This is a genomic window from Micromonospora sp. BQ32, from assembly GCF_059358895.1.
This window is the reverse complement of the sequence record NZ_JCADBI010000002.1, coordinates 621,103-725,093: the sequence shown is the minus strand read 5'-3', so window position 1 is coordinate 725,093 and position 103,991 is coordinate 621,103. Positions and strand designations below refer to the sequence as shown.

The window sequence follows — 103,991 nt, the reverse complement described above, 5'->3', positions numbered from 1 at the left end:
AAACGCTACGTCGCCCGCGAAATCTACCGACGCTTGGAAAACCCACCCCAACCACTTGACCCGGCATAGGAGCGTCCGACCTGAGCTGACCGGGCGGCGACCGACGAGGTCGCCGCCGGGTCAGGCGCCGTAGCGGCGTTGTCTGGTGGCGTACGAGCGCAGGGCCCGCAGGAAGTCGATGTGCCGGAAATCCGGCCAGTTGAGCTCGCAGAAGTAGAACTCCGAGTGCGCGGACTGCCAGAGCATGAAACCGGACAGCCGCTGCTCGCCGCTGGTGCGGATGACCAGGTCGGGGTCGGGCTGGCCCCGGGTGTAGAGGTGCTCGGCGATGTGCTCGACGTCCAGCACCTCGGCCAACTCCTCGAGCGTGCCGCCGGTGGCGGCGTGCTCCAGCAGCAGCGAACGGACCGCGTCGGTGATCTCCCGGCGACCGCCGTAGCCCACGGCGATGTTGACCTCCGCGCCGCCGGTGCGCTCGCGGGTGCGCTCCTCGGCGCCCTTCAGCGCCGCCGCCGTCTGCGCCGGCAGCAGGTCGAGCGCCCCGACGATGCGCAGCCGCCAGGGGTTGCCCTCCTCGGACAGCTCCACCACCAGGTCCTCAATGATCTTGAGGAGCGGGTCCAGCTCACTGGCCGGCCGGCGCAGGTTGTCGGTGGCCAGCAGGTAGAGCGTCACGTGCCCGACACCGGCCTGGTCACACCAGCCGAGGACATGTTTGATCTTCGCGGCGCCCACCCGGTGCCCGTCGTTCGGGTCGACGAAGCCCATCTCCCTCGCCCATCGGCGGTTGCCGTCGCACATCACCCCGACGTGCCGGGGCACCGGCTTACCCGCGAGCTTCGCCGTAAGCCGGCGCTCGTACACGGAGTAGATAAGGTTCCGCAGCGTCATCACCTAGCAGCGTAGCGACCCTTCAGCCCGTTCACTGCCTCGGAGCCCCATCCCCACCGCCCAGACCGATGCCGATCATTGCGAGCGTACGAGCGGTGAGGCGTCCGTCACCCAGCCCCAGCTCGACCACGTCGTAGAACACCCGGTCGTCCCGACGTGCCGCCCGGACCGCCGCGTCCACCACCCGGCGTCGCCGGGCCAACCAGGCCGCGACCGAACTGTGCCGCAGGTGGGTGCCGAGACGACGGCGCAACCCGTGGGCGTAACGGCCGGCTGCGCCCTCGGGCGACCGGGCCGCCGCCGACCCGGCGAGCGCGCCGGAGAGCAGCGCGTAGAAGATCCCCTCGCCGGTGAACGGATTGATCAGTGACATCGCGTCCCCGGCCAGCAGCGTGCGCCCCCGCCCCGGCGACGGCCGGTGGGTGGAGAGCGGCAGGTGATGGGCGCGCAACGCGGTCACGGTCGCCAGGTCGGTGCCGGGAAGCAGCGCGGCCAGCCGGTCCAGCAGGTACGCCCGGCTCAGCGGCTCACCGCGCAGGACCTCCCCGTACCCGACGTTCGCCCGTCCGTCGCCGATCGGAAACGACCAGGCGTACGCCGGCCAGCGCGCCTTCGAGGTGACGATGAGCTGTTCGGACGGGCCGGGCAGAGCCGGGGCGTACCCCCGGATGGCCAGCGCGAGGTGTCGGTCGGGGTTCTGCGGATGGCCGAGCGCCCGCCGCACCACGGAGCCCGCGCCGTCCGCGCCGATCACCACCCGGCCGGACACCTGCCCGTCAAGCACCACCCGGTCGGCGCGCGGCTCGACCTGGCGCACGGTGTGCCGGCGCAGCTGCGCGCCGGCGGCCACCGCGGCCGCCACCAGCCGCGCGTCGAAGACTTCCCGCGGCACGGTGTACGCGGGTCGGGGCAGCGCCCGAGCCACCGCGCCGCCGCCCGGCGCGATCATCCGCAACGCGGGAAGCGGCGCGTAGCCCGCCACCGCCTCGGTCACCCCCAGCTCGGCGAGCACGTCCACCGAGTGCGCGGCGATCCCGTCACCGCACGCCTTGTCCCGGGGGAAGTCGGTCCGGTCCAGCAGCAGCACGCTGGCACCCGCCCGGCGCGCCGTCAGCGCGGCAGCCGCCCCGGCCGGCCCCGCCCCCACCACCACCACGTCGAACTCGTCGCCCACCGCGCGCCTCCCTCCAGTCCGACGCGGCGCGGCCGCTCCCGCCGGGCGACCCGGTCGGCCTTGCGGCCGGCCGCGCCGACGATCTCCGCTGCCGCCCCGACGCCGACCGCTGTGACCGACGCCACCGCCATCCTGCCCCCTGTCCGCCCGCGAAGACCGCTCCCGCACCGGGCCGGCCAATCTCACCCACCCCCTTTGCTCTGCACCCGCGGACGCGACGGTTACCGTCCGCGACCGTCGCCTATCGGGGTGCAGAGCAAAGGGGTGCAGAGCGAGAGGGCGGGGGCGAGGGGGCGGGGGCGAGGGCAGGGGCTGGGCTGTGGTCGGCCGCCGGGTCGGCACCCAGCGGCGTCGGTGCGGGGCCCCACCGCGGTCAGGGTTGGGGTTCAGGTTGGGCGGCGTCGGGGGCCCGGGCGGCGCGGCGCAGACCGTAGAGGGCCAGCCCGGCGGCGGCGATAAGCGGCGCGCCGTCGCGGACCAAGCCGTCCACGCCCAGCAGCCACCAACACAGCGGCAGATCCACGGCGAGCACGACCAGGGTCACGGCGACCAGCAGGCCACGGGCCCAGTCCTTGCCCCGCATCAGGAACGCGGTGCAGAACAGCACCGCGTAGCTGGCCGTGATGCCCGCGCCGAACCAGACCAGCACGGCCGGTACCGCGGTCAGCCGGCCATCCAGGATGGAACCCCCGGCCACCAGGGCTGGCACCAGCATCAGTGGGCTGTAGGTGAACGCCGCCACCCGGCTGGTCAACAACCAGGCACTGGCCTGTGGTCGACGGGGAGGGGTTTCCCGCCAGGAGATGCCGTCCCGGTCGATGACGAGGCGGGGGCGGTGCCGGACCAGGTGCCCGGCCAACGCCGACGAGCGGTAGAGCAGCCAGACCACCGCGACACAGAGCGCCGTGAGGATCGCGAAACCGAGCAGGCCGGGCAGCGGCGGCACCCCCTGCCGCGGCACGATGAGCCGGCCGACCGCGAAGATCGTGGTGACCGCGAGGATCAGCCCGAACGGGCGGGCCACCGTACGGCCCCGTCGCACATGCCCGATCAGCAGCAGGAAGCCGAACGAGCGCAGCATGGCCCAGCCGGTCCGCACCGCCAGCCCGAAACCCTGCTCCGGGGCGTACCACCAGTTGAGCAGCTCGACCACGACGGTGGCCGCCGCCGTCGCGGCCAGCAGGGTGGTGAGCATCCGGACGGCGGACGGCCGCCGGACCTGGGTCTCGGCGGCCGTCCTCATGGGATTCGACATTGCCCGCAGGGGGCGGTCTTCACACCTAGCGCTGCGGCTGTGCGGCGTCGAGGCGCGCGCGCAGCGCGTCCAACTCGGCCCAGAGCACGCCCGGCAGCTTGTCACCGAACTTCTCGAACCACTCGGTGATCATCGGCAGCTCGTTGCGCCACTCGTCCGGGTCGACCTTCAGCGCGATCCGAACATCCTCCGGGGTCATGTCCAGGCCCTCGACGTCCAGGGCGTCCGGCGCGGGGACCATGCCGACCGGCGTCTCGACCGCGTCGGCCGTGCCCTCGATCCGCTCGACGACCCACTTGAGCACCCGGGAGTTCTCCCCGAAGCCCGGCCAGAGGAACGAGCCGTCCGGGTCCTTGCGGAACCAGTTGACGTAGTAGATCTTCGGCAGCTTCGCCTCGTCGCCGTCGGCGCCCTTGCCCATCTCGATCCAGTGCCGGAAGTAGTCCCCGGCGTTGTAGCCGATGAACGGCAGCATCGCCATCGGGTCCCGCCGGACCACGCCGACCGCGCCGGACGCGGCGGCGGTGGTCTCCGAGGAGAGCGTGGCGCCCATGTAGACGCCGTGCACCCAGTCGCGGGCCTCGGTCACCAGCGGGACGGTGTCCTTGCGGCGTCCGCCGAAGAGGATCGCGTCGATCGGCACGCCGTTCGGGTCGAAGTACTCGTCGGCGAGGATCGGGCACTGGGTGATCGGGGTGCAGAATCGGCTGTTCGCGTGGGAGGACAGGGCGTCGCTCTCCGGCGTCCAGTCGTTGCCCTTCCAGTCGATCAGGTGCGCCGGCGGCTCACCCATGCCCTCCCACCAAATGTCGCCGTCGTCGGTGAGGCCGACGTTGGTGAAGATGGAGTTGCCCCGGTCCAGGGTGCGCATGGCGTTGGCGTTGGTCTTCCAGTCAGTGCCGGGCGCGACGCCGAACAGGCCGTACTCGGGGTTGACCGCGTAGAGGCGGCCGTCCGGGCCGAACCGCATCCAGGCGATGTCGTCACCGATGGTCTCGACCTTCCAGCCGGGAATCGTCGGCTCCACCATGGCGAGGTTGGTCTTGCCGCAGGCCGACGGGAACGCGCCAGCGATGTGGTAGACCCGACCCTCCGGCGACGTGATCTTGAGGATCAGCATGTGCTCGGCGAGCCAGCCCTCGTCCCGGCCCATCACGCTGGCGATCCGCAGCGAGTAGCACTTCTTGCCCAGCAGCGAGTTGCCGCCGTAGCCCGAGCCGTACGACCAGATCTCCCGGCTCTCCGGGAAGTGCGAGATGTACTTGGTGTCGTTGCACGGCCAGGCGACATCCTGCTGGCCGGGGGCGAGCGGGGCGCCGATCGAGTGCAGCGCGTGCACGAAGTCCGCGTCGTCGCCCATGGCCTCGAGGACCCGGGTGCCCATCCGCGTCATGATGCGCATCGAGGCGACCACGTACGGGCTGTCGGTGATCTCGACACCGAACATCGGGGACTCGGCCTCGACCGGGCCCATGACGAACGGGATGACGTACATGGTGCGACCGCGCATGGAGCCCCGGTACAGCTCCGTCATCGTCCGCTTCATCTCGGCCGGCGCCATCCAGTTGTTGGTGGGGCCGGCGTCCGCCTCGTCGACGGAACAGATGTAGGTGCGCTCCTCGACCCGGGCGACGTCCGTGGGGTCGGTGCGCGCGTAGAACGAGTTGGGCTTCTTCTCCGGGTTGAGCCGGATCAGCGTGCCGGCCTCGACCAGCTCATCGGTGAGGCGGCGCCATTCCTCGTCGGACCCGTCCACCCAGACGACACGGTCGGGGGTGGTCAGTTCCGCGACCTCACGGACCCAGGCGAGCAGTTTCGGATGGGACGTCGGGGCCTGATCAATACCCCGCACAACAGCCGGAGCAACCATGACACATCTCCTTGTGGTCGACGCTGACCGATCTATGGGATGCACGAGACTCGGCGGCGCGATGCGTCGCCTTCGTGGAAACCTGGGATTGGCCTCAGCGTAAACCGGGCAGCCTTCCGAGTCAGTGGGACAGGTTGTGAAGAACTGCACAAGCTACGGCCTCGCTGCGGCATCACGAGCTGATACCCGCTTTCCCGCGCAGTTTCACGCAAATCTTGTTGTGCACCCCGGCGGACGCTTGTTGCGGTCGGGCCGTGGACCTGCCCCGCCGACCGGTGCGGGGATTCCCGTTCCGCAGCGGCTCAGTCCTCCCAATTGGCTACGCTCTGTGCAGTGGCGACGCACGCGGCGCTGGGTCCCTCGGGGCGGCCACGCCTGCTTGCCGTTGCTACCCCTGTGACTGGCCAGCAGCCGGTAGGCTCCCTCCGTGGCCGCCACGATGACCGGGGAACAACCGGGTCCCCGGCAGACCCGACGGGGTCTCGTCGGCATACTGCTCGACCGCTTCGGTCACCTCCTCCGCGAGATGAGCAAGTTCGCCACCGTGGGTGGCTTCGCCTTCCTCGTCGACTTCGCGCTCTTCAACTACCTGACGAGCAAGCACGGCGTCGAGGAGTTGACGGCGAAGACGATCTCCACCGTGATCGCGGCCTCCGTCGCCTTCGTGGGCAACCGGTTCTGGACCTGGCGGCACCGCCAGCGCAACAACGCGGCCCGCGAGTACGCGCTCTTCTTCTTCTTCAACGCGGTCGGTCTCGGCATCACGGTCGCCTGCCTCGCGCTCAGCCGCTACGGGCTCGGAGCCATCTGGCCGGCCGTCTTCCAGACGCGCCTGGCGGACAACCTCGCCAGCTACATCGTCGGCACCGGGTTCGCCACGCTGTTCCGATTCTGGTCGTACCGGCGGTTCGTCTTCGTCGAAGCGGGAACCCCGACCGTTCCGCAGGTGAATCCCGACCCTGACCGCGGGGCGTGACCTGCCGCCCATCCCGTTCGGCCGGTGATCGCCGGCCGCACCGACTGCCCTAAGGTGTTTCGCATGCGTCTTGTCCGCCTGCTGCCTGAGCGCTGGCAAAAGTTCATCCACGAGGCGCTCAAGTTCGGCATCGTCGGCGGCATCAACACCGTCATCAATTACGCGGTGTTCAATGCCCTTGCACTGACCGTTTTCGTCAATGGTCAGTTGAAGGCGACCGTGATCGCGACCATCGTCGCCACTATCACGTCGTACCTGATGAATCGGCACTGGACGTACCGCGATCGCCCGAAGTCGGCGCTTCGCCGGGAATATCTCCTTTTCTTCCTTTTCAACGGTGCCGGCCTGCTCATCGAGCTGGGCGCCGTGGCGGCGGCCAAGTACGGTCTCGGCCTACACGGCCTGCTGGCGCTGAATCTGGCCAAGACTGTCGGCGTCATGCTGGCCACGCTGTTCCGGTTCTGGTCATACCGCACCTTCGTCTTCCAGCCCGTGGCACCGGCCGAGGACGAGGCCGCGAAGCCCGACTCCACCTGGCACGACATTCCCCGCGACGAGTGGGACACCATGGCGGAGATGGACCCGGTCGCCGAATTGGCGGAATCCGTGTCCGAGCTGGAGGAGTCGGAGTCCGCGCAACGCGCCGACTACCCGACCGGCGCACCCACCCAGGGCCGGCCCGCCCGGCTGAGCGTCAGCCCCGCCGTCGACCTGGACGCGGAACTCGCCGCGGAGCTGCACGTCACCACCCGCCGCGCGCCCCGCCGGTGACGACACCCGACGCCCGCTCCGGCACGGGGCGACCGGCCGAACTGTTCTTCGAGGACCTCGTCCCGGGGCTCACCGTCGACCTCGGCGTGGTCACCGTGGACGCCGACGAGATGGTCGCCTTCGCCCGCCGCTTCGACCCGCAGTGGTACCACGTGGACCCCGACCTGGCAGCGGAGAGCCGGCACGGCGGTTTGATCGCCAGCGGCTTCTACACGGTCAGCCTCTTCATGCGCGCGTACGTCGACCACCTGCTGTCCCGGGCCGCCGCGGACGCGTCCCCCGGCCTGGAGGAGCTGCGCTGGCTCGCCCCCGTGCGGGCCGGCGACCGACTCGCGGTCCGGGTCGACGTGATGGGTGCCCGACCGTCGACCGCCCGCCCCGGGCTCGGCACCGTCAGCCTCACCGGCACCATGCTGCGCCTCGGCCCCGACGACCGGCCTGAGCAGGAGGTGCTGCGAACCCGCTTCCGTGGCTGGTTCGCCGTCCGACCGGTCGAAGCCGACCCCGCCGAAGCCGCCGAAACCGAAGCCGCCGCAACCGAAGCCGGCCCGACCGGCGCTGACCGGCCCGACACCACCCCGGTCGCGGCGGACCCGCCCACCGCCGCGTCGTCTGACGGCGAACCGACGGAGATCAGCGGCTCACCCGAGGCTCCACGAAACGACTGACCCGCCCCCGACACTGTCGGCAGGGGCGGGTCACAACCGGTCCGGTTCAGGTGGTGGTGTCGCGTAGCGGCTTGCCGTCCTGCATGTCGGCGAGCATGTCGCGCATCTCGCCGTCGCCCAGCGAGTGCTTGTCGTGCTGTGCCTCGACCAGCTCGTACAGGGTGGTCTGCACCTTCCCGACGTCCGGCACGTCGGCGAGCACCGACTGGCCGCGCTCACCGGCCGACTCGATGGTGAGCGTCCCACAGCCGAGCAGGCGCTCGACGAAACGCTGGTTCATCGAGTGGTCGTTGACCCGGGCGAGCGGGAGGTCCCGCCGGTCGCGGGAGAAGACACCCTGCTGGAGCAGGACTCGCTCGTTCGTGAACAGGTAGTGGGTGGTGCGCCAGATCAGGAACGGCCACAGACCAAGCCAGAGCACCCCGACCAGGGCGATCGCCCCGATCACGGCCAGCGCGATCGAACCGCCGCCGCTCTCGGGCAACAGGAGCACGCCGACCACCACCGCGGCGATGGCCAGCACCAACACCACGATCGGCCGGATCAACGCCTTCCAGTGCGGGTGCAGGTGCAGCACGACGTGCTCGTCCTCGGTGAGCACGTCTTCAGGAAACGCCACGGGGAACCTCCAACGCGATTTTCTGGACGCGCAGACGGTAAACCCCCCAAGCCCCACCACAACATCCGCCGCGCGGGCCCACTCGGCTCTTCGTGATCTTGCCGTCCTCAGCGGAGGTGCAGGACGTCGCCGGCGGCCAGGGTTCGGGCTCCGGTTGGGGTGGTGAGCATCAGTTGGCCGTCGGGGTCCACCCCGGTGGCGGTGCCGGTGAGAGACTCGCCGTTGGGAAGCAGGACGCGCACCTCGCGGCCGACCGTCGCGCAGGCCGCCAGGTAGGCGTCGCGCAGGCCGCTGGCCACCGCGTCGCCGCCCGCGGAACGCCAACGCTCGTACCAGTCGGCCACCGCCCGCAGCAGCGCCCGCAGCAGCGGATCCCGATCGGTGGCCACCGCGCCGGCCAACTGGAGCGAGGTGGCCGGCAGCCCGGTCGGATTCACCGGCAGCTCATCGGCGCGCAGCGTCACGTTGAGCCCGATGCCCAGCACGATGGCCGGTGGTTGGTCCGGCGCCCGTCCGGGCACCGCCTCGGCCAGCACGCCCGCGCACTTCGCGTCGTCGATCAGCAGGTCGTTCGGCCACTTGAGGGTGGCTTCCAGCTCGGCCAGCCGGGCCACCGCCTCGACCAGCGCCACCCCGGCCAGCAACGGCAGCCACCCGTACCCCGTGGGGCTCGCCGGCAGCCAGCCGCGGTCCGGCACGGCCTCGCCGGGCCGCAGCAGGACGCTCGTCGCGATGCCGGCCCGCGCCGGCGACTGCCAGACCCGACCGCGCCGGCCGCGCCCTTCGGTCTGCCGCTCGGCGACCACGACCAGGCCCTCGGGCTCGTCGGCCCGGGCGGCCTCGGCCACGTCGGCGTTCGTGGAGCCGGTCTCGGCACGCAGCTCCAGCCGGGCCCACGGCCCGTTGGGCGTGGTCAACGCGCGGCGCAGCCGGGCCGCCGACAGCGGCGGCCGGTCCAGATCGGTGTACGGGGAGCCCGACATTCCGCCAGCCTACGGCGGTGCTCCGGTCGACACTGAGGCGTACTGCACAGCGGCACCCACCTGAACCATCGTTATATTCCCTGGGTGACTACCGAGACCGGGACCAACATCCACAGCACCGCGGGCAAGCTGGCGGACCTGGAGCGCCGGGTCGACGAGGCGGTGCACGCCGGGTCGGCCCGCGCCGTGGAGAAGCAGCACGCGCGCGGCAAGAAGACCGCCCGCGAGCGGATCGAGATGCTGCTCGACGAGGGCTCCTTCGTCGAACTCGACGAGCTGGCCCGGCACCGGTCCACCGCCTTCGGGCTGGAGAAGAACCGCCCGTACGGCGACGGCGTGGTGACCGGCTACGGCACGGTGGACGGCCGGCAGGTGTGTGTCTTCGCGCAGGACTTCACGGTCTTCGGTGGCTCGCTCGGCGAGGTCTTCGGCGAGAAGATCGTCAAGGTGATGGACCTGGCCATGAAGATCGGCTGCCCGGTGGTCGGCATCAACGACTCCGGCGGCGCGCGCATCCAGGAGGGCGTCGTCTCGCTCGGCCTCTACGGCGAGATCTTCTTCCGCAACGTCCGGGCCTCCGGCGTCATCCCGCAGATCTCCCTGGTGATGGGGCCCTGCGCCGGCGGCGCGGTCTACTCCCCGGCGGTCACCGACTTCACCGTGATGGTCGACCAGACCTCGCACATGTTCATCACCGGCCCGGACGTGATCAAGACGGTGACCGGTGAGGACGTCGGCATGGAGGAGCTGGGCGGCGCCCGCACGCACAACTCCCGCAGCGGCAACGCGCACTACCTCGCCAGCGACGAGGAAGACGCGGTCGACTACGTCAAGGCGCTGCTGTCGTACCTGCCGTCGAACAACCTCGACGAGCCGGTCGTGGTCGACGCCCCCGCCGAGCTGGCGATCAGCGACGAGGACCGGGAGTTGGACACCCTGATCCCAGACTCGGCCAACCAGCCGTACGACATGCACACCGTGATCGAGCACGTCCTCGACGACGGGGAGTTCCTGGAGGTCCAGCCGCTCTACGCGCAGAACATCGTGGTCGGCTACGGCCGGGTCGAAGGGCGCCCGGTCGGTGTGGTGGCCAACCAGCCGATGCACTTCGCCGGCACCCTCGACATCGCCGCCTCGGAGAAGGCCGCCCGGTTCGTCCGCACCTGCGACGCGTTCAACATCCCGGTGCTGACCTTCGTCGACGTGCCCGGCTTCCTGCCCGGCACCGGCCAGGAGTGGGACGGCATCATCCGTCGCGGCGCGAAGCTCATCTACGCGTACGCCGAGGCGACCGTTCCCAAGGTCACCGTGATCACCCGCAAGGCGTACGGCGGGGCGTACGACGTGATGGGCTCCAAGCACCTCGGCGCGGACCTGAACTTCGCCTGGCCGACCGCGCAGATCGCGGTGATGGGCGCGCAGGGCGCGGTGAACATCCTCTACCGCTCCGAACTGGCCAGCGCGGAGGACCCGGCGGCGGTCCGGGCCGAGAAGATTGCCGAGTACGAGGACACCCTGGCCAACCCGTACGTGGCCGCCGAGCGTGGGTACATCGACTCGGTGATCCCACCGCACGAGACGCGCACCCAGATCGTCCGGGCGCTGCGAATCCTGCGCACCAAGCGGGAGACCCTGCCGCCCAAGAAGCACGGCAACATCCCGCTCTGATCTCGGTCGCTTGCTCTGCTCGCTGATCAGCGCAATTTCGGGGAAAGTGCTGCCTCCGGGCGACGGGAGGCAGCAACAACCCTGATAGAGGTCAGCAGGCCGGGTTGGCGGCGGCGCACATCCGTCGGGCGGCGACAGCCGCCAGGCGACGCAGGTCCAGCTCGGTGCCGGTCTGTCCCAGATTGAGCACGGTGATCAGGTCGCCCACCCGGACCACGGCGGTGGTGCTCGGCCGGGGTGGGGCGCCGATGGGCTCGCCCGTCTTCTGGTCAACGGGCTGCGTACCGGTGTGTCGCAGCAGCGCAGCCCCGTCGCCGGCGAAGTCCCGCTGGACCACCGCCCAGCGGTGCGTCGCCGACCCGGTGCCCGTTGCGCCCCCCACCTTGTACCCGCCGATGCTGTTCCACTCGGCGCACGGGGCGACCAGGTCGTCCATAGTGGCGAGAAGCTGGATGGCCGCGTCCGGGGTCAGTCGGTAGAGATCCTGCGTGAGCAGACCGTCGGACTGGGTGAGGATTGCCGCAGCGCGCTTCGGCACCAGGGTCTGCGAGCGGGACAGGATCGAATACTGCCGGCCATCCGATCGCCCCTGGCTCGTCCGGCAGGCGTCGAGCATGTGGTCCAGCCGGACCGGCTCACCCAGCCCTGATTGGCTGAGCTGCACATCTACCTGCTGCGGCAGGTCGGCTGGCTGCAACAGGGCGTTGGCGGTGATCTCGTGCCGGGTCGGCGAGGGGGACGGCGCGGCGGCCGGCTGAACCAATGGCGGGGACGTCCTCGGCGCGGCGACCGCCACGGCGGAGCCCCCGGCGAGGGCCAGCACCACGCTCGCCACCACGATCCTGCGCTGGCTGCGGCGACGGGCCCGGGAGCGGATCTCCTCCGGGCCGAGCCAGCGAACGTCCTGTAGGTCCCGCTGGATCTGCTCGACGAAGGTCGGGTCGTCACGCATCGGTGGCCTCCTCCAGGTCAGAGACGGCGAGCAGGCCGGCGAGCGCGCTACGCCCCCGGGAGAGACGGGCCTTGACGGTGCCCACCGGGGCCGCGGTCTCCCGCGCGACCTCGGCGACCGGCATGCCCACCAGGTAGTAGAGGGCGATGGCGACGCGTTGCTCCTCGGGCAGTCGGCGCAGCGCCGCGACCACCGCGACGGTGTCGGTGCCCGGCCCGGGAACGGTCTCGGTCGCCCCGTGCCGCAGGTAGGCGCGGGCGCGGCTCCGCAGGCTGCGCCACCGGCTGACCGCGATCCGGCTGGCCACCACCCGCACCCACGCCTCCGGGTCGTCGTACGCGCTGACCGTCGACCAGCGCTGCCACGCCCGGACGTACGCCTCCTGCACGGCGTCCTGCGCCTCGCCCCGATCGCCGGTGAGGGCGTAGACGAACCCGAGGAGTCGTTGCCGACTCCCCCGGTAGAACTCGTCGAACCCGTCGACGTCCGGCACCCGCTACCTCCCCGCGTCGGTCGCTGGGAACACGCACCGGGCGGGGTCGTCGGTTGCCCCGATCAGGCGATCATCTTCTCCAACTCGGTGAGCGGGAACGCGCCGGCCGCGATCCGCTCCCGCACCGCCCGGCGTACGGCCCGCTGCACGGCGACGTTGACCGGCGTCGGTACGCCGTGCAACCGGCCCAGCAGCGCGATCTCGCCGTTGAGGTGGTCGACCTCGGTAGAGCCGGTGCCCCGGGCCAGGCTCTGCCAGGTGGAGCCGCCGGAGCGGGCCTCGCCGTCGACCGGGCGCTGCCCGACCAGGTCGCCGCGTTCGGCCTTCTCCTCCTCCGGCGAGGTGTGCGCGATGCCGGCGGCGGCGAGCGCGGCGACGCCCTCGGCGCGTACCCGCTCGACCAGTTCGTCGGGGATGTCCGGGCCGAGCAGCGCCTGCAGGCCGTTGCCGAGGTTGCTGAGCAGCTTGCCGTACTTCCAGCGCAGCACGTCGGTGCGGACCGGGGCGACGAAGCCGGCGGCGGTCAGGTCGGCGGCGATCGTCCGGTCGGTGTCGTCGGCGCCCCCGGGGTACCGCCCGATGTGGAGCATCCCGGGGTGCGGGTACCCGTTGGCGACCACCACGCCCGGGTCCAGGTGGGTCGCCGGCAGCCAGACGCAGACCGGGTGTACGTCGGCGAAGAGCCGCAGCGCGGCCCGCTCGTTGGCCACCCCGTTCTGCGCGGTCACCAGTGGCAGACGTTCGCTGGCCGTGCCCCCGCCGACCACCGGCGCGTCCACCCAGGCGGCCAACGCGCCGGCGGTGTCCTGCGACTTCACGGTGAGGATCAGCACGGTGTCCGCTGGCAGCGGCTGGTCACCGGGCCGGTCCACCGCGGTGATCCGGGCGGTGACCTCACCGTCGGGCTGCCGCAGGGTCAGACCCCGCGCGCGGATCGCGCCCAGGTGGGCACCGCGGGCCACCACTGTCACGTCCCGGTCGGCCTGGGCCAGCCGTACGCCGATGGTCCCGCCGACCGCACCCGCCCCGATGATCACGTATCGCATGGCCTCATTCTGCCCGCCCGCGCCGTGCCGCCGTGGTCCGAGCCGCCACCCCTCCCGCCGTCGATCATGGAGTTGTGGTGCCTGGCTGCGGGGGCATTGCGGCTTTCGCGGCCCACCACAACTCCTTGATCGACCCGGATGGAGGCGGGGTTAGAGCGTCAGGCCGGCGTCGGTGAGGATCGGACCGGCGAGCAGGAGCGCGCCGGCGATCAGCGCCGCCAGGTTGACGAGGGCGAAGACGCCAACCCAGAAGAGCGGCGGAAACGGGGTGAGCCCGGCGAGCTGGTCGGCGTCGGAGGCGGGCATCCGGCCGCGCGAGCGCAGCCGTTGCAGCTCGACCACCGGCCGCACCCCACCGAGCAGCAGGAACCACACCCCGGTGTACGCGAACGCGGCCTGGACCTGCGGCGTCGCGTACCACGAGACGGCGAACACCAGCGCGCCGGTGACCAGCAACGACACCACGCCGAAGGCGTTGCGGATCATGACGAGCATGGCCAGCAGCAGCGCCACCGCCACCCAGAGCAGCAGGGTGATCCGGTTGCCGCCGAGCAGCCAGGCGCCGGCCAGCCCGACCAGCGGCGGCGCGACGTATCCGGCGAGCAGGGTGAGAATCATGCCCGGCCCGGTGGGACGGCCGGCGGAGAGCGTCAGCCCGGACGTGTCCGAGTGCAGCCGGATGCCGCGCAGCTTGCGGCCGGTGAGCAGGGCGACCAGAGCGTGCCCACCCTCGTGCGCGATGGTGATGGCGTTACGGGCGATCCGCCACGGCAGCCGGGTGGAGACCACCACCAGCGCGACGGCCCCGGTGATCAGCACCAGCAGCGCGGGCGGGTCCGGCTGCGCGCCGAACAGCGTGTCCCACAGGTCGCCCAGCCCGTCGATCGACATCATGGGGCGCGAGCCTACCGGCGGCGTTCCGTGTCGCTCCCGGAGCACCGGCTCGTATCCTGTGAAACTGATCGGGTGGCGACTGGAGCGGGAGGTGGACGCAGGTGAGCGCAGCCCCCCTGGAGCCGCACGTCGGCCTGTGGACCGAGGCCGACTACTTCGCTCTGGGCGAGACGCCTGACCGGATCGAGCTGCTCGACGGGAGCCTGCTGGTGAGCCCTGCACCGAGCCGGCGGCACCAGCGGGTGTCGCGTCGGCTGGCGAACAGCATCGAGGCGGCAGCGGAGCCTCGCGGTCTCCTGGTCTATGACGCGATCAACGTCCGGCTCGGCGTCGACCGGGTCGTCATTCCGGATCTCGTCGTCACAGACGCCGACGACGACGGCACCTATCTCGATTCCGAGAGAGTGTCTCTCGTCGGTGAGGTCGTCTCGCCGGGGAATGCAGCCGCCGACCGCCTGCTCAAGATGCAGCTCTACGCCATCGCGCGAATCCCCTGGTATCTGCTGGTCGAGCAGGACGGCGACGGTCACTCGCTGCGGCTCTACCGGCTCGACGGCGAGCACTACGTCGAGGACCAGGTGGCCAAGCCCGGCGAGACGCTGGCCGTCGTCGAGCCGTTCCGCTGGCAGCTCGACCCGGCCACGCTCCGCTGATCCGTCCTGCCCCGACCATCGGGCCTTCACAGCCCGTCAATGAAGCTTTTTTCCAGTCGCCCTTGTGATCTAGGGCATTTACCTCCAAAGATGAATGTCGATAGAACGACGTCCTTGGAGGCACTCATGGCCCGTACCCGATCATCGCTGCGCCGCGCGCTCGCGGCCGGCCTCACCGTCCTCGCCACCGCGGCGGCGGCCCTGGTCGCGACCGCCGGACCGGCGGCCGCCGCCACCACACCCGGTGTCGACGTCTCCCGCTACCAGGGCACCATCAACTGGACCAGCGTCCGCAACGCGGGCATCCAGTTCGCCTTCATCAAGGCGACCGAGGGCACCAGCTACAAGGACCCGAACTTCAACGCCAACTACGTCAACGCGTACAACGCCGGGGTGATCCGCGGGGCGTACCACTTCGCCCGCCCGAACATCTCCGCCGGCTCGACCCAGGCCAACTACCTGGCCTCCAACGGCGGCGCCTGGTCGGCGGACAGCCGCACCCTGCCGGCCGCGCTGGACATCGAGGGCAACCCGTACGCCGGCGGCTACTGCTACGGGCTCAGCACGACCGGAATGCGTAACTGGGTGCAGGACTTCCTGAACACCTACCGCTCCCGCACCGGCCGGTACGCGGTCATCTACACCACCACGAGCTGGTGGAACCAGTGCACCGGCAGCTGGACCGGCCCGTGGGCGAACCACCCGCTCTGGCTGGCCCGCTGGTCGAGCACGCCCGGCGCCCTGCCGGCCGGTGCGTCGGTGTGGAGCTTCTGGCAGTACACCAGCACCGGCGCGGTCTCCGGGATCAGCGGCAACGTGGACCGCAACTACTGGAATGGTGACCGCAGCCGCCTGATCGCGTTGGCCAACAACACCTGACCGGGCCGTTGGCGGCAGCGGGATCGACGGTCACCACACGGTCGACAATCGGTCCGGCTGCCGCCACACCACCGGGTACGGGTCAGGCCCGCCGCCGGCTCAGGGCCGGCACCACAGCATCCTCACGAGCCAGCGCGCCCCTGCGGGTCAACCGCCAGGCGGCAACGCCAAAGCCGGCAACGATCACGACGCCGAGCAGTGCGATGAGCACCGAAACCCCCGCGCTGACCAGCAGCAGGATCGCGTCGCCGAGCGCCACGAGCATCCATAGTGCCAGCCGGGGCCGAGCGTCCCTCCGTCGGTAACCCATGTCGTGCCCCCTTCCGTCGTCGAAGGTCAATTACCCACGACGACGCAAGGTCATGCGAATGAGTTTCAGTCTTGGCGGTCGGGCACGAAACCCTTGGCGATCCGGTCGAAGTTCGGCAGGTTGGCCTGCCAGTCCTTCTCCGCGATCTCCCACCGCAGGGCGTAACCGCGGTTCTTGGCCGTCACGAACCCGCGGTTGCGGACGTGGATCCGCTGCCCGTCCCGGGTCTCCAGCCACTCCCAGTCCCCGCAGGTCTTCCAGAAGTCGCAGGCCACGATGCTGAGATATTGGTAGTTGTTGACGCGGCTTGCGCGGTTCGGCTCCTGCTCCCGCCAGTCCTTCACCGCGTCCTTCGCCGGCGTGTCGGTCCACTGCACGAGCAGCTCGCCCGGCCCGTTGGACTGGTCGAAGACGACCGTGTCGTTGCCGGCCTTGCTACGCACCCAACCGTCGGGTATCGGCAGGGCGAAGCCCTCCGGGTCCCGGTGCAGCTTCCAGCCCGCCGGCAGCGCGTTCGGGTCGGTCGAGGGCGTGGCCGAGGCCGATGGGCTGGGCGCACCCGGGGTGGGCGGCGGTGGCGCGGCAGCGGAGGTCGGCGCGGCCCCCGAGGTCACGGCAGCACCGGTCGGGGTGGCCTGCGGGGTCTTGTCGTCGTCCTTCGTCAGCATCGGTACGACCACCACGAGGCCGATCAGCAGCAGCGCGACCACGGCCCCGATCAGCAGGTTACGTCGGGTGTTGGTCGGCTTCGTGCCATCCGAGGGCGGCACCGCCGCGCGGCCGGCCGGACTAACCGGCGGCATGAGCGACGTCGGCGTGGTCGGCTTGCGCTGCTCTGGAGACACCGGCGGACCGTCGACAACGGTCGGCTCGTCGTCGACGTGCGTCGTACCGTCGCCGCTCGTGCCGGCCGTCACCTTCGCGGTCGGCTCGGCCTCGGCCGGCTCGGCATCGGCCGGGCGGTCGATCGGGGCGGTCGGCTCGGCCGGCACCACCGCGGTCGGGTCGGCGGCCGTTCCGGAGGAGACGACGGCCGTCGGCGTGGCATCCGTGGCCGGGGGCGCGGTGGCGGGGGTCGCGGCGGCAGCGGAGGTCGCGGCGGAGGTGGTCGGGGCGGCGGCCGGCGGCGGCGACACCGGCCGGTCGACAGTCTCGGCCGGTCGCGGGGCCGGCACCACCGGCAGGCGCGGCTCGCGCGGACCGTTCGGCCCGGGCCGGCGTACGCCATCGAGCAGTGAGATGCCGCGCGACCGCTTGCCGGCGGCGCGGCGCAGCAGCCGCTCCGCCACCTCGGCGGTGATCCGCTCGTTCGGGTCCTTGCGCAGCAGCCCGTTGAGCACGGCCTTGAGCGGGCCGGCGTTCTTCGGCGGCGGAATCGGCTCGGTGGCCAGCGCGGCCAGGGTGCCGATCGCCGACGGCCGGGCGTACGGCGACTTGCCCTCGACCGCCGCGTAGAGCGTCGCGCCCAGCGACCACAGGTCGGCCTCCGGCCCTGCCGTGCCGTCCCGAGCCCGCTCCGGCGAGATGTACGCGGGCGAGCCGAGCACCATGCCGGTGCGGGTCACATTGGGGTCGCCGGGGATCGTGGCCAGACCGAAATCGGTCAGCACCACCCGGCCGTCGTCGCCGAGCAACACATTGCCGGGCTTGACGTCGCGGTGCATGACGCCCGCCTTGTGCGCGGCGCTGAGCGCGCCCAGCACGCCCAGGCCGATCTCCACCGTGCGGGCCACCGACACGGGGCCGTCCTCGGCGAGAGTGTCCTGCAACGACTTCGACGCCACGTACTCCATGACGATCCACGGATCGCCGTCGGTGCGCAGCACGTCGAAGATGCGGACGACGTTGGCGTGGTTGAGCCGGGCGATGGCCCGCGCCTCCCGCAGCGAGCGCTCGCGCATCTCGCGGCGCTCCTCATCGGTGAGACCGGGCGGCGGCACCAACTCCTTGATGGCGACGTCCCGGTGCAACACCTCGTCGCGCGCCTTCCACACCCGGCCCATGCCGCCCTGGCCGAGCGGCGAAAGAAGCCGGTATCGGTCAGCGACGAGTTGGGGAAGCGCGTTCGACATCGGTGAGACGGTACCCGGACCCGCTGACGCTCACACCGCCGGCACGCCACTGTGCGCTCCGGGTAACTTCGCGCCGCGTACCCTGGCGGCATGTCTGCCGAAGAGCCGCTGTTCCGGGTCGTCCGCGGCGTGCCCACCGCCGAGGAGTTGGCCGCTCTGGTGGGGGCGATCATCGTCCGGACCCGTCCAACCGCCGCCGCCGCGCCGACGCCCGCGTCCGCCTGGGCGCGCAGCGGTCGACCGGCTGGCTCCCGTGGGTGGCGCGCCGCCGGCCTGCCCCGCTGACCCGACCCGCCGTACGGGGGCTGCCAGGGTCGCGTTGAGCCGTTAACCTCACTCTGGGAAACGGTGCCGTTACGGGTAGGGAGGATCCATGATCCCCGAAGAGGACCGGCCAGCACCTTGGCTACGCGGTTACGGCGGCATCGAAGCCGACATCAGCCAGCTCAGAGAGTTCGCCGACCGACTCGCCGCCGAGGTCGAGAGCAACTACGCGCCGCACCTGTCGTACATCGCCGAAGACATGTCCGCGAAGCTGCCCAACCCCTGCGACGCCTTCATCGAGCTGGTCACCTTCCTGCACGCGCACCACGAGACGCAGCAGGCCACCGCCGACATGGTGTACGCCGTCCGAGGCGCCACCGGCCACCTCGCCGCCGCCGCCGACCAGGTCGCCACCCACTACGCCGACAGCGACGCGTTCACCGCCGCCCGAGTGGTGGACGTGCAACGAGCCCTCGCCAACCCGGCCAGCGTCCTCCCCGGCGGCCCCACGCCGACCCTGACCGACCCGACCAGCCCCGACGCCGAAGGACCGGTGGTGCTGCCGTGATCGAACGGGGCACCGGCCGCACCTCCGGCCTCACCGACTGGCACCTCATGGACGTCAACAGCATGTGGGCCTGCCTCCAGGACCACGACACCGCCAACCACTGGAAGCAGGTCGCCGGCTGGCGCAAGGTCTGCGACCTGGCGCAAACCCACCTCGGCCGCCTCCAGCAGTACCGACGCGGACTCGCCGAGGCGTGGCCCCCCGACACCAGCGCCGCCTCCCGCACGTACCTCGCCGAACTCGACGAACTCATCGACAAGGTGCAACGCACTTACGACGCCGCCGCCGCGAACTACACCGCGCTCTCCGCCGCAACCCAGGCCATCGGCACCACCCGCGCCGCACTCGGCAAGATCTACGAGGAGTACACGACCAAGTTCCAGCAAAAGCAGGCGTACGAGGCGATGGCCGCCGACCCGAAAGCGGTGATGGGCAACCGGGTCACCGAGTCGCCTGTCGCCGATGGGGAGTTGGAACGGCTGAACGTGCAGGCTCGATCGATGATGTTCAGCCTGAGCGGCGAGCTCCAACAAGCCCAAGCAACCCTCCAAAAACCACCTATGGCACCAAGGGCAAACCCCGGGATCGATCAAAGCGACCCGAATGTTTACGGCGGAACTCCCACTGCCCCCACAATTCCTCCGGTAGTCGCGGTACCGCTTTCAACACCCCCTACAACTCGACCAAGCGCTTCCGCAAGTCAACGTTGGCCAACGAAAAACTCTGGCGTCGGACCAGTTCTTGGCGGGGCAGGTAACGTAATTACCCCTGGCTCCACAAGCCCGGTTGCGCCAATTGGAGCTACACCGCCAACAGTGTCCGGTCCAACATCTGGACTCGGGGCACCATCTCTACCGCCCGCCATCGCCGCACGTGGTGATGCGTCTGCGACGTCGCGTTTGCACCCCCACTCGGCCAATCCCCCAGCCAACGCCACAGGATCCGTGGGCAACCCTGCGCCGCAACCGCGTCCGATGCCTCCTGGCGGCCTAATCGGTGGGGTGCCTGGGATGGGACTGGGCTCACCCTCGGCCGGCGCCAGCGCACCCCGCCGGATTAACCCGGTGGGCGGTCTAATAGGTGGCGGCGGTGCCGGAACAGGGCCCACTGGCGGTGCAGGCTCTCGCCCCGGAGGCGGCCGGGGCTTGAGCGCACTTCAGGGAACTCCCCCTTTCGGCTTCGGCTCCAGCATCGGTCACGGCATCGGCCACAGCCCGGGTGGCGGAGCAGCCCCTCGGCCCGGCATCCGGACAGATCCCGCTGCGGAGAAGCATCGCTGGGATCCTGACAATCCCTGGATAACAGACGAAGGCGTCGCCCCAATTGTTCGGCCGCCGAACGAAGAGGGCCCCATCGACCCCGGCCCGGCTATTGGTATGGACCGTTGACCGTACGGGCCGCCGGAGCGCTTCTGGCCAGCCTCAGCCTCACTTTCACATTGCTATCACTATCGGCGACAGCTCATGCCAATCCTGAACCGACGGATGTCGAGCGGATACGCAGGGATCAGTGGCATCTGGACTATCTAAAGGTCGCCGAAGCGCAGAGATTAAGCAAAGGCAAGGGCGTAATTGTGGCCGTACCCGACACCGGAGTCGCACCGCATCCTGACCTGCGCGGGAATCTCTTAACCGGCACCGACGTCATATTCCCACAGAGCGGGGACGGCCGGCAGGACGAAACCAGCCACGGAACCGGAATGGCTGGGATAATAGCTGCTCACGGACGGCCCGGAGACCTAGGCGCTCTTGGCGTCGCGCCAGAGGCGAGCATCCTACCAATTCGAACCAGCCGAACAGATCAAGACGGCGACAGTGACAACCTTGCGATAGGAATCGAGTTTGCCGTCGCCAAAGGTGCTTCGGTTATCAGCATCTCTTCCGTCGCAGGGCCAAATAGTCGACTAAAACGAGCCATCGAGATGGCGATGCGCGCGAATATCGTCGTGGTCGCAGGGGCAGGAAATAAACCCCGAGACAACCATGTTGGCTTCCCGGCGGCCTACCCGGGCGTGGTCTCTGTAGGCGGCATAGATCAGAAAGGTAATCACGCTAGCTCCTCGGTTTCTGGGCCGGAAATTGACGTGGTCGCGCCTGGGGTCAACATCTACAGCACGAGCATCGACGGCAAGTACCGCAAAGGCACCGGCACCTCTGACGCGACGGCGATCGTGGCGGGCGCGGCTGCGCTGATCAGGTCCAAGTACCCATACCTACCGGCCCGAGAGGTCGCGCACCGGCTTACGGCTACCGCCGTCGACAAGGGCCCTCCTGGGCGCGACGACGAGTACGGCTATGGAGTAATCGATCTTGTGGCGGCGCTGACGGCAGACGTACCGCCGCTGGGGTTTGAATCAGTGAGCGCTCCGGCCGATTCTGGCCCGACCACGACGGCTGGCGCACAGCCGGGCGACGGGAGCGACGGCGCGACCGCACGCGGCCTGGCCACGCTTGGGGTGATCGTGGCTGCCGGGGTCGGGTGGGCGGTGATTGCGCGGCGACGTCGGCGTGGTGGTGATCCGCCACCCAGAATCAGTCGCTGACCGATCAACAAAGCGGTGATCGACTCGGGTTTCTTGATGTCGGCGTGTCCGGGACGGCGGGATAACCCGATATCGCCGACACCGAGCCGGCCCCCGCGGTCAGCGAGGGCGGTTTGGTGGTGATCCACTCGCCTTCCAGGAAACTGCGGTGTCCGGGCCGAGGGGATGCCGCGTTTTCCTGAAAGGCGAGTGGATCAAGGGCGGCCGGCCCACCAAGGCCGCCCGGCCATCCAGCGGGCCGGCACCCAGCGGGCCGGCCACTCTGGGCGGGGCTGGGCGGGGTGTCGGTCTTGATGGGGAGCAGGGCGGTAACGTCGGGCTCGTGTCTGAGACTTTGCCGCTCCGCCTCGTGCTCGCTTCGGCGAGCCCTGCCCGTCGTAAGTTGCTCCAGGCTGCCGGTGTAGAGCCGGAGGTGCTGGTCAGCGGGGTGGACGAGTCCCTGGTGGTGGCCGAGCGGGCCGAGGAGTTGTGTCTGGAGTTGGCTCGTCTGAAGGCGCAGGCGGTGTTGACCCGGCTGAACCCGGCCGCCGATCAGCGGACGTTGGTGATCGGGTGCGACTCGGTGCTCGCCTTCGACGGGGAGATCCTCGGCAAGCCGGCGGATGCGGCCGACGCGACCCGGCGGTGGCTGCGGATGCGGGGGCGTAGCGGGGTTCTGCACAGCGGGCACTGCCTGGTCGACGTTGCCGCGGGGCGGCGCGCGGAGGCGGTCGCGTCGACCACGGTCCACTTCGCTGACATCAGTGATGACGAGATCGCCGCGTACGTGGCCACGGGTGAGCCGCTGGCGGTGGCCGGCGCGTTCACGATCGACGGGCTGGGTGGGCCGTTCGTGGAGCGGATCGAGGGTGACCCGGGGACGGTGGTCGGGTTGTCGATGCCGCTGCTGCGCCGGCTCCTCGGCGAGTTGGATCTGCGGATCACCGACCTGTGGACGAAGGTCGCGCCGGGCGGCCAATCCGTCGAGCCGCTCGGTAACGTCCGGTCATGACCACCAAGTCGATCCCGCTCACGAACGAGCTGCACGCCTATCTGGTCGCGCACGGCTCCCCGCCGGACGAGATCATCCGGGACCTGGCCGAGGAGACCCGGTCGGTGCTGCCGGAGCACGCCACCATGCAGGTGGCCCCGGAGCAGGCCGCGTTCCTGACATTCCTCACCCGGCTGCTCGACGTACGGCAGGCCGTCGAGGTCGGCACGTTCACCGGGCTCTCGTCGCTGGCGATCGCCCGAGGGTTGCCCGAGGGTGGGCGACTGACCTGCTTCGACATCTCCGAGGAGTTCACCGGCATCGCCCGGCGCTACTGGGCACGGGCCGGCGTGCAAGATCTGATTGACCTACGCATCGGCCCGGCTGCGGACGGGCTGCGGGAGTTGCCGCACGAACGGCACCTGGACTTCGCGTTCATCGACGCGGACAAGACCGGCTACCCGATCTACTGGGCGGAGTTGGTGCCCCGGATGCGTTCGGGTGGTGTCATCGCCGTCGACAACGTGTTGCGTGGCGGGCGGGTCATCGCCCCGCAGGACGCCGGTGACCGGGCCATCGCCGCGTTCAACGACGAGGTTCTCGCCGACGTACGGGTGGACCCGGTGATGCTGCCGATCGCGGACGGCCTGACCCTCGCCCGGGTCCGCTGACCGCCGACGATCGCTGACCGTCGGCAACCGCCGAACACGGATATTGGGGTGTCCCCACCAGGGGACACCCCAATATCAAGGAACGGTGAAAGCCAGCGTCAGCGGACGCTGCGGGCGAACTGGCGGGCGGCCCAGTAGACGCCCAGCGCGGCGAGGACCGCGGTGATGCTCAGGCCCTGCCAGACCTTGTCGCTGCCCAGGTCACCGGCGAACAATGCCCGGGTGCCGTCGACCGCCCAGGAGAACGGGTTCCAGTTGGCGATGCCCTGCAACCAGCCGGGTGCGAAGGTCAGCGGCAGCAGAATGCCGGAGAGCAGCAGCACCGGCTGCGCCACGGTGTTCATGAGCGGGGCCAGCGCGTCCTCGCTCTTGACCTTGAGGGCGACGCCGTAGGAGACGGCCGAGGTCATGAGGGCGATCAGAGCGAGCATCAGGTACGCCAGCAGCAGGTCCCCGATGAACACCCGCAGGTCGAAGATGAGCGCCAGGAGCGTGATGATGACGGCCTGCACCATGAGTGAGACCACGTCGCGCAGCGAGCGGCCGAGCAGCAGGGCGAGCCGGCTGATCGGGGTGACCCGGGAGCGTTCGATGACGCCGGCGCGCAGCTCGGCGATCAGGCCGAAGCCCTGGAACAGGCCACCGAAGATGGCCAGCAGCACCAGCAGACCCGGTACGAAGATCTTGTAGGCGGCGGCCTGGGTGGGCGCATTCAGTGCGGGCTTGAGCAGCGGGGCGAAGAGCAGCAGGTACATGACCGGCTGGAACACGCCGACGAAGACCCAGACCGGGTTGCGCAGCAGGAGTTGGGTCTGGCGCTGGAAGATCAGCCACGTGTCACGGGCGAATTTCATGAGAGTCGTCTCCGGTGGTCAGGACTCGCGCAGCGAGCGGCCGGTCTTGGTGAGGAAGACGTCGTCCAGGCTGGGTCGGTGCAGCTCGATCGAGCGCAGCTCCAGCCCGGCGTGGTCGAGTCGGCGCAGCACCTGCGGGATGGCGGTGGCGCCCTCGTCGACGTAGAGGCGTAGGCCGCCCTCGTCGACGGTCTCCAGCTTGTTGACGTACGGCTCGCCGTCGAGCGTCTGGGCGGCCTGCGGGGTGGCGGCCAGGTCGAGACCGACCAGCACCACGTCGCCGGAGATCTCCCGCTTGAGGGCGGTTGGCGTGCCCTCGGCCACCACCTCGCCGTTGTCCATGATCGCGATCCGGTCGCAGAGCGCGTCGGCCTCGTCCAGGTAGTGCGTGGTGATGAAGACGGTCATCCCGTCGGCGCGGAGCCGCCGGATCTCGTCCCACATGTGGGCGCGGCTCTGCGGGTCGAGGCCGGTGGTCGGCTCGTCCAGGAAGACGATCTTCGGCTCGTGGATGATGCCGAGGGCGATCTCCACCCGGCGGCGCTGGCCACCGGAGTAGGTCTTGCACGTGCGGTCGGCGTACTCGGTGAGCTGGAAGGCGTCCAGGGCGCGGGCGGCGCGCCGCTGCGCGTCGGCCTTGCTGATGCCGTACATCCGGGCGTGCAGCACCAGCTCCTCGCGGGCGGTGGACTCGTCCCAGGTGCTGCCGCCCTGCGGGACGTACCCGATGCGGCGGCGCACCTCGGCCGGGTCCTTGCGCAGGTCGGCGCCCGCGATGGTGGCTTCGCCGCCGTCCGGCTCGATCAGCGTGGCGAGCATCCGCAGCGTGGTGGTCTTGCCGGCGCCGTTCGGGCCGAGGAAGCCGAAGATCTCGCCCTTGGCAACGTCAAGGTCGACGCCCCGCACGGCGTCCACCGTCTTCGTCTCTCGACCTGCGCGGGAGCGGAACGACTTCCGCAGCCCCCTGGTCTCGATCATTTCTGCTCCTGGTCGTTCGGGCCGGTCGGGCCGGCCGTCGAGTGGGACGACGCCGGACGGCGCACTCCCCCGCTGTGCCGTCAGCAGGCTAACGCGATATAGCGTTTTTAGTCAACGTTGATTATTCCGTGTTGGGGCCGGACGACTCCACGCCGTCCCTCCACCCGGACCAACCCTGCGCTTCATCCAGCTCAGCGGGCAGGTACGACACTCCGGAATCGATCCGCTCCGCGATCCGCTCGCACCAGCTCATCTCCGCCTCCGCCCGCGCCGACCACAGTTCGAACATCCAGCCCACGTGCGCCGGCTTGCGGTTGCGCACCCAGTCCGACTCCAGCGAGGCGCGCATCGACTCGACGCCGGCCCGCAGCAGGTTGGCCCGGTTACGCAGGGCGGCAGCCGCCTCGGCGCGCGGCATGGCCGGCAGGAAGGAGAAGGCCGCCACGAACGGGTCGGCGGGCTCACTGATGGTCCACCAGGAGTTGCGCAGCAGCGTCTCGAACTCGTCCTCCCCCTTGACGGTCACCTCATAGGTGGTGCGCGCCGGACGGGCACCGACCTGCTCGGTCGCGACGGCGCGGAGCAGCCCTTCCTCGGTGAGCTTGCGCAGGGCGTGATAGATCGATCCGGGTTGGATGTTCGCCCACTTGTCGGCGCTCCAGCTCAGCAGCTCGCGGCGCACGTCGTAGCCGTGCACGGGCTGCATCCACCGCACCAGACCGAGAATCATCATCCGAGTCGAAGACACCCGATAAGCGTAATAGCCAAGTTTGACTAAACCGTGGCGGGTGCAGTGCGGCATCCCACACTGAGCGATCGTTAGGGCCGCCGTGGGCGGCCGATACACTCCCCGTCAGTAACCTGCCCGGGAGGAGCCACGAAGGTGCGCAAGGTACTCATCGCCAACCGCGGCGAGATCGCCGTCCGGGTGATCCGCGCGTGCCGCGACGCTGGCCTGGGCAGCGTCGCCGTGTACGCGGACTCCGACCGCGACGCCCTGCACGCCACCCTCGCGGACGAGGCGTACGCGCTCGGCGGGGACAGCGCGACCGAGACCTACCTGCGCATCGACAAGCTGCTCGACGTCGCCGCCCGGGCCGGCGCCGACGCCGTACACCCGGGTTATGGCTTCCTTAGTGAGAACGCCGACTTCGCCCAGGCCGTCATCGACGCCGGGCTGACCTGGATCGGCCCCACCCCGCAGGCGATCCGCGACCTGGGCGACAAGGTCACCGCCCGGCACATCGCCCAGCGGGCCGGAGCGCCCCTGGTCCCCGGCACCCCGGACCCCGTGGCCAGCCCGGACGAGGTGATGGCCTTCGCCGTCGACCACGGCCTACCGGTCGCCATCAAGGCCGCCTTCGGTGGCGGTGGGCGCGGCCTCAAGGTCGCCCGCACCATGGAGGAGATCCCCCAGCTGTTCGAGTCGGCGACCCGGGAGGCGGTCGCGGCGTTCGGTCGGGGCGAGTGCTTCGTCGAGCGGTACCTGGACCAGCCCCGGCACGTCGAGGCGCAGGTCCTCGCCGACCAGCACGGCAACGTGATCGTGGTGGGCACCCGGGACTGCTCGTTGCAGCGACGTCACCAGAAGCTCGTCGAGGAGGCGCCCGCGCCGTTCCTCACCGACGCCCAGCGCGCGCAGATCCACGAGAGCGCCAAGGCGATCTGCCGCGAAGCCGGCTACCACGGCGCCGGCACTGTGGAATACCTGGTGGGCGTCGACGGCACCATCTCCTTCCTGGAGGTCAACACCCGACTCCAGGTCGAGCACCCGGTCACCGAGGAGACCGCCGGCATCGACCTGGTCCGCGAGCAGTTCCGGATCGCCGACGGCGAGAAACTGCGGATCACCGAGGACCCGACGCCGCGCGGGCACGCGATCGAGTTCCGGATCAACGGCGAGGACCCGGGCCGCAACTTCCTGCCCGCCCCCGGCACGGTCACCGCGCTGCGCCTGCCCAGCGGGCCCGGTGTGCGGGTCGATACCGGCATCTCGGCCGGCGACGTGATCGGCGGCAACTTCGACTCACTGCTCGCCAAGGTGATCATCACGGGTGAGACGCGGACCGAGGCGCTGGAGCGCGCCCGCCGCGCGCTGGACGAGATGGTCCTCGACGGGATGGCCACCGCGCTGCCGTTCCACCGGCTCGTCGTGCGGGACGAGGCGTTCACCGCCGAGCCGTTCACCGTGCACACCCGGTGGATCGAGACCGAGTTCCACAACACCGTGCCGCCGTTCACCGCCGCCGCCGGCGCCGCCGAGGCGCCGGCCGAGCGCGACACCGTCGTGGTCGAGGTGGGCGGCAAGCGCCTTGAGGTCAGCCTTCCCGCCAGCTTCGGCGGGAGTACGACCACCGCGGCACCCGCCTCCCGCAAGCCGACCCGACGCGGCGGCGGTGCCAAGGCCGGCGCCCCGGTCGGCGGCGACGCGCTCACCTCGCCGATGCAGGGCACCATCGTCAAGATCGCGGTGGCGGACGGTGACACCGTGGCCGAGGGCGACCTGGTCGTGGTGTTGGAGGCGATGAAGATGGAGCAGCCACTGCACGCTCACAAGGCGGGCACGGTCAGCGGTCTCAGCGCCGAGGTCGGTGCCGTGATCACCGCCGGCGCCCCCATCTGCACCATCGCCTGAGCCGCCCGGCGGGCAGTCAGCGCAGGGTCTCGTCGGCGACCGCGCGGACGGCGGCGGTCAGGGCGTTCAGCACGTCCGACTCCAGCCGCCAGTGCTGCCAGTAGAGCGGAACGTCGAGGTGTCGGCCGGGCGCGAGGTCGACACAGCGGCCGGCGGTCAGGTCGGCCTGGGCGATCTGTTCCGGCACCAGGCTCCAGCCCAACCCGAGCCGGATCGCCTCGCTGAACGCCGGTACCGACGGTATGTAGTGCACCGGCGGGTCGAGCGTCCGACCGGCCACCGCCCGGATGAACCGGTGTTGCACCCGGTCCTTCCGGTCGAAGACCACCAGCGGCGTGCTCGCCAGCGCGTCGGCGGTGAGTCCTCCGGCGAAGTGAGACGCCGCGAATTCCGGCGTGGCCAGCGCGCGGTAGCGCATGGCCCCGAGCCGCAGCACCCGGCAGCCCCGCACTGCCTCCCGCTGTGCGGTGACCGCCGCCGTCACCGAACCGTCGCGGAGCAGCTCGGCGGTGTGGTCCTGATCGTCCTGCCGCAGGTCGAACGAGAGCCCGGCCCGCTGCGGCAACCGGGCCAGCGCGGCGGGAAACCAGGTGGCCAGCGAGTCCGCGTTGACCACCACGGCGACCCGGGTCAGGCCACCGCCGGCCAGCGGGCCGCGGGCATCGGCCAGCGCCTCCCGTTCGAGCAGCGTGAGCTGGCCGGCCAGGCGCAGCAGAGGGCGGCCAGCGTCGGTTGTCACGCATGGTCGGGCGCGGCGGACCAGCACCTGGCCGACGGTCTCCTCCAGCGCCTTGATCCGTTGGCTCACCGCAGACGGCGTGACGTGCAGCAGCCGGGCCGCCGCGTCGAAGCTGCCCTCCGCCACCACCGCCGCCAGCGTGCGCAGCTGCGCCGAGTCGAGACCATCCATTAGCTAAGCTTAAGTTGCGTCAGAATCCTTAGCTGGACTGGTGACTGTCGGCAGCCCTAGCGTCGAGTCCGTGCTCACCTCCGCCGTCGCCGGCTTCTCGATCTCCATCGCCCTCATCGTCGCCATCGGCGCCCAGAACGCCTTCGTCCTCCGCCAGGGCCTGCGGCGCGAGCACGTCGTACCGGTGGTGCTGACCTGCGCCGCGTCGGACGCCCTGCTGATCATGGCGGGGGTGGCCGGGGTCGGCTCACTGGTGACCGGCCGACCGGGCCTCCTGACGGCGATCCGCTGGGGCGGTGCGGCCTTCCTGCTCTGCTACGCCGGGCTCGCCGCCCGCCGCGCCGCGCGTCCCGGCACCCTGCTGCCCACCGATCGTCCGCCGGCCACGCTGGGGGCGACCCTGCTCGCCTGCGCCGCCTTCACCTACCTGAACCCCCACGTCTATCTGGACACCGTGCTGCTCCTCGGCGGCGTGGCCCAACAACACCCGCACCGGTGGGTCTTCGGCGCCGGCGCCGCCCTGGCCAGTGTGGTTTGGTTCACCGCGCTCGGCGTCGGCGCGCAGCGCCTCGCGCCGCTGCTCGCCCGCGCCGTGGCCTGGCGGGTGCTGGACGGGGTCATCGCCGTCGTGATGGCCGGGCTCGCCGTGGCACTCCTGTTGGGCTGACCGGCTCTGCCCGCCAACGCCCGGCCGACTCTGTCGTCAAGCGCCGGCAGACGCCGACGCCCCCGAGCAGGCCGACGCCGCGCGGGCGGCGGGAGTGTTTTCCGCGACCACCGGCGGTGGAACGGACCGCGAGCGGGAATGATTGCCGGGTGCGGTTCCTTCACGGCGCGGCTCCCGCGCACGACCTGACCTATGCCGACGTGTTCATGGCGCCGGCCCGCTCCGACCTGGCATCCCGGCTCGACGTCGACCTGTCCACCGGCGACGGCACCGGCACCACCATTCCGCTGGTGGTGTCGAACATGACCGCGGTCGCCGGACGGCGGATGGCGGAGACGGTCGCCCGCCGGGGTGCCATCGCGGTGATCCCGCAGGACATTCCGATCGAGGTGGTGGCGAACGTCGTCGCCTGGGTCAAACAGCGCCACCTGGTCTACGACACGCCGATCACGCTGGGCCCGACCGACACCGTGGGCGACGCCATCCACCTGCTGCCCAAGCGCTCGCACGGTGCAGTGATCGTGGTCGACGACGCCGGCCGCCCGATGGGTGTGGTCACCGAGGCGGACACCACGGGCGTGGACCGGTTCGCTCAGCTGCGTCACGTGATGTCCACCGAGCTGCACACCGTCCCGGCGGACGCGGATCCGCGTACCGGGTTCGACCTGCTCTCGGCGGGCCGCCGCCGACTCGCCCCGGTGGTGGACACCGAGGGCCGGCTGGTCGGGGTGCTGACTCGGCAGGGCGCGTTGCGGGCCACCCTCTACACCCCGGCCGTGGACGACCGGGGCCGGCTTCGGATCGCGGCGGCCGTCGGGATCAACGGTGACGTGACCGGCAAGGCCGCTGCCTTGCTGGAGGCGGGGGTGGACACGTTGGTCGTGGACACCGCGCACGGCCACCAGGCACGGATGATCTCCGCACTCCAGGCGGTCCGCAAGCTGAACCCGGGGGTGCCGGTGGCGGCCGGCAACGTGGTGACCGCCGAGGGCGTACGCGACCTGGTGGAGGCGGGGGCGGACATCATCAAGGTCGGCGTCGGCCCGGGCGCGATGTGCACTACCCGGATGATGACCGGCGTGGGTCGGCCGCAGTTCTCCGCCGTGCTTGACTGCGCGGCCGCCGCCCGCCAACTGGGTCGGCACGTGTGGGCCGACGGCGGGGTGCGGCACCCCCGGGACGTGGCGCTCGCGCTCGCCGCCGGCGCGTCGAACGTGATGATCGGCTCCTGGTTCGCCGGCACCTACGAGTCCCCCGGCGACCTGTACACCGACGCGGACGGCCGGCGGTACAAGGAGAGCTTCGGGATGGCCTCGGCTCGGGCGGTCAGCGCCCGAACCGCCGACGACAGCCCGTACGACCGGGCTCGCAAGGCGGTGTTCGAGGAGGGCATTTCCTCGGCCCGGATGCACCTGGACCCGGCCCGACCCGGTGTCGAGGACCTGATCGACGAGATCATCGCGGGCGTACGCAGCGCCTTCACCTACGCCGGCGCACGGAACCTGACCCAGTTCCACGAGCGGGCGATCGTCGGCGTGCAGAGCGCCGCCGGCTTCACCGAAGGAATGCCCCTCCCCACCAGCTGGTAACCCACCCACCCACCATCGTTGATCATGAAGTTATTGCCTCCCGCGTCGGCGTGTCGTGGCAATAACTTCATGATCAACGGAGGAAGGCCGGGGCCGGCCGCAGGAAAGCCGGGGCCGATGGGGGGCTCGGTGTCAGGTCGCCAGTCGGCGCAGGACGGCGCGGGCTGCCTCGCGGGGGTTGTCGCCCACCCGGTCGGGTAGCGCGCCGGCCAGCCAGAGGGTGGCGAAGCCGTGCGCGATCGACCAGGCCGCGAGGGCGTCCCGATCGGTGTCGGCGGGCGCACCGCCAGTGGGTAGCGCCGCCACCCCGGAGCGGAGCTCGGCGCCGGCCCGGGCCCGCGCCGCGATCAGCTCGGTGTCGTCGGCCCGGTAGAGCTCCGGCCGGAACATCACCTCGAAGTACGCGCGGTGCGTGACGGCGAAGTCGACGTAGGCGACGCCGGCCTGCAACAGGTCGCCACCCGCCCTGGCCAACGTCTGGGCCAGCAGGTCGAAGCCCTGCGCGGCGAGCGCGGTGAGCAGGCCCGCCTTGTCGCCGAAGTGGTGTGCGGGCGCGGCGTGCGAGACACCGGCTCGACGGGCCAGGTCGCGCAGGCTCAGCGTGGCGGGCCCGACCTCCTCGATGGCCTCCAGCGCCGCGGCGAGCAGCGTGCGGCGCAGGTCGCCGTGGTGGTAGGCGCGGGTGTCGGTCATGCTCGAATCTTATCTTGCCATTGACAAGATGCGCCAACGTCTCGGCCGCCCGTCGCGAACTGACCCTCGCCGGCCGCCCGGTCACCCCACTCGGGCAGCGCACCGCCCTGCAGATCGTGTTCGTGGCCGCCGCTGCGGCAATTTCGTTTGGCCCCTGACTATCAGGGAGCTAACCTGCCTGTCGTGGAACTCGTGACCCTCCAGGACGTGCCGCTCGGCCGGCTGCTGGTGGTGGCCGGGCACCTGGTCGGGCAGCGGTGGAACCGCTACCTCGCCGAGGAGCACGGCCTCACCCAGGCCGGCATGATCACCCTGATGACGCTGGCCCGCCACGGCGAGCTACCCCACCGGGAGGTCGCCGAGAAGGGGTTCGTACGCCCGGCGACCCTGACCGGCATCGTCGACACGCTCGAACGCGACGGTCTGGTCGAGCGGCAGCGCGACGACAACGACCGGCGCAGCATCCGACTCGCCCTCACCCCCGCCGGGCGGAAGCGGGTGGCCGCGCTCGGCGCACTCATGCACTCCGGACGGCCCCTCACCTCGGTCGACGCCGACCCGGCGAAGGCCCAGGTGATCCGGGAGTTCCTGCTTGAGGTCATCGGCAGCGGAGACGACCCGCGGATGACCGGACGCCCTACCGAAACGAAGGACCCGGCGTGCTGATCCGACTCCTGCGCGGCCAACTGCGCACCTATCAGAGGCCGCTGCTCGCGGTCGTGCTGCTCCAGTTCGTGGGCACCATGGCCTCGCTCTACCTGCCCAGCCTCAACGCGGACATCATCGACCAGGGCGTGGCCCGGGGCGACACCGACTACATCGTGCGCACCGGCGGCTGGATGCTGCTGGTCAGCCTGATCCAGATCGTCTGTTCGATCGCCGCCGTCTACCTCGGCGCCCGGGTCGCGATGGGCTTCGGCCGGGACGTACGCGCCGACCTGTTCGGGCACGTCAACCGCTTCTCCGCCCGGGAGGTGGCCCGGTTCGGGGCGCCGTCGCTGATCACCCGCAACACCAACGACGTCCAGCAGGTGCAGATGCTGGTGCTGATGAGCTGCACGATGCTGGTCGCCGCACCGATCATGAGCGTCGGCGGCGTGTTCATGGCGCTGCGCGAGGACGTCGGGCTCTCCTGGCTGATGCTGGTCAGCGTGCCGGTGCTGGCCATCGCGCTCGGCGCGATCATCCGTCGGATGGTGCCGGGCTTCCGGCTGATGCAGACCCGCATCGACACGGTCAACCGGGTGCTGCGGGAGCAGATCACCGGCATCCGGGTGGTCCGCGCGTTCGTCCGCGAGCCGTACGAGACGGACCGCTTCGCCGTCGCCAACGCCGACCTGACCGCCACCGCGCTGCGTACCGGCCGGTTGCTGGCCTTGATCTTCCCGGTGGTCATGCTGGTGCTGAACGTCTCCAGCGTGGCGGTGCTCTGGTTCGGCGCGCAGCGGGTGGACGCCGGCGCGATCCAGGTCGGCGCGCTCACCGCATTCCTGCAGTACCTGATGCAGATCCTGATGGCGGTCATGATGGCCACCTTCATGCTGATGATGGTGCCGCGGGCGGCGGTCTGCGCCGAACGGATCGTCGAGGTGCTGGACACCGACTCCTCGGTGGTCCCGGCCGCCGCACCGGTCACCGAGCTGCCCACCCGAGCCGAGCTGGAGCTGCGCGGGGTGCGCTTCCAGTACCCGGGCGCGGTCGAGCCGGTGCTGCGCGACATCTCCTTCCGGGCGACCCCGGGCACCACCACGGCGATCATCGGCAGCACCGGCGCGGGCAAGACGACCCTGCTGTCGCTGATTCCCCGCCTGGTCGACGTCACCGCCGGCGCGGTGCTGGTCGACGGGGTGGACGTCCGGGAGTTGGCACCGGACGAGCTGTGGCGACGCATCGGCCTGGTGCCGCAACGGCCGTACCTGTTCACCGGGACGGTCGCCAGCAACCTGCGCTACGGCAACCCGGACGCCACCGACGAGGAGCTGTGGACGGCGTTGGAGATCGCCCAGGCCCGGGACTTCGTGGCCCAGATGCCCGGCGGGCTGGACGCCCCGATCGCGCAGGGCGGCACCACCGTCTCCGGTGGACAGCGGCAGCGCCTGGCCATCGCCCGGGCCCTGGTCCGGCAACCGGAGATCTACCTCTTCGACGACTCGTTCTCCGCGCTCGACCTGGGCACCGACGCGCGGCTGCGAGCGGCACTGCGCCCGGTCACCGCGCAGTCGGCGGTCGTGATCGTGGCCCAGCGGGTCTCCACGATCATCGACGCCGATCAGATCATCGTTCTCGAGGACGGAGGGGTCGTCGGAGTGGGACGACATGCCGAGTTGGTGGACACCTGCCCGACGTACGCCGAGATCGTGGCCTCGCAGCAGACGACGGAGGTGGCGGCATGAGCGAGCGTGACGAGCCGCGCACCGCGGCCGTACCCAGTCAGAAGCCGGCCGGCGACGGACGGACGCCGCATGAGACCGCGCAGCAACCCGGCGGGGAAACCGCGCCGGAGACCGGCAGCGGCGCGCCGACGCCGAAGCGGCTGCCGCCCGGCCGTCAGGGCGGTGGCCCGCCGTGGATGGGCGCCGGGATGCCGGCCGAGAAGTCGATGAACTTCGGGCCGTCGGCCCGCCGGTTGCTCGGCCGGCTGCGCTCGCACCGACTGCACCTGGCCGCGATCATCGCGTTGGCCGTGGTGAGCGTCGGGTTCAGCGTGGCCGGGCCGAAGATCCTCGGTCACGCCACCGACCTGATCTTCACTGGGGTGATCGGCCGGCAACTGCCCGCCGGCACCACCGCCGAGCAGGCCGTCGCGGCGGCCCGGGCCAGCGGCAACGACAGCTTCGCCGACATGCTGGCCCGGATGGACGTGGTGCCCGGGGTGGGCATCGACTTCAGCGCCCTGAGTCGGGTGCTGCTGCTGGCGCTCGGGCTCTACCTGGCGGCGAGCCTGCTGTCCTGGTGGCAGGGTTGGCTGCTCAACGGGGTGGTCCAGCGCACCGTGCTGCGGCTGCGCGCCGAAGTGGAGGAGAAGCTCAACCGGCTGCCGCTGCCCTACTTCGACCGGCAGCCGCGCGGTGAGTTGCTCAGCCGGGTCACCAACGACATCGACAACATCTCCACCAGCCTCCAGCAGACCCTCAGTCAGCTGCTCACCTCGCTGCTGACCGTCGTCGGCGTGCTGGCCGTGATGTTCTGGATCTCGCCGGTGCTGGCCCTGGTGGCCCTGGTCGCGGTGCCGTTGTCGGTGCTGGTCACCCAGCGCATCGCCAAGCGCTCGCAGAAGCAGTTCATCGCCCAGTGGACGCACACCGGGGAGTTGAACGGCCAGATCGAGGAGGCGTACACCGGTCATGAGCTGGTGAAGGTCTTCGGCCGGCAGCGTGAGGTCGAGGCCGAGTTCCACGCGAAGAACGAGGAGCTGTTCCGGGCCAGCTTCGGTGCGCAGTTCATCTCCGGGATCATCATGCCGTCGATGATGTTCATCGGAAACCTGAGCTACGTGGCGATCGCCGTGGTCGGTGGGCTGCGGGTCGCCTCCGGCACGATGAGCCTCGGTGACGTGCAGGCGTTCATCCAGTACTCCCGCCAGTTCACCCAGCCGCTCACCCAACTCGCCTCGATGGCCAACCTGCTCCAGTCCGGGGTGGCCTCGGCCGAGCGGGTCTTCGCGGTGCTCGACGCGGACGAGCAGACCCCTGACCCGGTCGAGCCGGCCCGGGTCGCCGACCCGCACGGTCGGGTCGAGTTCGAGCACGTCTCGTTCCGCTACGAGCCGGACAAGCCGCTGATCGACGACCTGTCGCTGGTCGCCGAGCCCGGGCACACGGTGGCCATCGTCGGCCCGACCGGCGCCGGCAAGACCACCCTGGTCAACCTGGTGATGCGGTTCTACGAGCTGGACGGCGGCCGGATCACCCTCGACGGGGTGGACATCACCACGATGCGTCGCGACGACCTGCGCGGCCGGATCGGCATGGTGCTCCAGGACACCTGGCTGTTCGGCGGCACCATCCGGGACAACATCGCCTACGGGCGGCCGGACGCCACCGAGGAGGAGATCCTCGCCGCGGCCCGGGCCACCTTCGTGGACCGGTTCGTGCGCAGCCTGCCCGACGGCTACGACACGGTCATCGACGAGGAGGGCAGCAACGTCAGCGCCGGCGAGAAGCAGCTCATCACCATCGCGCGGGCGTTCCTCGCCGAGCCGTCGCTGCTGATCCTCGACGAGGCCACCAGTTCGGTGGACACCCGCACCGAGGTGCTGCTGCAACGGGCGATGGCCGCGCTGCGCTCGGACCGGACCAGCTTCGTCATCGCGCACCGGCTCTCCACCATCCGCGACGCCGACCTGATCCTCATGATGGAGAACGGCCGGATCGTCGAGCAGGGCACCCACGAGCAGTTGCTCGCCGCCCAGGGCGCGTATCACCGGCTCTATCGCTCACAGTTCACCGGCGCGGTGGTCGACGAGGAACCGGCCGCCCAACCGGCGTCGGTCTGAGGTCGGGCGGCCGTGCGCGCGGGACGATCGGTGGGCGTGTCAGCCCGACGGCAGCAGGTCGGTGGCGCGGGCGGCGACCTGCCCGCCGATCAGGGCAAGCGCGGCGTCGGCGGGCATCGGGGCCAGGGCGCGACCGCCGCGCACGCGCAGCACGAGACGCCCGTCGGCCGTCTCCCGGGCACCCAACACCCCGAGGTACGGGACGCGGCGGCGGGCCGCGTCCCGGACCCGGGCGCCCAGCGACCCGGGGACGTCGACCTCGACCCGCAGGCCGGCCTCGCCCGCCCGTCGGGCCAGGTCGGCCGCCGCGTCGACCTGACCGTCGTCGACCGGCAGCAGCAGCAGCTGGACGGGCGCGTACCAGGCCGGGAACGCGCCCTCATGCACCTCGATGAGGTACGCGAACAGTCGTTCCATGCTGCCGACCAGGCTGCGGTGCACCATGACCGGGCGACGCCGGCTGCCGTCCGAGTCGGTGTACGACAGGTCGAACCGCTCCGGCTTGTCGAAGTCCAGTTGGATGGTGGAGATGGTCGACTCCCGGCCAGCGGCGTCGACGATCTGAATGTCGATCTTCGGGCCGTAGAACGCGGCCTCGCCCGGCGCCTCGACGTACTCCACCCCCGCCAGCGCCTTCCGCAGCAACTCCTCGGCGCGGGCCCACTGCGCGTCGTCGCCGACGTACTTCTCGCCCGGCCCGCGCAGCGACAGCCGGAACCCGGCCGGCCGGACGCCGAGCGCGGCGTGTGCGGCACGGATCAGCCCGAGGATCTCGACGACCTCCGCGCCGACCTGCTCGGGGGCGCAGAAGGTGTGCGCGTCGTTGAGCGAGATGGCGCGGACCCGGGACAGCCCGCCGAGCACGCCGGAGCGCTCCGAGCGGTACATCCCGCCCAGCTCCGCGATCCGCAACGGCAGCTCCCGGTAGGAACGGCCGCGCGCCCGGAAGACCAACGCGTGGTGCGGGCAGAGGGCCGGCCGGAGCACGAACTCGTCGTCGGCGCTCAGCCGCATCGGCGGGAACATGTCGTCGGCGAAGTAGCCGAGATGGCCGGAGAGTTCGAAGAGTTCGCGCTTGCCCAGCGGCGGCGAGTAGACGTGCTGGTGGCCGGAGCGGCGCTCCAACTCCCGGACGTACTCCTCGACGGCGTGCCGGGCCGCGGCACCGGCCGGCAGCCAGATCGGCAGGCCGGCACCGGCCAGCGGGTCGGAGACGAAGAGGTCCAGCTCGCGGCCGAGCCTACGGTGGTCGATCATGTCGGGCTCCTGGATCGGGTACGACCCGGAGGCGACCTGAGCTCCGTTCGGCGCGCTGCCCTCGGGGGCGGATCGCCCCGGGGCCTGGTCGACGGTGGTTACGTCAGAGCGGCGCGCCGGGGATACCCGGCGTCGTGGTCATCACTACCGCGCTGCGCATACGGCGACCGTACCCGCGCGACGATCGGGGGCGCACCCGGATTTGCGGCGGAGGGGCGGGCCGCCGGCGCGGGACCCGCCGGCGGCCCTGGCGGCCGAATCGTCAGGAACGGGGGACCCGACGGGCGTGGCCGCGCCGACAACGGTACGCCGACGAACGCCGATCCGCCGCCCGCCCGGGTCGGGTGGGACAACGTCCGAACCCGTCACCCGGCAGCGTTCAGCCTCGTTGTAGCTGGGTGGCCCAGTCGTGTCGACGGTCACGACGGGCCGGGGCCGTCCACCGTGACGCCGGACACGACGTCAGGCTCAAGACACCCAATTGGCCGCATCCGGCGAGGTGGCAGGCGTGCCCGAACTACTGACTGACGTCGCGTCGCCGACGTGGGCGTACCTGGTGCTGCTCGCTCTGCTGATCGCGGACGCCTTCGTGCCGGTGATCCCCACCCAGATCGTCATGATCACCAGTGGCGCGCTCACCGTCTACGGCGGGCTCAGCCTGCCGGTCACCATCGCCGTCGGCGCGCTCGGCGTATTCGCCGGTGATCTGGCCTGCTACCTGCTCGGGCGGAGCGCGCCGGACCGACGGCCACCCCGGCACGCGGAGCTGAGCCGCGCCCGCCGGGTGGCCAGCCGGGTCACCCAGGGGCTGCGACAACCCGGGCCGCTGGTCATCCTGCTCTGCCGGTTCGTGCCGGGCGGCCGGATGGCGGCCTGCTTCTCGGCCGGGCGCAGCCGCTACCCGTACCGCCTGTTCGTGCTCTACGAGGCCATCGCCGCGCTGGGCTGGGCCACCTACGGCGCGCTGGTCGGGCACCTGGGCGGCACCGCACTGACCGAGTCGGCCTGGCGGCTGGCCATCATCGCCACCGCCGCGGCGGCCGGCTTCGCCGCGGCCGGATGGGCGATGACAGTGGTCAGCGCCCGCCACGCCCGCGCCGCCGCCGCGGTCGCCGCAGTCGACGTCCCCATCGACTGAGTGTCGTTGGATCTGGCTCCTCAGCCTCTGCAAGACGGATCCCGCCAGCGCCGACCTCATCAGCGAGGCCATCGACCTGCTCGCCGAACACGGGCCGGCGCTCGGGCGTCCCCTGGTTGACCGCCTCAAGGGCAGCATCTTCCACCACATGAAGGAGTTGCGGCCTGGGTCGACCGGCTCCACGGAGGTCCGCATGATCTTCGCTTTTGATCCCGTTCGAGAAGCTGTTTTTCTGGTCGCTGGCGACAAGTCGGGCCAGTGGCAGACTTGGTACAAGACCGCGGTCCCGTTGGCGGACGACCGGTTTCAGGAGCACCTCTCCAGGCTGAGGGAAACACAGAGATGACCGGTGGAGCTGACTGGCACGACGTCAAGGCGAAGGCCCGCGCGCTCGATCCATCCTGGGAAGATCCGGACCGGGCCTCCCGGCGGGCTCAGCACCGTGAGCAGATGCTGGCGGCCGTCAGCGGGGCACAGCTGGCAGAGATCCGCAAGCACCTGGGTATGACTCAGGTCCAACTGGCCGAGGCGGCGGGGCTGACGCAGGCGAGAATCAGCCAGATCGAGAATGGCGAGCACACCAGCCTGGAATCACTCCGCGCCTACGTCACCGGCCTGGGTGGTCATCTCGACGTCGTCGCCCGCATCGGGAACATCCAGCTGAACGTCGCCTGACCTGGCGAAGGTCTTCGCGATCATCGGAAGTTCACGGATGCGCGGGAGCACGTGACGGCCAGATGCCGGACGGCCTCTAGGGGTGGTCCCGGGGAACGATTTCGGTGGCTGTCCCGGATTCGGCTGGGGTGTCTGCGGCGACAGGCTGAGGCATGCCTGTTACCCGGAGTACCGGCCTGCTGGCCCTGGGCGGGATCGCCCTGGCGGCGCTGCTCACCGTGATCGGCCACCTCGAAGTCAACGACGACCTCAACCCGTGGGCGTTGACCATCAGCGACTTCGCGGTCTCCGACCGCGGCGGCGTCATCGACATCGCCATGGTGGTGCTCGCGCTCGCCACGGTGGCGTTGCTGTACGGACTGCGCCACTCCAGTCCACCCCGGGCGCGCTCCGGTCGAACGGCCGAGCTGCTGCTCGGCGCATGGGTGGGTGGCCTGCTGCTGGCCGCAGTGGTGCCGACGAACGAGCCGGGCACCGCCATGACCACCGCCGCCTACCTGCACCGGTACGCGTCGGTGATCGCCTTCCTGGCGTTGCCGGTCGGCGGCTGGTTGCTCGCCCGCCGACCCGATCTGACACCCGCCGCCCGGACGTTACGCGCCCTCGTCCTGCTCAGCCTGGCCCTGGCGGCAGCCATGATCTGGTCCGCCTACCCGGGTGACCGGATGCTCATCGGCCTGGCCGAACGCCTCCTCATCCTCACCGAGGTGGCCGTCCTGGCCACGGTGGCGATAATCCAGACCCGGCGAGCTACTCCAGCTCGTGCAGCATGAGCTGCCGGGCCGCCTCGGTGATGGAGCCGGACAGCGACGGGTAGATGGTGATGGTCTGGGCCAGCTCGTTGACGGTGAGGTTGTTCTCCACCGCCATGGTGATGGGCAGGATCAGCTCGCTGGCCTTCGGAGCGACCACCACGCCGCCGATCACCTGACCGCTGGCCGGCCGGCAGAACAGCTTCACGAAACCGTCGGAGAGGTCGTCCATCTTGGCCCGGGCGTTGCCGGAGAGCGGCAGCATCACCTGCCGGGCCGGCACCTTGCCCGCGTCCACCTCGTCCTGCGAGACACCCACGGTGGCCAGCTCCGGGTCGGTGAAGACGTTCGCCGCGACGGTACGCAGCCGCAGCGGGCGGACCGCCTCGCCGAGCGCGTGCCACATGGCGATCCGACCCTGCATGGCGGCGACGCTGGCCAGCAGCAGCACCCCGGTGCAGTCGCCGGCGGCGTAGATGCCGGGCACGTTGGTCCGGGAAGCCCGGTCGACGGTCAGGTAACCGCCCCGACCCAGCTGCACCCCGTACTCGGCCAGGCCCAGGTTGGCGGTGTTCGGGATCGAACCGACCGTGATCAGCGCGTGCGAGCCGGTCACCTTACGGCCGTCGGAGAGCTCCACCTCGACGCCGTCGGCGGTACGCCGGACCGCGTCGGCCCGGGAGTTGTTCAGGATCTCCATGCCCCTGTTGCGGAACACCCGCTCGATGGCGGAGGCGGCGTCGGCGTCCTCGTGCGGCATCACCCGGTCCCGGCTGGAGACCAGGGTCACCTCGACCCCCATCGCCAGGTACGCGCTGGCGAACTCCGCGCCGGTCACGCCGGACCCGACCACGATCAGGTGCTCGGGCAGCTCCGGCAGGTCGTACACCTGTCGCCAGGTCAGGATGCGCTCACCGTCCGGTACGGCGGTGGGCAGCTGGCGGGGCGTCGAGCCGGTGGCCACCAGCACGGTGGACGCGTCGATCGAGTACTCCTCGCCACCGTCGGCGGGGGTGACGACGACCCGGTGGGTGTGCCCGAGGGAGTCCTCGCCGAGCCGGGCGGTGCCGGCCACGAAGGTGACCCCCGCCTTCAGCAGCTTGGCGTGGATGTCCGCGGACTGCGCCAGGGCCAGCCGCTTGACCCGCCCGTGCACCGCCCGGGCGTCGACGGTGACCGCCTCCAGGCCGTCCGAGTGCACCCCGAACTCCTCGGTGTCGCGGTATCCGGTGACCACCCCGGAACTGGCGATGAAGGTCTTCGACGGTACGCAGTCGGAGAGCACGCAGGCACCGCCGGCACCGTCGGCTTCCACCACGGTGACATCGGCGTCCAGCTGGGCGGCGACCAGTGCCGCCTCGTACCCGGCCGGCCCCCCACCGATGATCACGATCCGGCTCACAGCGTTCGCCCTTCGTCCATGCTCACAGTGACTTTCTTCTCCCGAGCGCATTCGACACGCACTGTCGTATTCTCCCCCACCCGTCGGCCGGGCTATCGTCATCGCCGTGCGTCATCACGCCGCCTACGGCTCAAATCTCGATCCCGCCCGAATGCGCGCCTACTGTCCGCATTCGCCGATGGTGGGCACCGGCTGGCTGGAGGGCTGGCGGCTGACCTTCGCCGGGGCGGACGTCATCGGCTGGGAGGGTGCGGTGAGCACCCTGGTCGAGTCTCCCGGTGACCGGGTCTTCGTGGCGCTCTACGACATCCACCCGTACGACGCGGGCCAGCTCGACGAGATCGAGGGGGTGACCGCCGGCACGTACCGCAAGCTGCACGTGCGGGTCTCCACCCTCGACGGCGACGTGACCGCGTGGATCTACGTCTTCAACGGGTACGAGGGTGGCCTGCCAACCTCGTGGTATCTGTCGGAGATTGCGAACGCCGCCGAGAAGGCGGGCGCCCCGGACGACTACGTCACCGAGCTGCGGGCCCGCCCCACCGGCACCGCGTCGGCGTAGCAGCGCGTATCGCACGCCCCCAGTCTGCTACCGCCGTCGGCCGGAGCGCCGGTCGGGCCGGACCGGGGTCGTCAATCACACACCGGCCGCCGGGACGGAACGTTCGTACATGTCGGTCCACTGGGTCTCCCGCAGGCCCACCGACCGGTAGAGCGACAGCGGGGCGGTCGGGTTGGTGAGGTCGACGCCCAGGCCGGCCGCTCGCCTCCCCTTCTCTGCGTAGCGGGCGAAGGCACGGCGCAGCAGCGCCGCACCCACCCCCCGGCGCCGGTACGCGGAGAGCACCGACAGGTTCTTCACCCAGCCCGACTGCTGGTCGAGCGCCTGATCCGAGGACTGCAACGCGCCGACCGGCACCCCGTCCACCTCGGCGACGAACCACTCGTCCCAGGCGGTCAGGTCGCCGATCCGGGCCCGCCACCGCTCGTACGACAGCGGCTCGTGGTCCGGGGTGTCGCCGAAGGCGGCCTCGTAGATCCGGTGGAACTCCACCAGGTCGGCCTCGTCGTCGGGGCGGACCGGCCGCACCGTCACGGCCGCTGGCCCAGCCGGCTCGTCGGGCAGGTCGTCCAACGGCCGGCTCATCCGGACGTACCGCTTGACGAGGGCGAACCCGAGCCCGCGCAGGGCGTGTTCCCAGTCACGTTCCGGGGCGAAGACCGCGCAGCGGACGGTGAGCGACGACAGCCCCCGCTCGGCAGCGCGCTCGGCGACCCGGTCCAGTTGGCGGACCAGCAACGGCGCCCGCACGGCGGCGCCCCGTACCGGATCGACGTAGACCTCCACGAACTCGCGGCCCACCCCGGTCGGGTTGTCCACGGTCGCCCAGCCGACCACGGTGTCGTCCGGGTCGATGGCGAGCCAGGAGTCCCGGGTCGGGTCGAAGTAGGGAGCGGTCAACGACGCCGCGACATCCTCGGCGTCGAAGTCGGGATGGCCGATGGCGAAGGTGTCGGCGGCGTGCACCACCGCGAGGATCGCCGGCACGTCGTCGAGGGTGGGCCGGCGCGTTGTCCAACCAGCGGGAAGGGTCACGGCAGGACATCCTGGCAGCCGACCCGCTGCGGCGCCGCCCATTTTCTGGCCGCCGGGAGGCTCAGCCGAGGTCGACCCGGGTGCGGTGCAGCAACTCCACCAACTCCGCGCCGTCGGCGGGGCCGAGGGCCGTGAACGCCGGCGCGGCCAGCCGGTTTGTCACCGCCTCCGCCCAGAGTCGGCGGCGTACCAGCGGCCCGATCGGCGGGTACGGCGGTGGCCAGCCGCAGGCCACCGCCCCGGCTTCGCCCTCCGGCCCGGCCAGCACCGCCTCCAGCGGGGTCATCCCGGCGGCACGGACCGCCAGCAGGTACGCGCCGGTGAAGTGTTCCCGGAGCAGCCGCAGGCCGGCGGCGCTGCGGGCCCCGGGAGAGAGATCCGGAAGCGGCATGGCCCGCCACGCGGCGAAGAGCGGCATCCCGCTGGCTTCCGCCGCCACCACGGCCCGCTCGACGAGCGCCGACAGGCGTTCGGCGCCGGGAAGGGGGCCGAGTTGCTGGGCCCCCCACCGGCAGCATTCGGCGAGGCTCGCGGCGGCCACCTCGAACGGCGGGACGACCCGGGCGGCGGCGTCCCAACCGTCGGCGACCGCGTCCGGGGCGATGAACCCGATGGCGGCGGCGGCCGTCTCGGCCCGCACGTCGCCGAGCGCACCGGCCCGGCCACTGATGTAGAAGGCCCAGCCGGAGATGCCGAGCAGTCGGGCCCGACGCAACGTGGTCGGGTCCCGGCTGAAGGCGTCGCCCAGGTCGAGCACGACGGGCTTACTGGCGGCCGCGACCTGCTCCGGAGTCACCTCGACGCCCCGCCCGGGCAACCCGAACCGCCGACCACGACCACGCCCCGGCCCGGGGCCACTCGCCGTGTACGGCCCGCACACTCGTCGTCGTCCATCGATGGTCAGTCTGCCGCGCCACCGCCCGCGTCCGCATCCCCCTCTTCGGCCGCCAGTGCCTCGACCGCCGCCTCGACCTCACCGGCGCGCCGCCGGGCCACGGTGACCGCCCGTTCGGCGGCACGCCGGGCCAGCTTGGCCCGGCTGAGGTCCTGCTCGGCGACCGCGCGCCGCCGCTCCAGCTCGGCCAGCTCGGCCTCAAGGCCATCGAGTACGGCCGCACCGTCGCGCTCCTGCCCGGTCGCCTCGGTCAGCTCGGCCTCGGCCCGCTCCTGGTCGGCCTGGGCCTTCGCCAACTCCCGGTCCAGGGAGCGCCGCTGCCGGGCCCGTTCGGCTCGGGCCGCCCGCTGGGCAGCCTGCTCGGCGCGCTCGGCCGCCCGGTCCGTGCGCGGCGCCGCCTCCGGACGGCCGCGCTGGGGGCCGGGTCGGCGGGCCGGGCGTTCCTCCTCGCGCTCCTCGTCATCGCCGGTGACCAGCCGTAGTTGTGGCCGGGGCACCTCACCGAAGCCGGCGTAGCTGGCCGCCCGCAGCAGGCGGCCCGCCCGCACCTGCTCGGCGACCTCGACGTCGGAGAACGCCGCGTTCAGGGTCGCCTCCACCTCGGCCAGGGGTAGCCGGCTCGCCGGTGGGGCGTCCGGCTCGGCCGCGGCGAGCTTGCGGACCTCGGCGACCAGGGCGCCGACCACCGCCCGGCGCTGCGCGGACAGCTCCCGCAGTCGAGGCCCGCGCAGCTCCCGCTGGGCGGCTCGCAGGGCGTCGGCGAGCTGCACCAGATCGGCGACCAGTTCCGGACGACGGATGGCGAGCAGGTTCACCAGCCAGGCGGCCACCGTCGGGCGACGGAGCCGGGCCAGTTCTCGGGCGGTGGCCGGGTCGCCGGCCCGGCGGGCCTCGGCCACAGCGGCGTCCCGGGCGGCCACGAACCGGTCCGGTGGGGTGCGGTAGAGCTGCTGCACCAGCTCCGCGGAGAGGCCGGGCATCGGGTCAGACGTCCACCCGGCTACCGGGCTCCAGTCGCTGGTATTCGGTGCCGGACAGCGCGGTGTACTGCCGGTCGAGCACGCCCAGCCCGTTGTCGTTGAGCAACGCGTCGTGCAGGGCGTACGCGCGCCGCGGTGCGACCGCGCGGATGAAGTCGACCACCTCGGAGAACTTCGACCAGGGGGCGTGGATCGGCGCGAAGAGCGTGTCGACGGGAGTCTCGTCGGGCACCACCAGGGAGTCGCCCGGGTGGTAGACCACGTCGTTGATCAGGTAACCGAGGTTGTCGATCACCGGGATGTCGGGGTGGATCACGGCGTGCCGCCCCCCGTACGCGCGGACGGCCACCCCGGCGGCGGTGAACGACTCACCGACGCCGACCGGGCGCAGCACGTCGGCCGCGTCGCCCAGGGCCCCGGCGAGCGAGGCGGGCCCGTGGATCGGGAACGGCTGTCGGTCGAGCTGGCGGCGCACCGCTGCCAGATCGAGGTGGTCGGGGTGTTCGTGGGTGATCAGCACCGCGTCCGCACCGTCCAGCGCCGCCCCGGCGTCGCTGAACACTCCGGGGTCGACGATGAGCACTCCCCCGTCGTGTTCCACCCGAAGGCAGGAGTGGGCGTACTTGGTGAGCCGCATCGTGACTCCTCGATTATCGAATCGTGACGTCCTCAGCGCAGTCTGCCGGAACCAGCCGACGTGTGCGTCGCGTCCGAGCTATCGCCACACCGGTTGACGACGATGGGAGCGGGGATGGACGGACAGGTGGGACGACGCCGCAGTGCGCTGCTGGCGGCGACAGCACTGGCGGCGACGCTGGCGTTGACGGGGTGCGGTGCCGGCGACAGCGGGTCGAAGGACACCGCTGGCTCGGCGGCCGACGCGCCGGCGGCCAACGGCGGTGAGGCGGGCCGGGACGCCGCGGCGGGCGCACCGGAGGCGGCCGGCGCCGGCGCACCGGACCTGCGGGTCGACCAGCGGGCGATCATCTACACCGGAACGATGCGGGTGCAGGTGGACGATGTGGACTCGGCCGCCCGTGAGGCCACCGCCGTGGCCACCCGGGCCGGTGGGTTCGTCGGCGGCGACCAGCGGCGCGATGCCGACGCCGACGCGGTGGCGGAGTTGGAGCTGCGAGTGCCGGCGGCGAAGTTCACCGGCGTGGTGGAGGAGATCACGAAGCTCGGTCGGCAGCAGAGCCGGGAGATCAACACTCAGGACGTCACCGAGGAGACCGTCGACCTGGAGGCCCGGATCACCAGTCAGCGGGCCCGGGTGGAGAGCGCCCGCCGGTTGCTGGCCCGGGCCACCTCGATCACCGACCTGGTGTCGCTGGAGAACGAGTTGGGTCGCCGGGAAGCCGACCTGGCCTCGCTGGAGGCCAAGAAGCGACGCCTGGCCGACCTGACCGCCCTCTCCACGATCACCGTGTCGCTGGCCGGACCGAAGGCGAAGGCCACCGAGGAGAAGGCCGAGACCGGCTTCCTGGTCGGGCTCAGGGGCGGCTGGAAGGCGTTCGTCGTCTCGATGACCGTCCTGCTCACGGTGCTGGGCGCGCTGCTGCCGTGGCTGGTGGCGCTCGGCGTACCGCTGGCGGTGCTGCTGGTGGTGCTGCGCCGACGGCGCAAGCCGACGGCTCTGGTCGCGCCGGTCAGCGCGCCGCCGCAAGTGCCCGCAGCGCGGTCTGCACCATGACGCGGACGCCGACCGGGATGGCCCGCTCGTCCACGTCGAAGCTGGCGCGGTGCAGGTCGACGTTCGGGCCGGAGCGACCCACGCCGAGGCGGGCCAGGGCGCCGGGGACGTACTCCAGGTACCAGGAGAAGTCTTCGCCGCCCATGCTCTGCGGTGTCTCGGCGATCCCGTCCGGACCGAGTGCGGCGGTGGTGGCCGCGGTCAACACCTGGATGGCGCGGGAGTCGTTGCACACCGGCGGCCGGCCGCGCAGGTATTCCAGGTCGACCGTGGCGCCGGTCGGTGCGATCACGTCCCGCACCACCTGAGCGACGATCTTGGGAGCCTGTTCCCAGGTGTCGCGGTCCATCACCCGAAGGGTGCCGGAGGCGCTCGCCTCGGACGGGATGACGTTGTAACGGGTGCCGGCCGAAGCGTGGCCGAAGACCAGCAGCAGGCCGCTGTTGGCCGGCACCCGGCGGCTGACCAGGGCGGGCACCTCGGTGATCAGCCGTCCGAGCGCGTCGACCATGTCGACGGTCAGGTGCGGGCGGGCGGTGTGCCCACCCGGCCCGGAGAGTCGGACGGTCACGTTGTCGGCGGCCGCGGTGATCGGGCCGACCCGCAGGCCGACCTGGCCCACCGGCAGGTTCGGGTCGCAGTGCAGCGCGAAGATCTGCACCACGTCGTCCAGGCCGCCGGCCTCGATGACCTCCAGCGAACCGCAGGGCAGGATCTCCTCGGCCGGCTGGAAGATCAGCCGGACCCGCCCGTCCAGCTCGCCGAGGTCGGCGAGCTGGGCCAGCAGCATGCCGACGCCGAGCAGGATCGAGGTGTGCACGTCGTGTCCGCAGGCGTGGCAGACGCCCTGAACGGTCGACCGGTACGGGACGTCCTTGGGGTCGTCCAGCGGCAGGGCGTCGATGTCGGCGCGCAGCGCCACGACCGGGCCGTCCGGCCTGCCGTTGACGTCGCAGATCACGCCGTTGCCCTTGGGCAGCAGGCGCGGGCTCAGCCCGGCCAGCGACAGCTCCCGGGCGATCAGTGCGGCCGTCTCGAACTCGTTGCCGGAGAGCTCAGGGTGCGAGTGGAGGTGACGGCGCGTAGCGATCAGCCCCGGTACCCGGAGCGCGAGGAGGTGGTCCAGCTCGCGGGGCAGGGGTTGGGATCCCGGTGGCGTCTCCAGCCAGGACGACGCCAGCTGGCCACTTGTGGGCAGCGTCAACGCACTCGTCACGTCGAATTCTCGATCACTAGGAATGGATGGATCATCGGGGACAGCAGACAGCCTAGACCTCCGACGGTGACGCTGCGCAACCTCGTTACGGTAATGATCGGACCGCGCAGAGTCACGTATGCCCTGCTGAGGGCGCTCGTCAAGGTGGGGGACAGCAGGTAGATCACGGTCAAACGCCGTCATCAGCCCCTCACCTCCTACAACGCGTAACCGATTGCGGCGGTCACGAATCCCGGCGCCAGTCGGAGCCCGTTGCCAAATTGTCGCATTAGTCGGGGTGGTGAACTGACACTCCGACAATAAGCCGACCACACTCCGCAACGAGCCGGATAAGGACGCTCACACGCACCCACAAACCGTGGGCGCACAGGGTGTGCGTCCCGCCTCAACCGACCGGATACCCGCTGAGCCCGCGGGACACACCGCGCCCAGGGTCGCGGTCGCGGCCGGACGCCTAGAACCGGTCGGTCGGCCGGTACAACCCCCACACCTCACGCAGCGTCCCGCAGACCTCACCCACGGTCGCCCGGGCCCGCAGCGCCTCCTTCATCGGGTACAGCACGTTGTCCGTTCCCTCGGCAGCGGCCCGAAGATCGGCGAGCGCCCGCGCCACCGCGTCGGCGTCCCGCTCGGAGCGCAGCCGGGCCAGCCGGTCGGCCTGGGCCGCCTCGATCGTCGGGTCGACCCGCAGCGGCTCGTACGGCTCCTCCTCGTCCACGGTGAACCGGTTGAGCCCGACCACCACCCGCTCCCCCGAGTCGATCTCCTGGGCGATCCGGTACGCGGACTGCTCGATCTCCCGTTTCTGGAACCCGGCCTCGATCGCGTCCACCGCCGAGCCGTGGTCGGCCACCCGCTCCATCAACTCGACGGCGGCGGCCTCGATCTCTGCGGTCATCGCCTCCACCACGTACGAGCCGGCGAACGGGTCGACGGTCGCGGTCAGGTCGGTCTCGTAGGCCAGCACCTGCTGGGTACGGAGCGCGAGCCGGGCCGCCTTCTCGGTGGGCAGCGCGATCGCCTCGTCGAAGCTGTTGGTGTGCAGCGACTGGGTGCCGCCGAGCACCGCGGCCAGGCCCTGTACCGCCACCCGAACCAGGTTCACCTCCGGCTGCTGGGCGGTGAGCTGCACGCCCGCGGTCTGGGTGTGGAACCGCAGCATCATCGACTTCGGGTCCTTGGCGCCGAAGTCGTCCCGCATCAGCCGGGCCCAGATCCGCCGCGCGGCGCGGAACTTCGCCACCTCCTCCAGCAGAGTGGTGCGGGCCACGAAGAAGAACGACAGTCGGGGCGCGAAGTCGTCGACGGCGAGCCCGGCGGCCAGCGCCGCCCGTACGTACTCCACCCCGTTGGCCAGGGTGAACGCGATCTCCTGCGCGGGCGTCGCGCCGGCCTCCGCCATGTGGTAGCCGGAGATGGAGATGGTGTTCCATTTCGGCACCTCCTTGCGGCAGTACGCGAACGTGTCGGCCACCAGGCGCAGCGACGGCTTCGGCGGGAAGATGTACGTCCCCCGGGCGATGTACTCCTTGAGGATGTCGTTCTGGATGGTGCCGTTGAGCGCCGTGCCCGGCACCCCGTTCTCCTCGGCCACGAGTTGGTAGAGCAGCAGCAGCACCGAGCCGGGCGCGTTGATGGTCATCGAGGTGGAGACCTTGTCCAGCGGGATGTCGGCGAAGAGCAGCCGCATGTCCTCGATGGAGTCGATCGCGACGCCCACCTTGCCCACCTCGCCGTGCGCGATCGGCTCGTCGGAGTCGTAGCCCATCTGGGTCGGCAGGTCGAACGCGACCGAGAGGCCCATCGTGCCGGCCCGCAGCAGCTGGTGGTACCGCGCGTTGGACTCGGTGGCGGTGCCGAAGCCGGCGTACTGGCGCATGGTCCACGGGCGGGAGGTGTACATGGTGGGGTAGACACCCCGGGTGTACGGGAACTCGCCCGGGCTGCCGAGTCGGGAGTCCAGGTCCTCCGGAAGGTCGGCCTCCGTGTAGACGCCGTTGATCGGGAAACCGGACTCACTTGACCGCCGTTGGTTCATCCCCGGATGGTAGGACGCCTGGCCACGTCGTCGGGTGAGGGATACCGCACAGTGCGTCCCGACCGGTCGACACCAGGTGAACGACAGCGCACGTTCTGTCGACTTCGACAAACGTCCGTCGCGTCGGCTTTCGCATCGGGCGTCGGAACCAGCAAGATAGGGGGGTTGTGTCCCAGCCCCCCTCGATTTCCCCCGGTGGCTTTTCTGTGACTCAGATCCCGACGTGGAGCGGCGGACCAGTTAGTCCCGCCAACGGACGAGCGGCGCCCGGCACCACCATTGGTGGCCGGTACTCGCTGCGGTCCTCGGTGGGCAATGGCGGCATGGGCACGGTGTGGCGCGCCACAGACACGCTGCTGCGCCGTGACGTGGCGGTGAAGGAGGTCGTCCTGCCCCCGGGGCTGGCCCCCAGCGACCGTGACGCGATGTACGAACGCACCCTGCGCGAGGCCCGCGCCGCCGCCGCCATCCAACACCCGGCGGTGGTGCAGGTGTACGACGTGGTCACCGAGGCCGGCCGACCATGGATCGTGATGGAGCTGCTGGACGCCCGCAGCCTCGCCGACATGGTGATCGAGGATGGGCCGGTCGCGCCCCGTGCCGTTGCCAAGATCGGCATCGCGCTGCTGGGCGCGTTGGAGGTCGCGCACGCGATCGGCGTGCTGCACCGCGACGTCAAACCCGCAAACGTGCTGATCTGCACCGACGGGCGCTGCGTGCTGACCGACTTCGGGGTCGCCCGGATGCCCACCGACGTGCAGCTCACCACCCCCGGCATGGTGCTCGGCTCGCCGCACTTCATCTCCCCTGAGCGGGCCATGGGTCAGGAGTTCGGCCCGCCCAGTGATCTCTTCTCGCTGGGTGTGACGCTCTACACCGCGGTCGAGGGGCGGCCCCCGTTCGACAAGGGCGACCCGATCGAGACCATGCACGCCGTGGTGGAGGACCCGCCCGCCCCGCCGCAGCGCAGCGGCCCGCTGACCCGGGTGCTGATGGGGCTGCTGGAGAAGGACCCGGCCCGCCGGCTCGACGTGCACACCTCCCGGGCCATGCTGCGCGAGCTGCTCGCCGGCCCGCTGGGCAGCACGGCGACGGCCGTGCACTCGGTCACCGACCCGTACGCCGTGGTGCCGGTGCAGCAGCGTCCCGTGCCCGTCAACCCGCCGGCCCAGCCGGAGCCGAAGCCGGACAGCCAGATCGGTGGCCCGGCGATGCTGGCCCCGGGTGAGTCGCTGACCGACCGGCTGGCCGCGCTGCGCCGGGGCGAGCGCCCTCAGGCAGCTCGACCGGCCGGCGCCACTGGTGGGCTCGACGAGACCAGCGCCGACGCGTTGGCCGGCCCGCTGCACACGCCGACCGGCGCGATGCCGGCCCCTGGCCGACCGGCGGCCGGGCGCACCTACGGCGGCAACGCGGACGCCACCCAGCGGGTGGACGCCGGCGGGCACCCCGACGCCACCCAGCGGGTCAGCTACGGCAGCCCGGCCGATGCCACCCAGCAGGTCGGGTACGGCGGCGGCGCACCGGAGGCCACCCAGCGCATCGGCGGCACCTACGGCGGCGGCAACCAGTGGTCGGTGCCGGGCACCGGCCAGCCCTGGGCCACCACGCCCGCCGCATCGGGTGGCAGCGCGCTGGACAAGGTCCGGGCCACCGGGGGTCAGCTCGTCACCACGGTCAAGGGCTGGCCGCGCAAGGTCCAGCTCGCCGCGGCCGGCGGCCTGGTCGTCGTGCTGCTACTCACCGCGGTGGCGCTCTCCGGCGGTGATGACACCCCGCCGAGCACCCCGACGGCGCAGCCCAGCACGTCGTCCGCCCCGGCGGCCCCCACCGTCGAGATGCAGGAGCACACGGCCCGCGGCATCCAGGTCATGGTGCCGAAGGGCTGGAAGAAGGCCACCGGCGGCTCGTACACCGACTACATCGACCCGGCGGACAGCGGGCGCAAGGTCCGCATCATCACCGAGAAGTGGTCCAGCACCTCCGCCCGGTGGGCGGAGACGGCCGAGAACGGCCTCAAGACCCGGAGCACCTCCTGCGTCAAGCCGTACAACCAGGTCTCCTCCAGGGAAACCGAGCTGGACAGCAAGCCGGCCGCCGAATTCGAGTACACCTGCGGCGAGGGTGACGTGATGCGGCACGGCGTCTGGCGGGGTGTGGCGCAGGACGGGAAGGCGTACTCGTTCTACCTCACCGCCACGGACGCCAAGTTCGCGGAGAGCAAGCCGATCTTCGACGAGATGGCGCGGACGTTCCAGCTCACCGGAAACGGCTGAGCCGGAGGGAACCCACAGGGGTGATCCGTCGCCGTGCTATCAAGGGGCATGGCGGCGGACACCACTGACATCGACGACATTCGCGAGCAAGCCCGGCGCTGGCTGGCCGACGACCCCGACCCGGCCAGCCGGGACGAGCTCACGGCAGTGCTCGACGGGCTGCCGGCGAGCGCTCCGGAGCTGGCCGAGCGGTTCGCCGGCCCGCTGACCTTCGGCACGGCGGGTCTACGCGGCCCGCTGCGGGCCGGACCGAACGGCATGAACCTCGCCGTGGTCACCCAGGCCGCTGCCGGCCTGGTCACCTGGCTCGCGGCCCAGGGTGGCACCGGCCCGCTGGTGATCGGGTACGACGCCCGGCACGGCTCCCGGGAGTTCGCCGAGCGCACCGCCCAGGTGGCCACCGGCGCTGGCCGCCCGGCGCTGCTGCTGCCCCGCCCGCTGCCCACCCCGGTGCTGGCGTACGCCGTGCGGCACCTCGGCGGTGTCGCCGGCGTGATGGTCACGGCCAGCCACAACCCGCCGCAGGACAACGGCTACAAGGTCTACCTGGGCGCGGAACTGGGCGGCGAGTTGGGCGCCGGCGCGCAGATCGTGCCACCCGCCGACGCCGGCATCGAGGCGGCCATCCGATCGGTCGGGCCGCTGACCCAGGTGCCGCTGGGCGAGCCCGGTCAGGTGCTCGGCGACGACCTGGTCGCCGCGTACGTCGAACGGGCCACCGCGGTGATCGACCCGGGCGGGCCACGGGACCTGACGGTGGCGTACACCCCGCTGCACGGGGTGGGCGCGGCGGTGCTCACCGCCGCCTTCGCCCGCGCTGGCTTCCCGACCCCCGGGGTGGTGCCCGACCAGGCCGAGCCGGACCCGGCGTTCCCCACCGTGTCGTTCCCCAACCCGGAGGAGCCGGGTGCGGTGGACCGGCTGATCGCCCTGGCCGACTCCACCGGCGCGGACCTCGCCATCGCCAACGACCCGGACGCCGACCGTTGCGCGGTGGTGGTCCGGGACGACCGCGACGGCTGGCGGATGCTGCGCGGCGACGAGGTGGGCGTCCTGCTCGCCGACCACCTGATGCGCCGGGGGGTGACCGGGCTCTACGCCACCACCATCGTGTCGTCGTCACTGCTGCGGGCAATGTGCGCGGCCCGGGGCCTGCCGTACGACGAGACGCTGACCGGCTTCAAGTGGATCGTGCGGGCCGGCGGCGGGAGCGCGCCGCTGGTCTTCGGCTACGAGGAGGCGCTCGGCTACTGCGTCGCCCCGGAACACGTCCGGGACAAGGATGGCATCACCGCCGCGCTGACCGTGGCCGAGTTGGCCGCCGGCCTGAAGGCGCAGGGTCGTACGCTGACCGACCGGCTGGACGAGTTGGCCGCCGAGTTCGGCGTGCACCACACCGACCAGCTCTCCGCTCGGGTGGACGACCTGAGGGTCATCGCCGACGCGATGACCCGGATCCGGGCGAACACCCCGGCCACCCTGCTCGGGCAGTCGGTGGACAGCGCCCGGGACCTGCTGCCCGAGTCGGACGTGGTGATCCTGCGGACCGCGACGGCCCGGGTGGTGATCCGCCCGTCCGGCACCGAGTCGAAGCTCAAGGCGTACCTCGAGGTGGTGGAACCGGTCGCGGACGGTGACGTCCAGACGGCCCGCAGCCGGGCGGCGTCGGCCGTCGCCGCGCTCCGCGCCGAGGTCAGCGCCGCCCTTGGCATCTGAACCCGCGGCCCCACCCCCACCCGCGGCAAGTCCGCCCTTTGCTCTGCACCCGCGGAAGCGCCATTCACCTGTCGGTGGGTGGTGCCTGGGCGGGTGCAGAGCAAAGGGAAGGCCGCGCGGGGTGCGACCCGGTGGGCGGCGCGGGTCGAGGGGGTGGGCCCGACGGTCAGCGACGCGGGCCGAGGGCCTGGTCGACGGCCTTGGCCAGGGCGGCGACGACCAGGCCGACCGACGGGCGGACCACCGAGTCGTCGGTGCTCACCTGGCCGGAGAAGCCGGCGCCGGTGGCGATCTCCGTCAGCCGGCGGCGGGCGTCAGCGGCGGCCTCGCCGCTCACCCCGAGGGCGGACTCCATCCGGAGCACCACGACCAGGGTGGCCAGCGCGGCGGTCCGCTCGTCCGGGGCTGCCGCCCCGGTCAGCGCCTCGGCCAGCCGCTGCCGGGTCTCCGCCTCGACGGAGGAGTCCACGACCGGGTAACGGTGCACGTGGATGAAGCCCAGCTCGGTCTCGTCGACGTCCCGGACGACGCCCTGCCGGCACAGATCGGCGAGGATCCGGTCGCGCAGGCCGTGCCGCAGACGCTGCACCCAGGACGCCGGGGTGTGCGGGGTGTCGGCGGCGATCCGGCTGAGGACGTCGTCGCTGAACGGCTCGCCGGTCGGCGTCGGGTCGATCACCGTCAGTGACCCGTCGGCGTACGCGATCCGGCCGGCCAGGGCCAGCTCGACCAGCACCGCGGCGGCCATGCCCAGATCCAGGCTGATCCGCGGCATGGTCGCCTTGCCGGTCGTGTCGTCGTAGGCGAGGAGCAGCAACTCCTCGGCGAGCGCAACACCAGTCATGGCCGGAGACGGTAGCGGTTCCGCGCACCCCGCGCACGGACCCGCCCGACCCGGCACCGACCGGGTATCGCCTCAGAAGCGGGGCATTCCACCGAACTGGCGGTCACCGGCGTCGCCGAGGCCGGGGACGATGAACATGCGGTCGTTGAGCCCCTCGTCGATCGAGGCCGTGACCAGGCGCAACGGCAGACCGGAGCGCTCCAGCCGGTCGATACCGACCGGGGCGGCGAGCACACAGAGCACGGTGATGTCGGTGCAGCCACGGTCGGCCAGCAGTTGGCAGCAGTGCTCCAGCGAACCACCGGTGGCCAGCATCGGGTCGAGCACCAGCACCGGCAGCCCGGTCAGGTCGCGCGGCAGCGACTCCATGTACGCGCGAGGCTCGTAGGTCGCCTCGTCGCGGGCCAGGCCCACGAAACCCATCGAGGACTCGGGCAGCAGGCCCAGCGCGGCGTCCGCCATGCCCAGCCCGGCGCGCAGCACCGGGACCAGCAGCGGCGGGTTGGCCAGCCTGGTGCCCTCGGTGCCGGTGACCGGCGTCTGCACCGGGTACCGCTCGACGGGGAAGGAGCGCGCCGCCTCGTACACCAGCATGGTGGTCAGTTCGTGCAGCGCGGCCCGGAACGTCGAGGAATCGGTGCGCGCGTCCCGCATGGCGGTCAACCTCGACTGGGCCAGCGGGTGGTCAATGACGTGTACGTCCACGATCGCTCAACCTACCGGTCCGTAGCGCGCGGCGGTGCGGGTGCGGTCGGACCAGGGACGCCGCTCACGTGGGCGCGTCACCAAGCGGTCGTGAGCAAGATCACTCGGCGGTCCGGTGCGTAGACTTCTCGGCATGACGGCGACAACGACGTCGGCCCGGTCGGACCTCTCCGAGCTGGGACGATCCGAGACCGCTCTGCGGACCTTCCTGCACGGCCTGCCCGGCGTGGACCAGGTCGGCGCGGAGCAGCGGGCGGCACAGCTCGGCACCCGCTCCATCAAGACCACCGCCAAGGCCCAGGCGATCGACCTGGCGATCCGGATGGTCGACCTGACCACCCTGGAAGGGGCGGACACCCCGGGCAAGGTGCGCGCGCTCGCCGCGAAGGCCCTGCGCCCGGACCCGGCCGACCCGTCCTGCCCGCACGTCGGCGCGGTCTGCGTCTACCCGGCGATGGTCCCCTACGTGGCCGAGGTGCTGGCCGGAAGTGGCGTGCACCTGGCCAGCGTGGCGACCGCGTTCCCGTCGGGCCAGGCGCCGTTGGAGATCAAGCTGGCCGACACCCGGGCCGCCGTCGCGGCCGGCGCCGACGAGATCGACATGGTGATCAACCGGGGCGCGTTCCTCGCCGGGCGCTACAAGGAGGTCTACGACGAGATCGTGGCCACCAAGGAAGCCTCCGGGGATGCCCACCTCAAGGTGATCCTGGAGACCGGCGAGCTGGCCACCTACGACAACGTCCGGCGGGCCTCCTGGCTGGCCATGCTGGCCGGCGGCGACTTCATCAAGACCTCCACCGGCAAGGTCCCGGTCGCGGCAACCATGCCGGTGACCCTGGTGATGCTGGAAGCCGTCCGCGACTTCCGCGAGGCGACCGGGCGGCAGGTGGGCGTGAAGCCCGCCGGTGGCATCAAGACCACCAAGGACGCGATCAAGTACCTGGTGATGGTCAACGAGACCGTCGGCCCGGACTGGCTCGACCCGGACTGGTTCCGCTTCGGCGCGTCCAGCCTGCTCAATGACCTGCTGATGCAGCGCACCAAGCTGACGACCGGCACCTACTCCGGTCCCGACTACTTCACCCTGGACTGATAGCCGATGTTCGAATACGCCCCCGCCCCCGAGTCCCGCTCGGTGGTGGACCTCAAACCCTCGTACGGGCTGTTCATCGACGGTAAGTTCGTCGACCCAACCGACGGCGGCAGCTTCAAGTCGATCAACCCCGCCTCCGAGGAGGTGCTGGCCGAGGTCGCCGAGGCCGGCGCCCAGGACGTGGAACGCGCGGTGCGTGCCGCCCGGAAGGCGTACGAGAAGGTCTGGGGCCCGATGCCAGGCCGGGACCGGGCGAAGTACCTGTACCGGATCGCCCGGCTCATCCAGGAGCGCTCCCGCGAGCTGGCCGTCCTGGAATCGCTGGACAACGGCAAGCCGATCCGGGAGAGCCGCGACGTCGACCTGCCGCTGGTCGCCGCGCACTTCTTCTACTACGCCGGCTGGGCCGACAAGCTGGAGCACGCCGGGTTCGGCGCCAATCCGCGGCCCATCGGCGTGGCCGCGCAGGTCATCCCGTGGAACTTCCCGCTGCTCATGCTGGCCTGGAAGATCGCCCCGGCGCTCGCCGCGGGCAACACGGTGGTGCTGAAGCCGGCCGAGACCACGCCGCTGACCGCGCTGCTCTTCGCCGAGATCTGCCAGCAGGCCGAGCTGCCGGCCGGTGTGGTCAACATCCTCACCGGCGCCGGCGACACCGGCCGCGCGCTGGTCGAGCACCCCGGCGTGGACAAGGTCGCCTTCACCGGCTCCACCGACGTGGGCCGGGCCATCGCCCGGTCGATCGCCGGCACCCGCAAAAAGCTCACCCTGGAGCTGGGCGGCAAGGCCGCCAACATCGTCTTCGACGACGCGCCCATCGACCAGGCCGTCGAGGGCATCGTCAACGGCATCTTCTTCAACCAGGGGCACGTCTGCTGCGCCGGCTCCCGACTGCTGGTCCAGGAGAACGTGGCCGACCGGGTGCTGGAGTCGCTGAAGCGACGGATGGCTCAGCTCCGGGTCGGCGACCCGCTGGACAAGAACACCGACGTCGGCGCGATCAACTCGGCCGCCCAGCTGGAGCGGATCCGCGAACTGTCCGACGCCGGCTCGGCCGAGGGCGCCGAGCGCTGGTCACCGCCGTGCGACCTGCCCGACCGGGGCTTCTGGTTCGCGCCGACCATCTTCACCGGCGTCACCCAGGCACACCGGATCGCCCGCGAGGAGATCTTCGGCCCGGTGCTGTCGGTGCTCACCTTCCGCACCCCGGCCGAGGCCGTGGAGAAGGCCAACAACACGCCGTACGGGCTGTCGGCCGGGATCTGGACCGACAAGGGCTCCCGGATCCTGTGGATGGCCGACCGGCTACGCGCCGGCGTCGTCTGGGCCAACACCTTCAACAAGTTCGACCCCACCTCGCCGTTCGGTGGGTACAAGGAGTCGGGCTACGGTCGCGAGGGCGGCCGGCACGGGCTGGAGGGCTACCTCAATGTCTGAGCGGGTCGCGGTACGCAAGACGTACAAGCTCTTCATCGGCGGGAAGTTCCCGCGCAGCGAGTCGGGACGGTCGTATCTCGTGCAGTCCTCGAATGTGTCACTGGCCTCCCGCAAGGACGCCCGGGACGCGGTGGTCGCCGCCCGCGCCGCCGTCAAGGGCTGGGCCGGCGCGACCGCGTACAACCGGGGTCAGATCCTCTACCGGGCCGCCGAGATGCTGGAGGGCCGTCGCGAGCAGTTCGTCGCCCTCGGCATCCCCGGCGACGAGGTGGACGCCGCGGTCGACCGCTGGGTCTGGTACGCCGGCTGGGCCGACAAGCTGGCCCAGGTGTACGGCGGCGCCAACCCGGTCGCCGGCCCCTACTTCAACATCTCCGCGCCCGAGCCGACCGGCGTGGTCGCGGTGGTCGCCCCGGACCGCCCGGCGCTGCTCGGCCTGGTCAGCGTGATCGCCCCGGCGATCGTCACCGGTAACACCGTGGTGGTGGCGGCCTCCCCGAGCGAGCCGCTGGCGGCCGTGACGCTGGCCGAGGTGCTGGCCACCTCCGACCTGCCCGGCGGTGTGGTCAACATCCTCACCGGCGCGATCACCGAGACCGCGCCGACGTTGGCCGCGCACATGGACGTCAACGCGATCGACCTGACCGGGGTCAGCGACGCCGCGCTCGCCACCGACCTGGAGGTCAAGGCGGCGGAGAACCTCAAGCGGGTGCTCCGGCCGGCCCCGGCCGACCATGACTGGACCGCCGACCCGGGTCTGGATCGGATGACGGCGCTGTTGGAGACGAAGACGGTGTGGCATCCCAAGGGGGTGTGATCGTTTCTCCTCGGCCTTTTGGGTTTTCCGGGGGGAGCCCGCCCACTACGGGCGGTCAGGCTTGATCCCTGCGCGGGCGGGCTCCCCCCGGAAAACCTGACGTGGGCCGGGTTCGTCGGGTAGGTCAGCTCAGGGGTACCGCCTCGGCTCGGGTTACGGTCAAGATCCGCCGGGGCGGGGCGGGGCGGGGCGAGGTGGGGTGGGATGGCGCGGGTGGGGGGTCTACTACCGGGGGTAGGATTAGGTCGTGACTCGGTTGGGCGATCTTGAGCGTGCGGTGATGGACGTGCTGTGGGACGTGGTTCCCGGCACGTCGGACGGGGTGACCGTGCGCGAGGTGGCCGACGCGCTCGATGGCCGCGAGTTGGCGTACACCACGGTGATGACCGTGCTGGACCGGCTCGCCGGCAAGGGCATGGTGCAACGGGAGCGGGAGGGTCGGGCCTGGCGGTACCGGCCGGCGGCCAGCCGCGAGGCGCACATCGCCCAACTCATGCTCGACGCCCTCGACCTGGGTGGCAGCCGGGACGCCGCGCTGGTGCGGTTCGCCCGCTCGGTGACCGGCACCGAGGCCGAGGTGCTGCGGGCGGCGCTGGGCAGCGAGGCCGGCCTGACCGGGCCGGGCTCCACCGGCGGCGACGCGGGCGGGGCCGACGCCCTGACCGATCGGGTGGACGGGCCGGCGGGCCGACGACCCGCCGGCGAGGCAGCGGAGCGGTAGGGCGCACGCCATGGCGTATGCCGTGCACTTCGCCGCCACGATGCTGGCCTGCTATCTGACCGCCCAGGTGTTGGCCCGCTCCACGTGGACGTGGCGCAGTCCTCGGGTGGCGATCGTCTGCTGGCAGGCCGTCGGGCTGGCGTTGGGCCTCTCGGCGATGGGTCTGCCGATGGCGCTCGGGTTGACCGCGTACGACCAGCCGACCGGTAGCGCGCTGCTCGCCCTGGCCAATGACCTCGCCCACGGTGCCCTGCCGGTCGGGGTGGGCACGTTCCACCTGGCCGGCGTCGGCGTGGGCTTCGGCATCGGGGCGGTGCTGGTCACGACGACCGTGCGCAGCATCCACGGCACCGTACGCGCCCAGCGTCGCCACCGGGACCTGCTCTCCCTGGTCGCCAGAAACGACCCGGCCGCGCCGGGCGCGCTGGTGCTGGATCATCCGAGCGCCGCCGCGTACTGCCTGCCGGGCGTGAAGCCGCAGGTGGTGGTCAGCGCCGGCACCCTGAGCCTGCTGGACCGGGCCGAGCTGGCCGCGGTGCTCAGCCACGAGCGTGCGCACGCCCACGAGCGGCACGATCTGGTGCTGCTGCCGTTCACCGCGCTGTGCCGGGCGCTGCCGTGGTTCGGCTGGGTGCGCGACGCGCACGAGCGGGTCGCCTTGCTGGTCGAGATGCGCGCCGACGACAAGGCTCGCGAGCTGCACGCCGAGGCCCCGCTGGCGGGGGCGCTACGCCGGTTCGCCGCCGCCGGGCACCGGATCACCCCGGCCGGCGCGCTGGGCATGGGCGACCGGGATCTCGACGTACGGGTGCAGCGTCTGCTGGTCAGCGACCGGCCGCCCCGGGTGCTCGGCGCCACCGCCCTCGCGGTCGCCACCACCCTGGTCGCTCTTCCGGTCACCCTCTTCCTGAGCTGACGCGCACAAGGCGCCACTGAGCCCACGCGGCAGAACCGCGCGGAGGGCGCCTGCCCCGCGCCCTCAGCACCCCTCGCAAGATCGCACTCGATCCAGGATCGGGCGCGATCTTCCTCTAGTACTACGTGACGTAGTAATATCGCCTACGACAGGGCGTAGTAGGCAGACATGTAGCCAAGCTACGTGTAGGGTGGCTACGACAAGGGAGCCAACGCTTTGGAGGGCTGGTCATGGACACCCTGCTCCTCGCCCGCCTGCAGTTCGCCACCACCACCTCGATCCACTTCCTGTTCGTCGTCGTCACCCTGGGGCTGGTCACACTGCTGGTCGGCATGCAGACCGCCTGGGTGCTCACCGGCAACCCGAAGTGGGAGCGGCTGACGCGCTACTGGGGCCAGCTCTACGTGATCAACTACGTGCTCGGCATCGCCACCGGGATCGTGATGGAGTTCCAGTTCGGGCTGAACTGGAGTGGCCTGTCGCGCTACGTCGGCAACGTCTTCGGGGCGCCCCTGGCCATCGAGACGCTGGTGGCGTTCTTCCTGGAGTCCACGTTCCTCGGGATGTGGATCTTCGGCTGGCACCGGCTCGGCAGGGGCGTCCACCTCGCGTTGCTCTGGGGCGTGGCGATCACCGCGTACGCCTCGGCGTTCTGGATCATGGTGGCCAACTCCTGGCTCCAGAACCCGGTGGGTTACGAGGTCCGCGACGGAATCGCCCATCTCACCGACTTCGGCGCGCTGCTTACCAACCCCAGCCTCGGCATGGCCTTCGGGCACGTGGTCTCGGCCGCGCTGCTGGTCGGCGGGATGCTGATGGCCGCGGTCAGCGCCGGGCACCTGATCCGGCGTACCCCGGACTTCGCGCTCTTCCGCACCTCGCTACGGATCGGCCTGGTCACCGCGGCACTGGCCATCACGATGGTGCAGGGCTTCGGATTCGCGCAGTTCGGCCCGGTCGGCGGGGTGCAGCCGACCAAGTTCGGCGGCGACAGCCCGGAGAGCCAGGCGCTGATCGCCGAGTGGACCACCCGGTTCGGCCCCGGCGACTACACCCCGCCGGTGCTGGCCAGCGTCGGGCTGGGCTTCATGATCCTGATCGGGTTAACCCTCGGCTGCCTCTGGCTCCTGCTGCCCCTGCTCTTCCGGGACTGGATCATCCGACTGCGCTTCCCGCTCTGGCTGATCCTGCTCGCCCTGCCGCTGCCGTTCGTCGCGGTGATCCTCGGTTGGATCTCCCGGGAGGTCGGCCGTCAACCCTGGGTGGCGTACGGGCTGCTCCCCACCGAGCAGGCCGTCTCCCCGGTCAGCGCACCGCTGATGCTCGCCTCGCTGATCGGGTTCAGCCTGCTGCTGGGCGCCCTCGCCGTCATCAACTGGGTGCTGCTCGCCCGGCACGCCAGACGCGGCGCGGCCGATCCGGCGCTCGGCCGCCCACCGGCACCGCCCAGCGAGCCGGCCCAGCCCGAACCCGCCCTCATCTAAGCACCGAGGAGTAGACCGTGGACCTCGCCTGGTATGCCCTGCTCGGCCTCTTCTTCGCCAGCTACCTGGTGCTCGCCGGCTACGACTACGGCGTCGGGCTCCTGCTCGCCCGCGGCGTCGGTCCGGCCGGGCGGCGGGAGGCGCTCACCGCGCTCGGCCCGTTCTTCCTCGGCAACGAGGTCTGGCTGGTGGCCGCCATGGGCATCCTCTTCGGCGCGTTCCCCCTCCTGGAGGGCGAGTTGCTCGCCGGCTGCTATCCGGCCGTCGTCGGCGCCCTGGTCGGCGTCATCCTGGTCACCGTCGGGGTGCAGCTGCGCAGTCGGCCCGGTGACGAGCGGATCCGGGCCCGCTGGGACCGCGTCGTGGTGATCGGCAGTGCCCTCGCCGCGCTGGGCTGGGGGGTGCTGCTCGCCGCGCTGTTGCAGGGCGTGCCCCTCCAGGCCGACGGGCACGTCGCCGGCGTGACGCACCTGGCCACCCCGTTCGCGGCCGCCGCCGGATTGGCCATGGTCACCCTGGTCGCGGTGCACGGGGCGACCTTCCTCGCCCTGCGCCTCTCCGCCGACGCCGCCGCCGTGGTCGGCCGCACCGCCCGCCGGCTGGTGCCGGTGGCGCTCACCGCGGTCGGCCTGGCCACCGTCGTGGGCCTGCTCTCCGCCCGGGTACGCGACTCCGTGCAGCGGCCGGCGGTGGCCGTACTCCTGCCGGTGCTGCTCGTGGCGGCGTTGCTGGCGGCCCGCGCGGCGCTGGCACGGCGGCGGCCGGGGTGGGCCCTGGTCGCCACCGGCGCGGCCCTGGCGCTGCCGGTGGCGCTGGTCGGAGCCGCTCTCTGGCCCTACGTGCTGGTGTCCACGACCGACCCGGACGCCTCGCTGCGGGTGGCCGACGCCGCCGCCAGCGCGCCGACCCTGCGGCTGCTGGGCTGGGTGGCGCTGCCGCTACTTCCGGCCCTACTAGGCTTCCAGGCAATGTGCTGGTGGGTTTTCCGAGGACGGACCGACGGCAGGGCACCGGTGTACTGGTGAGCCGCCGTCCGTTCGACCCGCGTCTGCTGCGCCGGGTCCCTGCGGCCCGGGGCGATCTTGCCGTGCTCGGGCTCCTGGGCGTGCTGGCCGCCGGGTTGATCGTGGCGCAGGCCACCGCGCTCGCGTCGCTGCTGGCCACCGCGATCGACGGCCGACTCGATCGACCGGCGCTGGCCGGCTTCGTGATCGCGGTCGCCGCCCGCTCGGCCCTGGTCTGGGCGCAGGGCACGGTCTCCGCACGGGTCGCCGCCACGGTCAAGGCCACGCTGCGGGCCGACCTGCTCGGCGCGGTGGGCCGGCACGGGCCGGGCTGGGTGGCCGGGCAGCGGGCCGGTGAGATCGCCACCCTGGCCGGGCGCGGATTGGACGCGCTGGACGCGTACTTCACCGGCTACCTGCCACAGCTGGTGCTCAGCGTGACGGTGCCCCTGGCGGTACTGGCCCGGGTCGTCTTCGCCGACTGGAGCTCGGCGGTGATCATCGCGCTGACCCTGCCGCTGATCCCGGTCTTCGGAGCGCTGCTCGGCTGGCAGGCGCAGGCCGCCACCGAACGGCAGTGGCGGCGGCTCGCGCTGCTCGGCGGGCACTTCCTGGACATGGTGGCCGGGCTGCCCACCCTGCGCGCGTTCGGACGGGCCCGGGCACAGACCGACGTGGTCCGCCGGATGGCCGACGGTCACCGCGTCGCCACCATGAAGACGCTGCGGATCGCGTTCCTCTCCGCGCTGGTGCTGGAGCTGGTCGCCACCCTCTCGGTGGCGCTGGTCGCGGTGCCGGTCGGCATCCGGTTGCTCGGCGGCGGGCTGGCCCTGCAGACCGCGCTGCTGGTGCTGCTGCTGACCCCGGAGGCGTACCTGCCGCTGCGGGCCGCCGGTAGCCGCTTCCACGCCAGCATGGAAGGGCTGGCCGCGCTGGACGAGGCGTTGACCGTCTCCGCCGCACCCGCCGCGCCCCGGGCCGCCGAGGGCGCCTCCGCCCCAAACGCGCGGGCCGAGATCCGGTTCGAGGGGGTGACCGTGGCGTACGAGCGGACCACCGCGCTGCGCGACGTGACCCTGACCATCCGGCCCGGCGAGCGGATCGCGATCATCGGGCCCAGCGGCGCCGGCAAGAGCACCCTGCTCGGCCTGCTGCTCGGCTTCGTGGTGCCGACCAGCGGCCGGATCACCGTGGACGGGGTCGACCTGGCCACCGCCGACCCGGACGCCTGGCGCCGGCAGCTCGCCTGGGTGCCGCAGCGGGCGCACCTCTTCGCCGCCTCGCTGGCCGACAACATCCGTCTCGGCGCGCCGGACACCCCGGCCGACGCACTCACCGCCGCGGTGCGCGACGCCGCCCTGGACGACGTGGTGGCCGGCCTGCCCGAGGGCCTGGACACCCTGCTCGGCGAGCGCGGCCACGGGCTGTCCAGCGGGCAGCGGCAGCGGGTGGCACTGGCCCGGGCGTTCCTGCGGGCCGCCCCGGTGGTGCTGCTCGACGAACCCACCGCCCGACTCGACACGGCGGCCGAGGCGGTGGTGCTCGACGCCACCCGTCGCCTGGTCGCCGGGCGGACCGCGCTGCTGGTCGCGCACCGACCGGCGTTGCTCGCCGACGCCGACCGGATCCTGCGCGTCGAGGACGGTCGGGTCACCGAGTTGACGCCCGAACCGACCGGGAAGGCCACCCGATGACCGCCGAACACGGGCCGGCGGCGGTGGCCGACCCGACACCAGCCGGGCGGGTCGCCGCCGAGCGGGCCGTGCTGCGACTGGCCCGGCCGTACCTGAGGCGCCTGGTCGGAGCCGGGCTGCTGGCAGCCGCCACCGAGTTCGCCGGGCTCGCCCTGATGGCCACCGCCACCTGGCTGCTGATGAGCGCCGCCGGTCAGCCTCCGCTGGACCGCCTCACCGTGGCGATCGTCGCGGTCCGGGCGCTGGCGATCAGTCGGGGCGTGTTCCGCTACACCGAACGGCTCGCCGGGCACGACGCGGTACTTCGCACGATCACCGATGTCCGGGCCCGGGTCTTCGCCACCCTGGCGGCCCGCCGTGGCACGGCGCACCGCTCGGGGGACGTGCTGAGCCGCCTGGTCTCCGACGTGGAGGCAGTACAGGACCTGTTGCTGCGGGTACTCGTTCCCGGTTCGGCGGCGGCCCTGGTCGGCGTGCTGGCGGTCGCCGTGGCGGCGCTGATCTCACCGCCGGCCGCCGGCGCGCTCGCCGTCGGGCTGCTGGTTGCCGGGGTGGCGCTACCCGCGCTGGCCACCGCGGTCACCCGCCGCAGCGCGGCCGAGGTGGCTCCCCTGCGAGGCGCGCTGGCCACCGACGCGATCGACCTCACGCACGGCGCCGCCGACCTGGCCGCGTTCGGGGCCACCGCCGGCACGCTGCGCGCCGCGGAGCAGCGCGCCCACCGGCTGGCCCGGCTGGAACGGCGGCTGGCCGCCACCGGGTTCGCGGTGGACGCGGCCGGCGTGCTGACCGCCGGCGTGACCGCCGCGGCGGTGGTGCTGGTCGCGCTCGCCGCCGACGTGTCCGGGGTGCTGGTGGGCGTCCTGGCCGTCGGCGCACTGGCCGCCGTCGAAGTGACGTTGGCGTTGGTCGCGGCGGCCCGGCAGTGGACTCAGCTACGGCCCGGCCTGACCCGGGTGGCCGACCTGCTCGACGCCGACCCGCCGCCCCCGCCGGCTGGGAACGGCCCCACCGACCTGACCGGCCCGCACGAACTGCGCTTCGTCGACGTGACCGTGCGGTACCGGGCCGGCGCGGCCCCCGCCCTGGACGGCGTCAGCCTGGACCTGCCGGCCGGACGCCGGATCGCGGTCGTCGGCCCGAGCGGCGCCGGCAAGAGCACCCTGGCCGCCGTGCTGACCGGCACCGTCCGGCCCGCGTCCGGCCGGGTCACAGTGGACGGTCAGGACCTTTCGACGTACGCCGAGGAGGCGCTGCCCCGCGCGGTCGGCGGGCTGCTGGCCGAGGCGTACGTCTTCCATGCCACCGTGCGGGAGAACCTGCTGCTCGGGCGTGCCGGAGCAGGCGAGGAGGAGCTGACTGCGGCCGTCGCCGCCGCCGGCCTGCTGGACTGGGTCCGCGCCCAGCCAGCGGGCTGGGACACGCTGGTCGGCGAGGAGGGCGGGCAGCTCTCCGGCGGGCAGCGGCAGCGGCTGGCGCTCGCCCGGGCCCTGCTGGCCGCGCCGCCGGTGCTGGTGCTCGACGAGCCCACCGAAGGTCTGGACCCGACCGCCGCGGACGCGGTGCTCGCGTCCGCCCTCGCCGCCACCCCCGCCGGGCACTCGGTGCTGCTGATCAGCCACCGGCTCAGCGGGCTGGCCGAGTTGGACGAGATCGTGGTCCTGGACGGCGGCCGGGTGATCCAGCGCGGTCGGCACGCCGAGCTGGTCGCCGTCCCGGGCTGGTACCGGGACCAGTGGCAGCTGCAGGCCGCGGCCGAACGGGGTTATCTGGCCCTCGCCCCCTGACCCGACTCGGGGGCGGACCAGGGTTCTCCCGGACGTCGACCTGGCAATGTCCGTGGCAGTGTGGTGCCATGGCGCGCGGTGAGGATGTGATGGTCGACGAGCACCTGCGGGAGCTGGCCGCTCGGTTGCAGGGGCCGGCGCGACTCAAGTCCGACCTGCTGACCGAGGCTCGGCACGGGTTGCTGGACGCCGTCGAGGCGTACCGCGAGAGCGGGGTGCCACCCACCGAGGCGCAGCGCCGGGCGGTGGTCGAGTTCGGCTCACCGGCGCAGGTGCTCCCGTCCTGGCAGGCCGAGCTGGCGGTGGGCGCCCTGCGCGGGCTCTCGCGGCGGATGCTGGTGATCGCCGGGGTGGGGGTGGTCGCCGGCGATCTGACCTGGCGGGGGTCGAGCTGGAGCGGCGGCCCGCGCCCCCCGGCCGGCTACCTGCTGCTCTCCAACTCGGTCGACTGGATCTGGATGAGCGCGCTGCTACTCTCGGTGGCCGGTCTGCTGGTGGTCTGGGCGAGTGCGCGGGCGCCCCGACCGGGCCTGGCTCTGGCCCAGCGCGCCGTGGGCACCGGCCTGACCGGCGTTCTGGTCCTCGGCATAGTGGCCGGCAGCGCCCTCTTCACCTGGTCACTCAACCTCTGGGACGCGGCGCTGCACTGGCCCCCGATGATCATCGGGGCGGTGCTGGTGGGCGGCGCATACTTCTCGCTGACCCGCGCGGCGCGCGGCTGGCTGCTGGCCACCACCCGCTGATCGGTGGGCCGGCCCGAGCTGGTCAGGCCGCTGCCCCGCCCGAGCAGGTCAGGCCGGGGTGGGCGGGCTGCCGGGATCGAGGAACCGGCCGACGGTCAGCTGGAACTCGCGCCAACCGGCGCGTTCCCCGGCCAGCGCCCGCCGGCCGGAGTCGGTGAGCTGGTACGTCCGCCGTTCCCGACCACTGACCGTGCTCCAGGTGCTCGCCACGTGGCCGGCGCGTTCCAGGCGACGGAGCGCCGGATAGATGGTGCCGGTGGGCAGGTCCAGACTGCCGTCGCTGCGGGCGCGCAGCGCCTCGATGATCGCGTAGCCGTGCAGCGCGCCCTGTTCGAGCACGGCGAGCAGCAGAGCGTCGAGATGGCCGTGCAGCGCCTGGGCCTTCATACGTAGCTACGCTACTTGTCGAACCGCCGCTTCGCCAGCGGTGACCACCAGCAGGTCGGACCCGTGCGCCAACCGGCCACCGGGGTGCGGGCATCGGTCACCCAGGGCTGCCGACTAGGGTATGTGCCCAGAGTCACTCGCCGGTCAGAGACCCCGGTGGGTGGGCAACCCGAAGCACACGGAGGTCAGCGTGGCCCGCCAGTCGCCCCAACGGCCCGACGCCGACGAGCCCGAGCTCGACGACACCACCGGCACGGCCGAGCCAGACGAGATCGAGGAGACCGACCGCCCGTCGGCGTCGATCGACCGTTCCCTCTGGGACGAGCTGCGCATCGACCCAGTGGAGATCGCCCTGCCCGCCGGCACCGGCTTCACGCTCCGGGCGTACCGGCCGGCCAGCTCCCTGACCCCGACCGACGTGACCGAGCGCGACCAGGACGACCCGTTCCTCGCCCGCCGCCAGGCGGCCGAGGAGGAGGAGGACGACGAGACCGTCGTCATCCTCGACGAGGAGCTGGCCGAGGAGTTCGCCGCCGAGGACGAGGACGACGAGTCGACGCGCCGCCGTCGTGACGGTGCCGCCACCGACGCCGAGTCGGACGAGGCCGTCGCGGACGAGGCGGACGAGGCGGACGACGAGGAAGTGCCGGTCTTCCTCAGCAACCGGGGCAAGCTGCTGCTGTTCAAGACCCCGGAATCGCTTGTCAGTTTCATCCGATCCGGTGCGCCCAACGATCTGTCCCAACTGGACAGCTGGAATGAATTGTCCGAACGGGTGGAGCCGGCAGATATCGCCCCGCTCGACGAGGACACCTACGAGCTCGACCTGGTCGTGGAGAACCTGCGCGGCGGGCACGACACGTGGGATTCGACCCTGCTGATCGAGGCAGGCGAGGTCGCGCGGGACATCTCGTACGCATTGCGGCTGCCAGCGGTACTCGACATGCTCTCCGCCGGCTCCAGCCTCGACGACCTGGACGAGGCGCTGCGTGCCACCGCCAACGGTGGGATCGGCGCGTTCATGGGTCGGCGCCGGCTGAAGAAGATCGGTGCGCAGACCGCGAGTTTGGGTTGGCGCACCATTGTCGGCAAGATCTCTGCGGTGGTGGACTGGCGCGACTGACCCGTACCGGGGAGCATCAGTTGCTGGCAGAGGAAAGACCTGTCCCGGGAGGAGGACGACGCCGTGGCGCTCGTGCGCGTTTACTGCGGTCTGGCCTCGGCGGATCCGGCTGACCGACCGGCCTCCGCCGGTTCGACGCTGACGTCCGCTGTGGTCGACGACGCAGGCCGTCTGCTGCATGTCTGCGAGATCAGCGATGACGCCGCTGGCTACGCCCAGCTCGTCGCGCTGCTCGTGGAGCGGTCGGGCGGGCCGAGCGGTGCGGCCATCGCCGCCGACAGCGACGACCACACGGTCACCTCGCTGCTGAGCGCGGCGGGGCGACCCCTGGCGATCGCTGACGACGACTCGGTGGACGACTTCGCCGAGCGGTTCGCCGATGACGACTCCCTTGAGGAGATGCAGTCCCCGCCGGCCGAACGCCGGGCGGTCGGCCTGGCCCGCGCGTTGCAGGCGGGGGCGCTCTCCGCCGTCACCCTGCCGGCACCCCGGGACCTGGCCGGCTACAAGCAGGTGCTCTCCGCGCACGCCGCGCTGGCCAGCGGTCGACACTCCGCCGCCGTGGCGCTGCGCGAGGTTCTGCGGGAGCTCTACCCGGCGGCCCTGCGCGCATACCCGGACCCGGCCGAGCCGGTCTCTCTGGCGGTGCTGGACGCGCTGCCCGAGCCGGGCATGCTCGGCGGCACCGTGGCCCGGGGCCGCGAGGTGTCGGTCGCGGCGGATGCCATCGCCGCGCACCTCGCCGCGGACGGGGTCGCCGATGCCGAGGAGATCAACGAGGCCGTCACCGCCCTGCGGGTCGCCATCTCCGAGACACCGCGACGCGCTGCGGTCAACCGGGCGCTGACCTCTGCGGTGGCCGAGACGGTCCGCCAGGCGGTCGCCTCCGTACGGGCCTGCGACGCCGGGTGTGAGGCGCTGGTCAGCGCGCTCAGCTCACGCGTCAGCACGCCGGTCCAGGCGCCCGGTCGCCGGGCCGCTGCCCGCCGTGGTGAGTCCGTCGGTGAGCTCACCGGCCTGGCCGGCACCAACGCCGGGATGACCGGCCTGGCCGGCACCAACGCCGGGTTGCGGTCGGTCCGACCCACCCCGGCAGCCGCCGACCCGGCGCCCGCCGTCGGGCGGCGCAGCCGTCCCGATCCGGTCCCCGGTAACGCGCCGCTGGCCTCGCCCCGCCCGCTCGGGCCCCCGCCGGTCGCCCCGGCGCCGGTCACGCCACCGCCGGTCGCACCCGCGCCGATGACTCCGGCGGCGATGGCTGGTCCGCCAGCGTCCACGCTGCCCAGTCGCAGCGAGCCGCTCCCCAGCCGGATCGACGGTCCGACCAACCGGCCCGTCTCCTCGCCGCCGCCTCCGCCGCCCGGGATCACCCCGATCGCGCCGGCGCAGCGCGGCATGGTGCCTCCGGCCGAGGCCGGTGAGCCGTTCCGACCGACGCTGACCACCGCCGCGATCAACAACGCGCGGGCCGAACGGCAGCGCACGGTCATTCCGCCCCGCCCCAAGACCAACGGCGAGCCTCGGCCGAGCCACCAGCAACGCCCGGTCGACGAGCCACCCACCGGCGGGTTCAGCGCCACCGATCTCAGCATTCCGGTGCCGACCCCCCGGCCGGGGCAGGAGGCCGCACCGCCCGGTTCCCGTGCCAACTGGCCGCTGGTCAACAACCCGGAGGACCCGTCCGACAGTTCACCGAACAACCCGGTGGCCTACCCGTACGGTGGCAGCCGCGGTGTCGACGCCCCGACCGACCCAGGCCGGGCCGACGGTCGGGTCACCCCGCCCTGGTTGGCGGACGACCTGCCACCGGAACCGCCGATGCTGCGGCTGGTGGAGCCGCCGCCGCTGGCCGACCGGGCGCTGCGCGAGGGGCTCAAACCTCCTGCGGACCAGCACCTGGAGACGCCGCCGCTGCGCCTTGTCGACCGCGAGCAGGCCGCTCGTAACGGTCGGGCGACCGCCCGCACCGAGCGTGCCGCCGAGCACCGGCCGTCGCCCCCGGTCGAGCACCGGCCGCCGCCGATGGAGCACCGGCCGCCGCCGGTCGCCGACGAGGGCGACGGCGATCTGCTGATCTTCGCCCAGGCCAAGTCGGCCTGGTTCGTCGGCCAGGCCGAGGAGTCCGACCTGGACTGGTCGACCACGGCCGACACCGGCTGGCAGGCCGCGGAGCAGGCCGCTCGCCCGGCGGTGGGCGCCGAGACCAATGCCGGGCTGCCGAAGCGCGTGCCGCAGGCCAACCTGGTGCCGGGTTCCCCGCTACGCGAGGAGCGCCCATTGCGGATAGTGCGTGATGCGGCAAGCCTCGCGGAGAACACCACCGGCTACTTCCGTGGCTGGCGTCGCGGCCAGGAGATCGGCGGTTTCGCGGTGGGTGGTCGGCCCGGTCGTGAGGCGGCCGGCGGCTGGGACTTCAGCCGCGACCACGGGGACCGCGACGACGACCGGGAGTACGAGTACCGCTCGGCCGGCTACCAGTCCTGACCCTTCTTCAGACGTATAAGCGCCCCCAGCCAGCTGGCTGGGGGCGCTTCCGCTTCAGCATGGCGATCCCGGGCACGCAGAAGCCGCCTCGCGAGGCCGTGGGTGGCTTGTGCCCCCGGGAAGGGGCCGACAGCTTCCAGGACGTCAGGAGGCGGCTTGGCGGCGCACCGGCTCGTCTGGGCAACGAGCCAGTGCGGAGAAACTCACCGGGGCAGCCGGCAGCGCCCGGTGGCAGCCGGAGCCACCACCGGGGCGTGCAGCGCCGCGATCAGGCCGGGGCGACGGCGCGCGTACGGCGCATGGTCAGCACGTACTCGACCAGCGAGATCAGTACGTGCTTCGTCGACTCCCGGTTACGGGCGTCGCAGGCCACCACCGGCACGTCGCTCGAGATCGCCAAGGCGTCCCGGACGTCCTGCGGGTCGTGGTACTGCATCCCGTCGAAGCAGTTGATCGCCACCAGGTACGGCAGGCGTCGGTGCTCGAAGAAGTCGATCGCCGCGAAGCAGTCGGCCAGCCGGCGAGTGTCCACCAGCACGACCGCACCGATCGCACCCCGCACCAGTTCGTCCCACATGAACCAGAAACGGGTCTGACCCGGCGTACCGAAGAGGTACAGGATCAGGTCACGGTCGATCGAGATCCGGCCGAAGTCCATGGCCACCGTGGTCGTCGTCTTGCCCGGCACCTGCCGGGTGTCGTCGACGCCCACGCCAGCGGAGGTCATGATGGCCTCGGTGGTCAGCGGCGTGATCTCCGAGACCGAGCCGACCAGCGTCGTCTTACCGACGCCGAATCCACCGGCGATAACGATCTTCGCCGACGTCACGCGGCCGCTCGGGTTCGGCGGGCGGTGCGACATGTCAGAGCCTGCGAAGTCCACTCAGCACCCTCTCCAGCAGTTCAGTGCCCACCGCGTCGTCGGAGTCGTCCAAAATGGTCGGCTCGTGGACCGCGACCAGGCCGTCCGTCGCCATGTCGGCGATGAGCACCCGGGCCACACCGAGCGGGAGCTGCATCCGCGCCGCGATCTCTGCGAGCGATTGCACGCGTCCGTCACACAGCGCGGCGATGTACTGGTGTTCGCGGCCCTGGCCGCCGTTGCCATTGGCAGCGGCCCGGCCGCGCACCGTCGTCTCGACGAGCGCCTCCAGCGCGATGTCGAGCCGGGGACGGGTGCGACCACGGGTCACGGCGTATGGACGGACCAACGCTCCGGTTGGTTCGTCACGATCGGCCATCTCGCCGCTCACCTCCTTCGCACCCGTTACCGGCTCCCACCGGTGAAACCCGTCGTTGTCGTTGTTGCGGTCCCGCCGACCTCACGATCGGCGAAACGTCAGCCCAGCATGCCCGCAGCCGCACGCGGCTGCGGGGTCAGCGCGTCGCCCACCCGGTCGACCAGCAGCGCCATCTCGTAGCCAACCTGGCCCACGTCGGAGCTGCGGGCTGCCAGCACGGCGAAGGACGAGCCGTCCGAGATGGACATCAAGAACAGGAAGCCATTGTCCATCTCCACGACGGTCTGCAACACCGCGCCTCCCTCGAAGCAGCGTGCTGCCCCCTGGGTCAGGCTGACCAGACCCGATGAGATCGCGGCGAGCTGATCTGCCCGGTCGCGCGGCAGATCCCGTGACGACGCGAGGAGTAGGCCGTCCGCCGATACGGCGACCGCATGCGCGACGCCGGGCACCCGGTCGGCGAAGTTGGCCAGCAGCCAACCAAGATCCTGCGTAGTTGTCATCCTTCTTGCTCCTTCTGCCCGCTCCCGGCCACCGGGCCTGAGCCAGACTGCGAGGATTGCCCTCCCGGAGTCGCCTCCGGGCTGGTCGGGTTGTCCGAGGTGCTACGCCCTCGCTGCACGCCCCGGTGGTAGGCGGAGAGCAGGCCACGGACCGCCTCCGGGGAGCGCCGCTGGACCGAGGTGGTGGGCTTCTCCACCGCGCCGGGCACCAGCTGCGCCATCGGCTTGCGTTTCGGCAGACCGGTCGTGGTGGTCTCGCTCACCGGCGCCGCGCCGGCCGCCGCGGAGGCAGCACGCCAGCCGTCGTCGGCGGCGGTCTGCCAGCCGTTGCTCTGCGGTTGGGGCCGGCGGTTCGGCAGGCTCTCGGCGAGGCTGGGACGGGTGCCCTCGTTCGCTGTGGAGCCGTTGTCCCGCGGCGCTCCTCCGACCGTCGGAGTGTCTGCCATCGGTGTGTTACCTGTCGTCCCGGGTGGTGTCTTGTGGACTGCCCGACCGGTGGCCTCGACCGTGGCGAACTGCTGGGTCGCGGAGTCGCCGTTCGTCGCTGGCTGCGCGCCGGCCGCGGTCTCCTCGGAGCCCGGGCGACGGGTACGGAACCAGGCCGACTCGAGCTCCCGGAAGATCGGCAGCTCCATCGTCTCGTCCGCGTACCGCTGACGGTTCTGCGCCTGCGGCTGCTGCGGTGCCGGCCGGGTCTGCGCAGCCGGAGCCGGAGTCGGCGCCGCTGCCGGGGTCGACGCCGGAGCCGGCGGCTGGGCTGCGGCCGGCTGCTCGCCGGGTCGCGGCACCCGCGGCAGCTCCGTCGTCATGTCCAGCGCGGCGGCGAGCCGCTCGGGCACCGGCGGGGTGGCGGTGTCCCGGTCGCTGCCCGGCACTGGCGGCCAGGCCGGCGGTGCCGGCGCGTTGGCAGCCTGCGCGGGCGGGGCGGATCGGGGCGCGAACCCACTGAACGACTGGCCGGAGGCGGGCGGCGCCGAGTACGGCTGACCCGAGTACGGCTGACCGGACGCCGGCGAGGCCGAGACCGGGGACGCCGACACCGGCGGACCGGCGTACGGCTGCCCGGAGGCCGGGGCGGCCGACACCGGCGCGCCACCGTACGGGGCACCCGAGTAGGGCTGACCGGAGTAGGGCTGGCCGGAGGCCGGCGAGGCGGAGACCGGCGCGCCGGAGTAGGGCTGCGAAGAGACCGGCGGCGCCGAGTACGGGTGCGCCTCGGGGCTGCTCGGCAGCTGACGCGGGATGGACGGCTGCTGGTCGCTGGTCGGGGTCTCGTCCCCGGCCCGGCGCTGCGGCAGCGGATCGGTCCCCTGGCCGTTGGCCGGCCGGGGGGTGAACCCGTCGCCGCCGGTGACGCCGTTCGTCCCGGCCGCGCCGGTCAGATCGGACCAGGCAGGCATCGAGCGGTACGCACCGCCGTTGGCGGGGGTGCCGGCACCGTTACGGGACGCGGGGTCGAACGGACGACCGCCCAGGGTGACCTGGTTGCCGGACGACTCGCTCGGGCGCGGGCCGTTGCCCAGCGCGGGCAGCGCACCGAAGGCCGGCGCGGGACCACCCGACTGCGGACCACCGAACTGGAGAGCACCGGCCGCCGGCAGCGCCGGGGGCTGCTGCACCCGACCGGACAGCGCCCGGGGCACCAGCACCGAGGTGGGCAGGGTCACATCGGCGACCGTGCCGCGATCGTTGCCGGGGCGCAGCTCGACCCGGACCCCGTGCCGGGACGCGAGTCGGGCGACCACGACCAGGCCCATCATCCGGGACACGGCCACGTCCACCTGCGGCGGCGTCGCGAGTCGTTCGTTGAGGTCGTGCAACTGCTCGGCGCTGATGCCGATGCCGCGGTCCTCGACGTACAGCGAGGAGCGGTCGCCGACCCGGCGAGCCTCGACCATGACCTGCGAGTCGGGCGGGGAGAACGCGGTGGCGTTGTCGAACAGCTCCGCGACGAGGTGCACCAGGTCGTTGACGGCGTGGGCGGCGACCTCGATGTCGCGGTCGATCACACCGAACTCGATGCGGGTGTAGTGCTCGACCTCGGACTGCGCGGCGCGCAGCACGTCGATGAGAGCGGCCGGCTCACGCTGCACGCGGGTGGAGTCGGCGCCGGCGAGCACCAGCAGGTTCTCGTCGTTACGACGCATCCGGGTGGCCAGGTGGTCGAGCTGGAACAACTCGGCCAGCCGGTCCGGGTCCTCTTCGCCGCGCTCCAGCCGGTCGAGGTGCCCGATGAGGCGGTCGACCAGGATCTGTGAACGGCGGGCGAGGTTGACGAACATGGTCGCGACGGAGGCGCGCAGTGCGGCCTGCTCGGCGGCCGTACGGACGGCTTCCAGGTGGACGGCGTTGAACGCCTCGGTCACCTGGCCGAACTCGTCCTTGCTGCGCACCGGCAGCGGCTCGGCGATCTGGTTGGCCAGCTGCACCGGGGAGAGCTGCCCGACAACCTGCGGGTCGCGCAGTCGGGCCACCGCCTGCGGCAGGCCGTACTGGGCCACGGAGAGCGCGCCCTGCCGCAGCTCACGAAGTGAGCGGGCCATCGAGCGGGCGACCAGGTACGCGAAGAGGATGGCCAGCAGCAGCATGCTGAGCAGCAGGCCGGTCTCCAGGAAGACCTGGCGCTGGACGTCCGAGCGGAGGGCGTCGGCCTGGGCGACCACTTCGCTGTCGAGCTTCGTCTCGACGGTGCGGATCAGCTTGGCGTTGGCCGTCATGGCGGCTTCCCACTGGTCCGGGCCGAACGGCGCACCGCGCATGTTGCCGGTGGTGTTGCCGTCGATCCAGCCGGTGTAGTTCTGTGCCTGCCGGCGGTCGCCGCCCGCGACCGTCTGGTCGTGGAACTTCGCGTCGTCCGGGGTGGCGACGGCCTTGAAGCTCTGCAGAGCCTGCTGCTGGCCGGTGTCACTGGCGACGTAGTCCCTGCGCAGTGCCGGGGTCAGGCGCTGCCCGCCCTTCACGCCCAGCGCGCGGTGCACCACGACCCGGCGCACGGCGAGGAATTCCTTCTCCCGGGCGACCGCCGCGGCGGCGCGCATCCGGTCGCTCAGTTGGTTGTCACCGGCGAGCTGCGTGGACGAGTCGCGGATGGCGAGCAGGTCACTGATCAGACCCTCGTACGCCTGCACGGTCTCGGTGAGCGCGAGCTTCCCGTTGAACACCTGGCTGCGGACGCCCGACAGGTCCTGCAGGTTCTGGTCGATGCTGTCGAGCAGACCCTCGAGGCTGCTCGGCAGGTCCTCGATCTCGGCCCGCTGCTGGCGGTAGGGGATCGCGTCCTGGTCCACCCGGGAGTTCACCCGGTTGTATGCCTCCTGGTACTGCGCCGTCGGCTGCGTCCCGTCCGCGCCCAGCAGCAGTACGGCGGCGGTCCGCTCGTCCTGCAGGCTGTCGACCAGGACACCTGAGTAGCTCGACAGGTTGGCCAGATCGCCAGCTCGGTTGGCATTGTTGAGCGTCTCCACGTGGTCGATAAGACCACTGGTGCCCACCACGACCGTGGCGATGGTCGGCACGATCATGATGAGACCGAGCTTGGACCAGATCGGCATGTCCCGGAGCCGGCTGGCCGGCCGGCGCAGCCGCGACAGGAAGGAGCCCGCCGTCTTTGGCCGTTTGCTCACGTCACCGCCCTCGCGATTACAGCTTGAACGCGTTGCCCCCGGGCAACGCCCAGCGACCGACCCGGCGGGTCGGACCCCCGAGATTCCATCACGCCGGTCGACAAGAAGAAAGCCCAGGTTGTCCCCGACCGAAGGTGTGATGAGATGTTGATGCGATTTGATAGCAGTCTGTCTGGCCGGAGTAACTGAAGGTAATGGAACATCCGCACCGAGTTGTCCTACTGGCCGGCCCATCTGGGTCCGGAAAGTCGTACATTGCACAGCAAACCGGCCTGCCGGTGCTCTGCTTGGACGACTTCTACAAAGACGGCGATGACCCTACGTTGCCGAGACGAAACGGCCAGGTGGATTGGGAATCGCCGCAGTCCTGGGACGCCCCCACTGCGGTGGAAATCATTGCCCGACTTGCCCGTGAGGGCCGAGCCGATGTGCCGGTTTATGCGATCGGCGCGGATCGACGGGTGGCCACCCGGCCATTTGATGTCGCCGGATCGCCACTTTTCGTGGCCGAAGGGATCTTCGCCGCCGAGATCGTCGAGGAGTGCCGTCGCCGTGGCCTGCTCGCCGGGGCGTACGCGCTGCGTCGTCCGCGCGGCGCGACCTTCCTGCGCCGACTCGCCCGTGACCTGTCCGAGCAGCGCAAGGCGCCTCGGGTGCTGATTCGGCGCGGGGTGGCGCTGCTGCGGGCCGAGCCCGCGGTGCTGCGTCGGCAGATGGGCCTCGGCGCGGAGGCGGCCCGGGCCCGGGAGGTGCTGCGCCGGGTGGCCGGCCTGCTCGCTGGCCACCCGCACGGCTGAGATCAGGCCAACAACTTCGCGTACGCCGGCTTGATCACGTCATCGATGATCCGCAGTCGCTCGTCGAACGGGATGAAGGCGCTCTTCATCGCATTGATGGTGAACCACTGCAACTCTTTCCAGCCGTAACCGAACGTCTCCGCCAGCAGCGACATCTCCCGCGACATCGAGGTGCCGCTCATCAGCCGGTTGTCGGTGTTGACCGTCACCCGGAAGCGCAGATCCCGCAGCAGGCCGATCGGATGGTCCGCGATCGAGTCCACCGCACCGGTCTGCACGTTCGACGAGGGGCACAGCTCCAGGGGGATCCGCTTGTCCCGGACGTAGGCGGCCAGCCGGCCGAGCGAGCCGTCGGGGGCGATGTCGTCGACGATCCGCACCCCGTGGCCGAGCCGGTCCGCTCCGCACCACTGGATCGCCTGCCAGATCGACGGCAGCCCGAACGCCTCGCCAGCGTGGATGGTGAAGTGGAAGTTCTCCCGTTGCAGGTATTCGAAGGCGTCCAGGTGCCGGGTGGGCGGAAAGCCCGCCTCGGCGCCGGCGATGTCGAAGCCCACCACCCCGGCGTCCCGGTGCCGCACGGCCAGCTCGGCGATCTCCTGTGAGCGGGCGGCGTGCCGCATCGCGGTGAGCAGGGTGCCCACCCGGATGGTCAGGCCCGCCTCGACCGCCTGGGCGGTGCCCTCGGCGAACCCGGCCAGCACCGCCTCGACCACCTCGTCCAGGCTCAGGTCCCGCTCCAGGTGCTGCTCCGGGGCGAAGCGCACCTCGGCGTAGACCACGCCGTCGGCGGCCAGGTCCAGGGCGCACTCGCGGGCCACCCGACGCAGCGCGGGCGCGGTCTGCATGACCGCCACGGTGTGCGCGAACGTCTCGAGGTAGCGCTCCAGGGAGCCGGAGTCCGCCGCGTCCGCGAACCAGCGTCCGAGCGCTTCCGGGTCGGTGGTGGGCAGTTCGTGGCCCACCTCGGCGGCCAGGTCGACGATCGTCGCCGGCCGCAGCCCGCCGTCGAGGTGGTCGTGCAGCAGCGCCTTCGGAACCTTGACGATGTCCTCGTACCGGATAGTTGCGACCATGCTCAGACCCTAGTCAGCGGCCCGGGCGGACCGGGACGGGACCGGCCGGGTGTCACGGCCGCCATCCGTAGACCCGGTCCACGACGAGGCGGATCACGAGTCGCCCGTCGGCGACCATGGCGGCCCGGTAGTCCGCCCAGTCCGGGTGCTCGCCGCGAATCCGCCGGTAGACCTCGACCAGTTCGTCGACCGTGGCGTCGCTGATGGTCGCGGCCGGCTCGGTGAGGGTCACCGTCCCCTCGGCGACCGCGTACGCGCCACCGTCCGGCGTGGTCACGTGGAAGCTCGCCCGGGGATCCCGGCGCAGGTTGCGTGCCTTCGCCCGGTCACCGGTGCTGGAGCAGCGGATCAGCCCCGGCTCGGCCAGATAGTCGAGGTTGGACAGCTGGGGTCGGCCGTCCCGGCGCAGGGTGACCAGCACCCCGCGCCCCCGCTCACCGAACAGCTCCCACAGACGGTCGCTCACGCCGCACCCGCGACGCGGCGGCTGGTCGGGTCACCCTGAAGAGAATTGGTTGACATGTCATCGAATTTACGTGGCGAATCGATGACGTGTCAACCAACCGCTAGACTTGTCGAATGGACGCGACCCGGTGGTTGGACGAGCGAGAGGACCGCGCGTGGCGCGGCTACCGCCGAATGCGTCGGCTGCTCGACCTGGAGCTGGCCCGGGAGCTGACCCAGGACGCCGGCCTCTCCGAGGCCGACTACGACGTGCTCTCCGACCTCTCCGAGACAGCGCAGGGGCGGCTGCGCCTGCGGGAGTTGGCAGACCGCATGCTCTGGTCGCGCAGCCGGCTCTCCCACCACCTGACCCGGATGCAGCAGCGCGGCCTGGTGACCCGCGAGGAGTGCGCCGATGACGCCCGGGGCTCGGTCGTCGTCCTCACCCCCGCCGGGCGGCGGGCCATCGAGTCCGCCGCCCCCGGCCACGTGGCCGCCGTCCGCCGGCACCTGATCGACCTGCTCACGCCGGCGGAGATCGACGCGCTCGGCGCGCTCACCCACCGGGTGGTCGATCATCTCGGCGGGCGGGCGCCCCACCCACGGCACGACCCGGAGGTCTGACGTGGACCCCCGCATCCTCGACCGACTGCGCTGCCCGGTCTGCGGCGAACCACTGGCCGAGGCGACAGCCGGCACCGCCAGGGCGCTGCGCTGCCCGCGCCGGCACAGCTTCGACATCGCCCGGCAGGGGTACGTCAACCTGCTCGCCGGACGCTCCCCGCACGTCGGCGACACCGCCGAGATGGTGGCCGCCCGGACGGACTTCCTCGCCGCCGGGCACTACGACGTCATTTCAGCCGCCCTCGCCGCTGCCGCGACAGCAGAGGTACGGGTCGAGCCGTCGCCCGACGTCGAGGCGTACCCCCTGGTGGTGGATGCCGGCGCCGGCACCGGCCGGTACCTCGGCGCGGTGCTGGCGGCGCTGCCGGACGCCGTGGGTCTGGCCCTGGACGTGTCCAAGCCGGCGCTGCGCCGCGCGGCCCGCGCGCATCCCCGGGCCGCCGCCGCGCTCGCCGACACCTGGCAGCGGCTGCCGCTCGCGGACGCCTCGACCGCCGTGCTGCTGAACGTCTTCGCCCCGCGCAACGGCCCGGAGTTCCACCGGGTGCTCGACCCGGCCGGCACGTTGCTGGTGGTCACGCCCGCCGCCGACCATCTCGCCGAACTGGTGGACGCCCTCGACCTGCTACGGGTGGACCCGGACAAGGCCGACCGGGTGGCCGGCAGCCTGGGCGGGCACTTCACGCCGGTCAGCTCGACCGTGCACCGGGCGGAGCTGGCGCTGACCCGGCCGGAGGTCGCCACCCTGGTCGGGATGGGCCCCAGCGCCTGGCACACCGACCCGGCCGCGCTCGGCACCCGGCTGGCCGCGCTGCCCGAACCGGTCCGGGTCACCGTGGCGGTCCGGCTCGACGTCCTGCGACCTCGCTGACCTCAGGTGGAGAGGTCGACCTCTTCCCAGCCGGGCGGCTCGTCGTGGTACGGCCCGCGCAGGATCACCGCCCACTCCAGCGCCCAACGCCGCTGCCCGATCGCGTTCGCGTCGACCAGGCCCGGCGCACGCCGGCCGCCACGCTCGGTCTCCAGGTACGCCCAGTCCAGGCAGTAGTGCAGGTCGAGCAGGGCGGCCGCGTCGGCCGGGTGCTGCGGCGCCGTGAGGATCCGGGAGCGCCAGTGCGGGAAGGTCTCCCCCTCGGCGATGTGCGGCAGCCGCTCGACCAGCCGCTCGTCGACGGCCAGCGTGGGGTCGAGCTGCTTGCTCAGCCCGAGCACCCAGGCCAGCGCGAAGAGCGCGTCGTGATGCAGCACGAACGACCGGTGGTCGCCCTTGCCGCCCATCACGAACTGCCACTCCGGCGGGGTGACCATGTCGACCAGGTGCGAACCGAGCAGCCAGCTCATCGCCGCCTGCGGCGGCATCCCGAAGCAGCGGGCCAGGATCAGGTGCAGTACCGCGATCCGCGCCTCGATCTCCGCGGTCGGGCGCAGGTCGATCTGGTCACCCGGCTCCCAGACGAGGGGAAACTGGGCCGGCGGCAACGGCAGGCCGAGCCGGGACAGCTCGTCCAGGCTCGCCTCGCGCACCTCACGTGGGTCGGGGGCAGCAACGGTCACGGCGGATCTTCCTGTCTGCTCGCGCCGGCGCAAGGCCGGTTGTCCCCCCTTGGCCTGCGACAATAGCGCTCCCAGGTGACCGGCACCACGCCAGGGCGACCCCGGATCGATCAGCCGATGCGTTCGATGACCAACGACGTCGCCGCCGGGGCCGTCGACGCGATCCGCACCGCGGTGGCGGCCTCGGCCAGCGCGGCGGGAATCCGCGTCGCGTCCTCGGCACGCAGCTCGTAGAGCGGGTCACCGGCCCGCACCTCGTCACCCGGCCGCTTGTGCAACACCACCCCGGCCGGCACGCTCACCGGGTCCTCCTTGCGCGCCCGACCCGCGCCGAGCCGCCACGCCGCAACCCCCATGGCGTACGCGTCGACGGCCGCGACGTAGCCGTCCCGCTCGGCGCGGACCACCTCCACCTCGGCGGCCGTCGGCATCGGCGCGTCCGGGTCGCCGCCCTGCGCCCGGATCATCGCCCGCCAGGAGTCCATGGCCCGGCCATCGCGCAGCGCGGCCGCCGGATCGGCGTCCGGCAGGCCGGCGGCGTCGAGCATCTCCCGGGCCAGCGCGAGGGTCAGCTCCACCACGTCGGCCGGCCCGCCACCGGCCAGTACCTCGACCGACTCGGTCACCTCGACCGCGTTGCCGATCGCCAGGCCGAGCGGGGTCGACATGTCGGTGAGCAGGGCGACCGTCCGCACCCCGTGCGCACCGCCCAGCTCGACCATGGTGCGCGCCAACTCGCGGGCCTGGTCGACGGACTTCATGAAGGCACCCGAGCCGACCTTGACGTCGAGGACCAGCGCCCCGGTGCCCTCGGCGATCTTCTTGCTCATGATCGAGCTGGCGATCAGCGGGATCGCCTCCACGGTGCCGGTCACGTCGCGCAACGCGTACAACTTGCGGTCGGCGGGGGCGAGCCCGGCACCGGCCGCGCAAATCACCGCACCGACCTCGTCCAGCTGGGCGATGAACTCGTCGTTGCTCACCGTGGCCCGCCAGCCCGGGATGGACTCCAACTTGTCCAGCGTGCCGCCGGTGTGCCCGAGACCCCGGCCGCTCAGCTGCGGTACGGCCGCGCCACACGCCGCCACCAGCGGGGTGAGCGGCAGAGTGATCTTGTCGCCGACGCCGCCGGTGGAGTGCTTGTCGACCGTCGGCCGGCGTACCGCCGACAGGTCCAACCGCTCACCGCTGGCGATCATCGCGGCGGTCCACCGGGCGATCTCCGGCCCGGTCATGCCGTTGAGCAGGATCGCCATCGCCAGCGCGGACATCTGCTCGTCGGCGACAACCCCCCGGGTGTACGCGTCGACCACCCAGTCGATCTGCGCGTCCGACAGCACCCCCCCATCCCGCTTCGCCCGAATAACGTCAACAGCAGCAAACCCAGTCATCGAAGATCTTTCCTAGTCGAATGGCGGCACCGACGCACGGTCGGCCCCGCCCCCGAACAGCAACCACAATCAAGACCAGCGCACCGGGATCTCCGCCGGCGGCTCACCTTCACCGGCCCAGAAGATCGTGCCGGTGGCGTCCACCACGACCACCCGTGGCGTCCGCGCCAGGCCCCAGGTGATCGCCTCGGCCGGGTCGTCCCAGCTCGGCGCCTCCTCCAGCACCCCGGTCTCGGCGCCGGCGTCATCCCCGGCCGACCGCTCCCAGTACCCCGTCCAGACCTGCTGACCAGCGGACATGTCCGGGTGCACGAAGACGGTGCCGCGCCCGCGCCAGGCGGCGAGCCGCTCCGGGACCACCGGCACCGGCGTCTCACCGGTGACGGCCTCCAAGTCCTCCACGCCGAAGGCGTGCGGCAGCAGCTCGGCCATCCGCAGTGGCCGGGTCTTGCTCTCGATCAGGCACTCCGGCCCGCCGTGCTCCCAGAGCAGCTGCCGGCAGCGACCGCACGGCATCAACGGCTCGCCGGTGGCGTCGACGCAGGAGAGCGCGACGAGCCGACCGCCACCGGTGGCGTGCAGGCTGGACACCACTCCACACTCGGCGCAGAGCGTCACCCCGTACGCGGCGTTCTCCACGTTGCAGCCGACCACCACCCGGCCGTCGTCGACCAGCGCGGCCGCGCCGACCGGGAACGTCGAGTACGGCGCGTACGCGTGCCGCATCGCCTCGGTGGCGGCGGCGCGCAACTGCGCCCAGTCAATGTCGGTCATGCCATCATTCTGCCGAAGTAGCCCAGGTCAGAAGCGGGCAGGGCCGGTTCCCCGGCCCTGCGCACAGCGGTCTGCGGTCTGCGGTCTGCGGTGATGGTGGCAGCCGTCAGCCCTTGATGTACGGCTTGCCGTCGGCGGCCGGCGCCCGGACCCGGCCGACCAGCCCGGCGACGGCCAGGATGGTCGCCAGGTAGGGCAGCATGGCCAGGAACTGGCTGGGGATCGAGCTGCTGATCGCGCCCAGGTAGGTGGCGAGTTGGTCGGCGAAACCGAAGAAGAGCGCGGCGAGCAGCGCGCCGGTCGGGTTCCACCGGCCGAAGATCAGCGCGGCCAGGGCGATGAAGCCCTTACCGCCGATCATGTTCTTGGTGAACGAGTAGAGCGCCAGCGTGTAGGACGCCCCGCCGATGCCGGCGACCACACCGGCCAGCAGCACGTTGCGGTAGCGGACCCGCAGCACCTTGACGCCGAGCGTGTCGGCGGCGATCGGGTGCTCACCGACCGAGCGGGTCCGCAGGCCCCACCGGGTACGGAACAACCCGATGTGGATCACCAGCACCAGGAGCAGCCCGAGGTAGAGGAAGATGTTGCCGCGGAACAGCGCCGGCCCGAGCACCGGGATGTCCTTCAGCAGCGGGATCTCCCAGTTGCTGAACCGGGGCGCGCTGTTGTACTTCTCGGCGTCGGTCTGCATGAGCCGCTCGTAGAGGAAGCCGGTGACGCCGACCGCCAGCAGGTTCAGCACGATGCCCATGACGACCTGGTCGACCAGGTAGCGGATGGCGAAGACGGCCAGCAGCAGCGAGATGAACGCGCCGCCGATGGCGGCGGCGATCAGGCCCACCCAGACGCTGCCGGAGATGCTGCCGAACAGGGCCCCGCTGAACGCACCCATCAGCAGTTGGCCCTCGATGGCCACGTTGACCACACCGGAGCGTTCGCAGAGCACCCCGGCGAGCGCGCCGAAGATCAGCGGCAGGGCCAGGATGAAGGTACCCCGGATGATGTTGACCAGCGGCATGAAATTCTGCCCGGCCGGCGCGGCGGAGACCTGCCAGCAGAGGAACGACAGCACGAAACCGACGAGCCCGACGCCGAGCACGGGGACGAACCACCGCTTCGGCACCCCGGCGAGCAGCGCCGCGCCGGCGGCGATCGTGATGATCCCGAACAGGATCGCCCCGATCGTGCCGTTGATCTCCAGTGCGGCGCCGGCCGCGTCGTCGCTGAGCGTGAACCGGGCCTGCTGGTCGGTGGCGAGCGCGCCGAAGAGCACCGCGGACAGCAGGCCGAGCCCCAGCAGCGTGAGGCCGACCTTGCGGCTGCGGGTCCAGAAGCCCTCGTCGACCGGGGCGACGGCGATATCGGGGACAGCCATGGTGGACATGAGTTACCAGCCCTTCGCCAGGCTCGTCTGCAACCGGGCGGCACGTGCGGCCCGGAGCTGGAAGATCGCCTTCACCAGGGCCGGCGCGGCGATGAAGATGACGATCAGCGCCTGGAGCACGGTCACCAGCTCCAGTGAGATCCCGGAGTACGACTGCATCCGGTTACCACCGGCCTGCAACGCCCCGAACAGCAGCGCGGCGAGCAGCACCCCCCAGGGCTTCACCCGCCCCAGCAGTGCCACCAGGATGCCGTCGAAGCCGATCTGCGCGACCACCAGCGGGGTCAACGCGCTGGCGGTGGAGCCGAGCACCATGTTCGAGCCGCCGAGGCCCGCCAGGATGCCGGCGAAGACCATGATCAGGATGTACGTCCGGGTGACGCTGATGCCGGCGGTCCGGGCGGCGTCCGGGTTGGCGCCGACCGCGCGCAGCTCGAAGCCGAGCGTCGAGCGGTTAAGCAGCCAGGCCACCGCCCAGGTGGCCAGCACGGCGAGCAGGATGCCGGCGTGCACCCGCAGGTTGTCGCCGAGCAGTCGGGGCAGCTGGGCGGAGTTGTCCACCGCCTTGCTGATCGCGTCGGTACGGGCAGGGTCCTGCACGCCGTTCTGCACGATCAACCAGGTGAGGAAGTACGTGGCGACGTAGTTGAGCATGATCGTGTTGATCACCTCGTGCGCGCCGGCACGGGCCTTGAGGATGCCGGGGATGAAACCCCAGATCGCTCCACCCAGCGCGCCGGCCAGCACCGCCACCAGCAGGTGCAGGCCGGGCGGCAGCGGCAGCAGGAAACCGGCCAGCGCCGCCATGATCACGCCGATGGTGGCCTGGCCCTGGGCGCCGATGTTGAACAGGCCGCCACGGAAGGCCAGCGCCACGGACAGGCCGGTGAAGACCAGTGGCGCCGCGTAGGTCAGCGTCTCCGAGATCGGCGCGAGCACTGCCTGCCAGCCGTTGGCGCCGTCCAGCCAGCCGGAGAACGCCTCGGGGTCGAAGATCGAGCCCTTGAACAGGTTCGCGTACGCCTCGCTGACGAGCGTCCAACTGGAGTTGATCGCGTCGGACGGGCGAGAGGTGATGTACGAGTAGGTGGAGAGCACGTCGGGATCAGAGATGATCATCAGGACCGCGCCGACCACGATCGCCAGCACCAACGACAGCAGGGTCACCGTGAAGGTGTTGGCCGCCCAGAGGTTGTCCAGAAACAACCGGCCCAGGCTCGGTTTCGGCTCCGGCTCCGGGCCGCCCGGTGTGGTCGCCGTCTCGGCACGCTCGGTGTTGCCGAGAACGTTCTGCGCGGCCTGCGCCTCGCTCGCCGGCTCCTTGTCCGGGGAGCCCGACTGCAGGTTGGGGTTGGTCATGCCTCGTCCTCGCTCGCGGAGCCCGCGTCGCTCGCCGGGCTCCCGTCTGCCACGCCGGGCTTGTCAGCGGCGGTCGCCGTACCGGGCTTCTCGGCGGCGGGTGCTGCGACGGCGTCGTGGGCCGCGTCCGGGCTGATGCCGGCCATCAGCAGGCCGATCTCCTCACGCGGGGTGTCCGGGCCGACGATGCCGATGATCCGGCCGCGGTACATCACCGCGATCCGGTCGGCCAGCCCGATCACCTCGTCGAGTTCGCTGGAGACCACCATGACGGCGGTGCCGATGTCCCGTTCGCGGATGACCTGGCTGTGGATGAACTCGATCGACCCGACGTCGACACCACGGGTCGGCTGGGCGGCGATGAGGAGCTTCAGCGGCCGGGACAGCTCCCGGGCCACGATCACCTTCTGCTGGTTGCCGCCGGAGAGGGTGCCCACCGCCGCGTCGGCCGATGAGGTACGGACGTCGAACTGCTCGATCCGCTCCTTCGCCGAGGCGGCGATCGCGTCCGGCTTCAGCGCGAGCCCGGCACCGAACGGCGGCCGGTCGTAGATGTCCAGCACCAGGTTCTCCGCGACGCTGAACTCCTTGACCAGGCCGTCCACGCTGCGATCCTCGGGCACGTAGCCGACGCCCGCCCGGAGTACCTTCTTGGGCTTCCAGCCGTCGATCCGGTCGCCGGCCAGGCTGACCGTCCCGGCGAGCACCGGGCGCAGACCCATGATCGCTTCGATCAGCTCGGTCTGGCCGTTGCCCTGTACACCCGCCACACCGAGCACCTCACCCGCGCGCACGGTCAGGTCCACCCCGTCGACCGCGCGGATCTGCCGGTCGTCGTCAACCACGAGGCCGGCCACCTCCAGCACGGGCTCGCCCGGCGTGGCCGGGGTCTTGTCCACGGTGAGCCGGACGTTGCGCCCGACCATCAGGGCGGCCAGCTCGTCCCGGCTGGCGTCCGGTGAGGCGGTGCCGACGGTCTTTCCGCGTCGGATCACCGTGATCCGGTCGGCGATGGCCTTGACCTCGCCGAGCTTGTGGGTGATGAAGACGATCGACTTGCCGGCCGCCTTGAGCGACCGCATGACCGTCAGCAGTTCCTCGGTCTCCTGGGGGGTGAGCACCGCGGTCGGCTCGTCCAGGATGAGCAGGTCGACGTCGCGGGTGAGCGCCTTGACGATCTCGACTCGTTGCTGGATGCCGACCGGCAGGTCCTCGATCACCGCGTCCGGGTCGACCCGCAGGTTGTAGCGCTCGGACACCTCGGTGACCTCGCGCCGGGCCCGCCGCCGGTCCAGGAAGCCGGCGATGCCGCCCCGGACCTGCTCGGCGCCGAGCATGATGTTTTCGGCGACGGTGAAGACCGGCACCAGCATGAAGTGCTGGTGCACCATGCCGATCCCGGCTGCGATCGCGTCGGAAGGGCCCTTCAGCTTCAGCGGCTTGCCGTCGACCAGGATCTCGCCCTCGTCGGGCTGGTAGAGCCCGTAGAGCACGTTCATCAGGGTCGACTTGCCCGCGCCGTTCTCGCCGAGGAGGGCGTGAATCTCTCCAGGCTCCACCGTCAGGTCGATGTGATCGTTGGCGACCAGATCACCGAACCGCTTGGTGATGCCGCGCAGTTCGAGTCTCAGCGCAACCTCCTGGAGTGCGAGCGATGGTGCAGCCTAGCTGCCGTCGTACCGGCCGGACCGGACCGGCCGCCGTGGTGCGCGATCGGCCGCTCCGACCCCGCGGGGTATCCGCAGAGCCGGAGCGGCCGATCGGGTCGTACCTGTCCCCCGCCGACCTCCCGATGATCTCACCGGAGGGGCCGGCCGGTTGTCACTTGGTCGGCTGGGCCTTCGAGGTGACGGTGATGGTGCCGGCGGCGATGTCCGCCTTGATCTTGTCGACCTCGGCCTTCAGCTCGGCCGGAACCTTGCTGTCGAAGTCGTGGTACGGGGCGATCGAGACGCCGCTGTTGGCCAGGGTGCCGACGAAGCCCGGGTTGGCCTGGAGCTTCTCGCCACCGGCGGCCTTCACCACGGCCTCCTTGACGGCCTCCGGGATGTTCTTGACGACGGTGGTGATGATCGCCGAGCAGTCCGGGGTGCTCTCGCAGCCGTCGACATCCACCCAGATGGTGTTGTACTTGCCGCCCGATGCCTTGGCCGCGGAGGTGGTGCCGAGGCCCGCGCCACCGGCGACCGGCATGATGATGTCCGCGCCCTGGGCGACCAGCGCGTCGGAGACCTTCTTGCCCTCGTCCTGCTTGCCGAAGTCGTTGGTGAAGGAGCCCTTCTGGGTCTCCTTGTTCCAACCCAGCGCCTGGACGTCCTTCTTCTTGGTGGTGTTGTAGTACGCCACGCCGTCGACGAAGCCGTCCATGAAGATGGTCACCGGCGGGATCGGCAGACCACCGTAGGTGGCGACCTTGCCGGTCTTGCTCATCCCGGCGGCCAGGTAGCCGGCCTGGAACGCGGCCTGGGCGGTGTCGAACTGCATCGGGTAGACGTTGGCGTCACCCGGGTTGGCGTCGACGATGCCGAACTGCTGGTTCGGGTTCGCCTTGGCGATCTTCGAGGTGGCGTCGCCCATCAGGCCACCGACCGCCAGGATGAAGTCGCACTTCTGGTTGACGTACTGCGTCAGGTTCGGCTCGTAGTCGGCCTCGGCCTTCGACGCGACGTACTTGATGTCGATGTTGTCGTTGGCGGCCTTGGCCTCCTCCAGGCCCTTCCAGGCCGAGGTGTTGAACGACTTGTCGTCGATGCCGCCGACGTCGGTCACCATGCAGGCGCTGAACTTCTTGCCGCCACTGCCGGCGTTGTTGTCATCCTTGGGGGCCTCGCCACAAGCGGCGGCGGTGAGCGCGAGCCCACCCACCGCGAAGATCGAGGCGATCCGCATCCCACGCACCGAGCGCAAGACGTCTCCTTCCCATTGCACACCGCGCCTAGTGCGGTGGCAGCCCATCAGCCGACCTGCGGTATGCCGCCGGCTGTCCCACGTTACGGACGGGAGCGTACGCCCGCGCCCACCCACCGGCCGACAATCGTGCACGACTGTTGAGCGCCTGTTACCCGGGTGTAACCCTTGCGTGGGGCACGTCACTCTTCGTGCTGGTAACCAAGCGCCACAGCGTCCGCAAAGTCCGTTTCTTGGAGGCGTTTCCCTCCCCGGACGTTACCGCCAAAAGACCGCGACCGCCGCGTTGACCAGGGTCAGAGCGACGATCGCGAGGAAATGCCCGCGATTGACCACGTCCCGCTTCCGGGAGAAGAAAACCATGACGAAGATCAGCAGCGCGATCACCAACTTCGTCACAAGTTTTGCCGGTGCCGGCTCGTCGCCGTCGCGCAGCGGCGCGGAGAGGCCGAACCCGGTCAGCAACTGGATCACCGCGCCCCACAGCATGGCCGGGTTGATCCGCAACCGACCGCTGGCGTACTGGGCGATCGAGCCACCGAGCAGCAGGGCGAACCCGATGAGATGGACGTAGAGAAGGATGAGTCGGAGAGCTTCCACGCCGCCCATCCTCCCCCATCAACGACACTTTGTAGTAGCGGGTAGGCCGGTCGGCGCGTCCAGGCCGCCCGGCCACGGTCGACGGCCTATCCCTTCACGGCGCCGGAGGTGAGGCCGGAGACGATGTACCGCTGAAGGAACTGGAAGACCAGCACCGTCGGGATCGCGGTCAGCAGGGTGCCGGCCGCGAAGATCCCGAAGTTGGTGTTCCGCTCGCCGCCCTGCAACATGCCCCGCATGCCGACCGCGAGGGTCTTGGCGTCCGTGTCGGTGAGGAAGACGCTCGCCATCAGGAACTCGTTGATGGTGTTGATGAAGGCGAGCAGCGCGGTCACCGCGAGGATCGGCGCCACCAACGGCAGCATGATCCGGAAGAAGACCTGGGCGTGTGAGGCACCGTCCACGGTGGCCGCCTCGTCCAGCTCCCGGGGCAGCGTGTCGAAGAAGCCCTTCATCAGCCAGGTGTTCACGCCCAGCGCGCCACCCAGGTAGAGCAGCAACAGACCCCACGGGGTGTTGAAGCCGATCTGCGGCCACAGGTCGGTGATCGTGCCGAAGATCAGGAAGATCGCAACGATCGCCAGGAACTGCGGGAACATCTGGATCAACAGCAGTGACAGCAACCCCACCCGTCGGCCCTGGAACCGCATCCGCGAGAAGGCGTACGCCGCGAGCGCGGAGAGGAAGACCGAGGCGAACGCGGCCCCACCGGCGATGAGCAGCGAGTTCAGGAACCAGTCAGCGAACTCGGTGCGCGCGAACAGATTCCCGACGTTCTCCAACGACACCTCGCCGGTCGGCACCAACTCGGTGGACGACAGGGTGCCGAGCGGATTGAGCGCCGCCGAGACGACGAACACGAGCGGAAAGAGGCTGAACAGCACGCCGAGCAGGCCGACCAGGTGCCGCCAGCCGACCTCGGCGAACCATCGCTTCTTACGCTTGCCCGCGTTGCGGTTGACCGCCGCCGGGCCGTGCGCGCCGCCCGTGACGGCGGCGCCGGAGAGCATGGTCATGCATACACCTCCTCCTGTTGGCGGGTCCGCCGGAAGCTGACCGCCGACACCACCGCGACGATGGCGAAGATGAACAGCGAGATGGCCGCGGCGAAGCCGAACTGTGCGGCCTGCCCACCGAACGCCAGCCGGTAGGTGTAGGTGATCAGCAGGTCGGTAGCCCCGTTGCTGGGGTTGTCCGCCGGGAACGGCGCGCCCTCGGTGGTCAGGTAGATCGCGTTGAAGTTGTTGAAGTTGAACGCGAACGACGAGATCAGCAGCGGCGAGAGCGCGATCAGCAGCAGCGGCAGGGTGACCGTCCGGAACGACTGCCAGCGCGACGCCCCGTCGACCGAGGTGGCCTCTGTCAGCTCCCGTGGGATGGCCTGTAGTGCGCCGGTGGCCACCAGGAACATGTACGGGTAGCCGAGCCAGAGCTGCACCAGGATCACCGCGGCGCGGGCCGACCAGTCCTGCCCGAACCAGTCGACGCTGAGCCCGAACAGATTGTTGATCAGCCCGAAGTCGGTGTTGAACATGTCCCGCCAGACCAGCAGCATCGCGAAGGACGGCATGGCGTACGGCAGGATCAGCAACATCCGGTAGAGGTTGGTGCCCCGCATTCGGGGCGAGTGCAGCGCCAGGGCGATCACCATGCCGAGGATGAACGTGCCGCCGGTGGAGCCGATGGCGAAGGCGAAGTTCCAGATCAGCGTGCCGAGGAACGGCCCGGAGATCCGCTCGTCGGTGAGCAACCGGGTGAAGTTGGACAGCCCGACGCTCACCTTCCAACCCTGGGCCAGCCGCTCGCCGTCGGCGGCGACGAACGCGCCGACCTCGCCATCCGCGGTCCAGGTCTTGCCGCTGTCGCTGTCCTTGACGCAGTCGCAGCCGGCGTAGTACGCCCGCACGGCCTTGCCCTCGTACGCCCGGGACAGGCCGGACGAGCGCAGCGCGCCTCCGGCGGTCGGCACCACCAGGCCCGTGATGTCCTTGCTGCGAGCGCTGGCCTGGCCGAAGTTCAGCACCGTGTAGCCGTCGGCCGCGGTGACCTTCCCGCCGGGGCCGACGGTGGCCGTGCCGGGATCGAGCGGGCGCAGGCCCCCGGCGTCGCCGACGGAGACCGTGTCGGTTCCTGGTTTGGTGATCAGGAAGACCAGGGCGCCGGTGGCCGGGTCGCCCTTGGTGGCGACCGACAACGGGTACTGGGTGGACCCCGGGACCTGCTTGACCGAGGAGCTCTGGATCGCGACGATCGCGTCGTCCTTGCTGCCGCGGTGGCCGTCGCCGAGGTTGGTGAAGGCCGTGCTCGCGGTGTAGAGCACCGGCACGACCTGGAAGGCGATCAGGAAGAGCGTGCCGGGGATGAGGTACTTCGCCGGGACGTGCCGGCGGCCCAGGTACAGATAGAACAGTGCGGCGGTGGTCAGCACCAGCACGGCCAGCCCGACCCACTTCTCGGCCGCCACAAGCGGGAAGGCCGCCCAGATCGCGATCCCGGCCACCAGGCCGAGCAGGATCACCTTCGCGGCGAGGCCGGCCGCGGTGATCGGCGCGTGGTTCCGCGCGGTACGGGAGGTGCGCGGGGACCCGGTGCGGACGGGCCCCCGGCCCGGGGCCTGCTGGGCAGACCCCGGGCCGGACAGCGGTGTGCTCATTACTTGATCGAACCGGCGATCGTCTTGCCGGCTGCGGTAACCGTGCTGGTCGGGTCGGCGCCGCCGATGACGGCGGCCTCGGCCTTGCCGAACGGGTCCCAGATCGCGGCCATGGCCGGGATGGCCGGGAGCACCTGGCCGTTCTTGCCGGCCTCGATGAACTTGGCCAGGTCCGGGTCGCTGCTCTTGACCTGGTCCAGCGCGGCGGTCAGCGCCGGCGGGCGCGGGTCGGCCTGGTAGAGCGCCACGGCCAGCTCCGGCGTGGTGACGTAGTTGGCGACGAACTCCTGGGCGAGAGCCTTGTTCTTGCCCTTGGCCGCCACGTAGAAGGACTGGACGCCCACGAACGGCGCGGCCGCCTTGCCACCGGCGAAGCCGGGGACGGCGGAGACGTCGTACTTGATGCCGGCCTTCTTCACGTCGGCGGTGGCCCACGGCCCGGAGACCAGGAAGGCGCACTTCTTGCCGGTGAAGGTGGCGGTCGAGTTGGTGTCGGCGATCGAGCGCTTCAGCACGCCCTCGCCCTTCTCGCCGAGCGCGGCGATCTTCTTGAACGCGGCGATCGACTCCGGCTTGCCCACGCCCAGGTCCTTCGGGTCGTAGTCGCCGTTCGCCGTGGTGCCGAAGAGGTAACCGCCGGCCGAGGTGTACAGCGGGTAGATGTGGTACGCGTCGCCCTTCTGGCCGACCTGGAGGCAGAGCGTCTCGGTGACCTTCTTCTGCGCCTTGAGCTGCTTGCCGGTGGCGACCAGGTCCTCGATCGTCTTCGGTGCCTCGGGGGCCAGTTCGGTGTTGCGGATCAGCGCCAGGTTCTCCTGGGCATAGGGCACGCCGTAGAGCTGGCCGTTGAACGTGACGGCCTTGACGGCGGTCTCGTTGAAGGCGGCCTTCTGCTCGTCGGACAGCTGCACTGGGTCGATGGCACCGTTCTGGACCAGGTTGCCGATCCAGTCGTGCGCGCCGATCACCACGTCCGGGCCGCCGCCCTGGCTCGACACGGTCACGAAGTTGTTCTGGAGGTCCTCGTTCGGGACGGCCTGGACCTCGACGGTCACGCCGTTCTCCGGGCCGAACTTCTCGGCGAACGGCTTGAGGGCGGCGGTCCGCTTGTCGTCCGCCCAGATCACCAGTTTGCCGCCGACGGCCTTGGGGGTGTCCTTCGCGGCCGGCTCGTCGCTGTCGCCACCGCAGCCCGAGGCGGCGAGCGCCAGGGCGAAGAGGGCGACCACACCCGCGGTACGGATGCGCATCGGTGCTCCTGTCGTCATGGCGGGTCCGCCGGGGGAAGGGCGGCCAGCCAGTGGAAACCTCTGGAAGTTCTTGCCAACCGGCGCATGGACGTGCGCCGCTGCTCTCGCATGTTGCGGGGACGTTAGCAAGACGTTGCAAGTAATGGAAGGGCTTGCAGAGCACCCCGCAAGAACTTGCCGGTGGGCTAAAGTGCCGCCATGCGCGCTCGACTGTCCGACATCGCCCAGCAGGCCGAAGTCAGCGAGGCCACGGTGTCGCGGGTGCTCAACGACCGCCCCGGCGTGGCCCCGGAGACCCGGCAGGCCGTTCTCACCGCCCTCGACGTGCTCGGGTACGAGCGCCCGGCCCGGCTGCGTAAGCGCAGCGCCGGGCTGGTCGGCCTGGTGGTGCCGGAGCTGGACAACCCGATCTTCCCCGCCTTCGCCCAGGTCATCGAGTCCACCCTGGCGCAGAGCGGGTTCACCCCGGTGCTCTGCACCCAGACCGCCGGTGGCGTGACCGAGGACGAGTACGTGGAGATGCTGCTGGACCGGCAGGTTTCCGGGATCGTCTTCGTCTCCGGCCTGCACGCTGACACGGCCGCCAACCACGACCGCTACCGGGCGCTGCTCGCCCGGCCGCTGCCGGTCGTGATGATCAACGGGTACGTGCCCGGCGTCGGCGCGCCCTTCGTCTCCTGCGACGACCGGGAGGCGGCCGAGCTGGCCGTCGCCCACCTGGTCGCGCTCGGGCACCGGCGGATCGGCCTGATCACCGGCCCGGACCGGTTCGTCCCGGTGCAGCGCAAGGTGGCCGGCTGGCGCTCCGCGATGACCCGGCTGGCCGGCGTCGCCGAAGCCGACCTGGGCCCACTGGCGGAATTGTCACTGTTCGGTGTGGAGGGTGGCGAGGCGGCCGCCGGCCGACTGCTGGACCGCGGCGTCACCGGGGTGGTCTGCGGCTCCGACCTGATGGCGCTCGGCGCGATCCGGGCGGCCCGCCAACGCGGCCTCAACGTGCCCGACGGCCTCTCCGTGGTCGGCTATGACGACTCCCCGCTGATGGCCTTCACCGACCCGCCGCTGACCACCATGCGGCAGCCGGTCACCGCGATGGCGGTGGCCGCCGTCCGCGCCCTGGTGGACGAGATCAACGGGCACGGCGCCCCGCACTCGGAGTACCTGTTCCGCCCGGAGTTGGTGGTGCGCGGCTCCACCGCGGTCGCGCCGACTTCCGCGCGGCTCTCTTACGCAAGATCTGCTTGACTCTTGCAGCGGCGGGCCGGCATATTGCTCGAATGATCAGCACCGCCACCCCGCCGCACGCCACCGACGACGACTGGTGGCGCTCCGCGGTCGTCTATCAGGTGTACGTCCGCAGCTTCGCCGACAGCGACGGCGACGGCACCGGCGACCTCCAGGGCATCCGGCAGCGCCTGCCGTACCTGCGCGACCTCGGGGTGGACGCGCTCTGGCTGACCCCCTTCTACACCTCGCCAATGATCGACGGCGGGTACGACGTGGCCGACTACCGGGACGTCGACCCGATGTTCGGCACCCTCGACGACTTCGACGCGATGATCACCGACGCGCACGCCCACGGCCTGCGGATCATCGTCGACCTGGTCCCCAACCACACCTCCAGCGCACACCGCTGGTTCACCGCCGCACTCGCCGCCGGCCCCGGCTCACCGGAGCGGGCCCGCTATCTCTTCGCCGACGGCCAGGGCGCGCACGGCGAGTTGCCCCCGAACGACTGGGAGAGCATCTTCGGCGGCCCCGCCTGGACCCGGATCGCGGACGGTCAGTGGTACCTGCACCTGTTCGACCCGTCGCAGCCGGATCTGAACTGGCGCCACCCGGAGGTCCGCGCCGAGTTCGAGGACGTGCTGCGGTTCTGGCTGGACCGAGGCGTGGACGGATTCCGCGTCGACGTGGCGCACGGAATGATCAAGGCGGAAGGGCTGCCGGACGTCGGCTTCAGCTCGATGACCACCGGCCAGCGTCAGGTCGAACTGCTCGGCAAGGGCCGGCTGCCCTACTTCGACCAGGACGAGGTGCACGAGATCTACCGGTCCTGGCGGCCCATCCTGGACAGCTACCCGGGCGGTCGGATGGCGGTCGCCGAGGCGTGGGCGGAGACGCCGCAGCGCCTGGCCCGCTACATCGGCCCGGACGAGTTGCACCAGGCGTTCAGCTTCGACTTCCTCGACGCCACCTGGTCGGCCGACTCGTTCCGGAAGGTGATCGACACCGCGTTGGCCGAGGCGACCGTGGTCGGTGCGCCGACCACCTGGGTGCTGTCCAACCACGACAAGCAGCGGCACGTCACCCGGTACGGCGACGGTGCCGAAGGGCTGCGCCGGGCCCGCGCCGCCAGCTTGCTGATGCTCGCCCTGCCCGGCTGCGCCTACCTCTACCAGGGCGAGGAACTGGGCCTGCCGGAGGTCCTCGACCTCCCCGACGAGCTGCGCCAGGATCCGGCGTTCCTGCGCATCGGCGAGAGCCGCGACGGCTGCCGGGTGCCCATCCCGTGGAGTGGCGAGTTGGCCCCGTACGGCTTCGGGCCGGCCGGCAGCGAGCTGAGCTGGCTACCCGCCCCGGCGATCTGGCAGGCGCTGTCCGTCACGGCGCAGACCGACGTGCCCGGCTCCACCCTGGAGCTGTACCGGGCCGCGCTGCGGATCCGTCACCACCATCCCGCACTCGCCCTCGACGCCGACGGGGTCACCTGGCGGGAGAGCGAACCGGGCGTGCTGGCCTTCTCCCGCACCGCTGGTCCGACCGTGCTGACCTGCGTGGTCAACCTCAGCGGCGCACCGGTCCTGATCGACGGGTACGGCCAGCCGCTCGTCGCCAGCGACGAGCTCACCGAGCAGGGCTCCGGTCACCTGCTACCAATTGACGCGGCAGTCTGGTTGGAACAGCGCTGAACGGGTAACTCGTTCTCGACCTGGTCGTTCGTCGTGCCCCGCGCCGGCGGGCGACTGGGCTACCGGCCCCTTGTGGTGGGGGGTGAGGTGCCACCGGCGCCACGCGGAGTCCGCTCCGTGTGGCGCCGGTGTCCGTGTGGCGCCGGTGGTGTGACCGCGGATGTCGCGGGTACCGCATTGGGCACCATCGCTACGGAGGTGACCCATGGTGGTACGGATCGCCCAGTGCACGCTCGACGTCGAGGACCTGGACGTGATGGTCGCGTTCTGGTCTGCGGCGCTCGGCTACGAGGTCGAACAGGGCGACGACGGCAGCGCCAAGCTCTGGCCGCCGGGGCAGCCGTCCGCCGCCGCGCCGACAGTGTGGTTGCAGGGCTCGGGCACCGCCAAACGGGGCAAGAACCGGCTGCACCTCGACGTGGTCGCGGACGGAGACCCCCAGGCCGAGGTACGGCGGCTGTTGGGCCTCGGCGCGCGGCACGTCGACGTCGGGCAGACCGGGTCCGAACAGTTCACGGTGCTCGCCGATCCCGAAGGCAACGAGTTCTGCGTGCTGGACAGCGCGCCGACCCGCTGACGTCGGCGGCCCGAGCGGTTCACTTCGCGGTGAGCAACGCCGCGATCCGGGTGAAGCCGGCGCGTACCTCGGCCTCGTCCGGCGGTTCGGCGGGCTCACCGTGACCGGCCTCGTCGGCTGCCGCGTCCAACTCCTCGTCGATCACGTCCTCGAAGTCACCGTAGAGGTCGGCCCCCTCCACCTGGCGGGCCTCGTCCTCGGCGGCGACCTGAGCGGCGGCGATCTCGCTGCGGATCTCGTCGGCGGACAGCGCCGGCAGCAACGGCTCCACCACGGCCATCAGCTGTTCCTCGGCCACCACCGCCTCGGCCAGGGCCAACGCGTGCGGTCGCTCGTACGGCCCGCAGACCACCGGCTCCCACTCGTCGAGGTCACCGAGCGGACCGAAAGTGATGATCCACGGCAGGCCGAGGAGCGGCGAGTCCGCCGGCAGGTCCAGTGTCATGAGTGCGCCCACCGGCTCATCATGGTCCGCGAACGCGAGCGCCGACGCCGTTCTGCTCGGTTATCGCCCGTCCGGCGGTCGATCGGCGGCCGGTCAGCCGGGGCGGACAGCGTCCAGGGCGGCGCGGACCAGGGCGAGCGCGGTGGCCGGCGGCACGCCGAGCCGGGCCGCCTCCGCCGCGTAGCCGGCCGCCGCCTGCTGCAACCGGTCGACGGCGTCGTCCCGCCCGGGGGCGACGAAGGTGCCGTTGCGCCCCCGCGTCTCCAGCAGCCCGGCCGCTTCCAACTCCCGGTAGGCGCGGGCCACCGTGTTCGCGGCCAACCGCAGGTCGGCGGCGAGCTGCCGGACGGTCGGCAGTCGGCTGCCCACCGGCAACCGGCCGTCGCCGATCAGCTCGGCGAGCTGCACGCGCACCTGCTCGTACGGGGGCACCGACGAGTCCTGGTCGACCGAGATCAGCACCTGTACGCCTTCCGTCATCAACCCGCACCGCCCGGCGTACCGGGGTCGATGCCCTCGTCGACATCCTTCGGTGGCGCGGGGGTCTCCGCCAGGTCCACCACTCGGCCGTTGGTGCTGGTCGCGAGGAGCGCCGCGCCGAACAGCACCAGTTGGTTGAGCAGGTAGAGGTAGAGCAGCAGACCGACGGCGCCGGCCACCACGGTGTACGCCGGATTCCGCTCGGTACGCACCACGTAGTACCGCCCGACGGTGTTCAGCAGCGTGATACCGATCGCCACCAGCACCACCACCGGCCGCAGCCGGGACCGGCTCATCCGTAGCCGGGGCACGGCGAGCAGCAGCGCGGTGGCGAGCACGGTGTTGACCAGCACACTGAGCACCGCGCTGATCGTGGTCAGACCGACCGATCCGGTGCTGCGCAGCAGGAAACGCAGCAGCGACTCCAACGCGTCCACCGCCGCGACCGAGACGCCGAGCAGCACGAAGACACCGATCATCACGCCCAGGTCGACGAGCCGCCGTACCACCAGATTGCCCGGCTGCTGGTTGAGCTGGTACATCAACCGCTGCGAGGACCGGATGGCCTCGACCCAACCGATCCCGGTGAAGACCAGGATGACCAGGCCGACCACACCGACCGTGCCACTGGAGTTGGCGATCTGTTCGGCGTCCAGGAACGGCAGATTTTCCTTGAGGAAGTCGGCCGCCGCCGCGCTGACCTCGTCGTTGTCCTCCAGGATCGCGCCGAAGATGGAGAACGCGACCAGGGCGAGGGCGAACACCGCGAAGAAGCCGTAGTAGGCGATGGCGGCGGCCAACCGGCCGGCCAGCACCTCGCCGTACAGCACGCCGGCCCGCCACACATGATCGAAGAGTCCCGACCGGTGGCGCGCGGCGCTCACCCAGCGGTCGATGCCCGCCTCGATCCGGCCGATCACGTTCACGCGATCATCCTCGCCGATCTCCCACCGCTGTAGTGGCAACCGGCTTTCGATGCTCGCCGGCCGGCGCGTCGCCGCACTTCAGTTGCCGAGGCAGAAGTCCCGACGCGGCTGCCACCTGGCCTGCCCGCTGTGCGAGAAAAGGGTGAACGCGCCGACCTCGAACATCGCGGAGAAGTCGGCCAGATCCTCGTACACCTTGTCCAGGGCCTCCGGTGCCACGTCCTGAGCCACCGTGACGTGCGGATGGTACGGGAAGCGGAGCTCGCGGTGCAGGCCCGGCGACGCGGCGATGGCCGCGGCCAGCAACTCACATTCACTGATCCCGGCGGCCACCGCGACGAACACCACCTGGGTGACCGGACGGAACGTGCCGGTGCCCCGCAGGTGCAGCGTGAACGGCAGGTGCGCGGCGGCGACGGCGGCCAGGTGCCGTTCGACCGCGGGCAGGTTGGCCGTCCGGATCTCGGTGGGACCGAGCAACGTCACGTGCGCGGGCACCGCCAGCGGATCACCGGCCTCGACCCGCCGCCGGGTGAGCTGGGCACCCCACGGCTCGGGGATGTCCACCGCGATGCCGATCTGGATGGTGTCGCCGGTCGGCGGCACCCCGCCACTGCGATCCACGCTGCGCGCCGCCCCTCCGAGCACCGACCCGTCCACCTGTTCCGCGGAGCTACTCGCCACGCACGGGCGGGAAGAACCCGACCCGCTCGTACGCGGACCGCAGAGTCGCCGCGGCCACCGCACGGGCCTTCTCCGCGCCGGCCGCGAGCAGCTTGTCCAGCTGCGCCGGATCGTCGAGGTAGGCGCGGGTGCGCTCCTGGATCGGACGGACGAAGTCCGTCACCACCTCGGCCAGCTCCTTCTTCAGATCGCCGTAGCCCCGGCCCGCGTACGCGGCCACCAGCTCGTCGATGCTGCGGCCGCTGAGCGCCGAGTGGATGGTCAGCAGGTTGGACACACCCGGCTTGGTCTCGGCGTCGAAGACGATCTCCCGGCCGGTGTCGGTCACGGCCGAACGGATCTTCTTCGCGGACCGGGCCGGATCGTCGAGCAGGTCGATGATGCCAGCCGGCGAGGACGACGACTTCGACATCTTCGCGGTCGGGTCCTGCAAATCCGTGATCTTGGCAGTGTCCTTGACGATGTGCGGCGCGGGCACCGTGAACGTCGCGCCGAACAGCGAGTTGAACCGCTGGGCCAGATCCCGGGAGAGCTCCAGGTGCTGGCGCTGGTCCTCGCCGACCGGCACCGCGTTGGCCTGGTAGAGCAGGATGTCGGCGGCCTGCAGGACCGGATAGGTGAACAGCCCGACGCTGGCCCGCTCGTTGCCCTGCTTCTGCGACTTGTCCTTGAACTGGGTCATCCGGCTGGCCTCGCCGAAGCCGGTGATGCAGCCGAGCACCCAGGCCAGCTGCGGGTGCTCGGGCACCTGCGACTGGACGAACAGGGTGCTGCGTTCCGGGTCGAGCCCGACCGCGAAGAGCTGGGCCGCGGCCACCCGGGTCCGCTGGCGCAGCAACGCCGGGTCGTGCCCCGCGGTGATGGCGTGCAGGTCCACCACGCAGTAGAACGCGTCGTGGGTGTCCTGGAGCGCCACCCAGTGCCGCACCGCACCCAGATAGTTGCCGAGGTGGAACGAGTCGGCTGTCGGCTGGATGCCGGAGAAGACGCGGGGCCGGGCGGGAACGTCGGACATGGCGATAATTCTGTCAGCAAGCAACCCGGTCCGTCATGACGGGCCGGCGGGTCGGCTCCGGCCCGCCGGTGCCGGGGTGCTGACCTCGTGTGGTTCGCCCGCGTCGACCCGGCGCGTCGGCCCGACCGCGACCCGGCGGTGCTGCCCCGCCACCGCCTCCCGGGCCTGCTCGGGGCCGCCCGCCGAGGGCGGCGCGGCGTCGTACTCACGGCGCTGCTCGGCGTCCTGCTCGCGGCGCTGCTCGGCGCGGGCGGCGGAGACGGCGAGTTGGGCCACCCGGCGGCCGTCCAACGTGAGCACCCGCAGCAGCCAGCCGGCCGGCAGCTCGGCCGGATCGGGCGCGCCGACGTCGGCGGGTTCAGCGGGCACCGGCACCTCGTCGCCGGTCACCGGGAGCCGGCCCAGCGCGGCCATCACGAACCCACCCACCGTCTCGTACGGCCCGGCGGGTAGTGCCACCCCGGTCCGCTCGGCGAAGTCCGCGAGGTTGAGGCGACCGTCCACCACGGCGGGCAGACCAACGTGCACCGGGTCCGGGGCGGCGTCGTACTCGTCGTGGATCTCACCGATCAACTCCTCGATGAGATCCTCCAGGGTGACGATCCCGGCCGTTCCGCCGTACTCGTCGACCACCACCGCGAGGTGCTGACCCTCCCGGCGCATCTCGGTCAGCGCGGCGAGCACCCGTTTGCTGCCGGGAAGCCGCTTCACCTCCCGGGCCAACTCGCCGACGGTGACGCACGGGTCGGTGTCCGGGCGCAGCAGCACGTCACGGAGGTGTACGAAGCCGACCACGTCGTCGTGGGTGCCGTCGGTGACCGGGTAGCGGGTGTGCGTCTCGGCGCGGACCAGTCGGGCGGCTTCGACGATGGTCAGCCGCGCCGGGAGGAAGACCACCTCGGTGCGCGGCATCATCACCTCGCGGATCAGACTGGCTCCGGCCACCAGGACCTCGTCGATGATCCGCCGCTCGTCCGGGTCGAGCACCGTGTTCGCCGCGACCAGGTCCCGCAGATCGGCCTCCGAGATGTGCTCCCGGCCGGCCGTCGGACCGGTCCCGAGCAGGTCGGTGACGAGTCGGGTGGCACCATCCGCGGCGCGGACCAGCACCCGGGCGAAGGCTCGGGCAAGCGGACCGGGGTCGCGGCGGGGGTGTACCCGCGCGCGTCGCCGGAGCCCGGTACGGGCCACTTCCCGCATGACAGAGATGGTAGACACCGTGGGCCCACCGCACCGGGGATCACGCGGAGCGCCTACCGGATGTTCGGCTCTGTTTAATCATGAGAGATTATGATGGAATGGGGTTGACGGTGGCATCGGCGAGAATGCCGGCCACCGCCCTAGTGTGATCACCGAAGGGCCACGTCCCGGGCGGGCCAGGCAGGAGGCAACGACGTGAAACTGCTCGTCACCGGGGGCGCCGGCTTCATCGGAAGCGTGGTGACCCGGATGCTGCTCGACGCGGGCCACCAGGTGGTCATCCTGGACGACCTACGCACCGGTCACCGCGAGGCCCTCGCCCCGGACGCCACCCACGTCGAGACGTCCATCCACGACGCCGCCCGCGTCATCACCGCGGACGCCGGGTTCGACGGGGTGCTGCACTTCGCCGCCCTGATCGCCGCCGGCGAGTCGATGGTCAAGCCGGAGCTGTACTGGCAGACCAACACCATCGGCACACTCGCCCTGATCGACGCGGTCCGGGCTGCCGGCGTACCCCGGATGGTCTTCTCCTCCACCGCCGCCGTATACGGCAACCCCACCGAGCTGCCGATCACCGAGAACGCGGTCAAGGCGCCCACCAACACGTACGGCGCCACCAAACTCGCCGTCGACATGGCACTCACCTCCGAGGCGATCGCGCACGGGCTGGCCGCCGTGTCGCTGCGCTACTTCAACGTGGCCGGCGCCCACCTCGACGGCGACATCACGCTCGGCGAGCGGCACGACCCGGAGACGCACCTGATCCCGATCGCGCTGGACGTCGCGGCCGGCCGGCGGGAGAAGCTCCAACTCTTCGGGGACGACTACCCCACCGTGGACGGCACCTGTGTCCGCGACTACATCCACGTCGCCGACCTGGCCCGCGCCCACCTGCTGGCGCTGGAGGCGGCCACCAGCGGCCAACACCGGATCTACAACCTGGGCAACGGCAACGGCTTCACCAACCGCCAGGTCGTCGACGTGGTCCGCGAGGTCACCGGGCACCAACTGCCCGTCGAGGTCGCGCCGCGCCGCGAGGGCGATCCGGCCGAGTTGGTGGCGTCGTCCGCGCTGGCCCGCGACGAGCTGGGTTGGGTGCCGCAGAAGCCGACCCTGCACGACATGGTCGGGGATGCCTGGGCGTTCTACCGCACCCACGTCCTGGGACAGTCATGACGCGCCCGAGCGGTGACGTCGCCGAGCGGGCCGCGGCCGGCTTTTCCGCGCAGTTCGGTGGCGAGGCTGCCGGCCGCTGGGCGGCCCCGGGCCGGGTCAACCTGATCGGCGAGCACACCGACTACAACGACGGCTTCGTGCTGCCGTTCGCGCTGCCGATGCGTACCGTCGTCGCGGCCGACCGGCAGGACGGGGAGCGGTGGACGGTCTGGTCCGAGCTCTCCGGCGAGGCGATCACCTTCGGCGCGGACGACGTCGCCGAGCCGGGTCGGGTCACCGGCTGGGGCGCGTACGTCGCCGGTGTCGTCTGGGCGCTGCGCGAGGCGGGTCATCCGGTGCCGGGCGCCCGGCTGGCGATCGCCTCCGACGTGCCGTTGGGCGCCGGGCTCTCCTCCTCGGCCGCACTGGAGTCAGCCGTGCTGGCTGCCCTGCTCGACCTCGGTGGGCTGACGCTTGCCCCGGAACTTCAGCCGCGGCTGGCGCAGCGGGCGGAGAACGTCTACGTGGGCGCGCCGACCGGCATCATGGACCAGTCCGCCGCGATCCGTTGCCGCGCTGGGCACGCCCTCTTCCTCGACTGCCGCGACGAGTCGGTCGAGCACATCCCGTTCGACCTGGACGCCGACGGGTTGGCTGTGCTGGTCATCGACAGCCGGGCGCCGCACCGCCACGCCGACGGGGAGTACGCGGCTCGCCGGCGCTCCTGCGAGGCCGGGGCGAGTGCCCTCGGCGTTGCCGCGCTGCGGGACGTGGGCATCGACCAGCTCGACGCCGCGTTGGCTCAGCTCGACGACGAGGAGACCCGGCGACGGGTCCGGCACGTGGTGACCGAGGACCAGCGCGTACTGGACACGGTGGCGCTGCTCCGCGCCGCCCGGGTCCGCGACATCGGCCCGCTGCTGACGGCCTCCCACGTCTCGATGCGCGACGACTTCGAGATCACCGTGCCGGAGATCGACACCGCGGTCGAGGCGGCGTTGGCGGCCGGCGCGTTGGGCGCCCGGATGACCGGCGGCGGCTTCGGCGGATGCGTGCTCGCGCTGATCGAGGCCGACCGTGCCGATGCGGTAGCCGCCGCCGTGGCCGGCGCGTACGCCGAACGTGGCTTCACCGCCCCCGGCACCGTGACGGTCCTCCCCTCCCCCGGCGCCACCCGCCTGCCCTAACCCCACCCCACCCCACCCCCACCCTCGCCCCACCCTCGCCGGTGATCAAGAGGTTTGCGTCAGGATTCGGGCTCGAATTGACGCAAACCTCTTGATCACCGCTCGGGGGCGGCGGGCGGGCTGGGCTTAGCTGGCTTCGACGATCATGGCGGCGCCTACCGTGCGGTTGGTCGCCTCGTCGATGATGACGAAGCCCCCGGTGGTGCGGTTGCGGCGGTACTCGTCGGCCAGCAGCGGCACCGTCGTGCGCAGTCGGACCCGGCCGATCTCGTTGAGCCGCAGCTCATCGGCGGACTCGTCGCGGTGCAGCGAGTTGATGTCCAGCCGGTAGTGCAGCCCG

The 103,991-nt window shown here is 71.4% G+C and carries 97 protein-coding genes and 1 pseudogene (1 of these 98 running past the window's edge); 46 read left to right on the top strand and 52 right to left on the bottom strand.

Annotation, left to right across the window (positions count from 1 at the left end; genetic code table 11):
* Positions 1–120: 120 nt before the first annotated feature.
* From AC5L30_RS07045 to AC5L30_RS07030, 4 genes are all read right to left on the bottom strand, one after another.
* Positions 121–891 carry an isoprenyl transferase gene (locus AC5L30_RS07045; protein ID WP_452302916.1) on the bottom strand — a complete coding sequence of 257 codons (771 nt, stop codon included), beginning with the start codon at positions 889–891 and terminating at the stop codon, positions 121–123.
* Positions 892–922: 31 nt separating this feature from the next.
* Positions 923–2,065, bottom strand: coding sequence for a geranylgeranyl reductase family protein (locus AC5L30_RS07040; RefSeq protein WP_494866059.1), 1,143 nt, complete (start codon positions 2,063–2,065; stop codon positions 923–925).
* Between the two features lie 373 nt (positions 2,066–2,438).
* Entirely contained in the window at positions 2,439–3,308 is an 870-nt protein-coding gene (locus AC5L30_RS07035) for a hypothetical protein (protein ID WP_494866058.1), read from the bottom strand.
* A gap of 37 nt (positions 3,309–3,345) precedes the next feature.
* Complete coding sequence (locus AC5L30_RS07030) at positions 3,346–5,190, bottom strand: phosphoenolpyruvate carboxykinase (GTP) (protein ID WP_494866057.1); 1,845 nt, start codon at positions 5,188–5,190, stop codon at positions 3,346–3,348.
* A 439-nt stretch (positions 5,191–5,629) separates the two neighbouring features.
* On the opposite strand from AC5L30_RS07030, the gene AC5L30_RS07025 reads away from it, so the two are divergent.
* The 3 genes from AC5L30_RS07025 to AC5L30_RS07015 all read left to right on the top strand — a co-directional run bounded on the left by AC5L30_RS07025 (position 5,630) and on the right by AC5L30_RS07015 (position 7,605).
* Positions 5,630–6,166, top strand: coding sequence for a GtrA family protein (locus AC5L30_RS07025; RefSeq protein ID WP_494866100.1), 537 nt, complete (start codon positions 5,630–5,632; stop codon positions 6,164–6,166).
* 63 nt (positions 6,167–6,229) lie between these two features.
* Entirely contained in the window at positions 6,230–6,937 is a 708-nt protein-coding gene (locus AC5L30_RS07020; protein ID WP_494866099.1) for a GtrA family protein, read from the top strand.
* Entirely contained in the window at positions 6,934–7,605 is a 672-nt protein-coding gene (locus tag AC5L30_RS07015; RefSeq protein ID WP_494866056.1) for a MaoC/PaaZ C-terminal domain-containing protein, read from the top strand. The genes AC5L30_RS07020 and AC5L30_RS07015 overlap by 4 nt, the downstream gene beginning before the upstream one ends.
* 46 nt (positions 7,606–7,651) lie before the next feature.
* On the opposite strand, the gene AC5L30_RS07010 is transcribed toward AC5L30_RS07015, so the two are convergent.
* Positions 7,652–8,224, bottom strand: a complete 573-nt coding sequence (locus AC5L30_RS07010) for a PH domain-containing protein (RefSeq protein ID WP_494866055.1) — start codon at positions 8,222–8,224, stop codon at positions 7,652–7,654.
* 107 nt (positions 8,225–8,331) lie between these two features.
* A complete protein-coding gene (locus AC5L30_RS07005) occupies positions 8,332–9,207 on the bottom strand; it encodes a biotin--[acetyl-CoA-carboxylase] ligase (RefSeq protein WP_494866054.1) in 876 nt (291 codons plus the stop codon).
* An 84-nt stretch (positions 9,208–9,291) separates the two neighbouring features.
* Here AC5L30_RS07005 and AC5L30_RS07000 point away from each other — a divergent pair, with 84 nt between their 5' ends.
* A complete protein-coding gene (locus AC5L30_RS07000) occupies positions 9,292–10,875 on the top strand; it encodes an acyl-CoA carboxylase subunit beta (protein WP_494866053.1) in 1,584 nt (527 codons plus the stop codon).
* Positions 10,876–10,966: 91 nt separating this feature from the next.
* Here AC5L30_RS07000 and AC5L30_RS06995 read toward each other — a convergent pair whose 3' ends face one another.
* From AC5L30_RS06995 to AC5L30_RS06980, 4 genes are all read right to left on the bottom strand, one after another.
* Complete coding sequence (locus AC5L30_RS06995; RefSeq protein ID WP_494866052.1) at positions 10,967–11,827, bottom strand: hypothetical protein; 861 nt, start codon at positions 11,825–11,827, stop codon at positions 10,967–10,969.
* Complete coding sequence (locus AC5L30_RS06990) at positions 11,820–12,320, bottom strand: SigE family RNA polymerase sigma factor (RefSeq protein ID WP_494866051.1); 501 nt, start codon at positions 12,318–12,320, stop codon at positions 11,820–11,822. Before AC5L30_RS06990 ends, AC5L30_RS06995 begins: the two co-directional genes overlap by 8 nt.
* A gap of 62 nt (positions 12,321–12,382) precedes the next feature.
* The gene (locus AC5L30_RS06985; RefSeq protein ID WP_494866050.1) at positions 12,383–13,366 is read right to left on the bottom strand and encodes a ketopantoate reductase family protein; all 984 of its coding nucleotides are present in this window, start codon (positions 13,364–13,366) and stop codon (positions 12,383–12,385) included.
* A 150-nt stretch (positions 13,367–13,516) separates the two neighbouring features.
* Positions 13,517–14,260, bottom strand: a complete 744-nt coding sequence (locus tag AC5L30_RS06980; RefSeq protein ID WP_396716154.1) for a M50 family metallopeptidase — start codon at positions 14,258–14,260, stop codon at positions 13,517–13,519.
* A 101-nt stretch (positions 14,261–14,361) separates the two neighbouring features.
* On the opposite strand from AC5L30_RS06980, the gene AC5L30_RS06975 reads away from it, so the two are divergent.
* Positions 14,362–14,913, top strand: a complete 552-nt coding sequence (locus AC5L30_RS06975; protein ID WP_494866049.1) for a Uma2 family endonuclease — start codon at positions 14,362–14,364, stop codon at positions 14,911–14,913.
* Positions 14,914–15,039: 126 nt separating this feature from the next.
* Positions 15,040–15,792 carry a GH25 family lysozyme gene (locus AC5L30_RS06970; protein ID WP_203124209.1) on the top strand — a complete coding sequence of 251 codons (753 nt, stop codon included), beginning with the start codon at positions 15,040–15,042 and terminating at the stop codon, positions 15,790–15,792.
* A gap of 82 nt (positions 15,793–15,874) precedes the next feature.
* Here AC5L30_RS06970 and AC5L30_RS06965 read toward each other — a convergent pair whose 3' ends face one another.
* Both AC5L30_RS06965 and AC5L30_RS06960 read right to left on the bottom strand, forming a co-directional pair.
* Complete coding sequence (locus AC5L30_RS06965; RefSeq protein ID WP_494866048.1) at positions 15,875–16,051, bottom strand: hypothetical protein; 177 nt, start codon at positions 16,049–16,051, stop codon at positions 15,875–15,877.
* A gap of 116 nt (positions 16,052–16,167) precedes the next feature.
* Positions 16,168–18,174, bottom strand: coding sequence for a serine/threonine-protein kinase (locus tag AC5L30_RS06960; protein ID WP_494866047.1), 2,007 nt, complete (start codon positions 18,172–18,174; stop codon positions 16,168–16,170).
* Positions 18,175–18,264: 90 nt separating this feature from the next.
* On the opposite strand from AC5L30_RS06960, the gene AC5L30_RS06955 reads away from it, so the two are divergent.
* The 5 genes from AC5L30_RS06955 (at position 18,265) to AC5L30_RS06935 (ending at position 23,189) form a co-directional block, all read left to right on the top strand.
* Positions 18,265–18,459, top strand: coding sequence for an acyl-CoA carboxylase epsilon subunit (locus AC5L30_RS06955; protein WP_494866046.1), 195 nt, complete (start codon positions 18,265–18,267; stop codon positions 18,457–18,459).
* A gap of 88 nt (positions 18,460–18,547) precedes the next feature.
* Positions 18,548–19,006: a hypothetical protein gene (locus AC5L30_RS06950; RefSeq protein ID WP_112581897.1), complete on the top strand. Its 459-nt coding sequence runs from the start codon at positions 18,548–18,550 to the stop codon at positions 19,004–19,006.
* Between the two features lie 1,411 nt (positions 19,007–20,417).
* On the top strand, positions 20,418–21,548 hold the full coding sequence (mycP, locus tag AC5L30_RS06945) for a type VII secretion-associated serine protease mycosin (protein ID WP_494866098.1): 1,131 nt from the start codon (positions 20,418–20,420) through the stop codon (positions 21,546–21,548).
* A 322-nt stretch (positions 21,549–21,870) separates the two neighbouring features.
* Positions 21,871–22,539, top strand: coding sequence for a Maf family protein (locus tag AC5L30_RS06940; protein ID WP_494866045.1), 669 nt, complete (start codon positions 21,871–21,873; stop codon positions 22,537–22,539).
* A complete protein-coding gene (locus tag AC5L30_RS06935) occupies positions 22,536–23,189 on the top strand; it encodes an O-methyltransferase (RefSeq protein ID WP_494866044.1) in 654 nt (217 codons plus the stop codon). The genes AC5L30_RS06940 and AC5L30_RS06935 overlap by 4 nt, the downstream gene beginning before the upstream one ends.
* 98 nt (positions 23,190–23,287) lie before the next feature.
* Here the strand turns inward: AC5L30_RS06935 and AC5L30_RS06930 are convergent, their stop codons facing one another.
* The 3 genes from AC5L30_RS06930 to AC5L30_RS06920 all read right to left on the bottom strand — a co-directional run bounded on the left by AC5L30_RS06930 (position 23,288) and on the right by AC5L30_RS06920 (position 25,754).
* Entirely contained in the window at positions 23,288–24,043 is a 756-nt protein-coding gene (locus AC5L30_RS06930; RefSeq protein ID WP_091394415.1) for an ABC transporter permease, read from the bottom strand.
* Between the two features lie 18 nt (positions 24,044–24,061).
* Positions 24,062–25,021 carry an ATP-binding cassette domain-containing protein gene (locus AC5L30_RS06925; protein WP_494866043.1) on the bottom strand — a complete coding sequence of 320 codons (960 nt, stop codon included), beginning with the start codon at positions 25,019–25,021 and terminating at the stop codon, positions 24,062–24,064.
* A 121-nt stretch (positions 25,022–25,142) separates the two neighbouring features.
* The gene (locus AC5L30_RS06920; protein WP_494866097.1) at positions 25,143–25,754 is read right to left on the bottom strand and encodes a PadR family transcriptional regulator; all 612 of its coding nucleotides are present in this window, start codon (positions 25,752–25,754) and stop codon (positions 25,143–25,145) included.
* A gap of 150 nt (positions 25,755–25,904) precedes the next feature.
* Between AC5L30_RS06920 and AC5L30_RS06915 the strand changes: the two genes are divergently transcribed.
* Complete coding sequence (locus tag AC5L30_RS06915) at positions 25,905–27,656, top strand: acetyl/propionyl/methylcrotonyl-CoA carboxylase subunit alpha (RefSeq protein ID WP_494866042.1); 1,752 nt, start codon at positions 25,905–25,907, stop codon at positions 27,654–27,656.
* Between the two features lie 16 nt (positions 27,657–27,672).
* Here AC5L30_RS06915 and AC5L30_RS06910 read toward each other — a convergent pair whose 3' ends face one another.
* Positions 27,673–28,566: a LysR family transcriptional regulator ArgP gene (locus tag AC5L30_RS06910; protein WP_494866041.1), complete on the bottom strand. Its 894-nt coding sequence runs from the start codon at positions 28,564–28,566 to the stop codon at positions 27,673–27,675.
* A 70-nt stretch (positions 28,567–28,636) separates the two neighbouring features.
* On the opposite strand from AC5L30_RS06910, the gene AC5L30_RS06905 reads away from it, so the two are divergent.
* Entirely contained in the window at positions 28,637–29,233 is a 597-nt protein-coding gene (locus tag AC5L30_RS06905; RefSeq protein WP_494866040.1) for a LysE/ArgO family amino acid transporter, read from the top strand.
* A gap of 149 nt (positions 29,234–29,382) precedes the next feature.
* Positions 29,383–30,822, top strand: a complete 1,440-nt coding sequence (locus AC5L30_RS06900; protein WP_494866039.1) for a GuaB1 family IMP dehydrogenase-related protein — start codon at positions 29,383–29,385, stop codon at positions 30,820–30,822.
* Positions 30,823–30,954: 132 nt separating this feature from the next.
* On the opposite strand, the gene AC5L30_RS06895 is transcribed toward AC5L30_RS06900, so the two are convergent.
* On the bottom strand, positions 30,955–31,515 hold the full coding sequence (locus AC5L30_RS06895) for a TetR/AcrR family transcriptional regulator (RefSeq protein ID WP_494866038.1): 561 nt from the start codon (positions 31,513–31,515) through the stop codon (positions 30,955–30,957).
* A gap of 32 nt (positions 31,516–31,547) precedes the next feature.
* Between AC5L30_RS06895 and AC5L30_RS06890 the strand changes: the two are divergent.
* The 4 genes and pseudogenes from AC5L30_RS06890 to AC5L30_RS06875 all read left to right on the top strand — a co-directional run.
* Positions 31,548–31,673, top strand: a pseudogene (locus tag AC5L30_RS06890) (DoxX family protein); the annotation flags it as partial.
* Positions 31,674–31,698: 25 nt separating this feature from the next.
* Complete coding sequence (locus tag AC5L30_RS06885; RefSeq protein WP_494866037.1) at positions 31,699–32,181, top strand: MarR family winged helix-turn-helix transcriptional regulator; 483 nt, start codon at positions 31,699–31,701, stop codon at positions 32,179–32,181.
* On the top strand, positions 32,175–33,908 hold the full coding sequence (locus tag AC5L30_RS06880) for an ABC transporter ATP-binding protein (protein WP_494866036.1): 1,734 nt from the start codon (positions 32,175–32,177) through the stop codon (positions 33,906–33,908). The genes AC5L30_RS06885 and AC5L30_RS06880 overlap by 7 nt, the downstream gene beginning before the upstream one ends.
* Positions 33,909–34,084: 176 nt before the next feature.
* On the top strand, positions 34,085–36,010 hold the full coding sequence (locus tag AC5L30_RS06875; RefSeq protein WP_494866096.1) for an ABC transporter ATP-binding protein: 1,926 nt from the start codon (positions 34,085–34,087) through the stop codon (positions 36,008–36,010).
* 39 nt (positions 36,011–36,049) lie between these two features.
* On the opposite strand, the gene thrS is transcribed toward AC5L30_RS06875, so the two are convergent.
* Positions 36,050–37,267 (bottom strand): threonine--tRNA ligase, encoded by a 1,218-nt coding sequence (gene thrS, locus AC5L30_RS06870; protein ID WP_494866035.1) that lies wholly within the window; start codon positions 37,265–37,267, stop codon positions 36,050–36,052.
* 508 nt (positions 37,268–37,775) lie between these two features.
* Here thrS and AC5L30_RS06865 point away from each other — a divergent pair.
* From AC5L30_RS06865 to AC5L30_RS06850, 4 genes are all read left to right on the top strand, one after another.
* Entirely contained in the window at positions 37,776–38,405 is a 630-nt protein-coding gene (locus tag AC5L30_RS06865) for a DedA family protein (RefSeq protein WP_494866034.1), read from the top strand.
* 10 nt (positions 38,406–38,415) lie between these two features.
* Complete coding sequence (locus tag AC5L30_RS06860) at positions 38,416–38,751, top strand: type II toxin-antitoxin system RelE/ParE family toxin (protein ID WP_494866095.1); 336 nt, start codon at positions 38,416–38,418, stop codon at positions 38,749–38,751.
* Entirely contained in the window at positions 38,748–39,080 is a 333-nt protein-coding gene (locus tag AC5L30_RS06855) for a helix-turn-helix domain-containing protein (RefSeq protein ID WP_494866033.1), read from the top strand. The genes AC5L30_RS06860 and AC5L30_RS06855 overlap by 4 nt, the downstream gene beginning before the upstream one ends.
* A gap of 152 nt (positions 39,081–39,232) precedes the next feature.
* Positions 39,233–39,853, top strand: a complete 621-nt coding sequence (locus AC5L30_RS06850; protein ID WP_494866032.1) for a DUF998 domain-containing protein — start codon at positions 39,233–39,235, stop codon at positions 39,851–39,853.
* Here the strand turns inward: AC5L30_RS06850 and AC5L30_RS06845 are convergent.
* Positions 39,831–41,234, bottom strand: a complete 1,404-nt coding sequence (locus AC5L30_RS06845) for an NAD(P)H-quinone dehydrogenase (protein WP_494866031.1) — start codon at positions 41,232–41,234, stop codon at positions 39,831–39,833. The genes AC5L30_RS06850 and AC5L30_RS06845 overlap by 23 nt on opposite strands.
* 106 nt (positions 41,235–41,340) lie before the next feature.
* On the opposite strand from AC5L30_RS06845, the gene AC5L30_RS06840 reads away from it, so the two are divergent.
* Positions 41,341–41,796: a gamma-glutamylcyclotransferase family protein gene (locus tag AC5L30_RS06840; RefSeq protein ID WP_112588201.1), complete on the top strand. Its 456-nt coding sequence runs from the start codon at positions 41,341–41,343 to the stop codon at positions 41,794–41,796.
* 75 nt (positions 41,797–41,871) lie between these two features.
* Here AC5L30_RS06840 and AC5L30_RS06835 read toward each other — a convergent pair whose 3' ends face one another.
* The 4 genes from AC5L30_RS06835 to AC5L30_RS06820 all read right to left on the bottom strand — a co-directional run bounded on the left by AC5L30_RS06835 (position 41,872) and on the right by AC5L30_RS06820 (position 45,343).
* Complete coding sequence (locus tag AC5L30_RS06835; RefSeq protein WP_494866030.1) at positions 41,872–42,831, bottom strand: GNAT family N-acetyltransferase; 960 nt, start codon at positions 42,829–42,831, stop codon at positions 41,872–41,874.
* A gap of 61 nt (positions 42,832–42,892) precedes the next feature.
* Positions 42,893–43,627, bottom strand: coding sequence for an SCO6745 family protein (locus AC5L30_RS06830; RefSeq protein ID WP_494866029.1), 735 nt, complete (start codon positions 43,625–43,627; stop codon positions 42,893–42,895).
* 104 nt (positions 43,628–43,731) lie between these two features.
* Positions 43,732–44,706, bottom strand: coding sequence for a hypothetical protein (locus tag AC5L30_RS06825; protein WP_494866028.1), 975 nt, complete (start codon positions 44,704–44,706; stop codon positions 43,732–43,734).
* A 4-nt stretch (positions 44,707–44,710) separates the two neighbouring features.
* On the bottom strand, positions 44,711–45,343 hold the full coding sequence (locus tag AC5L30_RS06820) for an MBL fold metallo-hydrolase (protein WP_494866027.1): 633 nt from the start codon (positions 45,341–45,343) through the stop codon (positions 44,711–44,713).
* Positions 45,344–45,436: 93 nt separating this feature from the next.
* Here AC5L30_RS06820 and AC5L30_RS06815 point away from each other — a divergent pair, with 93 nt between their 5' ends.
* A complete protein-coding gene (locus AC5L30_RS06815) occupies positions 45,437–46,399 on the top strand; it encodes a DUF4349 domain-containing protein (RefSeq protein WP_494866026.1) in 963 nt (320 codons plus the stop codon).
* Here the strand turns inward: AC5L30_RS06815 and AC5L30_RS06810 are convergent.
* Positions 46,356–47,615: an amidohydrolase gene (locus tag AC5L30_RS06810; RefSeq protein WP_494866025.1), complete on the bottom strand. Its 1,260-nt coding sequence runs from the start codon at positions 47,613–47,615 to the stop codon at positions 46,356–46,358. The two genes, AC5L30_RS06815 and AC5L30_RS06810, sit on opposite strands and share 44 nt — an antisense overlap.
* A 454-nt stretch (positions 47,616–48,069) precedes the next feature.
* Positions 48,070–49,653 carry an acyl-CoA mutase large subunit family protein gene (locus AC5L30_RS06805; protein ID WP_494866024.1) on the bottom strand — a complete coding sequence of 528 codons (1,584 nt, stop codon included), beginning with the start codon at positions 49,651–49,653 and terminating at the stop codon, positions 48,070–48,072.
* A gap of 206 nt (positions 49,654–49,859) precedes the next feature.
* Between AC5L30_RS06805 and AC5L30_RS06800 the strand changes: the two genes are divergently transcribed.
* A complete protein-coding gene (locus AC5L30_RS06800) occupies positions 49,860–51,929 on the top strand; it encodes a serine/threonine-protein kinase (protein WP_494866023.1) in 2,070 nt (689 codons plus the stop codon).
* A 48-nt stretch (positions 51,930–51,977) separates the two neighbouring features.
* On the top strand, positions 51,978–53,645 hold the full coding sequence (locus AC5L30_RS06795) for a phospho-sugar mutase (RefSeq protein ID WP_494866022.1): 1,668 nt from the start codon (positions 51,978–51,980) through the stop codon (positions 53,643–53,645).
* A 166-nt stretch (positions 53,646–53,811) separates the two neighbouring features.
* Here the strand turns inward: AC5L30_RS06795 and AC5L30_RS06790 are convergent, their stop codons facing one another.
* Positions 53,812–54,489 (bottom strand): GOLPH3/VPS74 family protein, encoded by a 678-nt coding sequence (locus AC5L30_RS06790; protein ID WP_494866021.1) that lies wholly within the window; start codon positions 54,487–54,489, stop codon positions 53,812–53,814.
* A gap of 72 nt (positions 54,490–54,561) precedes the next feature.
* The gene (gene upp, locus AC5L30_RS06785) at positions 54,562–55,194 is read right to left on the bottom strand and encodes a uracil phosphoribosyltransferase (RefSeq protein WP_494866020.1); all 633 of its coding nucleotides are present in this window, start codon (positions 55,192–55,194) and stop codon (positions 54,562–54,564) included.
* A 133-nt stretch (positions 55,195–55,327) separates the two neighbouring features.
* Here upp and deoC point away from each other — a divergent pair, with 133 nt between their 5' ends.
* From deoC to AC5L30_RS06735, 10 genes are all read left to right on the top strand, one after another.
* The gene (deoC, locus tag AC5L30_RS06780; RefSeq protein WP_494866019.1) at positions 55,328–56,287 is read left to right on the top strand and encodes a deoxyribose-phosphate aldolase; all 960 of its coding nucleotides are present in this window, start codon (positions 55,328–55,330) and stop codon (positions 56,285–56,287) included.
* Positions 56,288–56,293: 6 nt separating this feature from the next.
* On the top strand, positions 56,294–57,724 hold the full coding sequence (locus AC5L30_RS06775; protein WP_494866018.1) for an aldehyde dehydrogenase family protein: 1,431 nt from the start codon (positions 56,294–56,296) through the stop codon (positions 57,722–57,724).
* Positions 57,717–58,541, top strand: a complete 825-nt coding sequence (locus AC5L30_RS06770) for an aldehyde dehydrogenase family protein (protein WP_494866017.1) — start codon at positions 57,717–57,719, stop codon at positions 58,539–58,541. The genes AC5L30_RS06775 and AC5L30_RS06770 overlap by 8 nt, the downstream gene beginning before the upstream one ends.
* 247 nt (positions 58,542–58,788) lie before the next feature.
* Positions 58,789–59,262, top strand: coding sequence for a BlaI/MecI/CopY family transcriptional regulator (locus AC5L30_RS06765; protein ID WP_091394501.1), 474 nt, complete (start codon positions 58,789–58,791; stop codon positions 59,260–59,262).
* A 10-nt stretch (positions 59,263–59,272) separates the two neighbouring features.
* Positions 59,273–60,178, top strand: a complete 906-nt coding sequence (locus AC5L30_RS06760) for a M56 family metallopeptidase (RefSeq protein ID WP_494866016.1) — start codon at positions 59,273–59,275, stop codon at positions 60,176–60,178.
* A gap of 230 nt (positions 60,179–60,408) precedes the next feature.
* Positions 60,409–61,662: a cytochrome ubiquinol oxidase subunit I gene (locus tag AC5L30_RS06755; RefSeq protein ID WP_494866015.1), complete on the top strand. Its 1,254-nt coding sequence runs from the start codon at positions 60,409–60,411 to the stop codon at positions 61,660–61,662.
* A gap of 17 nt (positions 61,663–61,679) precedes the next feature.
* Positions 61,680–62,687 carry a cytochrome d ubiquinol oxidase subunit II gene (locus AC5L30_RS06750; RefSeq protein WP_494866014.1) on the top strand — a complete coding sequence of 336 codons (1,008 nt, stop codon included), beginning with the start codon at positions 61,680–61,682 and terminating at the stop codon, positions 62,685–62,687.
* The gene (gene cydD, locus AC5L30_RS06745; protein WP_494866013.1) at positions 62,684–64,360 is read left to right on the top strand and encodes a thiol reductant ABC exporter subunit CydD; all 1,677 of its coding nucleotides are present in this window, start codon (positions 62,684–62,686) and stop codon (positions 64,358–64,360) included. Before AC5L30_RS06750 ends, cydD begins: the two co-directional genes overlap by 4 nt.
* A complete protein-coding gene (gene cydC / locus AC5L30_RS06740; protein ID WP_494866012.1) occupies positions 64,357–66,147 on the top strand; it encodes a thiol reductant ABC exporter subunit CydC in 1,791 nt (596 codons plus the stop codon). Before cydD ends, cydC begins: the two co-directional genes overlap by 4 nt.
* Positions 66,148–66,215: 68 nt before the next feature.
* A complete protein-coding gene (locus AC5L30_RS06735) occupies positions 66,216–66,890 on the top strand; it encodes a permease prefix domain 1-containing protein (RefSeq protein WP_494866011.1) in 675 nt (224 codons plus the stop codon).
* Positions 66,891–66,938: 48 nt separating this feature from the next.
* On the opposite strand, the gene AC5L30_RS06730 is transcribed toward AC5L30_RS06735, so the two are convergent.
* Positions 66,939–67,277, bottom strand: coding sequence for a PadR family transcriptional regulator (locus AC5L30_RS06730; protein WP_091394524.1), 339 nt, complete (start codon positions 67,275–67,277; stop codon positions 66,939–66,941).
* A 160-nt stretch (positions 67,278–67,437) separates the two neighbouring features.
* Here AC5L30_RS06730 and AC5L30_RS06725 point away from each other — a divergent pair, with 160 nt between their 5' ends.
* Positions 67,438–68,400, top strand: coding sequence for a SatS C-terminal domain-containing protein (locus tag AC5L30_RS06725; RefSeq protein ID WP_494866010.1), 963 nt, complete (start codon positions 67,438–67,440; stop codon positions 68,398–68,400).
* Between the two features lie 39 nt (positions 68,401–68,439).
* Entirely contained in the window at positions 68,440–70,884 is a 2,445-nt protein-coding gene (locus AC5L30_RS06720) for a transposase (RefSeq protein ID WP_494866094.1), read from the top strand.
* Positions 70,885–71,152: 268 nt separating this feature from the next.
* Here the strand turns inward: AC5L30_RS06720 and AC5L30_RS06715 are convergent, their stop codons facing one another.
* The 4 genes from AC5L30_RS06715 to AC5L30_RS06700 form a co-directional block, all read right to left on the bottom strand.
* The gene (locus AC5L30_RS06715) at positions 71,153–71,746 is read right to left on the bottom strand and encodes a GTP-binding protein (protein WP_007455465.1); all 594 of its coding nucleotides are present in this window, start codon (positions 71,744–71,746) and stop codon (positions 71,153–71,155) included.
* Between the two features lies 1 nt (position 71,747).
* Positions 71,748–72,125 carry a DUF742 domain-containing protein gene (locus AC5L30_RS06710; RefSeq protein WP_030329021.1) on the bottom strand — a complete coding sequence of 126 codons (378 nt, stop codon included), beginning with the start codon at positions 72,123–72,125 and terminating at the stop codon, positions 71,748–71,750.
* 98 nt (positions 72,126–72,223) lie between these two features.
* The gene (locus tag AC5L30_RS06705; protein WP_030329023.1) at positions 72,224–72,628 is read right to left on the bottom strand and encodes a roadblock/LC7 domain-containing protein; all 405 of its coding nucleotides are present in this window, start codon (positions 72,626–72,628) and stop codon (positions 72,224–72,226) included.
* Positions 72,625–76,251, bottom strand: a complete 3,627-nt coding sequence (locus AC5L30_RS06700; RefSeq protein WP_494866009.1) for a sensor histidine kinase — start codon at positions 76,249–76,251, stop codon at positions 72,625–72,627. Before AC5L30_RS06700 ends, AC5L30_RS06705 begins: the two co-directional genes overlap by 4 nt.
* A 503-nt stretch (positions 76,252–76,754) precedes the next feature.
* Between AC5L30_RS06700 and AC5L30_RS06695 the strand changes: the two genes are divergently transcribed.
* A complete protein-coding gene (locus AC5L30_RS06695) occupies positions 76,755–77,048 on the top strand; it encodes a hypothetical protein (protein ID WP_238410792.1) in 294 nt (97 codons plus the stop codon).
* A 2-nt stretch (positions 77,049–77,050) separates the two neighbouring features.
* Here the strand turns inward: AC5L30_RS06695 and AC5L30_RS06690 are convergent, their stop codons facing one another.
* On the bottom strand, positions 77,051–78,124 hold the full coding sequence (locus AC5L30_RS06690; protein WP_494866008.1) for an adenosine deaminase: 1,074 nt from the start codon (positions 78,122–78,124) through the stop codon (positions 77,051–77,053).
* A gap of 52 nt (positions 78,125–78,176) precedes the next feature.
* Complete coding sequence (locus AC5L30_RS06685; protein WP_494866007.1) at positions 78,177–78,590, bottom strand: PPOX class F420-dependent oxidoreductase; 414 nt, start codon at positions 78,588–78,590, stop codon at positions 78,177–78,179.
* A gap of 113 nt (positions 78,591–78,703) precedes the next feature.
* Between AC5L30_RS06685 and AC5L30_RS06680 the strand changes: the two genes are divergently transcribed.
* Positions 78,704–79,192, top strand: coding sequence for a MarR family winged helix-turn-helix transcriptional regulator (locus tag AC5L30_RS06680; RefSeq protein ID WP_494866006.1), 489 nt, complete (start codon positions 78,704–78,706; stop codon positions 79,190–79,192).
* 1 nt (position 79,193) lies between these two features.
* Positions 79,194–80,063 carry a putative RNA methyltransferase gene (locus AC5L30_RS06675; RefSeq protein WP_494866005.1) on the top strand — a complete coding sequence of 290 codons (870 nt, stop codon included), beginning with the start codon at positions 79,194–79,196 and terminating at the stop codon, positions 80,061–80,063.
* Positions 80,064–80,065: 2 nt separating this feature from the next.
* Here the strand turns inward: AC5L30_RS06675 and AC5L30_RS06670 are convergent, their stop codons facing one another.
* The 11 genes from AC5L30_RS06670 to AC5L30_RS06620 all read right to left on the bottom strand — a co-directional run bounded on the left by AC5L30_RS06670 (position 80,066) and on the right by AC5L30_RS06620 (position 93,067).
* Complete coding sequence (locus tag AC5L30_RS06670) at positions 80,066–80,746, bottom strand: DUF4272 domain-containing protein (RefSeq protein ID WP_124820390.1); 681 nt, start codon at positions 80,744–80,746, stop codon at positions 80,066–80,068.
* Positions 80,747–80,856: 110 nt separating this feature from the next.
* Positions 80,857–82,137, bottom strand: a complete 1,281-nt coding sequence (locus AC5L30_RS06665; RefSeq protein ID WP_494866004.1) for a thymidine phosphorylase — start codon at positions 82,135–82,137, stop codon at positions 80,857–80,859.
* Positions 82,138–82,206: 69 nt separating this feature from the next.
* Positions 82,207–82,911: a cytidine deaminase gene (locus tag AC5L30_RS06660; RefSeq protein WP_494866003.1), complete on the bottom strand. Its 705-nt coding sequence runs from the start codon at positions 82,909–82,911 to the stop codon at positions 82,207–82,209.
* Between the two features lie 106 nt (positions 82,912–83,017).
* Positions 83,018–84,298, bottom strand: a complete 1,281-nt coding sequence (locus AC5L30_RS06655) for an ABC transporter permease (protein ID WP_494866002.1) — start codon at positions 84,296–84,298, stop codon at positions 83,018–83,020.
* A gap of 3 nt (positions 84,299–84,301) precedes the next feature.
* Positions 84,302–85,657 carry an ABC transporter permease gene (locus tag AC5L30_RS06650; protein WP_494866001.1) on the bottom strand — a complete coding sequence of 452 codons (1,356 nt, stop codon included), beginning with the start codon at positions 85,655–85,657 and terminating at the stop codon, positions 84,302–84,304.
* Positions 85,654–87,228: an ABC transporter ATP-binding protein gene (locus tag AC5L30_RS06645; protein WP_494866093.1), complete on the bottom strand. Its 1,575-nt coding sequence runs from the start codon at positions 87,226–87,228 to the stop codon at positions 85,654–85,656. Before AC5L30_RS06645 ends, AC5L30_RS06650 begins: the two co-directional genes overlap by 4 nt.
* 250 nt (positions 87,229–87,478) lie before the next feature.
* Positions 87,479–88,546 (bottom strand): BMP family lipoprotein, encoded by a 1,068-nt coding sequence (locus tag AC5L30_RS06640; protein ID WP_494866092.1) that lies wholly within the window; start codon positions 88,544–88,546, stop codon positions 87,479–87,481.
* Positions 88,547–88,822: 276 nt separating this feature from the next.
* The gene (locus AC5L30_RS06635) at positions 88,823–89,164 is read right to left on the bottom strand and encodes a hypothetical protein (RefSeq protein ID WP_494866000.1); all 342 of its coding nucleotides are present in this window, start codon (positions 89,162–89,164) and stop codon (positions 88,823–88,825) included.
* Between the two features lie 86 nt (positions 89,165–89,250).
* A complete protein-coding gene (locus AC5L30_RS06630; protein ID WP_494865999.1) occupies positions 89,251–90,180 on the bottom strand; it encodes a sugar ABC transporter permease in 930 nt (309 codons plus the stop codon).
* The gene (locus AC5L30_RS06625) at positions 90,177–91,817 is read right to left on the bottom strand and encodes an ABC transporter permease subunit (protein WP_494865998.1); all 1,641 of its coding nucleotides are present in this window, start codon (positions 91,815–91,817) and stop codon (positions 90,177–90,179) included. The genes AC5L30_RS06630 and AC5L30_RS06625 overlap by 4 nt, the downstream gene beginning before the upstream one ends.
* Positions 91,817–93,067 carry a sugar ABC transporter substrate-binding protein gene (locus tag AC5L30_RS06620; protein WP_494865997.1) on the bottom strand — a complete coding sequence of 417 codons (1,251 nt, stop codon included), beginning with the start codon at positions 93,065–93,067 and terminating at the stop codon, positions 91,817–91,819. The genes AC5L30_RS06625 and AC5L30_RS06620 overlap by 1 nt, the downstream gene beginning before the upstream one ends.
* A gap of 198 nt (positions 93,068–93,265) precedes the next feature.
* Between AC5L30_RS06620 and AC5L30_RS06615 the strand changes: the two genes are divergently transcribed.
* The 3 genes from AC5L30_RS06615 (at position 93,266) to AC5L30_RS06605 (ending at position 96,556) form a co-directional block, all read left to right on the top strand.
* On the top strand, positions 93,266–94,312 hold the full coding sequence (locus AC5L30_RS06615; RefSeq protein ID WP_494865996.1) for a LacI family DNA-binding transcriptional regulator: 1,047 nt from the start codon (positions 93,266–93,268) through the stop codon (positions 94,310–94,312).
* Between the two features lie 32 nt (positions 94,313–94,344).
* Entirely contained in the window at positions 94,345–95,979 is a 1,635-nt protein-coding gene (locus AC5L30_RS06610) for a glycoside hydrolase family 13 protein (protein ID WP_494865995.1), read from the top strand.
* Between the two features lie 205 nt (positions 95,980–96,184).
* Positions 96,185–96,556: a VOC family protein gene (locus AC5L30_RS06605; protein ID WP_494865994.1), complete on the top strand. Its 372-nt coding sequence runs from the start codon at positions 96,185–96,187 to the stop codon at positions 96,554–96,556.
* Positions 96,557–96,575: 19 nt separating this feature from the next.
* On the opposite strand, the gene AC5L30_RS06600 is transcribed toward AC5L30_RS06605, so the two are convergent.
* The 6 genes from AC5L30_RS06600 to AC5L30_RS06575 all read right to left on the bottom strand — a co-directional run bounded on the left by AC5L30_RS06600 (position 96,576) and on the right by AC5L30_RS06575 (position 101,306).
* Positions 96,576–97,013, bottom strand: coding sequence for a hypothetical protein (locus tag AC5L30_RS06600; RefSeq protein ID WP_091394593.1), 438 nt, complete (start codon positions 97,011–97,013; stop codon positions 96,576–96,578).
* An 81-nt stretch (positions 97,014–97,094) separates the two neighbouring features.
* Positions 97,095–97,481 (bottom strand): GntR family transcriptional regulator, encoded by a 387-nt coding sequence (locus AC5L30_RS06595; RefSeq protein ID WP_494865993.1) that lies wholly within the window; start codon positions 97,479–97,481, stop codon positions 97,095–97,097.
* A complete protein-coding gene (locus AC5L30_RS06590; protein ID WP_494865992.1) occupies positions 97,481–98,407 on the bottom strand; it encodes a YihY/virulence factor BrkB family protein in 927 nt (308 codons plus the stop codon). Before AC5L30_RS06590 ends, AC5L30_RS06595 begins: the two co-directional genes overlap by 1 nt.
* A gap of 78 nt (positions 98,408–98,485) precedes the next feature.
* Complete coding sequence (locus AC5L30_RS06585; protein ID WP_494866091.1) at positions 98,486–99,067, bottom strand: 2'-5' RNA ligase family protein; 582 nt, start codon at positions 99,065–99,067, stop codon at positions 98,486–98,488.
* Positions 99,068–99,080: 13 nt separating this feature from the next.
* A complete protein-coding gene (trpS, locus tag AC5L30_RS06580; RefSeq protein WP_494865991.1) occupies positions 99,081–100,106 on the bottom strand; it encodes a tryptophan--tRNA ligase in 1,026 nt (341 codons plus the stop codon).
* Positions 100,107–100,139: 33 nt separating this feature from the next.
* Positions 100,140–101,306 (bottom strand): hemolysin family protein, encoded by a 1,167-nt coding sequence (locus tag AC5L30_RS06575; RefSeq protein WP_494865990.1) that lies wholly within the window; start codon positions 101,304–101,306, stop codon positions 100,140–100,142.
* A 195-nt stretch (positions 101,307–101,501) separates the two neighbouring features.
* Between AC5L30_RS06575 and galE the strand changes: the two genes are divergently transcribed.
* Positions 101,502–102,485, top strand: a complete 984-nt coding sequence (gene galE, locus AC5L30_RS06570) for a UDP-glucose 4-epimerase GalE (protein WP_494865989.1) — start codon at positions 101,502–101,504, stop codon at positions 102,483–102,485.
* A complete protein-coding gene (gene galK, locus AC5L30_RS06565; protein WP_494865988.1) occupies positions 102,482–103,651 on the top strand; it encodes a galactokinase in 1,170 nt (389 codons plus the stop codon). Before galE ends, galK begins: the two co-directional genes overlap by 4 nt.
* Before the next feature lie 126 nt (positions 103,652–103,777).
* Here galK and AC5L30_RS06560 read toward each other — a convergent pair whose 3' ends face one another.
* Positions 103,778–103,991 carry the final stretch of a sulfate adenylyltransferase subunit 1 gene (locus AC5L30_RS06560; protein ID WP_494865987.1) on the bottom strand. 1,082 nt of this gene lie beyond the right edge of the window, so the window shows 214 of its 1,296 coding nt (coding positions 1,083–1,296); the start codon falls outside the window, past its right edge — the gene reads right to left on this strand; the stop codon is at positions 103,778–103,780.

What these genes read in the sequence shown, in the direction of transcription:
- AC5L30_RS06985 (WP_494866050.1), bottom strand. Translation starts at nt 13,366, where the DNA reads ATGCGATACGTGATCATCGGGGCGGGTGCGGTCGGCGGGACCATCGGC.
- AC5L30_RS06710 (WP_030329021.1), bottom strand. Translation starts at nt 72,125, where the DNA reads ATGGCCGATCGTGACGAACCAACCGGAGCGTTGGTCCGTCCATACGCC.
- AC5L30_RS06605 (WP_494865994.1), top strand. Translation starts at nt 96,185, where the DNA reads ATGGTGGTACGGATCGCCCAGTGCACGCTCGACGTCGAGGACCTGGAC.
- AC5L30_RS06760 (WP_494866016.1), top strand. Translation starts at nt 59,273, where the DNA reads ATGGCGTATGCCGTGCACTTCGCCGCCACGATGCTGGCCTGCTATCTG.
- AC5L30_RS06910 (WP_494866041.1), bottom strand. Translation starts at nt 28,566, where the DNA reads ATGGATGGTCTCGACTCGGCGCAGCTGCGCACGCTGGCGGCGGTGGTG.
- AC5L30_RS06925 (WP_494866043.1), bottom strand. Translation starts at nt 25,021, where the DNA reads ATGATCGAGACCAGGGGGCTGCGGAAGTCGTTCCGCTCCCGCGCAGGT.
- AC5L30_RS06705 (WP_030329023.1), bottom strand. Translation starts at nt 72,628, where the DNA reads ATGACAACTACGCAGGATCTTGGTTGGCTGCTGGCCAACTTCGCCGAC.
- AC5L30_RS06665 (WP_494866004.1), bottom strand. Translation starts at nt 82,137, where the DNA reads ATGACTGGGTTTGCTGCTGTTGACGTTATTCGGGCGAAGCGGGATGGG.
- AC5L30_RS06980 (WP_396716154.1), bottom strand. Translation starts at nt 14,260, where the DNA reads ATGATGTCGATCGACGGGCTGGGCGACCTGTGGGACACGCTGTTCGGC.
- AC5L30_RS07035 (WP_494866058.1), bottom strand. Translation starts at nt 3,308, where the DNA reads ATGAGGACGGCCGCCGAGACCCAGGTCCGGCGGCCGTCCGCCGTCCGG.
- AC5L30_RS07025 (WP_494866100.1), top strand. Translation starts at nt 5,630, where the DNA reads ATGACCGGGGAACAACCGGGTCCCCGGCAGACCCGACGGGGTCTCGTC.
- AC5L30_RS06575 (WP_494865990.1), bottom strand. Translation starts at nt 101,306, where the DNA reads ATGCGGGAAGTGGCCCGTACCGGGCTCCGGCGACGCGCGCGGGTACAC.
- AC5L30_RS06755 (WP_494866015.1), top strand. Translation starts at nt 60,409, where the DNA reads ATGGACACCCTGCTCCTCGCCCGCCTGCAGTTCGCCACCACCACCTCG.
- AC5L30_RS06875 (WP_494866096.1), top strand. Translation starts at nt 34,085, where the DNA reads ATGGGCGCCGGGATGCCGGCCGAGAAGTCGATGAACTTCGGGCCGTCG.
- AC5L30_RS06950 (WP_112581897.1), top strand. Translation starts at nt 18,548, where the DNA reads ATGATCCCCGAAGAGGACCGGCCAGCACCTTGGCTACGCGGTTACGGC.
- trpS (WP_494865991.1), bottom strand. Translation starts at nt 100,106, where the DNA reads ATGTCCGACGTTCCCGCCCGGCCCCGCGTCTTCTCCGGCATCCAGCCG.
- AC5L30_RS06625 (WP_494865998.1), bottom strand. Translation starts at nt 91,817, where the DNA reads ATGAGCACACCGCTGTCCGGCCCGGGGTCTGCCCAGCAGGCCCCGGGC.
- AC5L30_RS06970 (WP_203124209.1), top strand. Translation starts at nt 15,040, where the DNA reads ATGGCCCGTACCCGATCATCGCTGCGCCGCGCGCTCGCGGCCGGCCTC.
- AC5L30_RS06655 (WP_494866002.1), bottom strand. Translation starts at nt 84,298, where the DNA reads ATGTCCACCATGGCTGTCCCCGATATCGCCGTCGCCCCGGTCGACGAG.
- AC5L30_RS06855 (WP_494866033.1), top strand. Translation starts at nt 38,748, where the DNA reads ATGACCGGTGGAGCTGACTGGCACGACGTCAAGGCGAAGGCCCGCGCG.
- AC5L30_RS07020 (WP_494866099.1), top strand. Translation starts at nt 6,230, where the DNA reads ATGCGTCTTGTCCGCCTGCTGCCTGAGCGCTGGCAAAAGTTCATCCAC.
- AC5L30_RS06610 (WP_494865995.1), top strand. Translation starts at nt 94,345, where the DNA reads ATGATCAGCACCGCCACCCCGCCGCACGCCACCGACGACGACTGGTGG.
- AC5L30_RS06955 (WP_494866046.1), top strand. Translation starts at nt 18,265, where the DNA reads ATGTCTGCCGAAGAGCCGCTGTTCCGGGTCGTCCGCGGCGTGCCCACC.
- AC5L30_RS06805 (WP_494866024.1), bottom strand. Translation starts at nt 49,653, where the DNA reads ATGAACCAACGGCGGTCAAGTGAGTCCGGTTTCCCGATCAACGGCGTC.
- AC5L30_RS06715 (WP_007455465.1), bottom strand. Translation starts at nt 71,746, where the DNA reads ATGTCGCACCGCCCGCCGAACCCGAGCGGCCGCGTGACGTCGGCGAAG.
- AC5L30_RS06960 (WP_494866047.1), bottom strand. Translation starts at nt 18,174, where the DNA reads ATGTCGAACGCGCTTCCCCAACTCGTCGCTGACCGATACCGGCTTCTT.
- AC5L30_RS06650 (WP_494866001.1), bottom strand. Translation starts at nt 85,657, where the DNA reads ATGACCAACCCCAACCTGCAGTCGGGCTCCCCGGACAAGGAGCCGGCG.
- AC5L30_RS06920 (WP_494866097.1), bottom strand. Translation starts at nt 25,754, where the DNA reads ATGATGATTCTCGGTCTGGTGCGGTGGATGCAGCCCGTGCACGGCTAC.
- AC5L30_RS06770 (WP_494866017.1), top strand. Translation starts at nt 57,717, where the DNA reads ATGTCTGAGCGGGTCGCGGTACGCAAGACGTACAAGCTCTTCATCGGC.
- AC5L30_RS06775 (WP_494866018.1), top strand. Translation starts at nt 56,294, where the DNA reads ATGTTCGAATACGCCCCCGCCCCCGAGTCCCGCTCGGTGGTGGACCTC.
- AC5L30_RS06850 (WP_494866032.1), top strand. Translation starts at nt 39,233, where the DNA reads ATGCCTGTTACCCGGAGTACCGGCCTGCTGGCCCTGGGCGGGATCGCC.
- thrS (WP_494866035.1), bottom strand. Translation starts at nt 37,267, where the DNA reads ATGATCGACCACCGTAGGCTCGGCCGCGAGCTGGACCTCTTCGTCTCC.
- AC5L30_RS06620 (WP_494865997.1), bottom strand. Translation starts at nt 93,067, where the DNA reads ATGCGCATCCGTACCGCGGGTGTGGTCGCCCTCTTCGCCCTGGCGCTC.
- AC5L30_RS06895 (WP_494866038.1), bottom strand. Translation starts at nt 31,515, where the DNA reads ATGACCGACACCCGCGCCTACCACCACGGCGACCTGCGCCGCACGCTG.
- cydC (WP_494866012.1), top strand. Translation starts at nt 64,357, where the DNA reads ATGACCGCCGAACACGGGCCGGCGGCGGTGGCCGACCCGACACCAGCC.
- AC5L30_RS07005 (WP_494866054.1), bottom strand. Translation starts at nt 9,207, where the DNA reads ATGTCGGGCTCCCCGTACACCGATCTGGACCGGCCGCCGCTGTCGGCG.
- AC5L30_RS06735 (WP_494866011.1), top strand. Translation starts at nt 66,216, where the DNA reads ATGGCGCGCGGTGAGGATGTGATGGTCGACGAGCACCTGCGGGAGCTG.
- AC5L30_RS06690 (WP_494866008.1), bottom strand. Translation starts at nt 78,124, where the DNA reads ATGGTCGCAACTATCCGGTACGAGGACATCGTCAAGGTTCCGAAGGCG.
- AC5L30_RS06660 (WP_494866003.1), bottom strand. Translation starts at nt 82,911, where the DNA reads ATGACCGACATTGACTGGGCGCAGTTGCGCGCCGCCGCCACCGAGGCG.
- AC5L30_RS06790 (WP_494866021.1), bottom strand. Translation starts at nt 54,489, where the DNA reads ATGACTGGTGTTGCGCTCGCCGAGGAGTTGCTGCTCCTCGCCTACGAC.
- AC5L30_RS06935 (WP_494866044.1), top strand. Translation starts at nt 22,536, where the DNA reads ATGACCACCAAGTCGATCCCGCTCACGAACGAGCTGCACGCCTATCTG.
- AC5L30_RS06640 (WP_494866092.1), bottom strand. Translation starts at nt 88,546, where the DNA reads ATGCGGATCGCCTCGATCTTCGCGGTGGGTGGGCTCGCGCTCACCGCC.
- AC5L30_RS06930 (WP_091394415.1), bottom strand. Translation starts at nt 24,043, where the DNA reads ATGAAATTCGCCCGTGACACGTGGCTGATCTTCCAGCGCCAGACCCAA.
- galK (WP_494865988.1), top strand. Translation starts at nt 102,482, where the DNA reads ATGACGCGCCCGAGCGGTGACGTCGCCGAGCGGGCCGCGGCCGGCTTT.
- AC5L30_RS07030 (WP_494866057.1), bottom strand. Translation starts at nt 5,190, where the DNA reads ATGGTTGCTCCGGCTGTTGTGCGGGGTATTGATCAGGCCCCGACGTCC.
- AC5L30_RS06820 (WP_494866027.1), bottom strand. Translation starts at nt 45,343, where the DNA reads ATGCGGCTCACCAAGTACGCCCACTCCTGCCTTCGGGTGGAACACGAC.
- AC5L30_RS07045 (WP_452302916.1), bottom strand. Translation starts at nt 891, where the DNA reads ATGACGCTGCGGAACCTTATCTACTCCGTGTACGAGCGCCGGCTTACG.
- AC5L30_RS06995 (WP_494866052.1), bottom strand. Translation starts at nt 11,827, where the DNA reads ATGCGTGACGACCCGACCTTCGTCGAGCAGATCCAGCGGGACCTACAG.
- AC5L30_RS06680 (WP_494866006.1), top strand. Translation starts at nt 78,704, where the DNA reads ATGGACGCGACCCGGTGGTTGGACGAGCGAGAGGACCGCGCGTGGCGC.
- AC5L30_RS06795 (WP_494866022.1), top strand. Translation starts at nt 51,978, where the DNA reads ATGGCGGCGGACACCACTGACATCGACGACATTCGCGAGCAAGCCCGG.
- deoC (WP_494866019.1), top strand. Translation starts at nt 55,328, where the DNA reads ATGACGGCGACAACGACGTCGGCCCGGTCGGACCTCTCCGAGCTGGGA.
- AC5L30_RS06595 (WP_494865993.1), bottom strand. Translation starts at nt 97,481, where the DNA reads ATGACGGAAGGCGTACAGGTGCTGATCTCGGTCGACCAGGACTCGTCG.
- AC5L30_RS06615 (WP_494865996.1), top strand. Translation starts at nt 93,266, where the DNA reads ATGCGCGCTCGACTGTCCGACATCGCCCAGCAGGCCGAAGTCAGCGAG.
- AC5L30_RS06630 (WP_494865999.1), bottom strand. Translation starts at nt 90,180, where the DNA reads ATGACCATGCTCTCCGGCGCCGCCGTCACGGGCGGCGCGCACGGCCCG.
- AC5L30_RS06730 (WP_091394524.1), bottom strand. Translation starts at nt 67,277, where the DNA reads ATGAAGGCCCAGGCGCTGCACGGCCATCTCGACGCTCTGCTGCTCGCC.
- AC5L30_RS06825 (WP_494866028.1), bottom strand. Translation starts at nt 44,706, where the DNA reads ATGCCCGGCCTCTCCGCGGAGCTGGTGCAGCAGCTCTACCGCACCCCA.